General features: G+C 71.0%; 98 protein-coding genes and 1 pseudogene (1 of these 99 running past the window's edge). 50 read left to right on the top strand and 49 right to left on the bottom strand.

Features of this window, described 5'->3' with window-relative positions:
- The 7 genes from Vse01_RS08785 to Vse01_RS08755 form a co-directional block, all read left to right on the top strand.
- Positions 1-2,288 carry the 3' portion of a beta-xylosidase/alpha-l-arabinosidase gene (locus tag Vse01_RS08785; RefSeq protein WP_093406937.1) on the top strand. It extends 112 nt beyond the left edge of the window, so only the last 2,288 of its 2,400 coding nucleotides appear in the window; the start codon falls outside the window, past its left edge; the stop codon is at positions 2,286-2,288.
- Complete coding sequence (locus Vse01_RS08780) at positions 2,285-3,265, top strand: ABC transporter permease (protein ID WP_170863498.1); 981 nt, start codon at positions 2,285-2,287, stop codon at positions 3,263-3,265. Before Vse01_RS08785 ends, Vse01_RS08780 begins: the two co-directional genes overlap by 4 nt.
- Complete coding sequence (locus tag Vse01_RS08775) at positions 3,262-4,197, top strand: carbohydrate ABC transporter permease (protein ID WP_232511317.1); 936 nt, start codon at positions 3,262-3,264, stop codon at positions 4,195-4,197. The genes Vse01_RS08780 and Vse01_RS08775 overlap by 4 nt, the downstream gene beginning before the upstream one ends.
- 45 nt (positions 4,198-4,242) lie before the next feature.
- Positions 4,243-5,880, top strand: a complete 1,638-nt coding sequence (locus Vse01_RS08770; protein WP_093406940.1) for an ABC transporter substrate-binding protein — start codon at positions 4,243-4,245, stop codon at positions 5,878-5,880.
- 69 nt (positions 5,881-5,949) lie between these two features.
- On the top strand, positions 5,950-7,470 hold the full coding sequence (locus Vse01_RS08765; RefSeq protein ID WP_093406942.1) for a GH39 family glycosyl hydrolase: 1,521 nt from the start codon (positions 5,950-5,952) through the stop codon (positions 7,468-7,470).
- Positions 7,467-8,150: a DUF624 domain-containing protein gene (locus tag Vse01_RS08760; RefSeq protein WP_093406945.1), complete on the top strand. Its 684-nt coding sequence runs from the start codon at positions 7,467-7,469 to the stop codon at positions 8,148-8,150. Before Vse01_RS08765 ends, Vse01_RS08760 begins: the two co-directional genes overlap by 4 nt.
- Positions 8,147-10,195: a beta-galactosidase gene (locus Vse01_RS08755; RefSeq protein WP_093406949.1), complete on the top strand. Its 2,049-nt coding sequence runs from the start codon at positions 8,147-8,149 to the stop codon at positions 10,193-10,195. Before Vse01_RS08760 ends, Vse01_RS08755 begins: the two co-directional genes overlap by 4 nt.
- 46 nt (positions 10,196-10,241) lie before the next feature.
- Here the strand turns inward: Vse01_RS08755 and Vse01_RS08750 are convergent, their stop codons facing one another.
- Together Vse01_RS08750 and Vse01_RS08745 are read right to left on the bottom strand one after the other, a co-directional pair.
- Entirely contained in the window at positions 10,242-10,418 is a 177-nt protein-coding gene (locus tag Vse01_RS08750) for an AAC(3) family N-acetyltransferase (protein ID WP_170863499.1), read from the bottom strand.
- Entirely contained in the window at positions 10,415-10,864 is a 450-nt protein-coding gene (locus tag Vse01_RS08745; protein WP_093406951.1) for a MarR family winged helix-turn-helix transcriptional regulator, read from the bottom strand. Before Vse01_RS08745 ends, Vse01_RS08750 begins: the two co-directional genes overlap by 4 nt.
- A 77-nt stretch (positions 10,865-10,941) precedes the next feature.
- On the opposite strand from Vse01_RS08745, the gene Vse01_RS08740 reads away from it, so the two are divergent.
- Positions 10,942-11,703 carry an SDR family NAD(P)-dependent oxidoreductase gene (locus tag Vse01_RS08740; RefSeq protein WP_093406954.1) on the top strand — a complete coding sequence of 254 codons (762 nt, stop codon included), beginning with the start codon at positions 10,942-10,944 and terminating at the stop codon, positions 11,701-11,703.
- A 245-nt stretch (positions 11,704-11,948) separates the two neighbouring features.
- Here the strand turns inward: Vse01_RS08740 and Vse01_RS08735 are convergent, their stop codons facing one another.
- Complete coding sequence (locus Vse01_RS08735) at positions 11,949-12,431, bottom strand: GNAT family N-acetyltransferase (protein WP_093406956.1); 483 nt, start codon at positions 12,429-12,431, stop codon at positions 11,949-11,951.
- A 96-nt stretch (positions 12,432-12,527) separates the two neighbouring features.
- Here Vse01_RS08735 and Vse01_RS08730 point away from each other — a divergent pair, with 96 nt between their 5' ends.
- Together Vse01_RS08730 and Vse01_RS08725 are read left to right on the top strand one after the other, a co-directional pair.
- Positions 12,528-12,986 carry a GNAT family N-acetyltransferase gene (locus Vse01_RS08730; RefSeq protein ID WP_093406959.1) on the top strand — a complete coding sequence of 153 codons (459 nt, stop codon included), beginning with the start codon at positions 12,528-12,530 and terminating at the stop codon, positions 12,984-12,986.
- Entirely contained in the window at positions 12,974-13,156 is a 183-nt protein-coding gene (locus Vse01_RS08725) for a VOC family protein (protein ID WP_198413198.1), read from the top strand. The genes Vse01_RS08730 and Vse01_RS08725 overlap by 13 nt, the downstream gene beginning before the upstream one ends.
- Here Vse01_RS08725 and Vse01_RS08720 read toward each other — a convergent pair.
- Positions 13,149-13,745 carry a TIGR03086 family metal-binding protein gene (locus tag Vse01_RS08720; RefSeq protein WP_093407161.1) on the bottom strand — a complete coding sequence of 199 codons (597 nt, stop codon included), beginning with the start codon at positions 13,743-13,745 and terminating at the stop codon, positions 13,149-13,151. The genes Vse01_RS08725 and Vse01_RS08720 overlap by 8 nt on opposite strands.
- 74 nt (positions 13,746-13,819) lie before the next feature.
- Positions 13,820-14,704, bottom strand: coding sequence for a helix-turn-helix transcriptional regulator (locus Vse01_RS08715; protein ID WP_093407163.1), 885 nt, complete (start codon positions 14,702-14,704; stop codon positions 13,820-13,822).
- 141 nt (positions 14,705-14,845) lie between these two features.
- On the opposite strand from Vse01_RS08715, the gene Vse01_RS08710 reads away from it, so the two are divergent.
- Positions 14,846-15,496 (top strand): class I SAM-dependent methyltransferase, encoded by a 651-nt coding sequence (locus Vse01_RS08710; protein WP_093406962.1) that lies wholly within the window; start codon positions 14,846-14,848, stop codon positions 15,494-15,496.
- A 49-nt stretch (positions 15,497-15,545) separates the two neighbouring features.
- On the opposite strand, the gene Vse01_RS08705 is transcribed toward Vse01_RS08710, so the two are convergent.
- Positions 15,546-17,603: an alpha-glucuronidase gene (locus tag Vse01_RS08705; RefSeq protein ID WP_093406964.1), complete on the bottom strand. Its 2,058-nt coding sequence runs from the start codon at positions 17,601-17,603 to the stop codon at positions 15,546-15,548.
- Between the two features lie 119 nt (positions 17,604-17,722).
- Positions 17,723-18,592, bottom strand: coding sequence for an AraC family transcriptional regulator (locus Vse01_RS08700; RefSeq protein WP_093406966.1), 870 nt, complete (start codon positions 18,590-18,592; stop codon positions 17,723-17,725).
- Between the two features lie 164 nt (positions 18,593-18,756).
- On the opposite strand from Vse01_RS08700, the gene Vse01_RS08695 reads away from it, so the two are divergent.
- Positions 18,757-19,161 carry a DUF2267 domain-containing protein gene (locus tag Vse01_RS08695; RefSeq protein WP_093406968.1) on the top strand — a complete coding sequence of 135 codons (405 nt, stop codon included), beginning with the start codon at positions 18,757-18,759 and terminating at the stop codon, positions 19,159-19,161.
- A 15-nt stretch (positions 19,162-19,176) separates the two neighbouring features.
- On the opposite strand, the gene Vse01_RS08690 is transcribed toward Vse01_RS08695, so the two are convergent.
- From Vse01_RS08690 to Vse01_RS08680, 3 genes are read right to left on the bottom strand one after another with little or no spacing between them, the layout of a single operon-like run.
- On the bottom strand, positions 19,177-19,599 hold the full coding sequence (locus Vse01_RS08690; protein WP_093406971.1) for a roadblock/LC7 domain-containing protein: 423 nt from the start codon (positions 19,597-19,599) through the stop codon (positions 19,177-19,179).
- A gap of 49 nt (positions 19,600-19,648) precedes the next feature.
- Positions 19,649-22,168, bottom strand: a complete 2,520-nt coding sequence (locus tag Vse01_RS08685) for a helix-turn-helix domain-containing protein (protein WP_198413199.1) — start codon at positions 22,166-22,168, stop codon at positions 19,649-19,651.
- 5 nt (positions 22,169-22,173) lie between these two features.
- The gene (locus tag Vse01_RS08680; RefSeq protein WP_093406973.1) at positions 22,174-23,466 is read right to left on the bottom strand and encodes an Hsp70 family protein; all 1,293 of its coding nucleotides are present in this window, start codon (positions 23,464-23,466) and stop codon (positions 22,174-22,176) included.
- Between the two features lie 297 nt (positions 23,467-23,763).
- Between Vse01_RS08680 and Vse01_RS08675 the strand changes: the two genes are divergently transcribed.
- The 3 genes from Vse01_RS08675 (at position 23,764) to Vse01_RS08665 (ending at position 28,055) form a co-directional block, all read left to right on the top strand.
- Positions 23,764-24,657, top strand: coding sequence for an IniB N-terminal domain-containing protein (locus Vse01_RS08675; RefSeq protein WP_093406976.1), 894 nt, complete (start codon positions 23,764-23,766; stop codon positions 24,655-24,657).
- A gap of 96 nt (positions 24,658-24,753) precedes the next feature.
- A complete protein-coding gene (locus Vse01_RS08670; RefSeq protein WP_093406978.1) occupies positions 24,754-26,601 on the top strand; it encodes a dynamin family protein in 1,848 nt (615 codons plus the stop codon).
- The gene (locus tag Vse01_RS08665; RefSeq protein ID WP_093406981.1) at positions 26,598-28,055 is read left to right on the top strand and encodes a hypothetical protein; all 1,458 of its coding nucleotides are present in this window, start codon (positions 26,598-26,600) and stop codon (positions 28,053-28,055) included. The genes Vse01_RS08670 and Vse01_RS08665 overlap by 4 nt, the downstream gene beginning before the upstream one ends.
- A 69-nt stretch (positions 28,056-28,124) precedes the next feature.
- On the opposite strand, the gene Vse01_RS08660 is transcribed toward Vse01_RS08665, so the two are convergent.
- On the bottom strand, positions 28,125-29,369 hold the full coding sequence (locus Vse01_RS08660) for a YncE family protein (protein WP_239104273.1): 1,245 nt from the start codon (positions 29,367-29,369) through the stop codon (positions 28,125-28,127).
- Between the two features lie 83 nt (positions 29,370-29,452).
- On the opposite strand from Vse01_RS08660, the gene Vse01_RS08655 reads away from it, so the two are divergent.
- The 5 genes from Vse01_RS08655 (at position 29,453) to Vse01_RS08635 (ending at position 34,606) form a co-directional block, all read left to right on the top strand.
- Positions 29,453-30,028, top strand: a complete 576-nt coding sequence (locus Vse01_RS08655; protein ID WP_373870658.1) for an RNA polymerase sigma factor — start codon at positions 29,453-29,455, stop codon at positions 30,026-30,028.
- On the top strand, positions 30,021-30,752 hold the full coding sequence (locus Vse01_RS08650) for a hypothetical protein (protein ID WP_093406986.1): 732 nt from the start codon (positions 30,021-30,023) through the stop codon (positions 30,750-30,752). Before Vse01_RS08655 ends, Vse01_RS08650 begins: the two co-directional genes overlap by 8 nt.
- Before the next feature lie 644 nt (positions 30,753-31,396).
- Entirely contained in the window at positions 31,397-32,695 is a 1,299-nt protein-coding gene (locus Vse01_RS08645; protein WP_093406988.1) for an extracellular solute-binding protein, read from the top strand.
- Between the two features lie 10 nt (positions 32,696-32,705).
- A complete protein-coding gene (locus Vse01_RS08640) occupies positions 32,706-33,728 on the top strand; it encodes a carbohydrate ABC transporter permease (protein ID WP_093406991.1) in 1,023 nt (340 codons plus the stop codon).
- The gene (locus tag Vse01_RS08635; RefSeq protein WP_093406993.1) at positions 33,728-34,606 is read left to right on the top strand and encodes a carbohydrate ABC transporter permease; all 879 of its coding nucleotides are present in this window, start codon (positions 33,728-33,730) and stop codon (positions 34,604-34,606) included. Before Vse01_RS08640 ends, Vse01_RS08635 begins: the two co-directional genes overlap by 1 nt.
- Before the next feature lie 124 nt (positions 34,607-34,730).
- Here the strand turns inward: Vse01_RS08635 and Vse01_RS08630 are convergent, their stop codons facing one another.
- From Vse01_RS08630 to Vse01_RS08605, 6 genes are all read right to left on the bottom strand, one after another.
- Positions 34,731-35,258 (bottom strand): hypothetical protein, encoded by a 528-nt coding sequence (locus Vse01_RS08630; protein WP_093406996.1) that lies wholly within the window; start codon positions 35,256-35,258, stop codon positions 34,731-34,733.
- Positions 35,259-35,369: 111 nt separating this feature from the next.
- Positions 35,370-35,687 (bottom strand): DUF4387 domain-containing protein, encoded by a 318-nt coding sequence (locus Vse01_RS08625; RefSeq protein WP_093406998.1) that lies wholly within the window; start codon positions 35,685-35,687, stop codon positions 35,370-35,372.
- Complete coding sequence (locus Vse01_RS08620; RefSeq protein ID WP_093407001.1) at positions 35,684-37,045, bottom strand: acyclic terpene utilization AtuA family protein; 1,362 nt, start codon at positions 37,043-37,045, stop codon at positions 35,684-35,686. The genes Vse01_RS08625 and Vse01_RS08620 overlap by 4 nt, the downstream gene beginning before the upstream one ends.
- A 6-nt stretch (positions 37,046-37,051) precedes the next feature.
- Positions 37,052-38,662 (bottom strand): FAD-binding dehydrogenase, encoded by a 1,611-nt coding sequence (locus Vse01_RS08615; protein ID WP_093407003.1) that lies wholly within the window; start codon positions 38,660-38,662, stop codon positions 37,052-37,054.
- Positions 38,659-39,591 carry an NAD(P)-dependent oxidoreductase gene (locus tag Vse01_RS08610; RefSeq protein ID WP_093407006.1) on the bottom strand — a complete coding sequence of 311 codons (933 nt, stop codon included), beginning with the start codon at positions 39,589-39,591 and terminating at the stop codon, positions 38,659-38,661. The genes Vse01_RS08615 and Vse01_RS08610 overlap by 4 nt, the downstream gene beginning before the upstream one ends.
- Positions 39,592-39,601: 10 nt before the next feature.
- On the bottom strand, positions 39,602-40,876 hold the full coding sequence (locus Vse01_RS08605; RefSeq protein ID WP_198413200.1) for an MFS transporter: 1,275 nt from the start codon (positions 40,874-40,876) through the stop codon (positions 39,602-39,604).
- 101 nt (positions 40,877-40,977) lie between these two features.
- Between Vse01_RS08605 and Vse01_RS08600 the strand changes: the two genes are divergently transcribed.
- Together Vse01_RS08600 and Vse01_RS08595 are read left to right on the top strand one after the other, a co-directional pair.
- Positions 40,978-41,667, top strand: a complete 690-nt coding sequence (locus Vse01_RS08600; protein ID WP_093407173.1) for a GntR family transcriptional regulator — start codon at positions 40,978-40,980, stop codon at positions 41,665-41,667.
- A complete protein-coding gene (locus Vse01_RS08595) occupies positions 41,664-42,743 on the top strand; it encodes a tartrate dehydrogenase (protein WP_093407008.1) in 1,080 nt (359 codons plus the stop codon). The genes Vse01_RS08600 and Vse01_RS08595 overlap by 4 nt, the downstream gene beginning before the upstream one ends.
- Before the next feature lie 54 nt (positions 42,744-42,797).
- Here Vse01_RS08595 and Vse01_RS08590 read toward each other — a convergent pair whose 3' ends face one another.
- Entirely contained in the window at positions 42,798-43,265 is a 468-nt protein-coding gene (locus Vse01_RS08590; RefSeq protein WP_093407011.1) for an NUDIX hydrolase, read from the bottom strand.
- A gap of 55 nt (positions 43,266-43,320) precedes the next feature.
- Positions 43,321-43,986 (bottom strand): TOPRIM nucleotidyl transferase/hydrolase domain-containing protein, encoded by a 666-nt coding sequence (locus tag Vse01_RS08585; protein ID WP_232511319.1) that lies wholly within the window; start codon positions 43,984-43,986, stop codon positions 43,321-43,323.
- Between the two features lie 180 nt (positions 43,987-44,166).
- On the opposite strand from Vse01_RS08585, the gene rph reads away from it, so the two are divergent.
- The gene (gene rph / locus Vse01_RS08580; RefSeq protein WP_232511320.1) at positions 44,167-46,818 is read left to right on the top strand and encodes a rifamycin-inactivating phosphotransferase; all 2,652 of its coding nucleotides are present in this window, start codon (positions 44,167-44,169) and stop codon (positions 46,816-46,818) included.
- A 32-nt stretch (positions 46,819-46,850) separates the two neighbouring features.
- Positions 46,851-47,474 carry a DinB family protein gene (locus tag Vse01_RS08575; RefSeq protein WP_093407016.1) on the top strand — a complete coding sequence of 208 codons (624 nt, stop codon included), beginning with the start codon at positions 46,851-46,853 and terminating at the stop codon, positions 47,472-47,474.
- Here the strand turns inward: Vse01_RS08575 and Vse01_RS08570 are convergent.
- Complete coding sequence (locus Vse01_RS08570; RefSeq protein WP_093407019.1) at positions 47,376-47,981, bottom strand: DUF998 domain-containing protein; 606 nt, start codon at positions 47,979-47,981, stop codon at positions 47,376-47,378. The genes Vse01_RS08575 and Vse01_RS08570 overlap by 99 nt on opposite strands.
- Before the next feature lie 339 nt (positions 47,982-48,320).
- Between Vse01_RS08570 and Vse01_RS08565 the strand changes: the two genes are divergently transcribed.
- Complete coding sequence (locus Vse01_RS08565; RefSeq protein ID WP_093407021.1) at positions 48,321-50,414, top strand: glycoside hydrolase; 2,094 nt, start codon at positions 48,321-48,323, stop codon at positions 50,412-50,414.
- Positions 50,415-50,905: 491 nt separating this feature from the next.
- Here Vse01_RS08565 and Vse01_RS08560 read toward each other — a convergent pair whose 3' ends face one another.
- Complete coding sequence (locus Vse01_RS08560; RefSeq protein ID WP_093407024.1) at positions 50,906-51,802, bottom strand: alpha/beta fold hydrolase; 897 nt, start codon at positions 51,800-51,802, stop codon at positions 50,906-50,908.
- A 146-nt stretch (positions 51,803-51,948) separates the two neighbouring features.
- On the opposite strand from Vse01_RS08560, the gene Vse01_RS08555 reads away from it, so the two are divergent.
- Entirely contained in the window at positions 51,949-55,302 is a 3,354-nt protein-coding gene (locus Vse01_RS08555; protein ID WP_093407027.1) for an ATP-binding protein, read from the top strand.
- A gap of 6 nt (positions 55,303-55,308) precedes the next feature.
- Here Vse01_RS08555 and Vse01_RS08550 read toward each other — a convergent pair whose 3' ends face one another.
- The 7 genes from Vse01_RS08550 to Vse01_RS08520 all read right to left on the bottom strand — a co-directional run bounded on the left by Vse01_RS08550 (position 55,309) and on the right by Vse01_RS08520 (position 60,141).
- Positions 55,309-55,800 (bottom strand): molybdenum cofactor biosysynthesis protein, encoded by a 492-nt coding sequence (locus Vse01_RS08550; RefSeq protein ID WP_093407029.1) that lies wholly within the window; start codon positions 55,798-55,800, stop codon positions 55,309-55,311.
- Positions 55,801-55,832: 32 nt separating this feature from the next.
- On the bottom strand, positions 55,833-56,570 hold the full coding sequence (locus Vse01_RS08545; protein WP_093407032.1) for an ABC transporter permease: 738 nt from the start codon (positions 56,568-56,570) through the stop codon (positions 55,833-55,835).
- 9 nt (positions 56,571-56,579) lie between these two features.
- On the bottom strand, positions 56,580-57,479 hold the full coding sequence (locus tag Vse01_RS08540) for an ABC transporter ATP-binding protein (RefSeq protein WP_093407036.1): 900 nt from the start codon (positions 57,477-57,479) through the stop codon (positions 56,580-56,582).
- Positions 57,476-57,787, bottom strand: a complete 312-nt coding sequence (locus tag Vse01_RS08535; RefSeq protein WP_093407038.1) for a transcriptional regulator — start codon at positions 57,785-57,787, stop codon at positions 57,476-57,478. The genes Vse01_RS08540 and Vse01_RS08535 overlap by 4 nt, the downstream gene beginning before the upstream one ends.
- Positions 57,784-58,422, bottom strand: a complete 639-nt coding sequence (locus tag Vse01_RS08530) for a transporter (protein ID WP_093407041.1) — start codon at positions 58,420-58,422, stop codon at positions 57,784-57,786. The genes Vse01_RS08535 and Vse01_RS08530 overlap by 4 nt, the downstream gene beginning before the upstream one ends.
- A 102-nt stretch (positions 58,423-58,524) precedes the next feature.
- Positions 58,525-59,310, bottom strand: coding sequence for a cellulose binding domain-containing protein (locus tag Vse01_RS08525; protein WP_093407044.1), 786 nt, complete (start codon positions 59,308-59,310; stop codon positions 58,525-58,527).
- A gap of 312 nt (positions 59,311-59,622) precedes the next feature.
- Positions 59,623-60,141 (bottom strand): DinB family protein, encoded by a 519-nt coding sequence (locus Vse01_RS08520; protein ID WP_093407046.1) that lies wholly within the window; start codon positions 60,139-60,141, stop codon positions 59,623-59,625.
- A 204-nt stretch (positions 60,142-60,345) separates the two neighbouring features.
- On the opposite strand from Vse01_RS08520, the gene Vse01_RS08515 reads away from it, so the two are divergent.
- A complete protein-coding gene (locus Vse01_RS08515) occupies positions 60,346-61,689 on the top strand; it encodes a glycoside hydrolase family 18 protein (protein ID WP_093407049.1) in 1,344 nt (447 codons plus the stop codon).
- A gap of 51 nt (positions 61,690-61,740) precedes the next feature.
- On the opposite strand, the gene Vse01_RS08510 is transcribed toward Vse01_RS08515, so the two are convergent.
- A complete protein-coding gene (locus Vse01_RS08510; protein ID WP_093407051.1) occupies positions 61,741-62,385 on the bottom strand; it encodes a response regulator in 645 nt (214 codons plus the stop codon).
- Positions 62,382-63,485, bottom strand: coding sequence for a sensor histidine kinase (locus Vse01_RS08505; RefSeq protein WP_093407054.1), 1,104 nt, complete (start codon positions 63,483-63,485; stop codon positions 62,382-62,384). The genes Vse01_RS08510 and Vse01_RS08505 overlap by 4 nt, the downstream gene beginning before the upstream one ends.
- 111 nt (positions 63,486-63,596) lie before the next feature.
- Here Vse01_RS08505 and Vse01_RS08500 point away from each other — a divergent pair, with 111 nt between their 5' ends.
- Both Vse01_RS08500 and Vse01_RS08495 read left to right on the top strand, forming a co-directional pair.
- Positions 63,597-64,337: an ABC transporter ATP-binding protein gene (locus Vse01_RS08500; RefSeq protein ID WP_093407056.1), complete on the top strand. Its 741-nt coding sequence runs from the start codon at positions 63,597-63,599 to the stop codon at positions 64,335-64,337.
- Complete coding sequence (locus Vse01_RS08495; RefSeq protein WP_093407060.1) at positions 64,334-65,101, top strand: ABC transporter permease; 768 nt, start codon at positions 64,334-64,336, stop codon at positions 65,099-65,101. Before Vse01_RS08500 ends, Vse01_RS08495 begins: the two co-directional genes overlap by 4 nt.
- 44 nt (positions 65,102-65,145) lie before the next feature.
- Here the strand turns inward: Vse01_RS08495 and Vse01_RS08490 are convergent, their stop codons facing one another.
- Positions 65,146-66,222 carry a PIN domain-containing protein gene (locus Vse01_RS08490; RefSeq protein WP_093407178.1) on the bottom strand — a complete coding sequence of 359 codons (1,077 nt, stop codon included), beginning with the start codon at positions 66,220-66,222 and terminating at the stop codon, positions 65,146-65,148.
- 94 nt (positions 66,223-66,316) lie between these two features.
- Here Vse01_RS08490 and Vse01_RS08485 point away from each other — a divergent pair, with 94 nt between their 5' ends.
- Positions 66,317-66,883 (top strand): nucleosidase, encoded by a 567-nt coding sequence (locus tag Vse01_RS08485; protein ID WP_093407063.1) that lies wholly within the window; start codon positions 66,317-66,319, stop codon positions 66,881-66,883.
- A gap of 105 nt (positions 66,884-66,988) precedes the next feature.
- Positions 66,989-67,438 (top strand): hypothetical protein, encoded by a 450-nt coding sequence (locus Vse01_RS08480; protein WP_093407065.1) that lies wholly within the window; start codon positions 66,989-66,991, stop codon positions 67,436-67,438.
- Between the two features lie 91 nt (positions 67,439-67,529).
- On the opposite strand, the gene Vse01_RS08475 is transcribed toward Vse01_RS08480, so the two are convergent.
- The 6 genes and pseudogenes from Vse01_RS08475 to Vse01_RS08455 all read right to left on the bottom strand — a co-directional run bounded on the left by Vse01_RS08475 (position 67,530) and on the right by Vse01_RS08455 (position 74,199).
- Positions 67,530-69,185 (bottom strand): ABC transporter permease, encoded by a 1,656-nt coding sequence (locus Vse01_RS08475; RefSeq protein WP_093407068.1) that lies wholly within the window; start codon positions 69,183-69,185, stop codon positions 67,530-67,532.
- On the bottom strand, positions 69,185-70,099 hold the full coding sequence (locus Vse01_RS08470) for an ABC transporter ATP-binding protein (protein ID WP_093407070.1): 915 nt from the start codon (positions 70,097-70,099) through the stop codon (positions 69,185-69,187). The genes Vse01_RS08475 and Vse01_RS08470 overlap by 1 nt, the downstream gene beginning before the upstream one ends.
- 144 nt (positions 70,100-70,243) lie before the next feature.
- Complete coding sequence (locus Vse01_RS29695; protein ID WP_373870659.1) at positions 70,244-70,729, bottom strand: hypothetical protein; 486 nt, start codon at positions 70,727-70,729, stop codon at positions 70,244-70,246.
- A gap of 33 nt (positions 70,730-70,762) precedes the next feature.
- Positions 70,763-70,948: pseudogene (locus Vse01_RS29690) on the bottom strand (TetR family transcriptional regulator); the annotation flags it as partial.
- A 95-nt stretch (positions 70,949-71,043) separates the two neighbouring features.
- Positions 71,044-72,681 carry a ribosomal protection-like ABC-F family protein gene (gene abc-f / locus Vse01_RS08460; protein WP_093407076.1) on the bottom strand — a complete coding sequence of 546 codons (1,638 nt, stop codon included), beginning with the start codon at positions 72,679-72,681 and terminating at the stop codon, positions 71,044-71,046.
- Positions 72,682-72,927: 246 nt separating this feature from the next.
- Complete coding sequence (locus tag Vse01_RS08455; protein ID WP_093407077.1) at positions 72,928-74,199, bottom strand: APC family permease; 1,272 nt, start codon at positions 74,197-74,199, stop codon at positions 72,928-72,930.
- Between the two features lie 70 nt (positions 74,200-74,269).
- On the opposite strand from Vse01_RS08455, the gene Vse01_RS08450 reads away from it, so the two are divergent.
- Positions 74,270-75,283, top strand: a complete 1,014-nt coding sequence (locus Vse01_RS08450; RefSeq protein WP_093407080.1) for a GlxA family transcriptional regulator — start codon at positions 74,270-74,272, stop codon at positions 75,281-75,283.
- Positions 75,284-75,452: 169 nt separating this feature from the next.
- A complete protein-coding gene (locus Vse01_RS08445) occupies positions 75,453-78,821 on the top strand; it encodes an endo-1,4-beta-xylanase (RefSeq protein WP_093407082.1) in 3,369 nt (1,122 codons plus the stop codon).
- A 214-nt stretch (positions 78,822-79,035) separates the two neighbouring features.
- Here the strand turns inward: Vse01_RS08445 and Vse01_RS08440 are convergent, their stop codons facing one another.
- Positions 79,036-80,052: a glycoside hydrolase family protein gene (locus Vse01_RS08440; protein ID WP_170863500.1), complete on the bottom strand. Its 1,017-nt coding sequence runs from the start codon at positions 80,050-80,052 to the stop codon at positions 79,036-79,038.
- Between the two features lie 372 nt (positions 80,053-80,424).
- On the opposite strand from Vse01_RS08440, the gene Vse01_RS08435 reads away from it, so the two are divergent.
- From Vse01_RS08435 to Vse01_RS08415, 5 genes are all read left to right on the top strand, one after another.
- Entirely contained in the window at positions 80,425-81,435 is a 1,011-nt protein-coding gene (locus Vse01_RS08435; RefSeq protein ID WP_232511321.1) for a LacI family DNA-binding transcriptional regulator, read from the top strand.
- 75 nt (positions 81,436-81,510) lie between these two features.
- Positions 81,511-83,136 (top strand): FAD-dependent oxidoreductase, encoded by a 1,626-nt coding sequence (locus tag Vse01_RS08430; RefSeq protein ID WP_093407087.1) that lies wholly within the window; start codon positions 81,511-81,513, stop codon positions 83,134-83,136.
- Between the two features lie 16 nt (positions 83,137-83,152).
- A complete protein-coding gene (locus Vse01_RS08425) occupies positions 83,153-84,424 on the top strand; it encodes an ABC transporter substrate-binding protein (protein ID WP_093407090.1) in 1,272 nt (423 codons plus the stop codon).
- An 8-nt stretch (positions 84,425-84,432) separates the two neighbouring features.
- Positions 84,433-85,395, top strand: coding sequence for a carbohydrate ABC transporter permease (locus Vse01_RS08420; protein ID WP_093407092.1), 963 nt, complete (start codon positions 84,433-84,435; stop codon positions 85,393-85,395).
- On the top strand, positions 85,385-86,227 hold the full coding sequence (locus Vse01_RS08415) for a carbohydrate ABC transporter permease (protein ID WP_093407095.1): 843 nt from the start codon (positions 85,385-85,387) through the stop codon (positions 86,225-86,227). Before Vse01_RS08420 ends, Vse01_RS08415 begins: the two co-directional genes overlap by 11 nt.
- A 77-nt stretch (positions 86,228-86,304) precedes the next feature.
- Here the strand turns inward: Vse01_RS08415 and katG are convergent, their stop codons facing one another.
- The 3 genes from katG to Vse01_RS08400 are packed head-to-tail and all read right to left on the bottom strand — an operon-like array spanning position 86,305 to position 90,870.
- Positions 86,305-88,581, bottom strand: coding sequence for a catalase/peroxidase HPI (katG, locus tag Vse01_RS08410; protein ID WP_093407098.1), 2,277 nt, complete (start codon positions 88,579-88,581; stop codon positions 86,305-86,307).
- Complete coding sequence (locus Vse01_RS08405) at positions 88,578-89,033, bottom strand: Fur family transcriptional regulator (RefSeq protein WP_093407101.1); 456 nt, start codon at positions 89,031-89,033, stop codon at positions 88,578-88,580. The genes katG and Vse01_RS08405 overlap by 4 nt, the downstream gene beginning before the upstream one ends.
- Before the next feature lie 49 nt (positions 89,034-89,082).
- Positions 89,083-90,870 carry a serine/threonine-protein kinase gene (locus tag Vse01_RS08400; RefSeq protein ID WP_093407103.1) on the bottom strand — a complete coding sequence of 596 codons (1,788 nt, stop codon included), beginning with the start codon at positions 90,868-90,870 and terminating at the stop codon, positions 89,083-89,085.
- A 237-nt stretch (positions 90,871-91,107) separates the two neighbouring features.
- Here Vse01_RS08400 and Vse01_RS08395 point away from each other — a divergent pair, with 237 nt between their 5' ends.
- Complete coding sequence (locus Vse01_RS08395; RefSeq protein WP_139233177.1) at positions 91,108-91,629, top strand: hypothetical protein; 522 nt, start codon at positions 91,108-91,110, stop codon at positions 91,627-91,629.
- A 31-nt stretch (positions 91,630-91,660) separates the two neighbouring features.
- Here Vse01_RS08395 and Vse01_RS08390 read toward each other — a convergent pair whose 3' ends face one another.
- Positions 91,661-92,485 carry an SAM-dependent methyltransferase gene (locus tag Vse01_RS08390; protein WP_093407109.1) on the bottom strand — a complete coding sequence of 275 codons (825 nt, stop codon included), beginning with the start codon at positions 92,483-92,485 and terminating at the stop codon, positions 91,661-91,663.
- A gap of 244 nt (positions 92,486-92,729) precedes the next feature.
- Between Vse01_RS08390 and Vse01_RS08385 the strand changes: the two genes are divergently transcribed.
- Positions 92,730-93,200: a DUF4259 domain-containing protein gene (locus Vse01_RS08385; RefSeq protein ID WP_093407112.1), complete on the top strand. Its 471-nt coding sequence runs from the start codon at positions 92,730-92,732 to the stop codon at positions 93,198-93,200.
- Between the two features lie 34 nt (positions 93,201-93,234).
- Here Vse01_RS08385 and Vse01_RS08380 read toward each other — a convergent pair whose 3' ends face one another.
- A complete protein-coding gene (locus Vse01_RS08380) occupies positions 93,235-93,735 on the bottom strand; it encodes a hypothetical protein (RefSeq protein WP_232511322.1) in 501 nt (166 codons plus the stop codon).
- A gap of 25 nt (positions 93,736-93,760) precedes the next feature.
- Positions 93,761-94,027, bottom strand: a complete 267-nt coding sequence (locus Vse01_RS08375) for a helix-turn-helix domain-containing protein (protein ID WP_093407114.1) — start codon at positions 94,025-94,027, stop codon at positions 93,761-93,763.
- A 75-nt stretch (positions 94,028-94,102) separates the two neighbouring features.
- Between Vse01_RS08375 and map the strand changes: the two genes are divergently transcribed.
- A complete protein-coding gene (gene map, locus Vse01_RS08370) occupies positions 94,103-94,921 on the top strand; it encodes a type I methionyl aminopeptidase (RefSeq protein WP_093407117.1) in 819 nt (272 codons plus the stop codon).
- Between the two features lie 74 nt (positions 94,922-94,995).
- Here map and Vse01_RS08365 read toward each other — a convergent pair whose 3' ends face one another.
- Together Vse01_RS08365 and Vse01_RS08360 are read right to left on the bottom strand one after the other, a co-directional pair.
- Positions 94,996-95,706, bottom strand: coding sequence for a VOC family protein (locus Vse01_RS08365; RefSeq protein WP_093407119.1), 711 nt, complete (start codon positions 95,704-95,706; stop codon positions 94,996-94,998).
- 140 nt (positions 95,707-95,846) lie between these two features.
- Positions 95,847-96,620 (bottom strand): hypothetical protein, encoded by a 774-nt coding sequence (locus Vse01_RS08360; protein ID WP_093407120.1) that lies wholly within the window; start codon positions 96,618-96,620, stop codon positions 95,847-95,849.
- 335 nt (positions 96,621-96,955) lie between these two features.
- Here Vse01_RS08360 and Vse01_RS08355 point away from each other — a divergent pair, with 335 nt between their 5' ends.
- From Vse01_RS08355 to Vse01_RS08340, 4 genes are all read left to right on the top strand, one after another.
- Complete coding sequence (locus Vse01_RS08355) at positions 96,956-97,159, top strand: hypothetical protein (protein ID WP_232511323.1); 204 nt, start codon at positions 96,956-96,958, stop codon at positions 97,157-97,159.
- Positions 97,156-97,947, top strand: a complete 792-nt coding sequence (locus Vse01_RS08350; protein WP_093407122.1) for an MBL fold metallo-hydrolase — start codon at positions 97,156-97,158, stop codon at positions 97,945-97,947. Before Vse01_RS08355 ends, Vse01_RS08350 begins: the two co-directional genes overlap by 4 nt.
- Before the next feature lie 129 nt (positions 97,948-98,076).
- Positions 98,077-98,724, top strand: coding sequence for a class I SAM-dependent methyltransferase (locus Vse01_RS08345; RefSeq protein ID WP_093407124.1), 648 nt, complete (start codon positions 98,077-98,079; stop codon positions 98,722-98,724).
- A 274-nt stretch (positions 98,725-98,998) separates the two neighbouring features.
- On the top strand, positions 98,999-100,483 hold the full coding sequence (locus Vse01_RS08340) for a S1 family peptidase (RefSeq protein ID WP_170863501.1): 1,485 nt from the start codon (positions 98,999-99,001) through the stop codon (positions 100,481-100,483).
- 89 nt (positions 100,484-100,572) lie between these two features.
- On the opposite strand, the gene Vse01_RS08335 is transcribed toward Vse01_RS08340, so the two are convergent.
- Entirely contained in the window at positions 100,573-101,943 is a 1,371-nt protein-coding gene (locus Vse01_RS08335) for a glycosyltransferase (RefSeq protein ID WP_139233178.1), read from the bottom strand.
- Between the two features lie 48 nt (positions 101,944-101,991).
- Positions 101,992-103,299: a cytochrome P450 gene (locus Vse01_RS08330; RefSeq protein WP_093407189.1), complete on the bottom strand. Its 1,308-nt coding sequence runs from the start codon at positions 103,297-103,299 to the stop codon at positions 101,992-101,994.
- A 487-nt stretch (positions 103,300-103,786) separates the two neighbouring features.
- Between Vse01_RS08330 and Vse01_RS08325 the strand changes: the two genes are divergently transcribed.
- The 5 genes from Vse01_RS08325 to Vse01_RS08305 are packed head-to-tail and all read left to right on the top strand — an operon-like array spanning position 103,787 to position 115,179.
- The gene (locus Vse01_RS08325; protein ID WP_198413201.1) at positions 103,787-111,112 is read left to right on the top strand and encodes a non-ribosomal peptide synthetase; all 7,326 of its coding nucleotides are present in this window, start codon (positions 103,787-103,789) and stop codon (positions 111,110-111,112) included.
- Positions 111,112-112,323 (top strand): FAD-dependent monooxygenase, encoded by a 1,212-nt coding sequence (locus Vse01_RS08320; RefSeq protein WP_093407194.1) that lies wholly within the window; start codon positions 111,112-111,114, stop codon positions 112,321-112,323. Before Vse01_RS08325 ends, Vse01_RS08320 begins: the two co-directional genes overlap by 1 nt.
- Positions 112,320-113,750: a phthiocerol/phthiodiolone dimycocerosyl transferase family protein gene (locus Vse01_RS08315; RefSeq protein WP_093407130.1), complete on the top strand. Its 1,431-nt coding sequence runs from the start codon at positions 112,320-112,322 to the stop codon at positions 113,748-113,750. Before Vse01_RS08320 ends, Vse01_RS08315 begins: the two co-directional genes overlap by 4 nt.
- Positions 113,751-113,788: 38 nt before the next feature.
- The gene (locus tag Vse01_RS08310) at positions 113,789-114,637 is read left to right on the top strand and encodes an SDR family oxidoreductase (protein WP_232511324.1); all 849 of its coding nucleotides are present in this window, start codon (positions 113,789-113,791) and stop codon (positions 114,635-114,637) included.
- 59 nt (positions 114,638-114,696) lie between these two features.
- The gene (locus Vse01_RS08305; protein ID WP_170863502.1) at positions 114,697-115,179 is read left to right on the top strand and encodes a nuclear transport factor 2 family protein; all 483 of its coding nucleotides are present in this window, start codon (positions 114,697-114,699) and stop codon (positions 115,177-115,179) included.
- Positions 115,180-115,261: 82 nt separating this feature from the next.
- Here the strand turns inward: Vse01_RS08305 and Vse01_RS29945 are convergent.
- Positions 115,262-115,343: non-reducing end alpha-L-arabinofuranosidase family hydrolase (locus Vse01_RS29945; protein WP_507762946.1), on the bottom strand; the 82-nt coding region annotated here is incomplete at its 5' end.

Below are 115,343 nucleotides of genomic sequence, written 5' to 3'. Positions count from 1 at the left end.
CGCTGGAAGAGAAACTCGCTCAGCTGGTCGGCCTCTGGGTCGGTGCGGACGCTTCCGGTGAGGGCGTCGCTCCCCACCAGACCGACATGGTCGAGCACACCCCACCGTGGTCGGAGGCGATCCGGCACGGCCTGGGGCAGCTGACCCGGCCGTTCGGAACCGCGCCGGTCGACCCGGTCCTCGGCGCGCGTTCCCTGGCCGCGTCCCAGGCGCAGATCGTTGCGGCAAACCGGTTCGGCATTCCGGCGCAGGTGCACGAGGAGTGCCTCACCGGCTTCGCCGCCTGGCGGGCTACCGTCTACCCGACGCCGCTGAGCTGGGGCGCGGCCTTCGACCCGGAGCTGGTCGAGGAGATGGCCGGGCTGATCGGCCGGTCGATGCGCGCCGCCGGTGTCCATCAGGGACTCGCACCGGTGCTGGACGTCACCCGCGACTACCGCTGGGGGCGCACCGAGGAGACGATCGCCGAGGATCCCTACCTGGTCGGCACGATCGGCGCGGCGTACGTGCGCGGGTTGGAGCGGGCCGGCGTGGTGGCGACGTTGAAGCACTTCGCCGGCTACTCGGCGTCGCGCGGCGGCCGGAACCTGGCGCCGACCGCGATGGGGCGCCGGGAACTGGCCGACGTGATCCTCCCACCCTTCGAGATGGCCCTGCGGCTCGGCGGGGCACGGTCGGTGATGAACTCGTACGCCGAGATCGACGGTGTGCCGGCGGCGGCCGACGAGGATCTGCTCACCCGGACGCTGCGGGAACAGTGGGGCTTCGACGGCGTGCTGGTCGCGGACTACTTCGCCGTCCGGTTCCTGCAGACCCTGCACGGTGTCGCCGCGGACGCGGCGGCGGCGGCGCGGCTGGCGCTACGGGCCGGCATCGACGTCGAGCTGCCCACCGTGGACGCATACGGCGCGCCCCTGGCGGCGGCGGTACGCTCCGGCGAGGTCAGCGAGGGCCTCGTCGACCGGGCGCTGCGGCGGGTGCTGATTCAGAAGATCGAGCTGGGGCTGCTCGACGAGGGCTGGCAGGAGCTGCCGGCGGACGTCGAGGCGCTGCGCTTCGACGACGAGGCCAATCAGGCCGTCGCCCTGCGGCTGGCCCGCCAGTCCGTCGTGCTGCTGCGCAACCGGGACGGGCTGCTGCCCCTCGCCGATCACCAGCGGGTCGCCCTGGTCGGTCCGGTCGCGGACGACGCGATGGCGATGCTCGGCTGCTACACGTTCCCGCTGCACGTCGGGGTGCACCACCCCGAGCACGGCATCGGGGTCGAGATCCCCTCTCTGCGCGAGGCGCTCGCACGGCGGCATCCGCAGCTCACCCACGTACCGGGTACCGACATCACCGGCGACGACACATCGGGCATCGCGGCGGCGGTTCAGGCGGCCGCCGACGCCGACGTCTGCGTCCTGGCCGTCGGCGACCGGGCCGGCATGTTCGGCCGGGGCACGTCCGGCGAGGGCTGCGACGCGGTCGACCTTGAGCTGCCCGGAGTGCAGGCGGAACTGGTACGCGCGGTGCTGGCCACCGGGACGCCGGTCGTCCTGGTGGTCCTCTCCGGCCGTCCGTACGCCCTGGGCGACGCGGCGGACAGCGCGAGCGCCATCGTGCAGGCGTTCTTTCCCGGCCAGCTCGGCGGTCAGGCGTTGGCCGAGATCCTCACCGGCGCGGTCGACCCGTCCGGGAGGCTGCCGGTCAGCGTGCCCCGGCACGCCGGTGGGCTGCCCGGCACCTACCTCACCCCCATCTTGGGCCGACGGTCGAAGGTGTCGTCGGTGGACCCGACGCCGGCGTTCCCGTTCGGCCACGGTCTCAGCTACACCACCTTCGAGTGGGACGACGCCGAGGTGAGCGACGCGTCCGGCGATGTCACCGCGGCTCCGGCGACCTGGCCGGTCGACGGGGAGGTGACCGTCGGCGTCACCGTCCGCAACACCGGCGCCCGGGCCGGCACCGAGGTGGTCCAGCTCTACCTGCACGATCCGGTGGCGCAGACCACCCGACCGGTGGTGCGTCTGATCGGGTACGCGCGGGTCCCGGTGGCGCCCGGCGGAGCGGCTCGGGTCAGCTTCACGGTCCCTGCCGACGTCACCTCGTTCACCGGGCTGCACGGCCGGCGAGTGGTCGAGCCCGGCGAGGTGCAGCTGCGGCTCAGCCGTTCCAGCGCTGACGTGGTGGCGAGCCTGGCACTGCGGCTGGAGGGTGACGAGCGCGAGGTCGGTCACCACCGAGAACTGCTGTCCCGGGTACGCGTCGAACCGGTCACCGGGCCCGCGCCGGAGGACCGGCCATGAGCAGCGTGACCACCCTGAACTCGTCGGCGTCCAGTCCGGACACGACGACACCGAACCGGCCACCACGGGCCCCCCGGCAGACCTGGCGACGCGCGCTGCGGCGCGACTGGCAGCTGTACTCGCTGGCGATCCTGCCGCTGCTGTTCTTCCTGATCTTCCGGTACCTGCCGATGCTGGGCAACATCATCGCCTTCCGCCGGTTCCAGCCCGGCGGCAACATCTTCGGCGAGTACTGGGTCGGGCTGCGGTACTTCAAGATGTTCCTGAACGACCCGACGTTCTGGAACGTCTTCACCAACACGCTGGTGCTGGGTGCGCTGACCCTGCTGTTCTGTTTCCCGTTGCCGATCGTGCTGGCGCTGCTGCTCAACGAGGTCCGGGCCCGCAAGCTCAAGCGCTTCGTGCAGTCGGTGTCCTACCTGCCGCACTTCCTGTCCATCGTGATCGTGGCGGCCATCGTCATGCAGCTGCTGTCGATGGATGGCACGGTCAACCAGCTCGTCCGCGCCGGTGGCGGTGACGCCATCCCGTTCCTGCAACGGCCGGAGTGGTTCCGCACCATCTACGTCTCCTCGGAGGTCTGGCAGACCGTCGGCTGGGGCACGATCCTCTACCTGGCGGCGCTCACCACCATCGACGACGACCTCTACGAGGCGGCCCGGATCGACGGCGCCAACCGGTGGCGGCAGACCTGGCACGTCACGCTGCCGGGCATCCGGCCGACCATGGTGACGCTGCTGATCCTCAACATCGGCGCCTTCATGGCGGTCGGCTTCGAGAAGATCCTGCTGCTGTACAACCCGCTCACCTATCCGACCGCGGACGTGATCTCCACCTACCTGTTCCGGATGGGCTTCCAGTCCAGCAACTTCAGCTACGCCGCCGCGATCGGGCTGTTCGAGGCGGTGATCGGGTTGATCCTGGTCGTCTCGGCGAACCTGATCGCCCGCCGCACGGTGGGGACGAGCCTGTGGTGACCATCGACGCCGCCGAGCGGCCCACCGAGACCAAGCCCCGCCCTCGCCGTCGCCGGGGCATCCAGCAGACCCGGGGCTACCGGGTGTTCCAGGTGGTCAACGGGATCATCCTGACCCTCGTGGTGGTGGTGACGCTCTACCCGTTCGTCAACATCGTGGCTCGTTCGATGAGCGACGAGGCGTACATCATCGCCGGCCAGGTGAATCTCGTGCCGCGCGGATTCACCCTGGAGACGTACCAGCTGCTGATGTCCGACTCGTTGTTCTGGACGAACTATCGCAACACCGTGTTCTACACGGTCACCGCCACGGTCATCTCGATCGTGATGACCACCTGCTACGCGTACGTGCTGTCGAAGAAGCAGCTCAAGGGGCGCGGGATGCTGGTGGGCATCGCGGTCTTCACCATGTTCTTCACCGGCGGCCTCATTCCCAACTACGTGCTGGTCACCAGCCTGGGCCTGAAGAACAGCGTCTGGGCCATCGCGCTCCCCAACGCCATAAACGTGTTCAACCTGTTGGTGATGAAGGCGTTCTTCGAGAGCCTGCCGACGGAGCTGGAGGAGGCCGCCGCGGTCGACGGGCTCAACACGTACGGCATCCTGCTGCGGATCGTGCTGCCGCTGTCGAAGGCCATCGTCGCCACGATGGTGCTCTTCTACGCGGTGGCCTTCTGGAACTCCTGGTTCGCGGCCTTCCTCTACATGGACCGGCAGGAACTCTGGCCGGTCACCGTGTACCTGCGAAACCTGATCGCCGGTGCCACCGGCGCGGAGAACGTCGGGGCGATCACCGAGGCCAACGAGGTACAGGCCGAGGCGACGCTCAAGGCCGTGACCATCGTGCTCACCACTCTGCCGATCCTCCTGGTCTACCCCTTCGTCCAGCGGTACTTCGTCCGGGGCATCATGCTCGGCGCGGTTAAGGGCTGACCAGAAGAAACACCCCTCTCATCACCGAGTTGAAAGGATCCCGCCATGTTCCGCAGATCGTGGCGTCACGCGGCGGCGGCTGCTGCCGTGCTGCTAGCCCTCAGCAGCGTCACCGCCTGTGGCGACGACTCGTCCGACAGCGAGGACCTGTCGGAGAACCGGGTCGGCGCGATGGAGAACTACGCCGCCGGTACCCAGTTCAAGGCCACCGAGCCGCTCTCCTTCTCCGTCCTCTACAACAACCACCCGAACTATCCGCTCAACGAGGACTGGCTGTTCTGGACGGAGTTGAAGTCCCGGACGAACGTCAGCCTCGAAAAGGTAGCGGTGCCGCTTAGCGACTACAACCAGAAGCGCAGCCTGCTCATCGGTGCCGGCGACGCGCCGCTGCTGATCCCGAAGACCTATCCGCCGGACGTGCACGCGTACGTCTCCTCGGGGGCGATCCTGCCGGTCAGCGACTACCTCGATCTGATGCCGAACCTCAAGGACAAGATCGAGAAGTGGAATCTCAAGCCTGAGATCGACACCCTGCGCCAGCAGGACGGCAAGTTCTACCTGCTGCCGGGTCTGCACGAGAAGCCCTGGCACGACTACTCGCTGGCGGTCCGCACCGACATCCTCGAAGAGCTGAACCTCGAGGTCCCGAAGACCTGGGACGAGGTCTACACGATGCTCAAGGCGATGAAGGCGGCGTACCCGGACGTCTACCCGTTCTCCGACCGGTGGAGCCAGCCCAACCCGGCGGGCAACCTGCTCAACCTGCTGGCCGTGTCCTACGGCCTGGAAGGCGCCGGTTGGAACTTCCAGCACGTCAGCTGGAACGCCCAGGCGCAGCAGTTCGAGTACACCGGCGCCACCGAGCAGTACAAGCAGATGTTGCAGTACCTCAACAAGCTGGTGGCGGAGAAGCTGCTCGACCCGGAGAGCTTCACCCAGACCGATGACCTGGCTCGGCAGAAGCTCGCCAACAGCAAGTCCTTCGTGATCAGCGCCAACGCTCAGGCCGTGGTGAACGACTACCGGCCCGACCTGGCCGCCACCAACCCGAAGGCGAAGATCACCAAGATCCCGCTGCCGATCGGTCCGGCCGGCGAGATCAACCCGGCCAGCCGACTCGAGAACGGCATGATGATCTCCTCCAAGGCCCGCGACAGCGAGAACTTCGTGGCCATGATGCAGTTCGTCGACTGGCTGTGGTATTCGGACGCGGGCCAGGAGTTCGCCAAGTGGGGCGTCGAGGGCACCACCTTCGTCAAGGACGCCGCCGGCAAGCCCAAGCTCGCGCCGGAGGTCGACGTCGTCGGTCTGAACCCCGGTGCGCCCAAGCACCTGCAGAAGGACTTCGGCTTCTACAACGGCGTCTTCGCCTACGGCGGCAAGCCCGAGCTGGTGCAGGCGTTCTTCTCGCCCGAGGAGCAGGAGTTCCAGCAGGTGATGAACGCTCGGGCGCCGAAGTCGCCGCCGCCGCCGTACCCGCTCAACGACGAGGAACGCGAGCAGGTGTCGCTCTGGGAGACCCCGCTGAAGGACCACGTCTACCAGGCCACGCTCCAGTTCGTCCTCGGGCAGCGTGACTTCGCCGAATGGGACGCGTACGTGGCGGAGTTGAAGAGCAAGAACATGGACGCCTACCTGACGATGGTCAACGAGGCGCACAAGCGCTTCCAGGAGAAGAACTAGAGACGTGTCCGGTCCGGTCGTGTCGGCGCGACCGGACCGGACACCTTCCACCCGAGCACAGGGACGACGATGCGGATCACCGTTGCGGAGCAACCCGTCGGCCGGCTGAGCGACGCGTGGCGTCTCGCCGTCGGCACCGGCCGGTTCGACCTGGCACTGCGGCGCGACTACCAGGATTCACTGGCCCTGGTCCAACGCGAGATCGGCTTCCGGTACATCCGGGGGCACGGTCTGCTCAGCGACGGCGTCGGTGTGCACCGGCCGTACGACCACCAGGGTCAACGGCACGTCCGGCACGCCTTCGGCTACCTCGACCAGGTCGTCGACGCCTACCTTGAGCTGGGCATCCGGCCGTTCGTGGAGCTGGGTTTCATGCCGTCCGGGCTGGCCAGCGGCGACCAGACGGTCTTCTGGTGGCGCGGTAACGTCACCCCACCCCGGTCGCACACCGAGTGGGCAGACCTGGTCCGGGCCACCATCGGCCACCTCGTCGACCGGTACGGCCTGCACGAGGTGCGTGGCTGGCCGATCGAGGTGTGGAACGAGCCCGACCTGAAGGAGTTCTGGCAGAACGCGGACGCCGACGCCTACCACCGCCTCTACGAGGTGACCGCGCACGCGGTGAAGGACGTCGACGCTGACCTCCAGGTCGGTGGCCCGGCGCTCTCCCCCGGCGCCGACGACGGGTGGCTGCCCCGGTTCGCCGAGTTCGTCACCGACCGCTCGGTGCCCGTCGACTTCGTCAGCCGGCACGCCTACACCTCCGGCCCGGCCCAGCACGTGCCGTTCGGCGTACACCAGACCCTGGCACCTCCGCAGCGGCTGCTGGAGCAGTTCGCCAGTCCCCGCCGGTTGCTCGCCGGCAGCGCGCTGGCCGACCTGCCGGTGCACATCACGGAGTTCAACAGCTCGTACCGGCCGGACAACCCCATCCACGACACCGCTTTCCACGCCGCCTACCTCGCCCCGGTGCTGGCCGGCGGTGGCGACCTGGTCGACTCCTTCGCGTACTGGACCTTCAGCGACGTGTTCGAGGAGGTGGGCATCCCGACCGCGCTGTTCCACGGCGGTTTCGGCCTGCTCACCCACCGTCAGATCCGCAAACCCACGTTCCACCTGTACGCCTTCATGAACCGGCTGGGTCCGCAGATCCTGGCTCGCGGCGCGGACCACCTGGTCACCCGCGACGGCACCGGCCGTATCGCGGTGCTGGCCTGGGCGTCGGTCGACGTCACCGGCGGTGAACCGCTGGACGGCCACACCGTACGCCTGTCGCTGCCGGTGGCCGGCTCGGCCGCCCGCACCGCGTTTCTGCTGCGCTCCTCGGTCAGTGAGGAGTCCGGCAACGCCTGGCGGGCCTGGAGCGAGCTGGGCCGGCCCCTCTCCCCCACCGCCCGCCAACTGGACGTCCTGCGGCAGGCCGCCGAGCCGGGCCGGCGGCACAGCTCGCTGCCGGTGGTGGGCGGTCGCGTCGAACTGGATCTGCACCTGGCCCGGCACGAGGTGACCCTGGCCGAGGTGAGCCCGGTGACCGACGAGACTCCGCCCTGGTGGGACGAGAGGCGACTGCTGGGCGGTGAGCCGTCGTGAGCACCGCCGCCCGTCGGGAGTTCGGTGCCGGACCGCTGTCCCGAGGGGCGGCGCTGATCTACACCCTGCTGGTGGTGGAGTTGCTGCTGCTGGTCTGCGCGGCGCCCGGCCTGGTGGCACTGTTCGCGTTGGAGCGGCACGTGAGCAACCTGCCGCTGGTCGCGGTCTGTGCGGTACCGCTCGGCCCGGCCTTCTCCGCCGCGCTGTACGCCCTGCACCGGCAGCGTCTCGACCTGACCGAGCTGCACCCGTGGCGGTTGTTCTGGCGCGGGTACCGGGCCAACCTGACCGGCTCGCTGCTGGTCTGGGTGCCGACGCTGGTGTGGCTGACCGTCATCGCGGTCAATCTGGTCAACCTGCCGGCGGCGGGGGTGCCCGGCTGGTGGGCGGTGCCGCTGGCACTGGTCGGTGCCGGGGTGTCGGTCGTGGGCGTCAACGCGCTGGTGATCACGTCGCTGTTCACGTTCCGGCTGCGCGACGTGTTCCGGCTGGCCGGGTACTTCGTGCTGCGTACCCCGGTGGTCGCTGTCGGCACGGCGTTGCTGCTGGTGGCGGCGACGGCGCTCACCATGGTCGCCTCGGAGGCGGCGCTCGCCGCCCTCGGCTCGGTGCTGGCGCTGGCGCTGGTCCGGGGCGGCACGCCGATGACCGACATCATCACCGAGGAGTTCGTCGAGTGAGTCTGCCCGTCACGCCCAAGGTGCCGTTCGGTGGCGACTACAACCCCGAGCAGTGGCCCGAGCCTGTATGGGACGACGACGACCGGCGGTTCACCCTGGCCGGGATCGACACCGTCACCCTCGGCGTCTTCGACTGGGCACTGACCCAGCCCGCCCCCGACAGGTACGACTTCGGCCTGCTGGACCGGATCGTGGACCGGGCCGCCAGAGGTGGCCGGATGATCTGCCTGGCCACCGGCACCGGCGCGCATCCGGCGTGGCTGGCCCGCGCCCACCCGGAGGTGACCCGCGTCGACTTCGACGGACGCCGACACCGGTTCGGCCAGCGGCACAACTCCTGCCCCAGCTCGCCGGTGTTCCGTCGACTCTCGACGGAGTTGGCCCGCCGGGTGGCCCACCGGTACGCCGACAATCCGGCGGTGGTGGCCTGGCACGTCGGCAACGAGTACGGCGGTGCCTGCTACTGCGATCTCTGCACGGCCGGCTTCCGCCGGTGGCTACGGGAGCGCTACGGCACCCTGGACGCGCTGAACGCGGCCTGGTACACCACGTTCTGGTCGCACACCTTCACCGACTGGGACGAGATCGAGGCGCCGTCGGCACTGACCGAGCACTGGCGTGGGCCGGACCACACCGCCTTCCAGGGCATCACCCTGGACTACCGGCGCTTCATGTCGGAGGCGATGCTGGCCAACTTCCGCGACGAGAAGACCGCCATCCGCGAGTCCAGCGACCTGCCGGTGACCACCAACTTCATGGGCATGTACCGACCGATCGACTACCACCGCTGGGCCGCGGACCTGGACTTCGCCTCCTGGGACAACTACCCGCCGGAAGGTAGTTCGCCGGCCTGGATGGCGCTCAGCCACGACCTGATCCGCGGTCTCAAGGATGGACAGCCGTTCTGGCTGATGGAACAGACACCCAGCATGACAGCCTGCCGCGACGTCAACCCGCTCAAGCCGCCCGGAGTGATGCGGCTGTGGAGCTGGCAGGCGGTGGCGCACGGCGCGGACGCGGTGCTCTTCTTCCAGCTACGCGCGTCGCGCGGGGCGTGCGAGAAGTACCACGGCGCGGTCATCGGCCATGCCGGTCGCGCCGACACCCGGGTCTTCCGGGAGGTGGCCGAGCTGGGTGCCGAGTTTCGTCGGCTCGGCGACGCCACGCTCGGCGCGCGTACCCCGGCGCGGGTGGCGCTGCTGTTCGACTGGGACAGCTGGTGGGCGCTGGAGATGTCCGACGGACCGTCCCGACTGGTCCGCTACCAGCAGGTGGTGCTCGCCTACTACCAGGCGTTGTGGGACGCCGGGGTGGACGTCGACGTGCTCGCGGCCACCGCCGACCTGTCTAGCTACGACGTGGTCGTCGCCCCGGCGCTGCACCTGGTTGCCGGTGACCTGGCCGAGCGGTTGGCGCAGGTGGCGCAACGGGGCGGTTCGGTGCTGACCACGTTCCTCTCCGGCCGGGTGGACGTCGACGGCAACGCGTTCCTGGCGGACGTGCCGGGCCCGCTGGCGCCGCTGACGGGGGTACGGGTCGACGAGTGGGACGCCCGGGGCGCGGAGGTGGTCAACCCGGTCCGGCTGGGCACCGGGGCCGAAGAACTGGAGGTCGCCTCCCGGCTGGTGTTCGAGCTGATCATTCCCGAGGGCGCCGACGTGGTGGGCAGTTACCGCGCCGACTGGTACGCCGGCACCCCGGCGGTCACCCGCAACACCTACGGCGCCGGCCACGGTTGGTACGTCGGCACGGCGCTGGACCAGCGCGGCGTCTCCTGGGTGGTGCGGCAGGTGCTGGACCGGCACGGCCTGGCCGGCCCCTACCCGGACGTGCCGGGCCTGGAGACGGCGGCACGCGTGACCGGCGACGGCGCCCGGCTGCTGTTCCTGCTCAACCACGGCACCGATGCCGTCGAGGTGACCGCCACCGTGTCCGGCGTGGACCTGCTCACCGGCGCTCGGGTCGAGGTGGGTGACCCGCTGCGACTCGACCCCGCCGCCGTTCTCGTGCTCCGTGACTCCGGCAGGGCCGGAACCTCGTCCTGACCCGCGCTCCGGCCGGTCCGCGTGCGGCGGCAGGTCTCGTCTCCGCTCAGCGGGGTGTCCGGTTGGCACCGAGCCAGTCGACGGCGAAGCCGACGAGCGCGCGCTGGCGCATCAGCCGGCACTCGGCCGCGCCCGCCCGCCCGATCCGTGCGCCGCCGGTGCTCTCGAAAGCGTCGCCGACCTGGTCGAAGTCACTCTCGTCGGTGACGAGCGTTGCGCTCACTCGGTCTCCGCGGTGAGGGTGCGCAGGTTTCCGCGTACCTTTTCGAGCAGTTCGACGAAGGCGGCCCGTTGGTCGGTCGCCATGCCGGCGGTGGCGGTCTCGGCGAGCGTGCGCCAGGCCGCCTCGATCTTCGGGATGACGGCGCGGCCCTTGTGGGTCAACCGGATCCGGGTGGCACGCCGATCACCCGGTACGGGCTCCCTGACGAACCAACCGCCCTGATCCAGGCGACTGAGACTGCGGGTCACCGTGGGCTGTTCCACGCCGAGCCGGGCGGCGATCTCGGAGATCGTCATACCGTCGGGCTCCTGGCCGAGCAGCCACAGCAGCACGTCCTGCCCCGGGTGCAGGGCGAGCGCGTCGAGTACGTCGGCCTGCGCGCTCCGGTACAGCTTGGCCACCTTGACCAGCGCTTTGTTGGTGGCCAGGACATCCGTCAGTTCCACCCGGGAAGTGTACGAGTTGACGGGCCGGTGCCAAATGATCCATAGTCGACTAACCTATAGCCGACTATGGAGTTGTGATGGAAACCGGTTTGTCGAACAAGGTCGCCCTCGTCACCGGGGCCTCCGGGGCCATCGGCCGTGCCACCGCCCTGCGTCTGGCGGCCGAGGGCGCCTCCGTCGCCGTGTCCTGGTACACCAACCACAACAGCGCCCTCGACGTGGTCGAGGCGATCACGCGAGCCGGCGGCCGGGCCTGCGCCATCCACCTGGATCACCACTCTCTGACCACCATGCCCGGCGTCATCGAAGAGATCGCCGAACGACTCGGACCGGTCTCCGCCCTGATCGCCAACGCCGTGCAGTGGCCCTCCTTCGACACCGACGAGATCGGTGGGCTCACCACATCGCTGGCCGTCAACACCGTCGGTCCGCTGGCACTGATCGATGCGGCGCTGCCAGCCATGCGCGCCACCGGCTGGGGACGCGTCGTCGTCGTGTCGACCGACATCGTCGCGCAGCCCATGGCGGGGCCACTCGCCTACGCCACCGCAAAGGGCGCGCTGGAGACCGCCGCGCGGGTGCTCGCCGTCCGGGAAGCCCGCCACGGCATTCTGACGAACATCGTGCGCCCCGGCTTCACCCTCACCGACAAGGCACTGACCGCTCCGTTCCTGGGGCCGGAAGCGGTCGCCGCCGAATCGGCGAAGACCCCAACCGGCCGCATCTGCACCCCCGAGGACGTCGCCACCGCCGTCACCTACCTGGCCTCGGCGGCGAACGGTCATGTCAACGGCCAGACGGTGTCGCTGGCCGGTGGTCGGGAACTCGTCCGCGGGTGACGCCGGCACGAACCACCGATGTCTGTACGACGACGAGGCGGGTGGGAACGCCTCCGAACCCAGAACGGGCCCGAGACCGGACCCGACGTGGACGACGAGCGCGACGCCACCAACTTCTCGTACGTCTCCTTCGGCGACGTCGCGCGGGCACTGTCGCTGACCGTGGACACCCGGGCCGGAAACGACCCTCGCCTGCGTTGACACCCACGACGTCGGAGCGACCCGCTCGCGGCAGCTTTCGGAAGCTACGACGGCAGCCAGGCGAAGCGGATGTCCGGTGCCTTCTCCTCGTTACGCGACCCGTCGGTCGCCTCGACCGGGACGAAGCCGTGCCGACGGTAGAACCGCTGCGCGCCGGTGTTGGCCGCGAACGTCCACAGCTGAAGACCCTCCGGCCGACGGGACTTGGCAAGCTCGATCAGTTGAGCGCCCAACCCATGTCCGGTCCAGGCGGGATCTACATAGAGCTGGTCGATCCAGTGGCCGTCCAGAACCAGCACGGCCAGCGGCAGTCGGTGGCCATCCTCCGTCAGCCACACTTCCCGTTCAGCGATGACGACGTCCCTGACCCACTCCCGGATCTCCGCCGCCGAATGCACGGCCGCGGGAATCGCGCCGACCGCGGCACGGCGGGCAGCGATGAGCAGGTCGGCGACTGCCCGCGCATCTTCGGCGCCAGCACGACGAGATGCTGCCGAGCCCGGCGACGGGGCGTCAGACGGGCCCATCGGCTGTTCACCTCCCACACCGTCGGCGCCGTTCCAGCGGTGTCATGAGTAAACGCGGGTGCGGGCAGACCGGCAAGAGCAGTAGCGTCCCGGCCCATGACCTCGGACGCTTTCGTACCAGCCGGCTTCGCCCCGCCGACATCGCTGATCACCGACCGGTTCCGCCTCGAACCGCTGGGCCCGCAGCACAACGTGGCGGATCACGCCGCCTGGATGTCGAGCATCGAACACATCCGCGCCACGCCTGGATACCCGGACGGCAACTGGCCACCGCTCAGCGGTATGTCGCTGGAGAAGAACCTCTCCGATCTACGCCGTCACGCTGACGACTTCACCAGGGGCACCGGGTTCACCTTCACCGTCCTCGACCCGGTCGACAGCGACGTCATCGGCTGCGTCTACCTCTACCCGTCGGCCTCCGAGGAGTACGACGTCACCGTCCAGTCCTGGGTGCGGGCCGACCGGGCGGACCTCGACGAGCCGCTCGCCACCGCCGTCGCCAACTGGATCGCCACCGACTGGCCCTGGACGCGCCTGGACCGGTGCGGCCGCTGAGGACGTGGCTGCCCGTCCAGGTCCGCGGTAGCGCCTCAGTCGTCGACCGGTTGCGGCCGCACGGGGCCGAACTCGTCGGCGAACTTGTGCAGTACGAGAACAGCTACCGGCTCTGCTACCTGCGCGGCCCGGCGGGCATCATGGTCGCGCTCGCCGAACAGATCAGGTGAGCGGCCTCCAGTTCCGGCTGCGGCCGGTGAGCCCGAGAACTCGGTCGAGCAGCGGAGCGTCGGCGGGCTGGGTGATCGACGGCCCGAACAGGCCGGGGGTGCCGTCGCTGCTGGCCTGTCGGGACACCAGGCGATGGACCGTGTCGAGGGTCTGGTCATCGATGTCGTACGGCTGCCCGGTCGCGCTGGCGAGATCCCATCCGTGGACGACCAGTTCGTCCAGCGCGACGACGCCCATGATGTCGGCCGGCAGCCGCACCCCGCCGACCGCGGTCTCGCCCGTCCCGGCGGCCGGCTCGCGCCATGCGGCAACCAACTCGTCGAGCTGCACCGGCAGTCGGCCGCGCCACTGGGGGTCGAGCCTGTCGACGGAGGGGTCACCCGGACCGTTCGGCGCGGGATCCGGCCCCTTCTCGGCAGCCGTCCGGAACGCGAGCGTCAGCCCCATGAGATGGTCGAGCAGGTCGCCGACCGTCCAGCGGGCACACGGAGTGGCATTGGCAAGCTGGTCGTCGGTAACCCCGGGCAGCAGCACCTTCAGCGCGCGGGCTGCGGGCTCGAGATCCGGGCTGCCGTTACTGTCGATCATCTCTGCTCCTTCGTCCGCGAACACCTCCGCACGCTACGCTCCGGGACCGACAGACATTCCGTGACGACGGTCGGTCACTGGGTGCCGGGAGCGGCGGCGCGCCACTGGATCGGAGTCACCCCGTGTTCCGCGCGGAAACGTTTGATGAAGTAGCTGACGTCGGGGTAGCCGCTCCGGCGGCTGATCGTGGCCACGGTCAGGTTGGTGTCGGTGAGCAGCAGGCGGGCCTGTTGCATGCGGCGCTGCGCGATCCACTGCTGGACGGTCCGGCCGGTCTTACGGCGTACCACGGTGGTGAGATGTCCGGCGGTGAGCGCCAGTTCGGCGGCGACATCGGCGAGCGAGATGGGTTCCTGGTAGCGCCGCTCGATGACGTCGAAGACGGCCGCGAGCATCGGCTCGTCCGCCGAGCGCAGCTGGTCGGCGACGCCGGTCGGCAACCGGGCCGCGGCCACCAGCAGCAGGGTCAGGTGGGCGAGGGCGGCCTCCTGGTGCCCGTCACGCCGGGCGCGCAGCTCGGTGTCCAGTGCGGCGAAGCGCTCGACCCAGCCCGCCCGGTCGGACGGTGGGATGCGCAGCCGCTGTGCCCGGTCTGTGCCGTGGGCGAACGGGAGGAGCAAGGGGTGTGACCGCCACGACGAGTAGGCCCCCGACTTTCCGGGCCGCACCACGTCGGTCGGGAACCACACCGTCCATCCGTCGGTGACCGTCGTCTCGATCGGGTCGAGGAGGGAAACGACCTGCCCTGGCGCGATGACGAACAGGTCCCCGTCGGTCACCGTCCACCTGCGGCTGTCGATCACCAGCCGGCCGTCGGCGCGGTGCGCGTAGAAGAGCACCAGGAAGTCGTGGGTGTGGGCACCGCTGGCGGCCGGGCCGGGGACCGGCGTGCCTTGTGGGACACGGGCCACAGCGATAGGGGCGAGGCCGGGCACCCGACCGAACCCGATGACCGGCACGCCCTGCCCGGTCACCCCGACGGCACGGGGGGCCGGAACCAAAATTCGTCGCATCCGGTCCACAGTTGCGCCATTGTCCACGGTGTCGTGCTCCATGACGCTGAGAGTACGACCGAACTTCATCTGATATCGGAGCGTCACATGACCGGACAGTCCCACCACACCGACGCGCAGCAGTACCTGCCCGGCATGGGCAAGCACTGGCTGCTCCCGCTCTACGATCCGTTCTCCCGCCTCGCCGGGGTCGGGCGTATCCACGGGCAGCTGATGGACCGGGCGAACCTCCGGTCCGGTCAGCGGATCCTGGAGATCGGCTGTGGTACCGGCAACCTGCTGACCGCGCTCGGGCGTCGGGTACCGGACATCGACGCGCTGGGCATCGACCCGGACCCGGCCGCGCTACGCCGTGCCCGCCGCAAGGCCGCCCGGCACGGGCTGCCGATCCGGTACGAGCAGGCGTTCGCCGGCGCGCTGCCGCTGCCCGACGACAGCGTCGACCGGGTGCTGTCCGCGTTCATGCTGCACCACCTGGACGACGACGAACGCGCCCGGGCGCTGCGGGAGGTCAGGCGGGTGCTGCGGCGCGGCGGTGAACTGCACCTGCTCGACATCGACGGCACACCGTCGGGCCGACGTGGCGGAAAGGCGCACCGCATCGCCCGGGTGGCCGCCAGCCTCCCCGAGCGGGTGCTGGCCGCGCTGGGCGACGCCGGCCTGACCGGCGTCGCGAGCAACGGCGGGGGTAAGGCGTGGTTCGGCCGCTTCGCCTGCTACCGCGCCGAGGCACCCTGAGGCCAACGACACCGGCCGTCGCCGCAGCTCGGCGTCGCCGAGGTCCGGCTCAGTGCAGGGGCCGGCCGTGCGCGTCGGGAACGCCGGACTTGCGGTGGAAGTAGGCGTTGATCTGGTCACGCCACTCCCGCGCGCAGCGCAACTGCTCGTCGAGGCGCTCGGTCACTCGGGCGTGCACCGCCGCGTCCACCAGGCCGACCAGCGACTTCCACCGCAGGCAGGCCGCCTCCACCTCGGTCACCCCGTCGAAGTGGGTGTCGTAGATGTGCTGGATGACGGTGCGACCGCTGTGCAGCACGTGCTCGTACGGCACGTGGTGGAAGAAGAGCAGCACCTCGTCGGGGCAGGTCTCCGGAGATTCGTACACCCGGGACCAGGGCCGCGGGTACTGGCCGGTGAAGCCGGTGCCGGTGGCCCGGCTACGGTCCACGCCCACGCCGTCGCGATCGGCGAAATGGTACGTACCCCACCGGCTGTACTCGTAGCCGTCGACATCGGGGCCGTAGTGCAGACCCGGCCGCACCATGAATCCCACGCCCAGCGGGGCGGTGTAGCGCTCGTAGGTGCGCCACGAGTCGTCCATGATCTCGTGCAGGGTGCGGCGGAGCAGGTCCGGGTCGGCGCTGGTGTCCGGGTGGAAGGTCAGCTCGATCCACTCGTCGAGCAGCTCCGCCGGTCGCAGCCGCGGATCCCAGGCCAGCCGGCCGAACGCGTACAGGTTGGCCTGGGCCAGCGGATGCCCGGTCCAGAACGGGTCGTCGCCCACGTTGGAGACGGCGACCAGGCCGCCACCGCCGGCGGCCACACCGGCGACGGTGTCTCCGTCGTCGCCCCAGCCGAACCGCAGCACCTCGCTCCACCAGGGAGCCAGATAGCACACGTGCCGCTGCTGGCCGGTGTACTCCTGCGTCACCTGGAACTCCACCGCCATCCGGGTGCCGGGCATCGCCGTGATCACCGGGGAGACGGGTTCCCGGGTCTGGAAATCCATCGGGCCGTGCTTGACCTGCACGATGACGTTGTCCCGAAAGCGGCCGTCGAGCGGGGCGAAGTGGTCGAACGCCGCCCGGGCCCGGTCGGTGGTGCGGTCGCGCCAGTCCTGCCGGTGGTTGTAGACGAAGGCCCGCCAATGCACCACGCCGCCGTGCGGAGCCAACGCGTCGGCGAGCAGGTTCGCCCCGTCGGCGTGGTCACGGCCGTAGCTGAACGGGCCCGGTTGGCCCTCCGAGTCGGCCTTGACCACATAGCCGCCGAAGTCGGGGATGCGGGCGTACACCGCCCGGGTGGTCTCCGCCCACCAGGCCCGCACCGCGTCGTCGAGGGGATCCGCGGTGGGCAGGCCGGCGAGGACGACCGGCGCGGCGAAGGTGACCGACAGGTGCACCCGGATGCCGTACGGGCGAAACTCGTCGGCGAGTTCGGCGACGTCGTCGAGCCGCTCGGTGAGCAGCCGCGCCTCGGTGGCGTGGACGTTTACGTTGTTCACCGTCACCGCGTTGATCCCCACGGCGGCCAGCAGGCGCGCGTACGCCCGCACCCGCCCGCGGTCCCGCCGGGGCTGGCCGGCCTGCCAGAAGATCGAGCCGCCGGCGTAGCCGCGTTCCACCTGCCCCATCACCGGGTGCACGTCGACGTTGTCCCAGTGGTCGAGCATGCGACGGCGCATCGCGGGACGGTACGGCTGGGCCGCGTACGGTGCGCCGAATGCCGTTTCACCGAGGCGGGTCAGGTGGAACAGCCCGTAGAGCAGCCCGGCCGGCTGGTCGGCGAGCAGCACCGTGACCTCGCCGTGGCGGGCCAGGGCGTAGCCTTCCGCGCCGAGCGGCCCACCGGCTGCCGTTTCCAGGTCGGCCAGGGCGGCGTCGAGCTCGGCGGGTCCACCGTCGCCGACGGCCGGGACCAGGGCGAGCACCAGGCTCGGCGGCGGCCCCTCCGCCTTCCGCCGGACGCTGCCGCCGTGCTCGGCGCAGGCCCGCTCGACCTCGGCGACGACCGTGTCGATGAGCCCTGCGGCACCGACTACGAGACAGTGCCGGGAGCCGATGGCGCGGAACGCCTCGGGCGGCAACCAGGCGGGGTGGACGTCGGTCGGGGCGGGGGCGGTCATTGCGCAGATCGTAACGATCCCACCAAACACGTCAAGATACTTCCGGAAGTTCCGGTCACCGGTGGGCCCGCCGCACGAGCGTGCCCACCGGCTTCTACCAGGACGCTGACGCCGTACCGTCAGCCTGGTTCGACGGGCAGCCACAGCTCACAGGTGGCGGTGCTGAAATCGGCCGCACGATCGAGGATCGCGACGATCGACGGGCCTGGACGCAGCCGCCAAGGGTTCGACGGGAACCATTCGGACGCGGTCGCGGCCCAGGTCTGTTGCAGTTGCTGCGGGTACGGTCCGGCGGTGCGGAAGACCGCCCACGTCCCGGCCGGCGCCTCGATGCGGTCGAGGTCGTCAGGGACCGGGGTGTCGCGGCCGACGGCGACCCCGTGCAGGTAGGTCAGCTCGGTGCCCTCGACGGCGTCGGGATCGACGTCGTCGGTGACCTGGAGCAGACCACCGGGCTCGGTGCCGCCGAGTTCCTTGAGCCGCTGGTGCTCCTCGGCCGGCAGCGCGGCGACGTGCCGCTGGATGTGCGGGTTGACGCCGTGGTGGATGAGCGGAACCCGGGTGGCGTGTCCGATGAGCCGGAACGCGGGTCGGTCGACGATACGGGTGTCCACGGGGACGCTCCCTTCGACGGTCAGGCGGAACCTGAGCTGTGGTTGGCTACGCAGGGGGCCTCCGTCGCGGCGTACCTCACCAGGGCCGACGCCGTGGACGGCCCGGAACGCCCGACCGAACGCCTCCGTGGAGCCGTACCCGTACCGCACCGCGATGCGGAGCAGGTCGTCCTCGCCGCGGACGACATCGGCGGCGGCGACGCTCATGCGCCGCCGGCGCACGTACTCCGACAGCGGCATGCCGGCCAGCGACGAGAACATCCGGCGCAGGTGGTACTCGGTCGTGCCGAGTGCCCGGGCTGCCCCGGTGACGTCGAATTCCTCGGTGAGGTGCTCCTCGACGAGGTCGACGAGCCGGTTGAGTGCCGAGATCATGAGGCCTCCTTCCGCCGTCAAGACTGGCCGGCGCGCCCCGCGTCGCGCCCGATCATCCTGGCCCGATCCGATCATCCGGGAGCCGACGGCTGCACCGGACGCGTTCGTTTGGGACGCCGGTGGGCGGGTAGACGCCGGATCCGCGGCGAAAGGGGTACGGCGAGGTGGACGACGAGCAGTTCATCGACTCCGTGGCGAAGCGCACCGGGACCTCGGCCGAGCAGGCGACCGCCATCGCCCGAGCCACGCTGACCACGCTGGCGGAGCGGATCGACGGCGGCGAGGCGCGCGATCTCGCCGGCCACCTGCCGGAGGGGCTGCGGGCGTACGCGTTCGGCCCGCATGAGGACGCCGAACGCTTCGGCCTCGACGTGTTCGTGCAGCGGGTCGGTGGGCGGGCGGACGTCGACCCCGACCTGGCGACCGCCGGCATCCGCGCGGTCCTCGACACCATCCGCGAGGCCGTGGAAGCCGGTCAGTACGACGATGTCATCGCGTTCCTGCCCGCGGAGTTCTGGCAGGTGGCGAACCCGGCCCCGCGGTACGACGCACACCGCGACCGGGGCTGACCGCGGCGCCGGACGTCACCGGAGCGCGACGCGTTCCACCACCGGCTCCAGGTACACCGGAAGGTGGTCGCCGGCCTGGGCGACGAACATGGCCACCTCGTACGCCATGTCGCCGACCTCCGCGTCGCCGTCGATCCCGACGGCGAGGACGGCGCCGTTGCCGGTGGTGGCGTGGAACAGGAACGCCCGGGACATCTGCACCACCACCTGGTGCAGTTCGCCGTCTCCGCAGACCCGTGCGGCGGCCAGGCCCAGCGCCTGCAGACCACAGACCATGCTGGACAGTTGGCTGGCGAGTTCGTCGTCGATGCCCCGCGAGGCGCCCAGCAGGAGGCCGTCCGGGGAGAGCACCACCGCGAACTGGGCACCCGGCACACGGTCGACGATGTTGTCGAGCGCGCGGCCGAGGTTGTCGGCGGTGGCCACCGCAGTAGTCATGGCAGATCCTCTCGTTGGCGGAGCCGGCGGATGAGGGCCGGTCCGAGGCTCAGTTCGTGGCCCGTCGGGGCCACGGCTGTCCGTTCGTGGTGTACGACGGGTCAGCCAGGATGGTTCGAAGCAGGGCCAACAGGTCGGTGCGGTTGGCGCAGTTGAGCCGCGAGCGCATCCGGGCCACGTGGTGCTCCACAGTCTTGGCGGAGATGAACAACCGATCCCCGATCTCCCGATAGGTGAGACCGGCGACGACGAGTTCGGCCACTTCCCGCTCCCGGTCGCTGAGCCGGGGCGAGACGGTGCCGGCCGCCGGCTTGCGGTCCTCGGCGGCGGACCGGCCCTGAAGCGCCCGTGCGCAGTCCAGCAACGCCGTCATCGCCCGCCGGTCGGCGGTGCGGATGGCGGCCTGCCCGGCCAGCCGGGCACCGTCCCAGCAGAGGCCGGTGTCGTGCAGGCCCCGGGCGGCAGCCTCCACCCGGACCGGATCGACGGTGCCGCGCAGCACCTCCAGCCAGCACTCGGCCGCGGCGGCCACCACGGCGGCGTACCGGCTGTGGCCGGCGGCGGCGAGCAGGGCGCTGACGTGCTCGTCGGCGGCGACCGGGTCGTCGGTGAGGATCGCCGCATGCAGCCCGCTCCAGTGCAGCGGCGTACGCCACAGCGGCGGATCGGCCAGGCGGCCGAGCAACTCGTGGGCGGCCCGCAGGTAGGGCTGGAGGCGACCCAGGTCGCCCAGGCGGGCACCGGCGATGGCCAGCTCGCCCAGCGGCAGCAGCGTGAACAGGTCGACCGGATGGCGGACCACCGCCTCCAGCGCGGGCACCCAGCCACGCTGCAACGCGCCGAGGTCGCTCGCGCGCCGGGCGATGCCCATGGTCAACCCGGCGGCGAAGAGCAGGTCGCGGGACTCCAGCCCGACACCGGTGGTCGCCTCGGCGAGTTGCTCACCGGCGGCGGCGATCCGCCCCCGCGCCATCAGGATCCAGGCTCGCAACAGCCGGTGCCGGCCGGTCAGCAGCGGCCCGCCGATGCCGCTGGCCAGAGCCCGGTCGAGGACCCGCTCGGCGATGTCCAGCTCACCACAGTGCACGGCGGTCAGCGCCGCCAGCGCGGCGGGGCTGTCCGGCAGCAGCACCGCCCGCCCGTCGGGTTCGAGCAGGGCCGCCGCCTGCACGAGGGTGGACAGGGCTGCCGACGGGGTGCCGTGGACACTTTCGCGTACCCCGTCGGCCATCAGCCGGGCGGCACCGGCCTGCAACGTCGGCGGGCTGTCCGGGACCGGCTCGGGATGGTCGGTGGAACGGGCGGTGGCGAGCGCGCCGACCGTGGCGAAAGCGTGCGCGCTGACCCCACCGGACCAGCGGTACAGCTCCACGCTGCGGTCGGTCTGTCCGCGATGGGCCAATGCGGTGGCGGCGACGAGAGCAGCCTCCGCCCGCTGGTCCGGCGGCGCGGTGGTGAGCAGCCGGTCGGCCAGTCGCAGCGCGAGGTCGAGGTCACCGGCGAGGGCGGCGGCGACCGCTTGCCGGACGCCGGTGGGGCGGCCGGCGGCGCCCGCCGCGGCGAACAGGTGCGCCGCCAGCGCCGGCTCGCCACCGAGGGCCTCCTCCGCCGCCGCCTCCAGGGTGGCGGCCGGGCAGTCACCGGCGACACCGGCCGCCAGCAGCGAGCGCACCAGCGGCAACACCGGTGCGCCACGGCTGAGCGCGAGTTCGCTGAGCAGATGCCAGACGGCGGTACGGTCGGCGGCCGGGCTCAGCGCCGTCACCGCCCGCCGGACCAGCGGGGTGGGTCGGCCGTCGGCGCCGAGCAGCCCGGCGGCGCGGGCTTCGGCGACGAGGTCGTCGATCTCCGCCGGTCCGCGGTTCAACAGTGGGCGCAGCGCCTCTGCCGGCAGCGGAACGCCGGCGGCCAACGCGATCAGCAGCCGTCGCACGTCGGAGGAGAGGTGGTCCAGGTCGGGACCGAGGTGCAGGACCACCTGGCGAGGCGGTTCGGTCGGAACGCCGGTGGCCGTCTCCTGCTCGCGCAGCCCGTCGACAAGCCATCCCACGTGCCGAGGCACCCCGCCGGTCTGGCTGTGCACGAAGTCGACCAGGTCCGGGCGGCGGCCGAGGCGGGGCACGGCGGCGAGGTACGCGGCGGTGCGCGCCCGGGTGAACGGGGTGAGCAGCAGTTGGCGGCCCTCCCGACGCAGCGTGTCGGTCAGCTCGACCAGCGCTGCCGGCCGGGGCCACGGTCGGTAGCTGATCGCGATGCGGTGCCGGCGGTCGGACACCAGCCGCCGCAGCGTACCCAGCCGGGCCTCGTCGAGCAGGTGCGCATCGTCGATCAGCAGCACCGCGTCGGGGACGTACGCGTCGTCGGTGGCCGGCACCTCGGTGTGGACGGTGACGCCGGCCCGGGCGTACCGACCGGCCAGCTCCTGAAGGTAGGTGGTGCGGCCGTGGCCGCCCGGTCCGGTCACCCCGAGAGCGAGCGGCGCGGCCGGGTCCGCGGTGATCGCGTCGAGCAGGTCGGTGGGTTCGGCGTCGAGGACCAGCGGGCTGTCCGCCACGGCGCTCGTCATCATGGCGGTCATCCTTCGTGTCCCCGGTTGCGGGCCAGCTTTCGGCGAGATCGCTTCGGCAGGTCGAGGGGTGGGTAGCGGATCGGCGGGCGGGGCGGTGGCTCCTCGCGGGGGGTCAGGTCGTCGGCCGGGCCCACGGGTGGACCGGCGGTGCGCGCCACCGATCCGACGGACGCGGTCGCGAGGGCGGCGGGGGTGCCGACGGTCGCGGGTGGACCGGCCGGTGGCGGCGGGCCGGCCGGCAGCGGACGTGGGGACAGGATCCGGGTGCCGGCGGCGGCGGCGCCGGCCGCCGCCGTGTTCTGCGGATCGGGCGCGGTCTCGACCGGAAAGCCGGCCGTGGCGAGCAGCTCGGCGACCAGCGGTACCCGGCTGGCGCCGCCGGCCAGCAACACGCCGTCCAACTGCGCGGGTGCCAGGTCGGCGGCGCGGACGGCCTGCGACAGCAGCTCCACAGTGGCCTGAACCGCCGGCCGGATCAGCTCCTCGAACTCCAGCCTGGTCACCGGCACCCGGACGGGCCCGGTCGGCAGCGACAACGCCACGTCGGTCTGCGACCCGACGGTCAGCTCCCGTTTGGCCCGTTCACACTCGACGGGCAGCTGACGCAGGGCGGTACGGGCACCGGGGCCGGCGGTGGCCAGATCCCGCGCGAGCACGGACCGTACGTGCCCGGCCAGCGCCTCGTCGAAGTCGGCGCCGCCGAGCCGGGTGAGTGTCGCGGGGACGCCGACGGTCTCGTACCGGTCCCGGGCGTTGCGCCGGACCAGTGCGGTCTCGAAGGTGCCGCCACCCAGCGCGTACACGGCGGCGACCCCACCCGCGAAGCCCCGGGCGGCGTGTCCCTCCGCCACGGTGACCGTGCGGGGTAGCAGCGTCACCGCACCCAGGCCGTAGTCCCACAACGCGTTGTGCAGCAGGTCGCAGCGGTACCGTCCCCAGGACGCGGGATGACTGAGCACGATCATCTCGGCCGGCGCGCCCCGGGCACCGTGGACCTGATCGACCACGTGCGCGGCGAGCAACGCGACGAGGGTCTCCGGCCGGTACCGCTCACCGGCGAGCAGCAGCGGCACGTCGTCGCCGACCCGGCTCAGCACCCCCCGGGCGGTACGCTCCGATTCGTCACCCTCACCGAGGGTGAACGTGCCGTCGGTGGACAGCAGCAGCGTCGACGGCAGCGGCCCCGGTCCGGGGTGCAGGGCGACCGGCTCGGGATGACCCCAGTGCCCGTCGCGGTGCCGGGCGACCGCGGCGACGGTGCTGGTGTTGCCGATGTCGATCCCGAGCACGTAGGCCATCTGCTTTCTTCCTTGACCGCGTCGGCCGTGGGGGTGGGCCGGACAGGCCCACCGTTGCGGGCCGCCCCGGGGGACCCCGTGGGCTCCTACGTTCGTACCAGAGATCACTCCGGCATCAGGAGCCCCAACTTCGGCGGGCGCCGGTCCCCCACTCCCCCTAACGTACGAGAGCCCGGATGCCCCTAATCGGACGGGTCGGATTGCGGGATCGTCCCCGATGCCCGGACCCGGGCACCGCCCGTAGCGTCATCGGCGATCACCGGTCGTTGACGTTTCGCCGAGGAGAGAACCCCCAAAATGGACCAGACCCTGCACGACTTCGTGCTCAACCTGCTGACCGACGCGGACGCCCGGTCGGCGTTCGACCTCGACCCGGAGGGCGCGCTGCGGGCCGCCGGCCTCGGTGACATCACGGCCGCCGACGTCCAGGACGTGGTGCCGCTGGTGGTGGACTACGCCCCGGTGCAGGGGCTCGCCCCGGTCGCCCCGGTGACCGGGCAGCTCGGCCTCGACCCGCTTGTCGGTGACGCCACCGACGCGATCAGCCAGTTGCAGAGCGTGGCGCAGCAGATCAGCGTCGGCAGCTCCCACTCCGGGGTGGACCTCAAGGCCGGCGTGCTCGGCACGATCGCCGTCGACCCGTCGACGGTGACCGCAGGGGCGACCGTCTTCCCGGGAGTCGGCGTCGGCGTGACCCCCACCGGCGTGGGCGTGGATCTGTCCGGCGTGAACGATGTGGCCGACACCCTCGACGCGGACGTGGTGGCCCCACTCGACCGCACCACCGAGCCGGCGCTCGGTGACGTCACCGGCGCGGTGGGTGACCCGGTGTCCGCGGTGAACGGGACCAGTTCCGGACTGCTGGACACCACGTCCGGTCTGCTTCCCGGCACCACCAGTCAGGTCGGCGATCTGGTCGGTTCGCTCGGTGTCGGTGACACCCTGGGCGGGCTCGGCCTGACCGGCGACACCGGCGGCGTGGTGCCGTCGCTGGACCTCGACTCCACTGTGGGCGGTGTGACCGGGCAGGTCGATGGCCTGTTGGGCGGCGTCACCGGGACCGTCACCGGCGGTACGAAGGGGTTGTTGGACGGCGGGGTCAGTGGTTCGGTGAGCGGGGACACGGCAACCCACGGCGAGGCCTCCACCTCGACCGGCGGGGTGCTGGGCCTCACCGACGGTCTGCTCTGACACCCGTCAGCGGGCGGGGTCGACACCATCCGGTGCCGGCCCCGCCCACTTCTCGCACTTGATAATTGAGCCGAATTCAGCACACTTGGTGCGGTGATGGCGGGAATCTGGCTCGACGCGCTCGACGACATCGCCCGCACGTGCCAGGAACATGGTCGGGGCGATCTGCTTCAGGCGGTCCGCCTCAAGCGCGCCCACCTGCTCGATCCGACGTTGACCGTGCTGGTGGTCGGCGAGCCGAACCAGGGCAAGAGTCAACTGGTCAACGCGATCGTCAACGCACCTGTCTGCCCGGTCGGCGACGGAACCACCACAGTCCTGCCGACGGTGCTGCGGCACGCCGAGGTCGCCTCGGCGACGGTGGTGCAGACACCACTGACCAGACCGGGAACGCCGCCGGCCGCCGACCCGCCGGCCGTGCAACGGACGCCGGTGCCGACCGACCAGATCGCCGCCGGGGTCGGTGGCAGCACCGGCCGGCTGCCCGGCGGCGGCCCCGCGTACATCGAGATCGGCCTGCCCCGAGGGCTGCTCGGCGCCGGCATGGTGCTTGTCGACATGCCGGGCGGCGGTGACCTCGCCGCCGTGGGCGCCGGCGCCCCGGTCGCCGCCCTGGCCCGCGCGGACACCGTGCTGCTGGTCACCGACTCCACCCGGGACCTGGCGGTCAACGAGCTGAACATGTTGCTGCACCTCACCCGGTCGCACTCCAACGTGGCAGTGGTACAGACCAAAACGGACCTGGTGCCGGACTGGCGGGCGGTGGCCGACCGCAACCGGCGGCACCTGGCCGACGCCGGGGTGCCGGCCCCCTTGGTCCCGGTGTCCGCCGCGCTGCGCCTGCACGCCGCCGCCACCGGCGACCACGCGCTCAACGCGGAGTCCGGCTTCCCGGCGCTGATCGCCCTGCTCCGGCGACACCTGGCCGCCAAGCCCGACACCCTGGCCCGGGCCGCCGTGGTGCTGACCGCGCGCACCGTGGTGGAGCAGCTCGCCGCCCCGCTACGGGCCGAACTGACCGACCAGCGCTCGGCCGAGGAGTCCGCCCCGATGGCCCGGCTGCACGCGGCGCAACGGGAGGTCGACGAGCTGCGGCGGTGCGCCACCCGCTGGCAGAACACGTTGACCGACGAGATGGCCGATCTGATCTCCGACATCGAGCACGACCTGCGCGACCGTACCCGGCAGATCCTGCGGATGGTCGACGAGGCGTTCGAGACCGCCGACCCACTTGTGGCATGGGATGCCGTGGCGCAGTGGCTGGAGGAGAGCCTCGTCGAGGCGGCTGCGGCGAACCGGCGGTGGCTGGTGCAGCGGTGCGACTGGATCGCCCGGCGGGTCGCCGAGTCGTTCGCCCGGTACGGACACGGGTCGCTGCCACCGTGGCCGCTGACCGCCTCGGCGGAGTACGGCGCACCGGTGCCGGAGCTGGAACGTCCCAACGTCGACCGGTTCACCGTCGGCCAGAAGATGTTCACCGGCATGAAGGGCTCCTACGGTGGGCTGCTGATGTTCGGCCTGGCCCTGACCCTGGCCGGCATGCCGATGATCAACCCGATCTCGATCGGTGCCGGTGCCCTGTTCGGCGGCAAGAGCATCCGCGACGAGGGGAAACAGTTGCTGCGCCGTCGGCAGGCGACGGTCAAGGCGGCGGTACAGCGGCACGTCGACGACTTCTTCATCCAGGTCAGCAAGGACAGCCGGGACGCGGCCCGCCGGGCGCAGCGGGTACTGCGGGATCACTTCGCCGCCCTGACCGACGAGTTGCAGACCGCCATCATCGAGTCGCTGCGCAGCGCCAAGGAGGCGGCCGACACCGACGCGGCGGCACGCGAGCGACGCCAGCGGGAGATCCAGCAACGGATGATCCGGCTGGCCGAGCTGTATGAGCAGGCGCAGCAGGTGACCGCCGCCCGCCCGGCGCCGCTGGCGCCGCTGGCATGACCGGCGGGCGACTGGACGCGGGGGTCCGGGACCTGCTGCACCGGGCGCTGCACGGCTACCGCGACAACCCCCGGGCCAGCGAGCTGCTGCGGCACCAGTTGGCCCGCTACGACCAGCCGCTGCGGGTCGCCGTCGTCGGCGGGTGGCGCAGCGGCAAGTCGACCCTGCTCAACGCCCTGATGGGCGAGGAGGTGGCCCCGGTCGACGGGAGCGCCTTCACCTGGTACGAGGACGGGCCGCAGCCGGACGCCACCGGGTACTCCACCAGTCACCCCCCGCAGCGGCTGACGGTGCTGCGCTCCGGCACCGGGATGCGGGTCGACCTCACCGGTTGGCGCGCCGGGGAACTGCGCGACATCGTGGTGCGGTGGCCGGCACGCTCGCTGCGGCAGGTGACGTTGCTGGACACACCGGCGATCGGCGCAGCCGACGAGCAGGCAACGGATCCGGTGCTGGCGCGGGTGCTGCGGGAGGCCGACGCGCTGCTGTACCTGACCCGCGACGCCCGGGGAGCCGACCTGCGGATCCTGGGGGCGACCCGGGAGGGCGTGGTCGGGCAGGCCGCACCCGTCCACACGATCATGGTGCTGTCCCGGGTGGACGAATCCGGTGGTGGTCGGGTCGACGCGCTGCTCGGCGCCCGTCAGCTCGCCCGACGGGCGCTACGTGACCCGCACGTGGACTCGCTCTGCGTGACGGTGGTGCCGTGCAGCGGGCTGCTCGGCCTGGCCGGCCGGGTGCTCGGCGAGACCGAGTTCACCGCGCTGGCGGCCCTGGCCCGGGTGCCGCGCGCCGAGCTTGAGCCGTACCTCCTCTCCGCCGAGCGGTTCGCCCGCGGCGAGCCACCGGCCGGGTTGGACGCGGCCACCCGTAACGCACTGCTGGAGCGGCTCGGCGTGGTCGGAATCCGCCTGGCGACCACGCTCGTCCGCACCGGCTGCGACAACCGGGTGGCGCTGGCCGCCGAGCTGGTCCGTCGCAGCGGGCTCGGTGAGCTACGCGAGTCGCTCAACCGCCTCTTCGTCGACCGCCGGCACGTGCTCAAGGCGCGGTCGGCGCTGACGGCGGTGGAGGCGCTGCTGCGGGACGAACCGGGTCCGGTCACCGGCGACCTGCTCGCCGCGCTGGAGCAGCTGCTCGCCGGTGCGCACGAGTTCGCCGAATCCCGGCTGCTGGCCGCGCTGCGGGACGGCCGGCTCGGATTCGACGCCGAGCTGGCCGCCGAGGCGCGGCGGCTGGTCGGCGGGGACGGTGACGAACCGGCCGCCCGGCTGGGCATCGCGCCCGACGCGACACTGGCGTGGCTGTGGGAGACCGCCGCCGAGGCGCGCTGGCGGTGGCGCGAGCATGCCGAGGATCCCGGAATCGCGCTGCCACAGCGGCGGGGCGCGCAGGTGGTGGCCCGCAGCTGCGAGGGTCTGCTCGCCGACCTGGCCGCCGCCCACGCCCGCTAGCTGGAGTCCCTTGCCGCCTGCGGCGGGCCTCGGCGACGACCGGCCGCGTCGGGGATCGACGATGCCGGGTCAGGCGGGCCGCGCGGGAGCGTGCAGGCCCACCAGACCGGGCACGGCGGCGCGGCCGAGTTCCGCGCCGGTGACCGGATCCTGCCAGCACACCGCTGCCCGCTGGCCCAGGTAGAGGCGAGTGTCGTCCGGGCTGAGCAGGACGCCGGTGACCGGGTCGGCGGTGGCCCGCTCGGCGGTGACGGCGAGACCGGCCAGTTCCACGGCCCGTACGACGGTGCCGGCGCCGAGAAACAGCCGCTCGGCGGAGGCCGCCGCGAACGCCGGACCACTGCCAGCGCCGAGGGTGGCGACGCGGCGTACGGTCAGCTCCTCGGTGGAGATCTCCGCGACGGCGCCGGAGCCGACGTCGGCGACGTAGAGCCGGCCGCCGTCCGGCGCGATGGCCATGGTGTGGCCGTCGGCGGGCCCCTCCCCGAACGGGTGCGGCAGATCCACGCAGTACGCCCACCGCTGTTCCAGGTGCAGCGTGTGCACGAAGGCGTGCACGTCGCTGCCCGGCCGGCCGCTGATCCGGTCCCGGGTGTGCTGATGGTCGGGCTGGTGGGTGTAGAGCGTGTAGAGCACGGCGCGGTTCGGGGCCAGCACCGCCTGCCGTCCGTCACCACGCATCTCCTCCTCCGCGCCCTCCGGCACCGGTGTCTTGGCCCGGGTGAGCAGCGGCCCGGTGACCCCGGTGGCGAGGTCGACCAGGCGTACCCGGTAGCGGTCCGGCGCGGCCGGCGGCAGCCACTCCAGCACGAACAGCCCGGCCAGGTCGTGGGTGAACGCCTCCGGCACCACGTTGCCCGGCAGCCGCAGCCGTTGCCGCACCCCAGCGGCGTCGGCGATCAACACAGGCGTCTCGGCGCGTCCGGCGGGCCGGTCCCCGGTGGCGCTGAGGCGTTCGGTGGTCAGCGCCAGCCGGCTGCCGTCGGTGGAGGCGGTCTGCGGCACCCAGCGGCCCGGCAGCCGTACCCGCTCGGAAGCGTCGCCCCGGCCGGCGTCGACGCGCCACAGGTCGGTGTCGGCGCCGTTGGCGGCGGCCGTCCACACCAGCCGCCCGTCGGCGGTGGCCACTCCGGCGCCGATCCGCTGCCGGTCGGTGCCACGCAGCACGGTCAGGCCGCCGTCGAGGGTGACGAGCAGTGGGTCCGGTAGCGGGTCGGCGGCGGCCGGGGTCGGCTCGCAGCCGACCAGGGTGGCGGCGCCGGCCCCGGCCAGGGCGGTCAGCAGGGTACGCCGCGAGAACGTCGTGTTCGCCATCATGACCCGGTGACACCGGCGGGCCGTCCCGGGTTCCCACCCGGCGCGATGGAACCTCGTCGGCACGAGCGGTGTCAGTAGGGGTGATCCCACCGGAGGTAGCCCTGGACGACGAGCAGTTCGTCACCCGCGCGCAGGCAGGTGACCTGGCGGCGTACGAGTCCCTGGTCGCTCGGCACACCGCGGCCGCGTACCGGACCGCGGTGCTGCTCGGCGCGGGCTCCGATGCCGAGGACGTCATCCAGGAGGCGTTCGTGAAGGGGTACCGCAAACTCGACCGCTATCGCGGCGACTCGTCGTTCCGCTCCTGGCTGCTGGCCATCGTGGCGAACGAGACACGCAACCTGCACCGCAGCCGGGAGCGGCGCGACGGCCTGGCGCTGCGTGCGGCGCGGGTGGCGTCGGGCTCGGAGATCGTCGAGGACGACGCCGTCGGCGCGGTCCTCGCCGGGGAACGCCGAGCCGCCCTCGTGCGGGCCCTGCGATCGCTGCCGTCGCGGGACCGGGAGGTGATCGTCTGCCGGTTCCTGCTGGATCTGACCGAGGACGAGACGGTCACCATGCTGGGCTGGCCCCGGGGCACCGTGAAGTCGCGCACCTCGCGGGCACTTGGGAAACTGCGCGGCCTGCTCGCCGTCGAGGAGGTCAGCCGTGGATGATCTGGAGCGGGAGCTACGCGACCTGTCCGGCTGGCTGTCGACCCCCGAGCCACCGGACGTCACGGCCCGGGTCCGTGCCCGGCTGACCACCGCACCACGCTCCCGCCGCGTCGCGGTCCGACGGCGCTGGCGGTACGCGCTCGCGGCGGCGCTCGCCGCGCTGCTGGTGATGCTGCCGTCGGGACGGGCCGCGCTCGCCGACGCGATGGCGGGCCTGCTGCGCTTCGCCGGCGTCACCATCAGCACCTCGCCCGACCGGACGGCACCGACCGGCGTCCCGTCACCACCGCCGGGACAGCGCACCGCCGCCCTCGACGAGGCTCGCCGGTTGGTGCGTTTCCCGATCCGGACGCCGACCGTGCTGGGTCCGCCCGAGCAGGCGCTGCTGGCCGACCCGGACGGCACCGGCGCATACCGGGTGGCGAGCCTGCTCTACCGGGCCGGCGCCCTGCGCCTGGACACCTTCGACGGCCGCCTCGATCCGGTCTTCTTCAAGCAGGCCGGCGGGTCGGACGCCGAGTGGACGCAGGTGGGCGCGGCCGAGGCGATCTGGCTCGATGGCCCGCACCCGGTCTCCTACGTGGACCGCGACGGGATCACCCACCAGGCGAGCGCCCGCCTCGCCGCCGCGACGCTGATCTGGGCGGACTCCGGGGTGACGTATCGGTTGGAAGGCGATCTGACAATGGCCGAGGCGGTGATGATCGCCACCACCCTGGCGTGACACCGCAGGGTCGATTTGGCATCACGTGACGGTCGTACGCTGCTGGTGACAATTCCGCGCAATCATGCCTGTAAGCGTGATCAACCAGTGCCGCCAGGAGTTGCCTGGCGCCTCCACCCGCCCGTGGTTCGGTATCGCCTTCGTAACGGGCCCACAACGATTCCTCGCGGGTGAGCCCGACGACGGCGCCCGGAGTCCCTACCGGGATTTTTCCGGGACCAGGATGCGAGCTACCAGGTTGCCGAAGCGGTGCGGCGGGGCTCCCGGCCCAGCTTCCGGACGATTCGGACCCCGTAACCGACCAGTGTTTGTTAGCGCAAACACCCTGTCACACAGAGCCACGTTCGTAGCCGCCCTGCTACCGCCACCGATAAACCCGGCTGACCAGCGACGTCGTCACCCCCGACTTCAGGTCACGGAAGTTTCGGAAACGTGTCTTGTTTTTTTCGGACAAGTCTGCGACCGTTTTGGCCGTCGGTGGCCTGGGTCACTCCGAGGTTGATCGCGAGGTGACCGCGAGGCGAGCCCGGACCAGTGCCTGTCGACAGGAAACACCCCTTCGGCGCCGCCACGGCGCACGTGCTGGCCTTCGGCTCGTTCGCAGGGGTGTTTCAGGTTGGCGGACTTGGCAGAGAGGAAGATTGATGAGGGCGAGAAAACTACTGGCTGTGTCGGTAGCCCTGGCGACGGGCGTCCTGGCGACGGCGGCCTGCGGCGGCGACGACTCGGACGGTCGTAACAGCGACGGCTCGGTCACGATGAGCTTCTGGCACAACGCCAGCACCGGGCCGGGTAAGGCATTCTGGGAGAAGACGGTCGCGGACTTCGAGGCCGCCAACCAGAACGTGAAGATTGAGATTCAGTCGATCCAGAACGAGGACCTGGACGGCAAGCTCCAGACCGCCCTGAACTCCGGCGACGCCCCCGACGTGTTCATGCAGCGTGGCGGCGGCAAGATGGCCGCGATGGTCAAGGCCGGCCAGCTGATGGACCTCACCGACTCGATCACCGACGACACCAAGAAGGTGATCTCCGAGGGGTCGTTCACGGCGCAGACGATCGAGGGCAAGGTCTACGCGATGCCGGTGGCCGTCCTGCCCGGCGGCTTCTTCTACAGCAAGGACCTGTTCGCCAAGGCGGGCATCAACCAACCCCCGGCCTCCCTCACCGAGCTTCAGGAGGCCGTGACCAAGCTGAAGGCGGCGAACGTCCAGCCGATCGCCCTCGGTGCAAAGGACGCCTGGCCGGCCGCCTTCTACTACTACTTCTTCGCGCTGCGTGAGTGCAGCTCGGAGACCATCACCCAGGCCGGTCAGACGATGACCTTCGACGACCCCTGCTGGCTCAAGGCCGGTCAGGACGTGCAGAACTTCGCCGCGTCCGAGCCGTTCAACAACGGCTTCCTGACCACCTCCGCTCAGCAGGGCGCCGGCAGCTCGGCCGGTCTGCTCGCCAACAAGAAGGCGGCGATGGAGCTGATGGGCGCCTGGAACCCCGGCGTCATCGCCTCCCTGACCCCGGACCAGAAGCCGCTGCCCGACCTGGGCTGGTTCCCCTTCCCCAGCATCGAGGGCGGTGCCGGTCAGCCCGGCGCGATCCTCGGCGGTGTCGACGGCTACTCCTGCTCGGCCCAGGCTCCCAAGGCCGAGTGCACCGCCTTCCTGAACTACATCGCGAAGACCGACGTGCAGAAGGCCTACTACGAGGCGTTCAACGCGCCGCCGGTCAACAGCGAGGCCCAGGCCGCCGTCACCGAGCCGCACCTGCAGTCCATCCTCGCCGCCTACAACCAGGCGCCGTTCGTCTCGCAGTGGCTCGACACGGTCTACGGGCAGAACGTCGGCAACGCCCTGAACACCGCAGTGGTGAACATGCTGGCCGGCAAGGGGGACCCGCAGAGCATCGTCGACGCGGTCAAGGCCGCCGCCAAGAGGGCGCAGTAGTCCGAACGCCATGTCTGAAACGCAACACGAGAGCGTACGGCTCGCGCCGGACCCGTCACCGGGTCTGACGAAGGTCGGGGGTGACACGCCGGTCGTGTCGCCCCCGGCCCGGCGCCGCCGACGCAAGGGCATCGGCTGGCCGGCCCGGCTGGAAATCGCGCTGATGACGGGGCCGACACTTATCGTGTTCCTGTCGTTCGTCATCCTGCCCGTGGCCATGGCCGCCTACTACGGCTTCTTCAGCTGGCAGGGCTACGGGCCGGCTGAGGACTTCGTCGGATTCCGCAACTACCTGCTGATCTTCGAAGACAGCACCTTCATCGACGCCCTGCGCCACAACGGCATCATCGTGGTGCTGTCCCTGCTGCTCCAGGGGCCGGCGGCCATCCTGCTCGCCCTGCTGCTGAACCGGCAGATGTGGGGGCAGACGCTGATCCGGGTGCTGGTCTTCATCCCGTACGTCATCGCCGAGGTGGTCGTCGGCACCGGCTGGAGCCTGATGCTGCACGGGGAGGGCGTGGTCAACGCCGTCCTCGAGAAGATCGGGCTCGGCTGGCTGCAGAACGACTGGCTCTCCGATCCGAAGATCGCCATGTGGACGCTGATGGGCATCCTCACCTGGAAGTACATCGGCTTCGCCGTCATCCTCTTCCTCGCCGGGCTACAGGGCATCCCGGAGGAACTGACGGAGGCCGCGGCGATCGACGGCGCGTCGTACTGGCAGATCCAGCGACGCATCACACTGCCGCTGCTCGGGCCGACGATCCGCATCTGGGCCTTCCTGTCGATGATCGGCGCCCTGCAACTGTTCGACCTGGTCTACATCATCTGGGGCCAGTACGTGGCGGCGACGGCGGGGACCTCGACGATGGCCACCTACATGGTGGCCAACGGACGAAACGCGGGAGAGTACGGGTACGGCAACGCGGTCGCCGTGGTCCTGTTCTTCATCTCGCTCTTCGCAGCCCTGCTGTACCAGCGGTTCATCCTGCGCCGGGACACCGAGGGCGCGATCACCGGAGGGAGGCGCTGATGGCCGTGACCGCCGTAGCGGGGCGCCGGGCGCCGCGCAGGTCATCCCGGTCCAGGAAGCCGTTCAGCTGGACGGACCCGTCGGTGTACTTCATCGCGCTGCTGCTCATCGCGACGATGCTGGCCCCGGTGGTCTACATCATCCTGGGCGGCTTCCGTACCAACGCGGAGATCACCACCGACCCCGCCGGGCTGCCCACCACCTGGCAGACCCAGAACTACCTCGACGTGCTGACCGGGAGCACCTTCTGGCAGCAGGTCTTCAACTCCACAATCGTGGCCCTGGCCACCACGGCGGGGGTGGTGACGCTCGGTCTGATGACCAGTTTCATCATCGCGCGCTACCGCTTCTGGGGGCGGGGGGCGATGTACGCGCTGTTCGCCGCCGGTCTGATGTTCCCGCTGACGGTGGCGATCACCCCGCTGTACATCCTGGTCAAGAACCTCGGGTTGATGAACACGCTGCCGGGGGTGATCCTGCCGCAGATCGGGTTCGGCATTCCGTTGACCATCATCATCCTGGTCCCGTTCGTACGGGCGATCCCCGACGAGATCCAGGAGGCCGCGTCGATCGACGGTTGCAGCCGACTGGGCTTCTTCTGGCGGATGGTGCTCCCGCTGGCCATGCCGGGCGTCATCACCGTGGCCATCCTGACCTTCATCCAGAGTTGGAACGGATACCTGCTGCCGCTGTTCATCCTGAACCGGGAGGAGACCTTCACGCTGCCCCTCGGCGTGCAGGCGTTCGCCTCGGAGTACTCGGTCGACACGGCCAAGGTCCTGGCGTTCACCTCTCTTTCGATGATCCCGGCGCTGGTCTTCTTCAGTCTGTTCCAACGCCGGATCGTCGGCGGGCTGACCGGAGCCGTGAAGGGCTGATCCGTCAGCGGAAGCGACGGCAGTTCCTCGACGCGCCCGGCTCGCCCGGTCCAGACTCAGGTCTGACCGGGCGAGCCGGGCGCGTCGGCGCGTCGGGCGGTAGCGCCACCCCGGGCGGCGGGGGCTACAAGCGGCCTTGCAGGACCGTGCCCATCCGCAACGCGACCTCCTTGCGCCGGCCCGAGTCACCGATGTCGGCCTTGATGCCGCAGAACTCACCGCTGCCGCACGGGAACCACAGCTCGCCATGGATCTCGTCGTAGACGGCCCCGTCGGCGGATCCGCTCACCGGTTCCCCGATCTCGGCCACCGCCTCGTACTCGTCCTTGGACAGCACCGACGCGTGGATCGCTTCCCCACCGGAGGTCGCCGTCCACACGCAACCGCCGAGTTGGTAGTCGTGCTGCCCGCCGTCGTGCGCCCCGATCGCGTCCGCGACCTCGTCCGTGGTGAGGCGTTCACACTCCTCACCCTTCGGCTCGGTCAGCGACCCGGCGTCGTCGTCCGGCGCGGCACCGTCGACGCTCTCCGCGGCGCCCGGAGCCGCCCCCGGCGTCGAAGAACCTGAGCCGGCATCGCTCCCACACGCCACGAGCATGGCGAGCACCCCACCGACGACCGCAGCCTTGGCCAGCCTTCTGAGGATCTCCACAGGTCATCCCTCCGCCGCGGCACCGCTTGCCGCCGATGACCAACTTCAGCACGACCAGCCGAAACTTGAATCGGTAGATTCCCCCGGCTTTGCCGGGATCCGGCCGCGCTGTCAGGTGACGGGTGGGACGGCCAACATCGCCAGCGGCACATGGTGCTGCCCGGCGTGGATGTCGTGGTCGCGCAGGCTGCCCTGCACCACCGGCCGCGGGAACGAGATCTTCACGACGTTGAGCGACGGAATCCGGTAGAACTGGACGTCCTGCGCCGGGACGCCGTAGAGGCGGGCGATCACCGAGGCGTCCAGGAACGCTGGATCAGCGACCACCGCGTAGGCGTCGGCGTCGCGGGCGAACACCTCCATCGTCACCCAGAACGGACCGGCGTTCTTGGACCGGACCTCCAGCGCGAGATCGGCGACCACGGTCATCGGTTGTCCTCCAGGCAGACGCGGAACAGGCTGGTCGGCGACGACACCTCGACGACGTGGTTGAGCACGAACTCGTACACCGCTCCGCGTTCCGTCTCGGCCGGTGACGTGGCGAAGGCGAGGCTGGGCAGGTAGTCCATGTCCGGCGTGGGCAGGTGCAGCATCAGTGGGTTGGCGACCTTCGCGACCGCGGTCGCGGTCGCCTGGTCCGCCGCACGCACCAGGAGCATCACGCCCACCTCGCGGGGCGGGCCGGTGGCCGGGTCGAGGTCGCCGAGGATCGCGTCGTACCCGTAACGGCGGATGTCGAAGCTGTAGTCGCCCTCGCCCAGCCCGATGGTCCCGGCCACCCACTCGATGATCATCTTGCGGAGCAGGGCGGTCCAGGTGTCGATCTGGCCGAGGATGTGCGGATCGCGGATGGCGGTGAACGACATCGTCTCGTACCCGGTGATCCGGGCGCCCTCCAGCTTGATGGTGTGCTGCGCGGCGGGCTCGAACCGGGAACCCTCGACACGGACGCGCCGCTCGTCCAGGGCGCGGTAGACCGCGTCGCCGACCTCGATGGTGCCGGCCGGCTCACGCATGGTGAACGGGTTTACCGTCTCGTAGAGCATGTGCGCCGCTACCGAGGTGGGTGTGCAGGCATTGGTCGGATCGAGCGGCTCGATTGTGAAACCGGTCGCGTCCACGGTGGCCAGCACACCGCCGGCACGCGGGTTCGTGGTGCACTGTCCGCCACACTCGACGATCTTCGCGGCGTGCCACACGGGTCCGGCCGGCATGCCCTTGAGCAAGGGATAGGCGGCGGCCACGGCCGTGTCGGTGGCCCGTCCGGCGAGGACCACGTCGGCGCCGGCGGTCAGGGCCGCGGCGATCGGTTCGTGGCCCATCATCCCGACGATGTTGGTGCAGCTGTCCAGTGTCACCCGGTCGAGGTCGCCGGCTGGCGGCAGGGGACGGATCCGGTCCAGATCAAGGTCGGCGGCCTGCTGCGAGCTGTAGATCGTGGCCAGCCGCAGGTCCAGGCCCTCTGCGGCGAGGATCTCCCGGGTGATGCCGGCGACCCAGTCGACACCGGCATCGGTGCCGCTGGTGCCGCACGAGCCGACGATCAGCGGAATGCCGGCCGTGGCCGCCGCCCGCAGCAGCAGGCGCAGGTCGCGGGCGACCGCGGCGCGGGCGGTCTTGGCGGTGCCGGTGCCCAGGTAGTAGGGCCCGGAGTCGGTCGAGCCGCCGTCCACGGCGATCACGTCGGCGCCGAGGGCCAGTCCACGTTCGACGGTCTCGGGCGGGAAGCCGGCGCCGAGCATGCCGACCGGCACGAGGATGCGTACGGAGTCAGGGTTGGTGGCCATCGTTCCTCAATTCTTGGCGATCGCACGGCCGGCCTGCCGGCCGGAGAAGAGACAGCCGCCCAGGAAGGTGCCCTCCAGGGCGCGGTAGCCGTGCATGCCACCGCCACCGAAGCCGCTGGCCTCACCGGCGGCGTAGAGGCCGGGAACCGGCTGCCCGGTGGCGTCCAGGACCCGCCCGTCGAGGTCGGTGTGCAGGCCGCCGAGGGTCTTGCGGGTGAGCACGTGCAGGCGTACGGCGATCAGCGGTCCGGCCTTCGGGTCGAAGATCCGGTGCGGCGGGGCGGTCCGCATCAGCCGATCCCCCCGGTAGTTCCGGAAGTTCCGGATCGCGGCGAGTTGCAGGTCCTTGGTGAACGGGTTGTCCAGTTGCCGGTCACGTGCCTCGACCACCCGCCGCACCTCGGCCGGGTCCAGCAACGGCGTCTCCGTGAGCGCGTTCATCCCGTTCACCAGTTCGTCCAGGTCGGACGCGACCACGAAGTCCGCGCCGTGGTTCTTGAACGCCTCGACCGGCCCCGGCGCACCGGCCCGGATCCGGCCGAGCACCTGGCGGACGCTGCGCGCGGTCAGGTCCGGGTTCTGCTCCGAGCCGGAGAGCGCGAACTCCTTCTCGATGATCTTCTGAGTCAGCACGAACCAGCTGTGGTCGTACCCGGTGGACCGCAGGTGAGCCAGGGTGCCGAGGGTGTCGAGCCCGGGCGAGAGCTCCGCCGGCAGCCGACGGCCGAGGGCATCCAGCCAGATCGAGGAGGGTCCGGGGAGGATACGGATGCCGTGCCCGTCCCAGATCGGGCTCCAGTTCTGCACGCCCTCCACGTAGTGCCACATCCGGTCCGGGTTGATCACCGCGCCGCCGGCCGTCGCCGCGATGTCGATCATCCGGCCGTCCACATGGGCCGGCACCCCGGAGATCATGTGCGTGGGCGGCGTGGCGAGCCGCTCCGGCCAGTTGCGGCGGACCAGGTCGTGGTTGCCGCCGATGCCGCCGGAGGTCACGACCACCACCGGCGCGGACAGTTCGAAGTCCGCGACGACCGTCCGGCTGGTGGCGGTGCCGCGTTCCGCGCCGCTCGGTTCGAGGACCTTCCCGCGTACGCCGGACACGACGCCGTTGGTACGCACGATCTCGTCGACCCGGTGCCGGAACTTGACCGTCACCTTCCCGGCGCGCACCTTGGCGACGAACGGCGCCAGCAGCCCCGGCCCGGTACCCCAGGTGATGTGGAAGCGGGGCACCGAGTTGTTGGCACGCTCCGCCCAACCGACGATCGGGAACAGTTTGACGCCGAGCTGGCGCAGCCAGGCGCGTTTCTCACCGGCGGCGAAGTCGACGTACGCCTCGGCCCAGCGTCGGGGCCACTCGTCCTCGGGCCTGTCGAAACCGGCGTTACCCAGCCAGTCCTGCCAGGCCAGCTCACGCGAGTCGCGGATGCCCATCCGGCGCTGCTCGGGCGAGTCGACAAGGAACAGGCCACCGAACGACCAGAACGCCTGGCCGCCGAAACTCTGCTCGGGCTCCTGATCGAGCAGGAGGACATGGTGCCCGGCGTCCACGAGTTCGGCGGTGGCGACGAGCCCGGCCAGGCCGGCCCCGACAACGATCACATCAGCTGTCATCTTCTCTGCTCCGGGTCGATCAGGTGGGCGTTGACAGAGGTCCGCGGGTTACCGGCCAGGGCGGCGACCAGTTCGCGCGCCCCGCACCGGCCCGAGTCGCGGCGGGCCTCGGTGGTCTGGCCGGCCATGTGCGAATAGACGGTGATGCCGTCGACTCCGCGCAGCACGCTCTCGGCGGGCAGCGGTTCGACGTCCACCACGTCGAGGGCCGCCCCGGCGATCCGGCCGGACCGGACCGCCTCGGCCAACGCGACGACGTCGACGATCGGCCCGCGTGCCGTGTTGATCAGGTGGGCGGTCGGTTTCATCCGGGCCAGCGCCGCAGCATCGATCAGGTGCCGGGTGCGCGGGGTCAGCGCGGTGTGGATCGACACGTAGTCGGCGTCGCGGAGCAGGTGTTCCAGCGGGATCTCGTGGCCCAGCACCGTCATGCCGAACGCCTCGGCGAGTGGTCGCACCCGCTGGGCCACCGCGCCACGACCGATCAGGCCGAGGGTCTTGCCGCGCAGTTCGTGCCCGTCCTGGCGCGGCCAGTCGCCGGCCGCGACACCGACCGCCATCGGGACCAGATGCCGCGCCTGGGCAAGCAGCAACGCGATGGTGTACTCGGCGACCGCGTTGGCGTTGATCCCCGGCAGGTTGCTGACGCTGATGCCGAGACGGGTGGCGGCCGGTACGTCCACCGAGTCGTATCCGACACCGGTGCGCACAATCGCCCGCAGCCCGGGCGAGGCCGCCAGCACCTGCTCGGTCATCGGCTCGTTGGCGATCAGCGCGCCGTCGGCGCCGGTCAGCGCGGCGATCAGGTCCGCCGGCCGGCGCGACCCGCGCATCGGGTCGTGCCGGGTGGTGCAGCCCTGGCCGGTGAGGTAGGTGTCCACCTCGTCCCCGGGGCGCAGGTAGTCGGTGGTGATCAGAATGGTCGACATCGGCTCTCTCTCAACGTGACAGGGCGGGGGTCGTCTCGCGGACCCGTACCAGACGGGCCAGCCGGATCACCACCACACCGGCGAGGGTGGCCAGCACGGCGATGTCGAGCAGCATCCAGTTCCAACCGACGAGGTCGACCGCCGCGCCGACAAGCGCCGGACCGGCGAAGCCGCCCAGGTACCAGGTGACCGCGTAGAGCCCGGTGTAAGCGCCGAGCATCCGGCTGGACGGGGCCAGGTTCCACAACGCGACCGCCGCGTTGATCAGGAATCCGGCGGCGCCCATGGCGGCGACGCAGAACAGCACGACCGTGCCGGTGGGGGTCCGCACGACGGCGCCGGCCGCGAGCGCCGCGGCGAAGACGGCGATGCCGATCAGGATCACCCGCAGCCGGCCGAAGCGCTCGGCCGCCAGCGCGGCCGGATAGGCCGCGATCAGGTACGCGACGCCGCTGGGCAGGGTGAGCCCGCCCGCCTCACCGCGGGTCAGGCCGAGCACCTCCATGCCGTACGGGGTCATCAGTGACCGGGACGCGAACCAGGCGCCGCCGAAGAGGAAGACGGTGAGCAGCAGCAGTACCCGCCGCCGGTCCCGGCTGGTGACCAGTTCGGTGATGACCCGCCACAGTGGCGACTTCGTCTGGTCAGGTCCGGCGGTCGCGTCCTCGGCCACCGCGGCCCGATAGGCCGGGGATCGGCTGTCGCGTACCTTGACGATCATCACGGCGGTGACGACCAGCATGATCGCCGCTGGGATGACGAAGGCCGCCCGGGGGTGGTCGTCCACCACCAGGAGGCTGATCAGTGACGCCACGATGATGGTCAGCGAAGTGGCGATCTTGACGATGGCGTTGGTCCGGCCGCGTCGGTGCGGCGGGACGAAGTCAGGGGTCAGCGCCTCGGCGAGCGGTCGCATGGTGTTCGCGACCAGCGCGTAGCAGACCATCACCGCGACCAGCGTGACCAGCGAGGTGGTCCAGGGCAGGAGCAGGAAGAGCAACGCGCCGAGGGGCATGCCCAACGCCAGGTACGGGATGCGCCGACCCCATCGGGTCCGGGTGTTGTCCGACCGGTTGCCGATCCAGGGCTGGATGAAGATCCCCAGCAGGTTGTCCATGCCCATCAGCACGCCGACGAGCGCGGCGCTCGTGATGTGCTCGCGCAGCAGAACGGGCACCTGGTTGTCGTAGAAGTTCCAGGTCGACTCCTGCGCGAACAGCGCGAGAGCGATGAAGAACGTGATCTTCCGGTATGACACCTCGTCGCGAGTCTTCATGTCGGCCATGTCACCTCCACGTAACGTGTGCCGCGTCACGCTAGTTTGCTATAGCAAAGTCGTCAACCGTTGCATGCAACTTAGGCAATGGCATGAGTTAGGGTGTGGCCATGACAGTCACGGAGACGCTCGCCGATCAGGCGTACCGTCAGGTCCGCGCCGCCATCGCCGCCGGTGAGCTCACAGCGGGAGAGAAGGTGACCGAGCGCGGCCTGGCCGAACGCCTGGCGATCAGCCCCACCCCGGTCCGCGAGGCGCTGCGGCGGCTGGAGTCCGACGGGCTGATCGAGCGCATCGGGCCGCGTACCGTGCTGGTCGCCGAGATCCGTGACGCCGCCATCGACGACCTCGCCGAGGTCGAGGTCGGCCTGCGCGGCCTGGTCGCCCGGTTCGCCGCCCGGCATGCCACGGCGGACCAGCTCGACGCCCTCGACGAGATCCTCGACCGGGCTGACGACCTGCTGATCCTGCTCAAGGAACGCCGCACCCAGGGCATGCCGACCGAGCGGCACCTCAACGCCCTGCTCGACACCATGGTGGAGTTCAACGAGACGGTGAACGCCTGCGCCCACAACCCGGTCCTCGTCCGGATGCTCGACCAGAGCCGGGTGTTCACCCGCCCGCAGCGGCGGGAACTGCTGTTGCAGCGGGTGGCCGAGGACGACACCTTCGGCATGGAGCGTTACACCAGCCACCGCGCCCTGGTCCGGGCACTGCGGGCTGGCGACTCCGCCGCCGCCGAACGTATCGCCATCGCGGACGCCCAGGGCGGCCTCGACGCACTGCGGAGGGCCCGATGAACCACCGGATCGCCGTCATCCCCGGCGACGGGATCGGCAAGGAGGTCGTACCGGCCGGAATCGAAGCCCTGGAGGCGACCACCGGGCGCTTCGGCCTCCGGCTTGAGTTCACCGACTTCGGTTTCGCCAGCGCTGAGTACTGGCAGCGACACCAGCGGATGCTCCCGGCCGACTGGGAGGAGACGCTGCGCGCCTTCGACGCCATCTACTTCGGCGCGGTCGGCTGGCCCACCGTGGTGCCCGACCACATCTCGCTCTGGGGCAGCCTGCTCCAGTTCCGGCGCACCTTCGACCAGTTCGTGAACCTGCGCCCCTGCCGGCTCATGCCCGGCGTCCGCAGCCCCCTCGCCGACCGCGAGCCCGGCGACATCGACTTCCTGGTGGTACGCGAGAACACCGAAGGGGAATACTCAAGCGTCGGCGGGCGCATCTTCGAGGGCACCGACCGGGAAACCGTGCTCCAGGAGACGGTGATGACCCGGATCGGCGTCGACCGGGTGCTGCGCTTCGCCTTCGAGCAGGCACAGAACCGCCCGCGACAACACCTAACCTCAGCCACCAAGAGCAACGGCATCGCCATCTCGATGCCGTACTGGGACGAGCGGGTGGCCGCGATGAGCGAGCGGTTTCCCCGCGTACGGGTCGACAAGTTCCACATCGACGCCCTCGCCGCCCAGTTCGTACTGCACCCCGAATGGTTCGACGTGGTCGTCGCCAGCAACCTCTTCGGTGACATCCTCTCCGACCTCGGCCCGGCCTGCACCGGCACGCTCGGCATCGCGCCGAGCGCCAACGTCAACCCCGACCGCCACCACCCGAGCCTCTTCGAACCGGTGCACGGCTCCGCACCGGACATCGCCGGCCAGGGCATCGCCAACCCGATCGGCCAGATCTGGTGCGGCTCGATGATGCTGGACCACCTCGGCCATTCCGAGGCCGCCGCCCACCTCCTCGGTGCCGTCGAGGACGTCCTGGCGCTCGGGCCGAAAGAGGCGCCCCTCACCCCCGACCTGCACGGCACCGGCACCACCGCCGAACTGGGCCACGCAATCGCCGAACGCGTCCGGGAACGCTGAATCCCTTCGGCGTCCGTCGGGGATTGCCCGGTTGTGGGGCAGTACCGCTCGGAGTCAGTGCTGGACGAGCCCGCCGACCGGGACCGGCAGAACGTGCCCGGTTTTCGGACGCGTCCGCGCCAGGGCGAGGCCGACGTCCACGAGGGAGGATCGGCACAGGTGAACCACCTCCGCTATCGGAGTCCAGACCGATTCGGCGGTCGCGCCGTTCGGCTCCGGCCGGAGGACCCCGCCGGTGATGCGGACCTGGTAGAAGATGCCCACATTCTGGTGCTCGCGTCCGGACCGTGCCTCGGCGGCGGGAATCACCCGGGAGTCCACCCCCAGCAGGCGTTCGACCACACCATCACAGCCGGTCTCCTCGGCAACCTCCCGAAGCACCGCGTCGAACGGATCCTCCGCGTGCTCGACCCGGCCGCCCGGAAGGGACCAGTTCGTCTCGCCCGACGGCCACACGCAACGGACGAGCAACACCCGCTCATCGTCGATGCACACGGCGTAGGCGGCCAGCCGGAAACTCATCCCAGCAGTGGTCCCCGTGCGCGGACCCGGAACGGCGGAAGCCCCGCCACGCTGGTCATATGTTGGCGAGCAGCACGTCGAGTGGCTGGGGCACGGTGTCCCGGGCGACAGCGGCCTCGACGAGCAGGCGGGCGTAGCGCAGGTTGCGGCGCGAGCTGCTGCGCAGGAACCGCCACAGCTGCGCGTCGGGATCCCGGCCGCGCCAGGCGGGCTGGCTCTGGAACCCACGGAACTGGCGCAGGTCGCCCTGGGCCTCGAAGAGGGCTTCGACACCCGCGCTGCCGACGGCACGGATCAACTCATCCTCCAGGTCGGCGACGCAGACGAAGAAGCCGAGCTGCGCCAGCTCGGCGCGGGTGCGGGGCGTACCGACACCCGCCTCGGTCAGCCCACGCCGGAAGATCTCCTCCTCCCGCAGGTCACACAGGCCGGCGAGGCGCAGACCGGTCCCGGGTGGGCCCAGCCTGGTCAGGAAGCGACCGATCGCGTGGGCCCCGCCGATCGGGACGATGACGGTCCGCTCGGCGGCGAGATCGCGGCCACGAGCGGCCGCCAGCGTTTCCAGGGCGATCTGGTCGCTGATGCCCTCGACGAGCACCACGGCCACGGCCGACTCGACCTGTGCCAGAGCCCGGGCGGTGGCCTGCATCGATGCGGCGTTGCCACCCAACGGCCCGTCCAGGCCGGTCCGGGCCGGCTCGCGACGCGAGGTGACATCCATGGTGGGCCTCCCCCGTCCGGTCGGCGGTGGAGCCCCGCGACGGGCGACAAAGACAAAGGCAGAGAGTCGCCTCCCTGCCACTCCTAACGTATAGCGCACCGGGGGGCTTGTGGCAAGACCCGGGTTCTGCCGCAGAATCGTCGGCCGGACACGGGACCGACGAAGAAACGGGGGCACATCGTGCGGGAGCTGTCGACGTACGGGACGACCGGGCAGTACGTGTTGGGCCTGCACGACATCGATGGGACACAGCTCGGGGTCGTGGGCGGCAAGGGCGCTCACCTGGGCGTGCTGACGCGGATCGACGGCCTCCGGGTGCCGGCCGGCTGCTGCGTGACCACGGCCGCGTTCCGACGGGTCATGGCCGAGGTGCCCTCGATCGACGATCGGCTCGATCAGCTGGCGCGGCTGGACCCGGACGACCGGGACGCGATCCGGGCGCGCAGCGCCGAGATCCGGCACGCCATCGAAGCCGTTCCCGTGCCGGGTGAGCTGGCGGCGACGATCGCCGCCGCCGTCGACGAACTCGACGGTCAGGCCGGGTACGCCGTCCGGTCCAGCGCGACCGCCGAGGACCTGCCGACGGCCTCCTTCGCCGGTCAACACGACACGTACCTGAACGTGCTGGGCGCGACCGCGGTCGTCGAGCACGTCCGCCGGTGCTGGGCGTCGCTGTTCAGCGAGCGGGCGGTGACCTACCGCCAGCGCAACGGCGTCGACCACCGTACGGTCCGGATGGCCGTTGTCGTGCAGCGCATGGTCTTCCCGGACGCGGCCGGCATCCTGTTCACCGCCGACCCGGTCACCGGCAACCGGAAGGTCTCCTCCGTGGATGCCAGCTACGGCCTCGGCGAGGCTCTGGTCTCCGGCCTGGTCAACCCGGACGTGTTCACGGTGCGCGACGACGAGATCGTCGGCCGGGCGGTCGCCACCAAACGACGGGCCCTTCACGCCCTCCCCGACGGTGGTACGCGGGAACAGCCGGTCGACCCGCAGCGGCGGGAGCAGCCGACCCTGACGGACACCCAGGTCGTACGGCTCGCGCAGCTCGGGCGGCGGATCGAGGCACATTTCGGCTGCCCGCAGGACATCGAGTGGTGCCTGGTCGGCGACGCCTTCCAGATCGTGCAGAGCCGGCCCATCACGACGCTGTTCCCTGTCCCGGCAACCGGCGACCAGGACAACCACGTCTTCGTCTCGGTCGGCCATCAGCAGATGATGACCGATGCCATGAAGCCGCTGGGGCTGTCGATGTGGCAGTTGACGGCCATGGCACCCATGCAGGCGGCCGGCGGGCGGTTGTTCGTCGACGTCACGCAGCGGCTGGCCTCCCCCGCGACCCGTGCCGCCCTGCTGGAGCTCATGGGTAAGGGCGACCCGCTGGTCAGGGATGCGCTGGAGACCATCCTCGACCGCCCCGACTTCATTCCGAACCGGCCGGACCCATCCGCCCCGACGCGGCCCGAGGCGCAGACCGGTGGCGCACCGGCCGCCGGCCCAGCGGTCACTGCGATCGACACGGACCCGGCCATCGTCGCCGGACTGGTCGAGCGCAGCCAAGCCTCCGTCGCCGCCCTGCGGCGCGACATCCGGACGAAGGCGGGCACGGCGTTGTTCGACTTCCTGACAACCGCGTTCCAGGAGCACAAACGAGTCCTCAGTGACCCGCTGAGCATGCAGGCGATCATGGCCGGGATGGAGGCCACCTGGTGGCTCAACGACCACCTCCGGGAGTGGCTGGGCGAGAAGAACGCGGCCGACACGCTGACCCTCTCCGCCCCCGGCAACGTGACGTCGGAGATGGGGCTGGCGCTGCTCGACGTCGCCGATGTGATCCGCCCGCACCCCGCGGTGGTGGCGTTCCTGCATGACGTCGAGAGTGAGAGCTTCCTGGACGAGTTGCCCAGGCTGCCCGGCGGCACCGAGGCGCGCCACGCCATCGAGGCGTACCTCGACCGGTACGGGATGCGCTGCGTCGGCGAGATCGACATCACCAGGCCACGGTGGCGCGAACGTCCCGCCACGCTGCTGCCGGTACTGCTGGAACACGTCCGGCACGCCGAGCCGGGGGCCGCCGAGCGTCGTTTCGAGCAGGGCCGGCAGGCTGCGGAGCAGAAGACGCAGGAGGTGCTGTCCCGGCTGCGCGCCCTGCCGGACGGGGAGCGCAAGGCCACCGAGACCAAGCGGATGATCGACCGGGTCCGGACCTTCGCCGGCTATCGGGAGTACCCGAAGTACGACATCATCAGCCGCTACTTCGTCTACAAGCAGGCCCTGCTGGCAGAGGCCGAACGTCTCGTCGAGGCACGAGTGATCCGCGAGAAGGAGGACGTCTTCTTCCTCACCTTCGACGAGTTCCACGACGCCGTACGCACCAACCACGTCGACGACCGGCTCATCCGGCAGCGCCGGGAGGAGTTCCGGTCGTACCAGGCGCTCCGACCACCTCGGGTGCTCACCTCGGAGGGTGAGGCCGTCGCCGGAGCGTACCGACGCGACGACGTGCCGGCCGGCGCCCTGGTCGGCCTGCCGGTCTCCACCGGGACCGTGGAAGGGCGCGCCCGGGTCATCCTGGATCTGGCCCAGGCCGATCTCGAACCGGGCGACATCCTCGTCACCACCCACACCGATCCCAGTTGGACGCCCCTGTTCGTCGCCGTCGCCGGCCTGGTGACGGAGGTCGGCGGGCAGATGACCCACGGCGCGGTGATCGCCCGAGAGTACGGCCTGCCAGCCGTGGTCGGGGTGGCAGACGCCACCCGACTGATCCCCGACCGGCAGCGGATCCGGGTGCACGCCACCGACGGCTACGTGGAGATCTTGACCCGATAGACGCCCTCCCCTGGAGATGAAAGGCTCATCGAGTGGTCAAGTTCCCCGATGTCGCAGCTGACGAACGCAGCACCCTGGAGCAGTTCCTCGACTTCCATCGCCAATGCGTCCTCGACACCTTGGATGGGCTCAGCCGTCACGAGATGGCGGCCAGGCTCCTGCCGGCTACGGAGTTGACCATCGGCGGCATCGTCAAGCATCTCGCGCGCGTGGAAGACCTCTGGTTCCAGGAAAAGCTTCTCGGTGCCCCGGTGCCCGAGCCCTGGGCGTCGGCGCCGCTGGACGCCGACCCCGATTGGGACTTCCACTCCGCTGGCGAGGACTCCCCCGCCGACCTGGCAGCGTTGTACGCGACCGCGTGCCAACGGAGCCGACGTGCCGCCGCCGGCTACGCGAACCTCAGCGATCGGGCGGCAAAGCCGTCGTTCGGCGGCGGGCCGGTGAGCCTACGGTGGATCCTCGTGCACATGATTGAGGAGACCGCCCAGCACCGCGGACACCTGGACCTTCTCCGAGACGCCCTCGATCGGAGGGCCGGTTCACCGGTTGCCGTACAGCTACCAGCCCAGGCCGAGGGCCCGCGCGGTGAAGAGGGCGGCCAGCCAGCCCCACCCCGGGATGACGATGGCGCGCTGGATGAGGCCGAGGCGTGGTGACACCTCCTCCCACGCCCTGCCGAACCAGCCGAATCCGACGAACAGGGCGACGGCGAGACCGGCTGAGACGATCCGCCACGACGTCCCGGGCAGCGTGAACGCTCCGATCGCCACGGCGAGGGGCAGGGACAGGAAGACGACGGCGCCGGCGAGGTCGTGGAGTCGGTGCTGGGCGCTGTGCTCCTCGGGTATCCCGGCCGGAGCACCCGGCGGATATCCGAGCATCGGGTCCATCCGGAACAACCCGGATGCGACGAGGGCGAGCCCGAAGACGGTCAGCACCACACCGAGCAGAGTGCTCGGCCCGTCGAGGAGCACCCCGACCGCCCCCGCCGTGATCGCCGAGCCGGAGACGACGAAATTCGTCGTCTGGATCCAGCCTCGCCGGCCGAGCGCCAGCGCGCTGATCGGGTGGCGTGCCGAGGCGTAGTCCGGTCGACTCCAGCCGTCGGCGAGGAACACCAGCACGAACAGCACTGCACCGATGGCGCCTGCCCACAAGGCCACGTGACTTCTTCCTGCCGTCTGCCGGGCTCTCCGGCGGCTTCAGTACATCGCGTCAGCCCCCCGGCCGGACAGTGCCGCTCGTCATGAGGTCGCGCAGGGCGAAGCGCAGGTATCCGGACTACTCCCCTACACGAATCGCGGCGACAGCAACGGGGAGGTACGACGTCGCCGTCCGGTCGATGATCCGGGTGACCGATCCACCTTGCCCGTCGATACGACAACCCATAGCCTTGATTCGCAGACGTCTATGGATCACCACCCGCGGCGTCGCGAGGGTGTGGCTGCCCGCGTTCCCGCTGGCCGTACCGCCGGGTGGTTGCAGCGACGGGGGATTCCTTGATGCGACGACCGACGACGTGGACGATCCGGCTGGCCACCGCCCTGGTCGCCGTTGGCGGCCTGGTGGCGGCGACGGCTGGGGGCGGCATCGCGCACCGGCCCGCCACCCCACCCACCGCCGTGGTCGACTGGAACGCCGAGCGGCAGACGGTAGACGGCTTCGGCGGGTCCTTCGCCTTCCACAAGGCGGGCGGCGTGCAGCGGCTCGGCGAGCCGCTCACCTCGCAGATGCTTGACATGATCTTCGACGACCGGGCCGGGATCGGCCTGGACATCGTGCGCGTCATGGTGGGCGACGGCGGCGTGTGGGGCGACCAGCTCTACGACGGGCCGACGCAGACGATCGAGCCAGAGCCGGGCGCCTTCGTGTGGGACCGGCCCGACTGGGCGCAGCGCAAGGCCGACTTCGACGCGTACCAGGTCTGGTTGATGCGACAGGCGCAGGCGCGCGGCGTCGAGACGATCCTCGCCAGCGTGTGGAGCCCACCTGCGTGGATGAAGCAGAACAACAGCGTCACCTCCGCCAGCCCCACCGGCGCACCGAACAAGCTCCGACCCGACATGTACCAGGCGTTCGCGGACTACCTGGCGGAGTACGTGCTCGGTTACGAGCGCGAGTTCGGGATCAGGATCACGCACCTCTCTCCGACCAACGAACCCGACATCTCCACCGGTTACTCCAGCTGCCAGTGGACCACCGAGGAACTACGCGTCCTGGTCCGCGACCACCTCGGTCCCACCTTCGAACGACGGGGCGTCACCGCGAAGATCGTGCTCGGCGAGGGCGTCGGCTTCCACGAGGGGTACGCGCTGCCCGCGATCACCGACCCGGCGGCGAACCGGTACGTCGACGTCGTCGCGGCGCACGGCTACGCCGGGCTGATCGACGGCGCCACCCGGGCCGCGCCCACCGCGTTCACCACCTCGCACACGCTGGGCAAGACCATCTGGCAGACCGAGTACATGAACCAGGGCGCGCCGCGCGACCGGCTGTTCGTCAACAACACGATAAGCGACGGCCTGCGCTACGCGACCCTGATCGGCAACCTGTTCGACGAGACCCGGCTGGGCGCGTACTTCTGGTGGTGGCCGGTGGCGAACAACGGTGCGGACGGCTCGGACCTGATCCGCCTGGTCAACACCGGCACCCCGCAGAGCGGCAACCCGACCGAGACCGGCCAGTACCGCATCTTCAAGCGGTACTACACATTCGGCCAGTACAGCCGCTTCCTCGACCCCGGCGACGTGATGATCGACGCCACCAGCACGCCCGCGCCCGGGGTGACGGTCACCGCGTACAAGGACGAGTCGACGCACGACTTCACCATCGTCGTGGTCAACAACAACCCGAACGACGTCCCGCTCACCGTCGACCTCACCGGCGGCTTCCCGCTGCCACCGGAGACCAGGCAGGACTGCAAGCGAGGCGGCTGGGCCAGCTTCGTCAACCCGACCTTTCGCAGCCAAGGCGAGTGCGTCTCTCACGTCGCCGCCGGGAAGGGTCCACGTCCGTCGGTGGTGCCGTACCGCACGTCGGGCAACGAGAACATGAAGAAGCTGGCCGCCATCCGCACCCACGGCGGATCCTTCCGCACGCATCTGCGGGGTCACAGCGTGACCACGTTCGTGCCGAAGTGGTCCGAGCTGCCCGCACTGCCCGACCGCAAGGACGTCTTCTCCACCTATCTGGCCGAGGAGAACGACGGGCAGTCCCCCGGGCTGCGGGTGACCAGGACGCCCGAGCACGGCAAGGTCGTCACGGGCGTACGCGACGGCAGCCACCTCCGCTGGGCGAACGTCAACTTCGCGGACGGCTCGGCGGCGGGCTTCGCCGACCAGAAGGGCCAACTTCGCCTGCACGCCACCGTCGCCCCGATGGCCGGCGGCGTCATCGAGGCACGGATCGGCAGCCCGGACGGGCCGCTGGTCGGCTCGATGACCGTACCGCCGGGGTCCGGCGCCGACTGGGTCACCGCGACGACAGAGATCGACACCAGCCCGCAGGCCGCGAACGGCTTCCACGACCTCTACCTGGTCTTCACCGGCGGTGCCGGCACCCTCTTCACTGTGGACCGCGCCGAGTTCAGCGACTGACCATACGCCGGCTGGGCGTGCACACGGTCGCGCTCAGCGCCGCCACCCTCCCAATCACCCGCCTGCTCGCCAACGGCGGCATCCACCGCTGACGGAGACGCCCACGCCGCAGGCACCGGCCGGCCGGGCACCCTCCGCCACGGGCATTCCTCCCCGCAGGAATTCCGGCGGCAGCATCCGCCGGTCGTCACCCTCGGCGACATCACGTCCGACCGCCAACCTACCCACACCCCGCTTTGCTCTGCTTCAACCGACGCAACAGTCACGCTCTGTGTCGCCGCCCGGTCGAACGGCAGATCACCACCGATGCGCCACTGCTGCTCAACGGCTATTGCGTGGGTTGAAGCAGAGCAAAGCGTGGCTAGTGCAGCTCGGGAGGGCGGCCGGGAGTGACACGCTGAGTGAGTTTCACCCAGGGTCATCAACAAGCTGGATGCAGACCGATGTCCTGACGGACGGCCCGGCCGGTGCCCCCGGCCGGGCCCGCACCGTCACGCCAGCCGGGCGGGCTCTCGGGCCAGCAGCGCGCGTAGCGCCCGGACCACGTCGGCCGGGGCCTCCTCGGCCATGAAGTGGCCGCAGGTGACCGTCTCGTGCACCAGGTCCGGCGCCCAGCCACGCCACAACCCGGCGGCGTCGTACCCCAGAGCCGCACCCCAGTCCTGCTGAAGCACCGTCACCGGCATCCGCAGCCGGTTACCGGCCGCCCGATCGGCCCGGTCGTGAACGACGTCGACGCCCGCGGTGGCCCGGTAGTCGGCGACGATCGAGTCCACCGACGCGCGGGACGCCGCGAGGTAAGCCGCACGTACGTCGGCGGGAATGGCACCGGGGTCACGGGTCCAGACGTCCAGAAAGTGGCCGAAGAAGGCGTCGGCGCTCGCCGCGATCATCTGTTCGGGCAGGCCGGGTGGCTGCGCCATCAGGTACAAATGGAAGCCGACCGCCGCGTCCACGCCGTGCAGCACGTCCCACATGTCGAGGGTGGGCAGCACGTCGAGAATGGCGAGACGGGTGATGCGTTCCGGGTGGTCGAGTCCGGCACGGATGGCGACGAGGGCACCCCGGTCGTGACCGGCCAACGCGAAGCGCTCGTGCCCGAGCGCCCCGGCGAGCGCGACCACGTCGGCGGCCATGGTTCGTTTGGCGTACGCGGTGCCGTCCGGATCGGCGGGCTTGTCGCTGGCGCCGTAACCGCGCAGGTCCGGCACGATCACCGTGTGGTCGGCGGCCAGGTCGGCGGCGACGTGCCGCCACATCAGGTGGGTCTGCGGGAAGCCGTGCAACAGCACGATCGGGCTGCCGGAGCCGCCGACGGCGGCGTGCAGTTCCACCCCGTCGGCGACGGGAACGCGCTGCTGTTCGAAGCCGCTGATGCGCGGGGTCATTCCAGGTCCTCCGGATCACGTGGGTGTCGAACGGCGGTTGCCGGTCGTCGACACCGAGGTTCGCCGGGCCGGATCAGCAGCGGATGAGTGCCCGATGAGTACGGGCGGACCGCCGCCATGATCGGCACTCGCCCTAGAGTGGTCACATGACCAGGCAGGACACGGTTCCGGCGGTGTCCTTCGGGGTGCTCGGTGCGGTAACCGCGTGGGCCGGTGGCGTACCGGTCGGGCTGAAGGGTCCCCGGCACCGCGCCGTGCTCGCCCGGTTGCTGATCGCCCGGGGCCGGGTGGTCCCCGTCGACCAACTCCTCGCCGACCTCTGGCACCCGCCGGCGGAAGGGTCGATCGCGGCGATCCGCACCTTCGTGGCCGATCTGCGCCGGGCCCTGGAGCCGGAACGGCCGGCCCGCCGCCCGGCCCGGTTGCTGATCACCACACCCCCCGGGTACGCGCTGCGCGCCCCCGCCGACAGCGTCGACGCCTGGCGGTTCGAGGCGGCGGTCGTGGAGGCCGGACGGCTGCTCGACCAGGCCCGCCCCGAGGCGGCGCTGACCGGCCTGGACGGGGCGTTCGCCCTGTGGCGAGGGCCCGCCTACGCCGGGTACGACGGGGAGGGTTGGGCCCGTGGGGAGATCAACCGCCTCGACGACCTGCGGTTGCTCGGTAGCCAGCGGCGGGCCGAAGCGCTGATGGCGCTCGGGCGCGACGTCGAGGCCGCCACCGTCCTGCGGGGTGACGCCGAGGCCCATCCGCTGCGCGAGGACATCTGGCGGTTGTGGGCCGTCGCGCTGTACCGCTCCGGCCGGCAGGGCGAGGCCCTTGCCGCGCTGCGCCGGGTCCGCGACTCCCTCGTCGACGAACTCGGCATCGACCCTGGGCCCCGGCTGCGTCAGCTCGAAGCCGACATCCTCCGGCAGGCACCGCACCTCGCCCCGACCACGCCCACCGCGCCGACACCGGCGCCCGCCGCCCCCGCTGCGGCGCCGGCTTCCTCCCCCGAGGTGCCGGTCGGGGCCGACGGCACGCCCCCGGAACGTCCCGACGTGCCGCCGGGGCGGCGTCCCTTCATCGGCCGCGAACCGGAACTGGATCGCCTCGTACGAGTCGCCGCCGACACGGCCCGGGACGGCGCGCCGGCCGTCGCCCTGATCTCCGGCGACGCGGGCGCCGGCAAGACCGCCCTGCTCGACGCGCTCACCCGTCGTCTGGCGGCCGACGGCTGGGTGACCGCCTGGGGGAGCGTCCCCGAGTACGACGGTGCACCGACCGCCTGGCCCTGGACGCAGATCAACCAGACGCTGACGGCGAGGATCCGGCCGACACAGCCGGTCACGCCGTCACCGCCGGCCGACGCCGGACCGGTACCCGTCGACGGCAGCGAACGGAGCCTCGAGACGCTACGGTTCCGGTTGCGGCGCGAGGCGATCACACTTGTCGACACGGCAGCCCGGCAAGCCCCGGTGCTACTGGTCCTTGACGACCTGCACCGCGCCGACGAGGGCACCCTGGACCTGTTCACCGGCCTGTTCGCCGAGCCCGCACCGGCCAGCGGCCCCGTCATGATCATCGCTGCGTACCGCACGTCGCAGGTCGGTGCCGCGCTGACGGCGACGCTGGCCCGGCTCGCACCCCGCGAACCGGCCCGGGTCTACCTCACTGGCCTGTCCGAGGTGGCGACCGCCGAGCTCACCCGGGAGGTCGTGGGGTTCGACGTCGACGCCGCCACCCTCAGGTCGATTCACCATCGCAGCGGCGGCAACCCGTTCTTCGTCCGCGAGCTGGCCCGGTTGCTCGCCGCCGAGGGTCCGCAGGCGCTCGCCCGGGTACCCGCCGGGGTGCGGGACGTCATCCGGCACCGCCTCGCGCAGCTGCCGGAAGCCACCCGCACACTGCTACGGCAGGCGGCGGTCGTCGGCCGCGAGGTCGACCCGGAGGTGCTGTCGGCGTCGACCGGCGAACGCGAACCGGTCGTCCTCGACGCTCTCGACCAGGCCGAACAGGCCGGCTTCCTCAGCGCGCACGGTACGGCCGGGCAGTTGCGCTTCACCCACATCCTGGTCCGTGACACCCTCTACGACGACCTGCCGGCAGCCCGACGCGCCCGGTGGCACGCCGCCGTCGGTGAGGCCCTGGAACGGCTGCACCCGCACCAGGCCGCCGCCCTCGCCCACCATTTCACCGCCGCAGGCAACCGGGCCACCGCCGGCCGTGCGGCCCGCTACGCACGGTCGGCCGCCGAGCAGGCCGAGGCGCGGGCCGCCCCGCACGACGCGGTCCGGCTCTGGGAGCAGGCGGTCACCGCGTACGACCGGGCCACCGACGGCGACGTGCACGGCCGGTTGGCGGCGCAGATGGGTCTGGGACGGGCCCTCGCGGTCACCGGTCGGCTGGCGCAGGCCCGCCGGCACCGGGCCGCCGCGATCAGCACCGCGCAGCGACTCGACGACCCCGAGCTGCTGGCGGACGTGCTCACCGCCTTCGCCGTACCGGCGATCTGGACCCGCAACGACGACGAGCCGCTGTCCCGGCAGGTCGCGCTGGCCGTCGAGACGGCACTGGCGGCCCTGCCTCCGGACGATCGCACCCGCCGAGGTCACCTGCTGGCCACCCTGGCGCTGGAGTTGCGCGGCAGCACCGGTGATCGCGGCGACCGGGCCGCCCGCGAGGCGGAGGACATCGCCCGGCAGACCGGCGACGTGCCGTTGCTCGCGTTGGCGCTCAACGCCCGCTATCTGCACACCTTCCACCGGGCCGGCCTGGCGTCGGAGCGGGCCCGGCTCGGCGTGGAGCTGGCGGAGGTGGCCCGCTCGCGGAATCTGGTGACCTTCGAGGTGCTCGGTCACCTCATCGCCATGCAGGCGTACTGCGCGGTCGGCGACCTGGCCACGGCCGACGCCCGCGCCACGGCCGCCGAGCACCTCGCCCGTCGCTACGAGCTGCCCCTGGTCGGTCTCTTCACCCGGTGGTACGCCGCCCTGCGGCTGGCCATCGAGGGGCGACCCGCCGAGGCGGAGGACGCCTACCGGGAGGCGGATCACGCCCTGCCCGCGGACGAACTGCCCGGCATGGCGCAGGGGCTGGCCCCGCTGGCGCTGTTCTGCCTCCGGCTGACCACCGGCGGCGACCCGACACCGGGCGAGACGGTCCGCTGGCGGGGCGAGGACTGGGGCCCGCACGAACCCTGGGTCCGCCCGCTGCTGCTGCTCGCCGCCGGTCGTCGCACCGAGGCGGCCGAAGCCCTGGAGGCCGTGCCGGACTCGCCGCACGATCTGCTGCGCGAGGCCCGCGGCTGCCTCGTCGCCCGCGCCGCCGTCGCGCTCGGCGACCGGTCCCGCATCCGCGCCACGTACGCCGACCTGCTGCCCGCCGACGGCGAGCTGGCCGGTGCCGGCAGCGGTGTGCTCACCCTCGGCCCGGTCGCCCGTCACCTCGGCGACCTCGCCGCCGCGCTCGGCGACCATGACCGCGCGCAGGTCCACTACTCGTCCGCCCACGGGTAAGTGGGCTCACCTCCGCCGCGCCGGGTCGTCCTCGATCGTCACGTCGACCGGGCCGACCCGGAGGAAGCCATCGGTCAACGGGGTGCAGCGGAGGCCTCCCCTGCCGCGCAGGCCACGCCACGCGCCGGGGCCGATGGTCACGTCCATCCAGGCGCAGGGGTGCGCCGCCCGGTTCGCCCGCAGCCGCACCGGCCCCTGGCCGGAGTCGAGCACCAGCACCGAGCCGACCAGGTCGTCCACGGTGATGCCCCGGGTCAGGATGTTGCGCCGTACCTGAGCCAGGCCGGTCCCGGCCGGCAGCGACTCGGCCGCGATGACGGTGACGCTCGCCTGCCGATGTGCGGCCTTGCCGAAGTACCGGTCCCCCACGATGCCCAGCTCGGCCCGGACCTGGATCTCGTCCACCAGCTCACCGGCCGCCGCCGGCACCGGCCCGTCCGCCGGCCGGCCGACGAACCGGTGCACGGGCGAGGCCAGCAACTGGACGATCTCCGGCATGCCCCGACCCTATGCCGGGCGCGGTGACCGGGTCAGGAGAAGCGGCGTCCCTCGTCGCGCCGGTAGGCCCAGCCGGCGAGTGCCGCCAGCCCGACGATCCATACCCCCAGCATGACCATCGAGAGCGGTTCGGGCCGGAAGTCGCCCACTGCCGTCCACATCAGCTCGACCGCGCCCCGCGTCGGCAGGAAGGGTGCGATCGCCTCGATGAACGCGGGCGCCTGCCCGGGTGCGGTGAGCAGTCCACCGCCCACGGCCAGTGGGAAGAACACCAGTTGGGCGACCACGATCGCCGCCTTGCTCGGCAGGGCGTACCCGATGGCCAGCCCCATCAGCGTGAACGGCACCGACACCAGCGCGACGGCGACGGCGGCGAGCGCGAACCCCGCTGCGGTGGTCCGGGCCTCCGTGAGCAGCGCAGCGATGAGCACCACCGGCAGCAGCGACAGGTAGGTCAGGGTCAGACCGGCCAGCACCCGCCCAGCGAACCGGGGCGCCGGCCCGACCGGCAGGGTCCGCAGGTACGGATCCCACGGCTGGGCCCGGTCCTCGGCGACACCGACGCCGTACTGGAAGACGTTCGCGCTTAGCACCGCGAAGGTGACCATGGCGGCGGTGGCGTAGGTGGCGCCGACGGGGTTGTCACCGACGGCGGGCACCACGAAGAAGAGCATCGCGACGGCCGGAAAGAAGGCGCTGCCGAACACCGCGACCGGAGTCCGGACGAGTTCCAGCAGTTGATAGCGGGCGTGGGCCAGGGCGTACTGCACGGCGTCTCCTCAGGCGGTGGTCGGCACGCCGGCGTCCGCCGGACGGCTCTCGGCGGTGATGGTGAGGAACGCCTCCTCAAGCGAGGTGGGTCGGACCTCCAGGTCGCGGAAGGCCACACCGGCGGTGACCAGATCGCGGACCAGTTGGTCGGCGTCGGCGGTGAGCAGATGGATCCGCTCCCGGTCCCGTTCCACCCGGACCAAGTTCGGCAGGGTCGGCAGGTCGTCGGCGGTCAGGCTGACCCGGCGCAGACCGACCACCGCGCGGATCGCGGCGACGCTGTCGTCGGCGAGCACCCGACCCTGCCCGATGACCACCACCCGCTGCGCCAGCGCCTCGATCTCCTCCAGGTAGTGGCTGGTGAGCAGGACCGTACCGCCGTCGGCGTGGAAGGCGCGGATCGCGTCCCACAGCGCGTGCCGGGCCTCGACGTCGAGGCCGGTGGTCGGCTCGTCGAGCAGGACCAGCCGGGGCCGACCGACGAAGGCCAGCGCCACCGCCAGCCGCCGCCGCTGCCCCCCGGACAGACCACCGGTCTGTCGTCGGGCCAGGTCGGCCAGACCGAACCGGTCGAGCAGCTCGGCCCGTGGGACCGGGTCGGGAAAGTGCGCGCCGACGAAGTCGACCACCTCACCGACGCGGAGCGAGCCGGGCAGCCCGGTCTCCTGTGGAGTGACCCCGACCCAGCGACGGCACGCGGGGTCGCGGGGATCGCCACCGAACAGCAGCACCCGGCCGCCGGTGGGGCGACGCAGCCCGACGAGCAGGTTGAGCAGGGTGCTCTTGCCGGCGCCGTTCGGCCCGAGGAGGCCGACCAGTTCGCCAGCCGGCACGTTCAGGTCGACCCGGTCGAGGGCCAGGACGTCACCGTAGCGTCGGGTGGCCTGCTCGGCCCGGGCGAGAATCATGACGTCTCCTTGGCATCGGCGGATGCGAGCAGCGCCCGGATCGCCTCCGTGTACTCCTCGAAGGCCAGGCGGCCGCGACGGGTGAGCGCGATCAGGGTTACCGGGGTACGACCCCGATGGGTCTTGGTGACGGCGACGTAGCCGGCTTCCTCCAGCCGCCGCAGGTGCACCGAGAGGTTCCCTGCGGTCATCCCGAGGATCTCCTGGAGGCGAGGAAAGGTCACCTGATCGGAATCGGGCAGGGCGGACAGGGAGGCGACCACCCGCAACCGGGCCTGAGCGTGGATGACCGGGTCGAGTTCGGTCATCGTCGGCCTCGGCGACGCAGCCAACCGAGCAGTCCGGCGAGCAGCATCCCGCCGCCGCCGGCAACCGCGACGATCAGGGCGTGCCAGCCGGGGCCGGCGATGGTGCCCAGCAGGTTGACCACGGTTATCCAGACACCGAGCAGGAACAGCGGCCGGTCCAACCAGATCGCGCCGCCGGCCATGTGCAGGATGCCGGTCAGCCCCACCGCGAGGGCCGACCAGAGCAGGCCGACCAGATCCGGCGGGAGACTGTCGGACAGCCGACCGGCGAGCACGAAGAGGGTCAGGAAGCCCAGCCCCCAGGACCAGCCGTACCAGGCGCCGCGCCGGGCGGATTCCCCGGTCACCTGCCCGTACGCCCGTGCGCCGGCCACCGCGCTGACGGCGCCGGCGGCGGCCAGCAGGACGAACAACACTGTCAGCGGCAGCCACGAGGGCATCTCGACCAGGGGTGTGTCGCCCGGCGAGTAGTAGAGAAAGTGCAGCCCGAAGCCGATCAGCCAGGCCAGCCCCCAGGGCCAGTAGTAGGCACGCGGGTCCGGCTCGAACTGACGGGCGGCGGTGGCCCGCTGCTCGTCGATCAGTCGCAGGGCGGCGGCCGGGTCCTCGGGTGGCAGGTCATCGTCGGCGATCACGCAAACTACTTTAAGATGCAAAGTCAAGGGTGCCGACGGCGGCCCCTATGCCCCGTTGGCCTGCGGACCGGTCAGCGGTCCGCAGGCCAACGGGATCGCTCGTCAGCTTCCGCAGGTCATCGTGATCCCCGCCGGCACCGTGCTGGCCGAGGCGAGCAGCCCGAACGTGGTGGTGCCGCCCGGCGCGACGGTGCCGTTGTACGGCGCGTTGCGGACCGTGACGTCGGCGGCCGAGTTGTCGGGCACGCCACCCCAGACCGACTGGATCCGCTCGTCACCGGACCACCGCCACCGGACGAGCCAACCGTCGAGCGGTTCGCTGCCGGTGTTGCGTACGGTGACCGTGGCGACGAAGCCGCTGCCCCAACGGGCGTCGATAGTGGCCGTCGCGCCGCAGGGGGACAACGGCTCCGTCCTCGCCGGCCCACCGATGACGTACGGATCACGCCTGGCCTCGACGTCGCTGAACCGGAACCAGTACTCGGTGTCCGGGGTCAGCCCGTCGAGCGTCACCTGCCCGTTGCGCTCCAGCCCGGTGACCGCCTCGGCCACCGGGTTCTGCCACTTCGCCGCGTCGTCACGGCTGGTGAAGAGCAGGACGGTCATCGGCAGGTCGTAGCCGCAGGGTGGGCCGCTGAACATCAGCGAGTAGCTGATGGTGACGGAGGTGGCGGTGACCCCGGTGACCATCCCGCTGATCGGCAGTGCCGGCGGGCACGCCACCGTAGGGGTCGGGGTCGGGGTCAGGCTTGGGGTCGGACTCGGACTCGGGGTCCACAGGGGCACCGGAGTCGAGGCGGCCGGGGTGTCGGCGGCGCCGGCCGCCGTGACCCCGGCGACTGCGGCCAGGGTCACTGCGGTCAGCACCACGCCGAGCGTACGTAGCATCCGTTACCTCCAAGGGACGGTGACCGGCGGGTCGGCTGACCCAGCCGACGGCCGGTAGGTTGTCGGGCACCGGCCAACGGACCGCTGACGGCGTCGACAGCAGACGTCACGGTGGCGGTACGCGCACAAGAGGGCTGCCCGGACGCGTGGCATCCACGGCGCGCCCACGCCCGTCGAGCGACCACATCGGCTCCCCGGACGCGGTCGATGAGCCCGAGTCTCCCAGTCGACGCCCCTCGATACAACCACGCCGATTCGGCGGACCGGACACGAGCCTGGATGTCGCGTCAGGACCCGGGCCCGCCAGGCAGGTCAGCCCATGGACTTGGCACCGTCGATGGCCTCGCGGATGATGTCGGCGTGCCCGGCGTGCTGGGATGTCTCCGCGATGATGTGCAGCAGCACCCGGCGGGCCGACCAGCGGGCGCCCGGCTCGAACCAGGGCGCCTCCGGCAACGGCTGACCGGCGTCGAGGTCGGGCAGGGTGGCGACGAGTTCGTCTGTGCGACGCGCCACCTCGTCGTACGCCGCCAGAATGCCGGCCAGGGTCTCCCCCGGCAGCATCTGGAACGACTGCGCATGACGCTCGTAGACGCCCGGGTCGTCCGAGCTGCCCATCGCCGCCGGACCATTGACGATGAAGTCGACCCAGTCGCGCTCGCAGTGCGTGACGTGCTTGATCACCCCGCCCACACACAGCTCGCTCACGGTGCTGCGCTCGGCGGCCTGCTGGTCGGTCAGCTCCCGAGCGGTGTTGCGCAGGAAGAAGCGGTGCTGGCGCAGGGCCTGAAGCAGGTCGGCGCGCTCGGCTGGCAGCTCGGTCTCGATCATGGTCGGCCCTTCGTCGGCGGTCGACCGGATGCTATTGGCCACCCCCGACAGTCCCCTCCGCCAGCGCTCGGCACATCCGGTCGAACTCGGCTCCACCGGCGGCGGTAAGCCTTCGGTGGCCCTTGACCGCAGACCGTGATCGGCTTAGCTTCATCGATCAGAAAGGTCTCTTAACGATTTCGCCCACCCCGCCTGGGAGTGCCGATGCGATCACCCCGTTCCCGCCGCCTCACCGCCGTCGTCGCCCTGACCACTCTGCTCGTCACCGCCGCGCCACCGGCCGCCGCCAACGCCGGTGGCAAGCCGGGCCGCAGCGACGGCTACCACCGGGTCGGCTACTTCACCCAGTGGGGCATCTACGGCCGGGCGTTCCCGGTGAAAAAACTCGACACCTCCGGCGCGGCGAGCCGCCTCACCCACGTCAACTACGCCTTCGGCAACGTCAGTGAGGACGGCCGGTGCTATGTGGACGGCGGTCCCGGTGAGGGCGACGCCTGGGCCGACTACCAGCGTCCCGTCCCGGCGGAGGAGAGCGTCGACGGGGTCGCCGACACCTGGGGTGAACCACTCAACGGCAACTTCGGCCAGTTGGCCAAGCTGAAGGCCAAGCACCCCGACCTGAAGGTGATGATCTCCCTGGGTGGGTGGAGCTGGTCCACGTACTTCTCCAACGCCGCCCGCACCGACGCCTCCCGCCGAGCCTTCGTCTCCTCCTGCATCGACCTCTACCTCAAGGGAAACCTGCCGATCCTGGACGGCGGCAGCGGCGGAACCGGTGCCGCCGCGGGCGTGTTCGACGGGATCGACCTGGACTGGGAGTGGCCCAACTGGCCCGGTGAACCCGGCAACGTCATCCGCCCCGAGGACCGGGAGAACTTCACCAAACTGCTCGCCGAGTTCCGCCGGCAGCTCGACGCGTACGGCCGGCAGACACGGCGTCACCACCCACTGACCGCCTTCCTCCCGGCCAACCCGGCCACCATGGACGCCGGCTACGAGGGACGCAAGATCTTCAAGTACCTGGACTTCGCCACCGTGCAGGGCTACGACTTCCACGGCACCTGGGAGGCGGTGACCAACCAGCAGTCGGCGCTGCGCGTGCCGAAGGGCGCGCCGGACGACCCGGACTTCTCGGTCGAGGTGGCGATCGACGGCTGGATCGCCCGTGGGGCGCCCCGGCACAAGCTGGTCCTCGGCATCCCCTACTACGGCCAGGGGTGGACCGGCGTCACCGGCGGTGGCAACGGGTTGTTCCAACCGGCCACCGGGCCCGCGCCGGCCACCCACGCCGCCGGGTTCGAGGACTACAAACAGCTCAAGAACCTGACCCGGGACGGCTTCACCGTCCACCGCGACCTGCGCGCCGGACATGCCTGGCTGTTCGACGGCACGACCTTCTGGACGTACGACGATCCGGTGGTGGTGTTGCAGAAGACCCTCTACATCCGCCGGGCCGGCCTGGGTGGAGCGATGATCTGGTCGCTCGACGGCGACGACGACCACGCCACCCTGACCAGGACGATCAGCCTGGGACTCACCACCCGCTAGCCGTACCGTCGCCCGGCCGCCGTCCCGCACCGGCGGCCGGGCGGCGGGCGCTCATCCGAGAATTCCCTCGTGCAGCGCGCGGAGCACCGCGTTCGTACGGTCCCGCGCGCCGAGCTTGGTCAGGATCGTGGAGACGTGGTTCTTGACCGTCCCCTCGGCGAGAAACAACCCGTCGGCGATCTCCCGGTTGCTGTAGCCGTGCGCCACGAGCCGCAACACCTCCTGCTCGCGTTCGGTGAGGTTCTGCACCGGCGGCGCCTGCGGTCCGGCCGGGGACGGCCCGGAGCGGATCGCCCGCAGCATCCGGTCGGTGATCGACGGGGCGATGAGCGTGCCGCCGTCGGCGAGCGTCCGGATGGCCCGGGTGAGCTGGTCCAACGTGACGTCCTTCAGCAGATAGCCCCGGGCACCCGCGCGCAACGCCGCGAGCACGAGTTCGTCGTCGTCGAACGTGGTCAGCACCAGCACCGGGATGTCGACGCCGTCCGCGCGCAGCCGTTCCAGCACCCAGATGCCGTCGAAGCGGGGCATCCGCAGGTCGAGCAGGACCACGTCGGGGACGGTACGCGCGATGACCGGGAGCGCGGCCCGACCGTCGTCGGCCTCGCCGACCACGTCGATCCCGGCCACCTCCAGCAGCCCGCGGATGCCCTGCCGGATCAGGGTCTGGTCGTCGACCACCACCACCCGGGTCATCGCGCCGGCACCCGCGCTGTCACCCGGAACCCGTCACCGCCGTCGACCGACAGCTCACCGCCGAGCGCGGCGAACCGTTCGCCCAGGCCACGCAGCCCGTTGCCAAGCGTCGGTTCCGGTGCTCCCCGGCCGTCGTCGCGAGCGTCCAGCACGATCTCCCGTTCGTCGCCGGTCACCGAGATCCGCAGGGTACGCGCGTCGGCGTGCCGGATGGTGTTGGTGACGATCTCCTGAGTGGCCCGGACGAACGCCGCGCTGTCGTCCTCGTCGACGCGTACCGTCGGGGACACCTCGATGGTCACGTCGAGACCGGGCAGGTCCTGCGTCACCCGACGCAACGCCTGCTCAAGATCGGGACTTTCGGTACGCAGCCGCCCGACCGTGGCCCGCACGTCGCCGAGCAGCTCCCGGGCGACCTGATCGGCCCGCTCAAGGTGGGTACGCAAGGCCGGCCCCTCCAGGTGGCGGGCGGTCTCCAGCTCCAGCGTCAGCACCGTCAGCTGGTGGCCGATCAGATCGTGCAGTTCGCGGGAGATGCGCAGCCGCTCCGCCGTGGCAGCCGAGTCCGAGAGCAGGACGCTGGCGGCCTGCAACTCGACATGCGCCTCGGCCAACTCGCGGCGCATCCGCTGCTCCCGCAGCAGGGTGACCGAGCTGAGCAGCGTCGCCACCTGGATCAGCAGGTAGAAGATCAGAAGCATGACGCCATCGGCCGGCGCCCGCGTCATCGACGCCGCACCGAAGGTGATCACCAGTGTGTTCGCGACCACCACCGCCAGCCCCACCGGCAGCGGCACCACGTACACGCTCACGGCTGCGGTGAGGACCAGCAGCACCGGCAACAGCCCCAGGGTGGATGCGGTCAGCAGCAGGGCCCAGGCGGCGGCGACGGTCGCGGCGAACGCCGCGAACCGCACCAGCCGGGACACGCGGGTGGCCACCGAGACGAGCAGGGCGACCAGGTAGCAGCCGAACAGCACGATCCACCAGCCGCGCGCGATCGTGGTCCCGATGGCGCCGAACAGGCCGGGGCCGGCGACGGCGACCGCCACCACGAGCATCGCGAGGCCGGACCACTCGTCTGTCCCGACCCGTCGCATGATCCCCACTCTAGGTCGGGCCACGGCGAGCCCACCTGTGCCGGAAGTAATGCCGGCAGGTGATGACTTTCGGGACACGACACCGGCCGGACGCGTTCGTAGCGTCGAGGCATGCACAGCACCGAACCGGCAATCCTCGCCGAGCACCTCGCCAAGAGCTACCGCGATACGCGGGCGGTCGTCGATGTGAGTCTGCGGGTCGAGGTCGGTGAGGCGGTCGGTGTGGTCGGCGCCAACGGCGCGGGCAAGACGACGACCGTCGAGATGATCGCCGGGCTACGCGTACCCGAACAGGGGCGGGTACGCGTACTCGGCCTCGATCCGCGCCGGGACCGCGCACGGCTGCGACAGGTCCTCGGCGTGCAGTTGCAACAGGCCCAGCTGCACCACGCGCTCCGGGTCACCGAACTGGTAAACCTCTACCGCAGCTTCTACCCCGATCCCCGGCCCACCGAGGAGCTGCTGAACCTCGTCGAGCTGACCGAGCAGCGCCGGACCAGCTTCGACAAGCTCTCCGGCGGGCAGCAGCAGCGGCTCTCCATCGCCCTCGCCATCGCCGGGCGACCCCGCGTGGTGATCCTCGACGAACTGACCACCGGGCTGGACCCGACGGCACGACGCCGAATGTGGGGCACGGTCGAGCGACTCAGATCCGAAGGGGTGAGCGTGCTGCTGGTCAGTCACACCATGGAGGAGGTCGAGCGGCTCTGCGACCGGGTCGTGGTGCTCGACGCCGGCCGGGTCGTCGCGCTCGACACCCCGGCGGGCCTGATCGCACGCGCCGGCACCACCACCCTCGACGACGCGTTCGTCGCGCTCACCGGCCGGCAGTTGACGGAGGAGCCGGCATGACCACGCTCGTCGAGGCCCGTCGACCCGGGCTCCGTTCGCTGGTCACCCTGATCGGGTGCGAGGCGAAGATGGTCGTCCGGGACACGGCGGGGCTGGTGGTCCCGCTCTGCCTGCCGTTGCTGATCATGTTGACCAGTGCCACCTCCGCGAGCCGGACGGTCGTCGCCAACGGGCGCACCGCGTTGGACCTCTACGTCCTGCCACTCGTGTTCACCATGGTCGTCGCCATCATCGGCATCATCAACATGCCGAGCTTCCTCGCCTACTACCGTCGCTCCGGAATCCTCCGGCGGCTCGGCGTCACCCCCGCGTCGCCGGCCATGGTCCTCGCCGCCCAGGCCGTCGTCAGCGTCCTTCAGTCGCTCGTCGGCATCGCAGCCGCCCTCGTCGTGGCGTTCCTGGCCTTCGGCGCCAGCCCGCCCGCCAACCTCGGTGCCGCGGTCGGGGTGGTCGCGTTGGCGATGGCGGCGATGTACGGCACCGGCATGATCGTCGCGGCGGTCGCGCCCACCCCCAACTCCGCCGTCGCCATCGGCCTGGTCGCCTTCTTCGTCCTCGGCGCCCTCGGCGGCATGTTCGGCGGCCGGGACTCCCTGCCCGAGGTGCTCGCCGAGATCGGTGGTTGGCTGCCGTTCGGCGCGGCCGTCGAGGCCCTGTCGTCGGCCTGGGCCGGCGCCGCGGTACCGGCGGCGAACCTGATCGGCCTCGGTGCGACGGTCGTCGTCGCAGCCGTGGTCGCGGGTCTGCTGTTCCGGTGGGAGTGACCCGTCACTCCCACCGGAACACGCCCGCTGAACGGGCCGGTCGGTCAGGACGGCTCGGCGGTGAGCAGGTAGTCGTCCGCCTCGGTGCTCCACCGCAGACCCACCGCGCCTTCCGTGGCGGCGGCCTTGCAGAACTGCAGAAAGCCTCGGTAGCCCAGCTTCTTCTCGCTGAAGTCCGGCCGCACCCGCCGGAGCTGGTTCTTCAGGCCGGAAAGGGCCACCTCGCCGGTCTCCCCGCCGAGATCGCGGACCACGGAGCCGAGCAACGCGAACGCCGTCTCCCGGTCGCCGTGTTCCGGCAGGGAGACCTCCGGGTCACCCTTGGCCGGGCCTTCCGCCAACTCGATGACACGCAGTTCGGCGAGGTGGCGCAGCAGTTCACCGAAGGTACGGAACCCGTGGTCGGACTCGCTGAAGGTGGGATCCTTCCGCAACAGCGTCCGCTTCAACCGCGAGGCGGTCACCTCCCCGCCGGAACTGCCCTGCAGACCCGCGACGGTCTGCGCGACAAGTACGGCGAGCGCGTCGGCGTCGCGGGGCGGCTCCTCGGTGGGCGGCACCTCGATCTCCACCTGCTCGGCGGGCCGCGGCTCCGGCTCGGGCAGGCGGGCCGGACGGCCCCGTCGCCCCCGCGTCGGCAGGATGTCGACGCCCTCCAACCGGTCGTAGTAGAGGAACTCGTCGCAGGCGGGTGGCAGCAGGGCCGAGGTGGACTTCTCGACCCCCACACCGATCACCTGCTTGTTGAGTTCGCGGAGCTTGTGCACCAGCGGCGTGAAGTCGCTGTCACCGGTGCACAGGACGAAGGTGGAGATGTACCCGCGTTCGAAGGCCAGCTCGATCGCGTCGACGGCCATCTTGATGTCGGCGGCGTTCTTGCGGGTGGCGCCCATCCGCTGCGGAATCTCGATCAGCTCGACGTGCGAGCGGGTCAACATCCGCCGGTCCTCGTCGAAGTACGACCAGTCGGCGTACGCCCGCCGCACCACCACCCGGCCGCGCTCGGCCAACGCGTCGGCGATCGGTCGGAAGTCGAACATCGCCCCACCGTGGTGGTCGCGCACCCCCAGCGCCAGGTTCTCGTAGTCCAGAAACAGGGCGATCCGGTCCTCATGCTCCACCCGGGCAGCGTACGTCGTGCGACCGTGACCGGGCCGGCAGCCGGTGGCACCGCGCCGCGACGGGAGCGTCACGGACAACGGCTACCATCGCCCGATGGATCTTCGCGGCACGATCAGCCCGGACCGTCCGCTGCTCGTCCTGGCCATCGCCGAGGAGGCCGCGTACCTCGACGCGGAGCTTCCGGTGCTGCTGACCGGAATGGGAAAGGTCAACGCCGCCGCCGCCGTCGCGGCGACGCTGGCCCGCTTCCCGCTCCCGTCGGTGCTTGTCAACCTCGGCACCGCGGGCGCGCTGCATCCGGGTTGGACCGGCACCCACGAGGTCGGCAGCGTCCTCCAGCACGACCTGGACACCGAGTTCATCCGCCGGCTCACCGGTCAGACCGTCGGCGCGCCGCTGGCCCTGGGCGACGGCCCGACGCTGGCCACCGGCGACCGGTTCATCGCCGACGACGCGGCCCGCTCGGCCCTGGCCCGCCGTGCTCACCTGGTGGACATGGAGGGGTACGCGGTGGCGTCGACGGCGCTTGCCTTCGGCGTACCGGTCCGCATGGTGAAGCAGGTCAGCGACGAGGCCGGCGACGGGGCTGAGCGCAGCTGGCAGGAGTCGGTGGACGGCTGCGCCAGCGTCCTCGCCGCTTGGGTGCGGGACAACCTCTGACAGTCGTGGCCGGCCGCTCGCCGCGCACGTTCGGCGGTGAGCGGCACGTTTGACGCAGGGAGGCGCGGGTAGCCGCGCTACTGCGGCTACGGATTGGAACGGGGCATGGAGCTGTCGGCACGCACGACGATCATCATGCGGAGTGGCATCCGGGGGGTCATCGCCGCGATGGCGATGTCCGGGCTACGCCAGGCCACCACCTCCCTGAATCTCGTGCAGAGTTCGCCGCCGAAGTCGGTGATGGAGAAGCTGGTGCCCGGACTGCTCGACCGGTTGCCCGGCGATCAGCATCCGGCGGCCCTGGCGGTGGCGCACTGGAGCTACGGGCTCGGCGCCGGGCTGGCCTTCGGCGCGCTGCCCAAACGCCTACGTCACCGGATCTGGGTCGGACCGCTCTACGGCATGGTGCTGCTGCTCGGCTTCCACACCACAATCGCGCCGGTCCTCGGCATCGACCGACGGTTGACCGACTGGCACGAACAGTTGGCTCTGGTCGCCGACCATCTGCTGTACGGCATCGTGGTGGCGGGCTTTCCGATGCCGCACCGGGACTGACAGCCGCCTGTCCGCACCGGCGGCACCGCGCACCCGCCCGTGCCCGAGCCTGCCGACGCGCCGCACGCCACGTCGGCAGGCTCATACCAGGTCAGGCGCCGCCGGCCAGGTCCCGCCTGCGGAAGGCGGCCACGGCAGCCTGGGCGAGGGCGCCCGCGAGCACGGTCAGCACCACCACCGCGACCACGCTGATGTTTTCCAGCGGGTACTCCCCCACGTGCTCGAAGGGCGACAGCCGCAGCACACCCTCGGGCAGTTCCAGGATCGGGGCGAAGTAGCCGGCGATCAGCCCGTAGCCGAGCACCACCCAGATCACCGGCAGCACTCTCGGTGCGGCCGCGTAGAGCAGGGCAGCGGCCGCGAGGACCAGCCAGACCGCCGGGGTGTGCGCGAGGTGGCCGACCAACAGGTCACCGAGCAGACCGGCATCGCCGGTGCTCGCCGCCGCGCCGACACCCATGCCCACGCCGGCGACCAGCAGCAGCCACGGTACGCCGAGCGCCACGACGGCGACGTGGCTGCCGATCCAGGCGGTCCGGCTGACCGATGTCGCCAGCACCGGCTCGGCCCGTCCCTCAGTCTCCTCGGCGCGCAGCGACTGCACGGCGAGTACCGCGTAGACCCCGACGACGAGCGCCATGGTCAGGCCCATCATGCCGAGGTAGCCGGCGAGCAGGTCACCAGAGCCGCCGCCCATGACCTCCACCAGGTCCTCGGGTGCGTCCTCGAAGCCGTCCAGCAGGGGCTGGGTGAACGAGCCGTAGGCCACGCCGGCCGCCAGCAGCGCCACGCTCCAGCCGATCAGGCTGGCCCGGTGCAGCCGGAACGCGAACGCGAACGGGCCGGCCAGCCAGCTCGCGGCCCGTGGCGACCCCGGACGGGGCGGCACCAGGCCGGCACCGAAGTCGCGCCGCGCCGACAGGACGTAGCCGGTGACGGCGGTCGCCGCCGCGAAGGCCAGCGAGACGGCCAACGGCCACCAGCGGTCGTGGACGTACGCGGCGGTCTGCTGGGACCAGCCGATCGGCGACAGCCACGACAGCCAGGACGGCCCGCTGCCCTGCACCGCCGCCATGTCACCGAGGCCGCGCAACACGAACGCGGCACCGAGCGCCGCCCCGGCCATGCCAGCGGCGGCCCGGGGGTACTCCGACAACTGGACGGTGACCGCGGCGATGCCGGCGAAGGCCAGCGCCACCGCACCGACGGAGGCGCCGAACAGCATGGAGCCGCCCGGATCGAAGCCACGGCTGGCCAGCATCGCACCGATCAGCAGGGCGACAATCACCGCCATCACGGCGGTGAGGGTCAGTGCTGCGGTCAGTTGGGCGTGCCGACCGACCACATTGGCGCGGACGAGTTCGGCCCGGCCGGTCCGCTCCTCGGTCCGGGTGTGCCGGACCACGGTGAGCAGGCCCATCAGGCCGGCGCCGATCAGCACGTAGAGGCCGTACTGGCCGGCGAGGAAACGTTCGATGGTCAGGTCGTCGAAACCGAAGCCGGGTCCACCGAACAGGGCGCCGGCGGGGCTGCTGGTGAAAGCGGTGAGCCCCGCCAGATCCTCCGGAGTCTGCGCGATGGTGTCCAGCGCGGCTGCGAAGTACGTCATCAGCAACGGCAGACCGAGCGCCCAGGCAGGCAGCCGGATCCGGTCACGGCGCAGCATGAACCGCAGCAGGCTGCCGGTTCCGGTGACGGCGGTGCCCGTGCCGGCCGGTGCCGCGCGGTCGAGCGTCGTCGCGGTCATCACGCCACCTTCCCGACACCGTTACCGACGAGCTGGTCGCCGTAGTGCCGCAGCAGTAGCTGCTCCAGCGTCGGCGGCCGGACGGTCAGGCCCTGCACACCGAGGTCACCGAGTTCGCGTACCACGACGGCGAGTTGGTCGCCGTCGACCTCGAAGCGGACCTGTCCGTCGTCGGTGCGCAGACCATGCACGCCGGCCAGGTTGGCCAGGCCGTCGGCCGGCCGGTCGGTGACGGCCTCGACGGAGGTACGGGTGAGGTGGCGCAACTCGGTGAGCGAGCCGGTCTCGACGATCTTTCCCTGCCGGATGATCGAGATCTGGTCGGCGAGCACCTCGACCTGGGCGAGGATGTGGCTGGACAGCAGCACGGTGCGCCCGGCGTCCTTTACCTCGCGGATGCAGTCCTGGAACACCGCCTCCATCAACGGGTCCAGCCCGGCGGTCGGCTCGTCGAGCAGGAGCAGCTCGACGTCGCTGGCCAGTGCCGCGATCAGCGCCACCTTCTGCCGGTTGCCCTTGGAGTAGGTGCGGCCCTTCTTGCTCGGGTCAAGGTCGAAGCGTTGGCACAGCTCGTCCCGGCGGACCGGGTCGGTGCCGCCACGCAGCCGGGCGAACAGGTCGATCGCCTCGCCACCGGTGAGGTTGGGCCACAGCTCCACGTCGCCGGGCACGTAGGCGAGCCGTCGGTGCAGGGCGACCGCGTCGGCCCAGGGGTCGCCGCCGAGTAGCCGGGCCTGGCCGCCGTCGGCGCGCAGCAGCCCGAGCAGGATCCGGATGGTGGTGGACTTGCCGGCGCCGTTGGGGCCGAGGAAGCCGTGCACGGTGCCGGGGTCGACCCGCAGGTCGAGTCCGTCCAGTGCCTTGACCCGGCCGAAGGACTTGTCGAGGTGGTGGATGTCGATGGCAGCAGTCATGGTCGTTGACCTCATTCGAGGTAGCCCGGAGCGTCCCGGGGTGCGATGTGCTCGATCAACGGATCCGGGGGCACGCCACCCGGGATCCGGTGCGGTTCGCGCTGGTGCGCGGAGGAGTGGGCCACGCCGCGGCGTGGTGGCGGTTCAGCTCGCCGTACCGTCCTGGTCGGCAGCGTTCGATGCGGCCGACGGCGGATCCGGCACGTACATCAGGTATTCGTCGAGCATCGACCGGTCGACGAGCAGCCCCTCGGTGAACAGTTCCAGCGCCGGCAGGGTGAGCTCGTCCATGTAGCGCCGGAACAGGGCGGGAAACTTCTCGGGCTCCGCGTCGCCACCGTGCAGGGTGAACCAGAGCAGCATGCTGCCGGTCGCCTGGTAGGCCAGGTAACGGGTACGAGCGGCCCGGTCACGGCTGGGCCGCACGACCCCGGCCGCCTCCCCCGCCGACAGGTACGCCTCGGCGTCGCTGATCATGTGCTCGATCAGCTCGGCCGCCAGCTCCCCGCCGGCCTGCATGCTGCGCAGCAGATACAACACCATCGGCGCGAACTGCTCGACCTGGGCCATCTGCGCCAGCAGCATCGTCCCGGTGCCATCGGTCAGCGCCTTCTTCTTCTCCCGGCGCATGAACTCCAGCACCCGCTCGTCGCAGGCGCGGCGCAGCCCGTCCTTCGAGCCGAAGTGGTGCACGATCAGCCCGGCGGTCACCCCGGCGTCCGCGGCGATGGTGCGCAGCCCGGCCCGGAAGCCGTCGCGGCCGAACCGCGCGATGGCGGCGTCACGGATGCGGCTCGCGGTGGCCAACTCGCCGCCGCGCTCCTCCGAAGCTCCGCCCAAGGACGTCACGACACCAGATTAAACACTCGTTCAACCGGCCGGCAAGCCCTCCATCGCCGCAATCCTGCGAGCCGCCTGAGAATGACCTGCCCCCTCGGCGATGCTCAGTCGGGCTCGGGGGCGGGGATCTCGCGGAGGCCACTCCCGTCGAGGCGCAGCCACCGGTCTACGCCGATGTCGCGCAGGAAGCGTTCGTCGTGGCTGACCACCACGAACGCGCCCCGATAGGCGTGCAACGCGTTCTCCAGCTGACCGACGCTTACCAGGTCGAGGTTGTTCGTGGGCTCGTCGAGCAGCAGCAGGTGCGGCGCCGGCTGGGCGTACAGGACACTGGCCAGGGTGGCGCGCAGGCGCTCACCGCCGGAGAGGACGCCGACCGGCAGCTGGGCGCGGGCACCCCGGAACAGAAACCGGGCCAGCAGGTTCATCCGCTCCGCCTGCGGTCGGCCCGGGGCGTACGCGGTGAGGTTCTCCAGCACGGTGCGGTCCACGTCGAGCAGGTCCAGCCGCTGCGACAGGTACGCCACCCGGCCGTCGGCCCGACGCACCTGCCCACCCTCCGGATCCAGGTCACCGAGCAGCAGGCGCAGCAGGGTGGACTTGCCGACGCCGTTGGGGCCGGTCAACGCGATCCGCTCCGGGCCACGGATGGTCAGATCGACGCCCTCCCCGGCGAACAGCGCCCGGCCGCCGTACCGGACCTGCATCCGCTGCCCCTCGACCAGGGTCCGGCCGGCCGGGACGTCGGTCTCCGGCAGCTCCAACGCCAGCGTCTGATCGTCCCGCAGCGCCCGGCCGGCCTGGTCGAGCCGGGACTGCGCGTCGCTTACCCGGCTGGCATGCGCCTGCTGGGCCCGACCCGCGGACTCCTGGGCGCTGCGCTTGAGCCCACCGGCCACGATGCGGGCCAGGCCCGCGTTGCCGAGGTTGCGGGCCGCGTTGCCGGCTCGCCGCTCGGCGCGTTCACGGGCCTGCTGCATCTCCCGTTTCTCCCGCTTGACCTCCAGCTCGGCGCTGCGGACCTGGCGCTCCGCCAGCTCCCGAGCAGCCCGGGACGCCTCCTCGTAGGCGGTGAAGTTCCCGCCGTACAGGCGCAGCTGCCCGCCGTCGAGTTCGGCGATGCGGTCCGTCCGGTCCAGCAGCATCCGGTCGTGGCTGACCAGCAGCAGGCACCCGGGCCAGCTTTCCAGCACCGTGTACAGCCGGTCTCGGGCGTCGATGTCGAGGTTGTTCGTCGGTTCGTCCAGCAGCAGCACGTCGGGACGCCGCAGCAGTTGGGCGGCCAGGCCGAGGGAGACCGCCTGCCCGCCGCTGAGGGTGTCCAGGCGACGCTCCAACGCCACCTCGCCCAGCCCCAGGCGGTCGAGTTCGGCGCGACTGCGCTCCTCGACGTCCCAGTCGTCACCGACGGCGGCGAAGTTCTCCTCGCGGGCGTCGCCGGCCTCGATCGCTCGCAACGCGGTCAACGCCGGGGCGACGCCCAGCACCTCCGCCACGGTCAGGTCACCGGTGAACGGAAGGTTCTGCGGCAGGTAGCCGAGCGTTCCCTCGACCGTCACGCCGCCCCCGGTGGGTACGAGGTCACCGGCGATCAGGCGCAGCAGCGTCGACTTGCCGGCGCCGTTCGGCGCGACCAGGCCGGTGCGACCCGGCGACACGGTGAATGACAGATCCCGGAACACCTGGGTGTCGTCGGGCCAGGAAAAGGACAGGTTGGTGCAGACGACGCAGACGTCGGACATTAGAGAGGACCTCAGGTGGGAGGCCGGGGACACAACGCCCCGGTCAGGCAGACAGAGCCACGACTCGACAGGCCGCCGTCACCCGGCGGCAGGGCTGCTCACCCTGAGATGTCGTCGTCCCCCGAAAGCATGCCGAGCGCTCCTCGCTCCGTACCTGGCGCTTTGATCCGCAGGGCAAGCCTAACAAGGTCGGCGTCGACTCGGCAGACACCCGCCGAGCCCCGAACCGCGGCGGGTGTGTGCCGATCAGGACCGGACTCGGCCCCGTGCCCGGAGGTACAGCAGCGCCGCCCCGGTCACCGCCACCGGCCAGAGCAGGTACACGCCGGCCATGACCAGCAGGAACAGCACCACACCGATGGTCGCGGCGGCGGCGTACCAGGCGGCGCTGCGGCGGGGTAGCAGCCGCAGCGCCGCCGCGACACCGATCACGTAGACGGTGATGAAGGAGCCGGTCGTGAGCAGCACCAGCGAATGGGTGCCGAGGCCGGTGACCAGTACCGCGCCCAGCGCGAGGAAGGCCAGGGTGGCGGTGACGGCGAGGCTGCGGCGGGGCACCTCGCCGGCCACGCTGCCCCGGGCGAGCCAGTCCGGCAGCGCGCCGTCGCGGCCGAGCGCCGCACCGAGCTTCGCCGCTCCGGCGTAGTAGGCGTTCATCGCACCGAAGGTCAGCAGCAGCGCCGCCCCGGCGACCAGCCAGCGGGCGTCGCCGCCGAGCGCGACCGCGAACAGGTCGCCCAGTGGTGCCGTGGAGTCCGCCGCGGTCGAGCCGAGCACGGCGACGGTCGCGAAGGCCACCGCCAGATACAGCGCGCCGACCACGACGACCGCTGCGGCAGTGGCCCGGGGCAGATCCCGCTCGGGACGGCGGAACTCGCCCGTCAAGTGGGTGATCGCCTCCCAGCCGACGAAGCTCCACATCAGCAACGCCGCCGCCGGGCCCACGGCCGGCAGGCCGTGCGGGGCGAAGGGCGTGAGGTTCGCGGCGTCCGCGTGTGGCAGCGACAACAACACCGCCAGCAGCAGGAACGCGACAAGCGCTCCGGCGAGCGCGAGCTGCACCCGGCCGGCGAGCTGCACACCGGCGTGGTTGGTGGCGGTGACCGCGACCATCAGCAGCGCCGCCGTGACCGCGACGGTCGGCGTACCGCCGCCGACCGCCGCCTCGACGTAGGCGGCGCCGAACAGCGCCGCCGCGGATGCGCCCGGCGGCACCGCGAAGTAGAAACACCAGCCGACGACGGCCGCCGCCCGCGGTCCGAAGGCCATCCGGGCGTACGTCGAGACGCCACCGGCGTCCGGGTGACGGGAACCGAGCGCGGCGAACGTGGCCGCCAGCGGAGCGGAGACGATCACGAGCAGCAGCCAGGCGAGCAGCGAGGCGGGGCCGGCGGCCTCGGCCGCCAGCGCGGGCAGCGCGATCACGCCGGTACCCAGTACGGCACCGACGTAGAGAGCGGTGCCCTGGGCGGCGGTCAGCCGACCACCGGTCACCGGCGTGGCACGGGTCTGGGTCATGTGATCACCGTCGTTCAGGCCGGCCGACCGGGACAGCAGGATTGACGCCGAGCTGCGTTAGATTTCTGCCATGCGTCCGCACGTCGTCGCGGTGGCGGTGACCGACAACCCGCCGATCTTCGAGTTGGCGGTCCCGCAGGAGGTGTTCGGCACCGACCGACGGGACATCGTCGACCCGTGGTACGAGATGCGCCTGTGCGCGGCCGAGCCGGGCCCGCTGCGTACCACGGGTGGCTCGTGGCTCGACCCCGCGTACGGCCTGGACGATCTGGTCGAGGCCGACACCGTGCTGGTGCCCGGTTGCGCCCGACCGACCCAGGTGAGTCCCCCGGCAGCGCTGGTCGAGGCGCTGCGCGCCGCGTACGCGCGGGGCAGTCGCATCGTCGGCATCTGCACCGGCGCGTACCCGATCGCCGCAGCCGGCCTGCTCGACGGTCGCCGCGCCACCACGCACTGGATGAACGCGCAGGACTTCGCCGGCCGGTTCCCGCTTGTCGACCTCGACCCCCGGGTGCTGTACGTGGCGGAGGACAACATCTTCACCTCGGCCGGCACGGCCGCGGCCATCGACCTGTGCCTGCATCTGGTGCGGCTGGACCACGGTGCCGCGGTGGCCGCCGAGGTGGCCCGGCGGATGGTGGTGGCGCCGCAGCGGGGCGCCGACCACACCCAGTATCCGGCGCCGCCGGTGCGCGGAGTCTCCCCGGCCGACCTGAGCCCGGTGCTGGAGTGGGCTCGGCAACGCCTCGACCGGCCGCTGTCGGTGAACGATCTGGCCCGCGCGGCCAACCTGAGCCCGCGCACCCTGGCCCGCCGGTTCCGCGACTCGCTCGGCACCACGCCGTTGCAGTGGCTGTTGGAGCAGCGGGTCCGGCTGGCACAGGAGTTGCTGGAGACCACCGAGGATCCGGTCGAGCGGATCGCGCACCGTACCGGCTTCGGCAGCGGCGCCAACCTGCGCCAGCACTTCGGTCGGATCAGCGGGATGACCCCGCAGACCTACCGGCACGTCTTCCGGTACCGGGTCGGCGCGTCTGCCCGCCCCACGGTGCCGCACCGGCCGGCCGGCCAACCCCTGCGGTAGCCCTGGCCGCTGGCAATTCACCGGCCGCCACCCGTTGCGTCGTTACCGGAAACTTCCGGAAGTTATGGCCACCACGGCGGTCTCGACATAGCATGCACGCGCTTGAATCCGTCCCAAGGGCCACGTCAGACACACCCCGCCAGCACCGATAAAAAGTAGAGGGATTTCGATGCGCCTCTGGAACCTCTCCCATCGATCACGACGCCGATCCCGAACCGTCGCGCTGCTCTGCTCGGCAGCGCTCGTCGCGGCGGTCGCCGTGGCACCCGCGCCGGCGGCAGCCGCCGAGATCGTCCTCGCCAACGACTTCGAGTCCGGCTCGTACGGGCCGTGGGGACCGCGCGGCGACATCACCCTCGCCATCGCCGACGAGGGACACGAGAGCGACAGCAGCCTGTCGGTCACCGGCCGTACGGCGAACTGGCAGGGCCCGGCGACGAGCGCGACGGCGCTGTTCCGGCCCGGCACGCAGTACTCGGTCACCGCCTGGGTCAAGCTGCCGGCCGGCACCGAGGGCACCGCGGGAGTGCACTTCACCGTCGAGGCGACCCCGGCCGACGGCGGTGACAACACCTACACCTGGATCGGCGGCGACGTCCCCACCACCGCCGAGAGCTGGGTGCAGATCGGCGGCACCTACACGCTGCCCGACGGGCTCAGCGCGGCCACCCTCTACGTCGAGGCGGCGGAGAGCACCCCGTTCCTCCTGGACGACGTCCTGATCACCGGGCCGGGCGGCGAACCGGGCGGACCTGAGCCCGGCACCGTCGTCATCGACACCGACTTCGAGGACGGTCTGGACGGCTGGGGTCCGCGCGACAGCGGTGCCGGCGCCCCGACGGTCGAAGTCAGCGACGTCGCACACGGCGGCTCGGCCGCGGCGCTTGTCACCGACCGGGTCAACCAGGGTGCCGGCCTCGGGCGTGACGTCGCCGGCCTGTTCGAAGCGGGCGTCACCTACGAGTTCAGCGCCTGGCTGCGGTTCGCCGAGGGCCAGCCGACCGACCAGATCTGGCTCAGCCTGGCCAGCACCTCCGGCGGCAGCCAGTCGTTCAGCACCCTCGCCCAGTTCGAGTCCATCACGAACACGGGCTGGACCGAGGTGAGCGCCCGCTTCACCATGCCCGCCTCGGACGAGGCGTCGCTCTACTTCGAGACCCGCTGGGAGGGCGCGGACGTAGCCGGCAACACCAGCGACTTCCTGGTCGACGACATCGTCGTCCGGGTGCCGGAGCCGCCGGTCATCGAAGACCTGACCGGGATCCACGAGACCACCGATTTCCCGGTCGGCGTGGCCATCGACGCCCGGGAGACCGTCGGCGGCGCCGCCGATCTGCTGAACCGGCACTTCAACCAGGTCACGCACGAGAACCACATGAAGCCCGAGGCCTGGTACGACGACGAACGCACCTTCCGACCGCACGAGCAGGCGCTCGCGGTGATGGACTTCGCCCGCGACAACGACCTGCGCGTCTACGGTCACGTGCTGGTCTGGCACAGCCAGACCCCCGACTGGTTCTTCCAGGACGCGGACGGCCAGCCGCTGTCCACGTCGGCGGAACACCAGCAGTTGCTGCGCGACCGCCTGCGTACCCACATCTTCGACGTCGCCGAATCGCTGTCCGAGCGGTACGGCCCATTCGGCTCCCCCACCAACCCGCTGTACGCCTGGGACGTGGTCAACGAGGTCATCAGCGACAGTGGCGAGTACGCCGACGGCCTGCGCCGCAGCGAGTGGTACCGGATTCTCGGCGAGAGCTTCATCGACCTGTCGTTCGAGTACGCGCACGAGGCGTTCAACGACGTCCACGCCGTACCCGGCAGCGACCCGGTCACCCTGTTCATCAACGACTACAACACCGAGCAGAGCGGCAAGCAGGCCCGCTACCGGGCGCTGGTGCAGCGGCTTGTCGACCGCGACGTGCCGATCGACGGGGTGGGGCACCAGTTCCACGTCTCGCTGGCCACGCCGGTCAGCAGCCTGGAGGCCACCTTGGACGCCTTCGCCGGGCTGCCGCTGACCCAGGCCGTCACCGAACTCGACGTCACCACCGGCACCCCGGTGACCCAGGCGCGGCTGATCGAGCAGGGCTACTTCTACCGGGACGCCTTCCGCATCTTCCGGGAGCACACCGACGACCTGTTCGCCGTCACGGTGTGGGGCCTCACCGATGGCCGCTCGTGGCGGTCGGCCAACGCGCCGCTGCTGTTCGACGACAGCCTGCGGGCCAAGCCCGCCTACTACGGGGCGGTGGACGGCGACCTGCCGGCACGCCTGCGCACGGCCAACGTCTTCGCCGGTGACGTGGCCCTCACGGACGCCGCGCCGAAGGACCTGACCTGGCGCAAACTGCCCCTGCACCCGATCGAGGACACGGCCCGGTTCCAGTTGCGTTGGGCGCCGGACCACCTGACCGCGTACGTCACGGTCGACGACGCCACGGTCTCCGGCGACGACCGGGTCACCTTCGCCCTCGGTGACGAGACCTACCGGGTCTCCCGCGACGGCAGCGGCGACGTGCCGGCCGTGGCGGCCGAGCGGGACGACGGCTACCACCTGGTCGCCCACCTGCCGCTGGTCGATGCCGCCGAGGGCGAGACCCGCACCTTCGACGTGCGGGTGACCGACAACGGCACCACCTCCGGCTGGAACACTCCGGGCGCCGTGGGCACCCTGAGCCTGGTGGAGGAGCTGTCGTACCTGGAGGTACGGGAGACGGGCACCGCGCCGGTCATCGACGGCACGGTGGATGCCGGCTGGGCCCAGGCCACCTCGGTCACCACCGCCAAGCAGGTCTCCGGCACCGACGGCGCGACCGCGAACGTCCGCACCCTCTGGCGGGGCCAGACGCTGTACGTGCTGGCCGAGGTCACCGACCCGGTGGTGGACGTCTCCGGCTCCGACCCGTGGACCCAGGACTCGGTCGAGATCTACGTCGACGCCGGCAACGCCAAGAACGGTCCGTTCCGCTACGACGACACCCAGATCCGCATCAACGCCGACAACGTCGTGTCGTTCGGCACCGGTGACGAGGCGTTCCAGGCCGGGCGGCTGGAGAGCGCCGCCGTGCGTACCGAGACCGGCTACACCGTCGAGGCGGCGATCAGCCTGCTCGAATACGGTGGTCTCGGCACGTTCCACGGCCTGGACTTCCAGGTCAACGACGCCTCCGACGGCGCACGCACCTCGATCCGCAACTGGGCCGAGCAGAACGGCGAGGGCTACCAGACCACCGCCCGGTGGGGGGTGGGTCGGCTGGTCGCCGGTTCCAACGTGGAGATCACGATGGAGCGGATCGCCCGTTGGAACTCCAACAGCGGCGGCGGCTACTGCGCCACCATCACCGCCACCAACAACGGTGACAAGTCCGTCGAGTGGACCGCGGTGGTCGATCTGGAGGGTGACATCTACACCGCGTGGAACTTCAAGCGGGAGCGGCTGGCCGACGGCAGCTACCGGATCCAGGGGGTGAAGTGGAACCGGACCCTGGCCGCCGGCGCCAGCACCTTCAGCGTCGGGTACTGCGCCAACCTGTGACACCCGGCCCGGGCCACGTCAGCCGACCACGCTGACGGGCCGGGGCCGGTGAGGTGGCTCCGGTGGTGGCCACCGCCCACTCAGGGCGGTGGCCACCACCTGCATGTCCGCCTTCTGGCCGCCGCGGTCGTCGCCGATCTCGTCTCCGTCCGGCGGCCGTGACCAGCCGGCACCGGAGCTGAGTTGCCGGAGCGGGGCGGCGGCCCCGCACCGCTCAGATGGCGCGGGCGATGCAGATGCGGGCGTCGAGCCGGGGTCCGGCCTCGTAGATCATGTACGAGACGCCGCCGTCGGTGCCGAAGGCCGGCGCGGCGACCCGACCGTTGTCCGAGGCGATCGGGGCGTGGAAGACCCCGAGGTGCACCTCCCGGTCGAAGTTGTTGCCGACCTCGGTGAGCCGGATCCGTCCGTCGTTGCCGTGGTAGGCGACGTAGCTGGTGCCGTTGCGCCTGAGCAGGTGCGGGCTGGAGATGTCGGTCAACCCGTCACCGGCCGGCGAGATCAACGGGTTCGGGGCGAACTGCCACTGGTCCCAGCCGTTGGGTGACCAACCCCAGAAGATCTTGCGGGTGCCGGGGCCGACGGTGTGCGCGCCCATGAAGAGCATGACGTACTTGTTGTTCTTTCCGGCGACGGAGTGTTCGAAGACCCGGGCGTACGAGGTCTCGGTGGTGTTCGGCACCAGCCGGGTGCTCAGGATCGGCGTCTCGTTGGTGAAGGTGATGCCGTCGCGGGAGCGGGCCACCCGGGTGGTGAAGTTCTCCCCGTGGAAGTAGAGGAAGAACTCCCTGGTGGAGGCGTTCCACACCACGTGCGGTGAGGAGACGTGACTGACCGTGGTGGTGGGCAGTACCCGGTCGACGATCGGGTTCCCGGGGTGTTCGGTGTAGGGGCCTTCGAGCCGGTCGGCGTAGGCCAGGCAGATGCCGCCGGGCGCGTCGTGCGGGGCGTAGTAGAGGTAGTACCGCCCCCGGGCACCGGAGATCTTGTCGTAGACCCCGCGTACGCAGGGAAAGATCATCTCGCCGGTGGGGTTGTAGGCCAGCGGGCCGGCGAACGCGTCGCGGACGTACCGGTAGCTGGGGAAGCCGGCCGGGCCGGCGAGGGCCGGAGCGGCGGCGAGGGTGCCGCCGAGCGCGGTACCGGCGGCCGTCGCGGTGCCGATCAGGGCGGCGCCGCGCAGCAGGCCACGGCGGGTCACCGGGGCGGGTCGGGGGGTCCGGTCTGGCATGCGGGTCTCCGATCGTGAGGGGACGCTCGTCGATGGCGGAGCTGGGGATGGTGCGGGACCGCCCTGCCGGCGGGAACGCGGCGGAACGGTGGGTGGCAGGCGTGGACCGCGGCCACCGCAACGCTTGCCGGTGACCGTGCGTGAGATCGGGCTCCATGAGGGAGCGAACCTTGTGATCGATGAGTCTGCGGTCGCCGACGAGCCCGGGTCAAGGCGCTAATACGAATTATCACGCCGATTATCCGGAGAAGTTTTCCGACGACGGGGGTTGACGACAGGTGGTGGCGGGTCGCAGGATTTCACACCAACGTAGCTAATGCGTATTAGCGCAGAAATGATTGGACACGGAAAGTGACCGGATCGCGCAGGCGGGTGACCCAGCAGGACATCGCCCGGATGACCGGCGTCAGCCAGGCGACGGTCTCGCTGGTGCTCAACGGCCGCGACGACGGCAGCGTCCGGATCGCCCCGGAGACCCGGGAACGGGTGCTGGGCGCCATCCGGGCCACCGGGTACGTCGCCGACCCGGTGGCCCGGCGGCTCGCCGCCCGGCACAACCGGATCATCGGCGTCTTCACCTACGAGCCGGTCTTCCCGGCCGGCACCGGCGACTTCTACCACCCGTTCCTGGTCGGTATCGAGGAATCGGCCGAGCGTCTCGGCTGCGACCTGCTGCTGCTCACCAGCGCCCCGGTCACCGACGGCCGGCGGCGAATCTTCCACGACGACAACCGGCTGCGGCTGGCCGACGGCTGCGTCCTGCTCGGTCGGTCACTGGACCGCGACGAGCTGGGCCGGCTGGTCGCCGAGGGGCAGCCGTTCGTCTCCGTCGGCCGACGCGACGACGCGGGCGGACCGGTGCCGTACGTCGGCGCGGACTACGCCGCCGCCACCGCCGACGTGGTCCGGCGCGCCCTCGACGCCGGCCACACCAGGCTGGCATACCTCGGCCAGGGCGCCGGCCCGGAATCACACACCGACCGGTTCGCCGGCTACCGGACCGCCCTCGACGCGGCCGGGCTGCCGACCCGGCACGAACCCACCGACCGCTCCCCCGCCGACCTGCTCGACACGCTGCTCGACACCGGAGTCACCGCCGTGGTGGTCGAGGAGTACGCCGACGGAGTCTCGCTGGCCAACGCCGCCGTCGAGCGCGGCCGGACCGTGCCCGCCGACCTGTCCATCCTCGCGCTTGGCGACCCGACCCGGCCGACCACAAGCGACCTGGAGTTCACCGGCTTCCGGATCCCCCGCCGCGAGATGGGATGGCAGGCCGTCGAGGTGCTCACCGGGCTGCTCGCCGGGGTGCCCGGCACGGTGACCCAGCGGCTGCTGCCGTGCCAGCCGGTCGACGGCGTCACCCTCCTGCCGCCCCGGCACTGACCAGCTCACCCCCGGTCGCCACCCCGTTGCCCGGCGACCCTGGACCGTTCCATGAGAGGACCGACCGTGCCCGAGATGCAGGCCGAAGTACTAATCGTCGGCGGTGGGCTCGGCGGCGTGGCCGCCGCCCTGGCCGCGCTGCGCGCCGGCCGCAGCGTGCTGCTGACCGAGGAGTACGACTGGCTCGGCGGGCAACTCACCAGCCAGGCCGTACCGCCGGACGAGCACTCCTGGGTGGAGCGCTTCGGCGTCACCGCCAGCTACCGGGCGCTGCGGGACGGCATCCGGGAGCACTACCGGCGCTGGTATCCGCTGACCGACCGGGCTCGGCGCACCACCGCGCTCAACCCGGGCGCCGGGCACGTCAGCCGACTCTGCCACGAACCCCGGGTCGCGGTGGCGGTGCTGGAGGGCATGCTGGGGCCGTACCGGGGATCCGGGCGGCTGCGGGTGCTCCAGCCGTACCGGCCGGTGGCCGCCGACACCGACGGCGACCGGGTCGTCGGTGTCACCGTGGCGCACCGGCACACCGGTGAGCGGGTGCACCTGAGCGCGCCGTACGTGCTGGACGCCACCGAGACCGGCGAGCTGCTGCCGTTGACCGGCACCGAGTACGTCACCGGCTTCGAGTCCCGGGCCGACACCGGTGAACCGAGCGCGCCGGAGCAGGCCCAGCCGGCGAACATGCAGGCGGTGTCGGTGTGCTTCGCGGTCGACCACGTCGACGGCGACCACACGATCGACAAGCCGGCGGCGTACGACTTCTGGCGGGCGTACCGGCCGCCGTTCTGGGGCGACCGGATGCTGTCGTTCCGCTCCCCCAACCCGCGCACCCTGGCGATCTCCGAACGCAGCTTCACCCCCAACCCGGACGACGACCCCTGGCTGGTCCAGGCCGACCAGCGGGTCAATCCCGGCGACGGGAACCTGTGGACGTTCCGCCGCATCGCCGCCCGACGCAACTTCACCCCCGGTGCGTACGACAGCGACATCTGCCTGGTCAACTGGCCGATGATCGACTACTTCGAGCGGCCGGTGATCGACGTACCTGACGGCGACGCCGGCATCGCCGCGGCCCGGGAGCTGTCCCTGTCGGTGCTGTACTGGTTGCAGACCGAGGCGCCACGCACCGACGGTGGAACCGGCTTTCCCGGACTGCGACTACGCGGCGACGTCACCGGCACCGGCACCCCCGCCACCGGCGGAGACGTCACCCACAGCGGCCTGGCCCAGGCGCCCTACATCCGGGAGTCGCGCCGCATCCGCGCCGAGTACACGGTCGTCGAGCAGGACCTCTCCCTGGAGATCCGGGGCGACAAGGGCGCGGTCAGCTACGCCGACTCGGTAGGGGTCGGCATGTACCGCATCGACCTGCACCCCTCCACCGGCGGCGACAACTACATCGACGTGGCCTCCTGCCCCTTCGAGATACCACTCGGTGCCCTGATCCCCAGGCGGGTGGAGAACCTGCTGCCCGCCGGCAAGAACATCGGCACCACGCACATCACAAACGGCTCCTACCGCCTGCACCCCGTGGAGTGGAACGTCGGCGAGGTCGCCGGTCTGCTCGCGGACTTCTGCCTGGCCCGGCGGGTCACCCCCCGCGCGGTGCGCTACACCCCCGGCCTGCTGGCCGACTTCCAGAACCGCCTCGCCGATTCCGGTGTCGAGCTGCGCTGGCCCGACATCGCCGGCTACTGAGGAAGGACATAACCCCATGAGGAACCGGTTGACGGCCGTCGTCGCGCTCACCGCGCTGCTCGGCCTGACCGCCTGCGGCGGCGACTCCGCCGAGTCCGACGGCCCGGTCACGCTGCGGATGACCACCTGGTCGGCGAACGAGGCCCACCTGAAGCTGTTCAACGAGATCGCCGCCGAGTACACCGCGACGAATCCGGACGTCGCCGGGATCACCTTCGACCCGATCCCGTTCGAGAGCTACACCACCACCCTGACCACCCAGATCGCCGGCGGCAACCCGCCCGACCTGGCCTGGGTGCTGGAGAACTCCGCGCCCGACTTCGTCACCTCCGGCGCGCTGGTGCCGCTTGACGACACCCTCAAGGGCACCGAGGGGTACGGCTTCGACGAGCTCGCCCCGGCCGCGACGAAGCTGTGGCAGGCCGACGGCAAGCTGTACGCGTACCCCTTCTCCACCTCACCGTTCGGGGTGTTCGTCAACACCGACCTGGTGAAGTCCTCCGGCGCGCAGAGCCCGGCCGAGCTGATCGCCGCCGGCCAGTGGACCTGGCAGAACGCGCTGACCACCGCGAAGGCGGTGCAGGCGGAGACCGGCAAGGCGGGTCTGGTGGTCCGCGACTTCGACTACAAGGGTTGGGACTTCCTGTCCACCGTCTGGACCGGTTGGGGCGCGCAGGCGTGGAGCGAGGACGGCCGCACCTGCGGCTTCAACTCGGCCGAGATGGTCGAGGCGATGACCGTCCTGCACCGGGGGATCTTCGTCGACAAGGCGCTACCGGGCCCCGGTACCACAGCCGACTTCTTCGCCGGTGACGCCGGCATGACCATCACCCAGATCTCCCGCGCGTCGCTGCTGGAGGGGCAGAAGTTCGGTTGGGACCTGGTGCCGCTCCCCGCCGGACCGAAGGGTGAGTACGCGGTGATCGGCCAGGGCGGGATGGGTGTGCTCAAGCAGGGCCGCAACGCCGAGGCCGCCGCCGACTTCCTGGCCTACCTGACCAACCCGGCCAACTCGGCGAAGCTCGCGCAGTTCTTCCCGCCGCCGCGTACCTCGCTGCTCACCGCCGAGACCCTCGCCAAGACCAACCCGCTGCTCAGCCCGGAGCAGTTGCAGGAGGTGGTCATCGACGGGATCGCCGACGGAGTGGTCAAGCCCAGCCACACCGGCCAGGCCGAGCTGAACCAGGCGGTCCGGGCCGCACTGGACCCGCTGTGGCGGCCGGACGCCGACGTGCGGGGCGTACTCGACGGCGTCTGCACCGCGATCAATCCGCTGCTGGCGAAGTAGGTTCTCCGATGTCGGTCCTGACCAGGGACACCGTGGGGCGGGCCGGTGACCGGTCCGCCCCCGGCGGGGCCGCGCCGCACCGGCGCGGCTGGTGGACGACCCGCCGCCGCGACCAGCTCGCCGGGCTGCTCTTCGTCGCACCGCAACTCGCCGGGTCGGTGCTGTTCGTGCTGATTCCGCTCGGGCTGGTCTTCTGGTACAGCCTGCACGAGTGGAACGTGCTCGCCGGCACCTTCGAGTTCGTCGGCCCGGGCAACTACCAGGCCATGGCCGACGACCCGAACCTGCCGTCGGTGCTGCGGGTCACCGCGCTGTTCTCGATCGGCCTGGTGGCGTTCAACCTCAGCCTGGCCCTGCTGCTCGCGGTGCTGCTCAACCAGCGGCTACGCGGCACCGTCGTGTTCCGGACGTTGTTCTTCTCCCCGGTGGTCGTCTCGCTGGTCGCCTGGACGATCGTGTGGGGCTTCCTGCTCCAGGACAACGGCGGTGTCAACGGGGCGTTGGGCGTGGCCGGCGTGGACGGGCCGAACTGGCTGCGCGGCGACTGGACGGCACTGCTGTCGGTGATCGTGGTGCAGGTGGTCAAGAACGTCGGCCTGAACATGGTGCTGTTCCTGGCCGCCCTGCAGGGGGTGCCGGCGGAACTGTACGAGGCGGCCCGGGTCGAGGGCGCCAACGCCTGGACCCGGTTCCGTCGGATCACCGTGCCGCTGATCAGCCCGACCATCCTGCTCACCTCGATCATCACGGTGGTCGGGTCGTTGCAGGTGTTCGCCCAGATCGCCGTGCTCACCCAGGGCGGGCCGGGCACCTCGACCACGGTGCTCGTCTACTACCTGTACCAGCGGGCGTTCCAGTTCCACCAGTTCGGCTACGGGGCCACGCTGTCGGTGCTGCTCTTCCTGATCGTGCTGGTGCTGACCGTCGTGCAGTGGCGGATGCGCAGGAAGTGGGTCTTCCATGAACAGTAGGCTCTCCGTACGGGCCAAGGTCGCGCTCTACGGCGCGCTCTGCCTGCTGGCCCTGCCGTTCGTCTTCCCCACCTGGTGGATGGTCACCTCGTCGGTGAAACCGGTAGGCGACATCTTCGCCTTCCCACCGTCGCTGATCCCGACCGAGGCCAGCCTCTCCGCGTACCGTCGGGTCTTCGAGCTGCAACCGTTCGCGCAGCAGTACTTCAACAGCGGGTACATCGCGGCCGTGGTCACCATCGGCACCCTGGCGGTGTCGTCGCTGGCCGGGTACGCCTTCGCCCGGATCCGCTTCCGGGGTCAGCAGGTGCTGTTCGTGGTGGTGCTGGTCGGGCTGCTCATCCCGAGCGAGGTGACGATCGTGCCGCTGTTCCGGATGTTCAACTCGTGGGGCATGGTGGACACCCACTGGCCGCTGATCCTGGTGCCGATCCTCGGCGCGCCGAGCGTACTGGCCACCTTCATCATGCGGCAGTTCTTCATCACCCTTCCCGCCGAGTTGGAGGAGGCGGCGCGGGTGGACGGGCTGGGCCGCTTCGCCACCTTCTGGCGCATCGCGTTGCCGCTGGCCCGTCCGGCGCTCGGCGCGGTGGCGATCTTCACCTTCCTGCACAGCTGGAATCTCTACCTGGAGCCGATCGTCTTCCTCTCCACACCGGAGAAGTTCACCCTGCCGCAGGCGCTCACCCAGTTCGTCGACGCCTACGGCGGGCCGATGTGGGACGTACAGCTGTCGGCGGCGTCGATGACCGCCATCCCCATTTTGGTGATCTTCGTGATCGCGCAACGGCAGTTCATCGAAGGTCTGGCCCACACCGGTCTGAAGGGCTGAGGCGCCCGCAGACCTCAGGTGCGGCGAGCCCCGGTCGACCGTTGCTGGTCGCCCGGGGCTCGTCGGTGGGTGTCGGATCAGGCGAGGTCGAAGCGGTCCAGTTCCATCACCTTGGTCCAGGCCGCCACGAAGTCGGCCACGAACTTGACCCGGGCGTCGTCGCTGGCGTAGACCTCGGCGAGCGCGCGGAGCTGGGAGTTGGAGCCGAAGATGAGGTCGACCGCGGTGGCGGTCCACTTCACCTGCTCGGTGGCCACGTCCCGGATCTCGTACACGTGCTCGTCGGACTCCGACGCCTTCCAGCGGGTGCCCGGGGAGAGCAGGTTGCTGAAGAAGTCGTTGGTGAGCACGCCCGGCCGGTCGGTGAGCACGCCGTGCCGGCTGCCGCCGACGTTGGCGCCGAGAGAGCGCAGACCACCCACGAGCACGGTCATCTCGGGCGCGGTCAGGTTGAGCATGTACGCCCGGTCGATGAGCAACACCTCCGGCTGGGTCTTCTCGCCCGGACGCAGGTAGTTGCGGAACCCGTCGGCACGCGGCTCCAGGACCCGGAACGACTCGATGTCGGTCTGCTCCTGGCTGGCGTCGGTGCGGCCCGGGTGGAACGGGACGGTGATCTCGACACCGGCGTCCCGGGCCGCCTTCTCCACCGCGGCCGAACCGGCCAGCACGATCAGGTCAGCGAGGGAGATCCTGGCCCCACCCGCCGAGTTGAACTCCCGCTGGATGCCCTCCAGGGTGCTCAGCACCGTCGCGAGCTGCTCCGGCTGGTTGACCTCCCAGCTGCGCTGCGGTTCGAGGCGAATCCGGGCACCGTTGGCACCGCCGCGCTTGTCGGTGTACCGGAAGCTCGCGGCCGAGGCCCAGGCGGTGCTCACCAACTGGGCAGTGGTGAGACCGGACTCCAGCACCTTCGCCTTCAGCGCCGCGATGTCAGCTTCACCGACCAGCTCGTGGTCGACGGCCGGCACCGGGTCCTGCCACAGCTGGGGCTCCGGCACCCACGGCCCGAGGAACCGGCTGACCGGACCCATGTCGCGGTGCAGCAGCTTGAACCACGCCTTGGCGAAGGCCAGGGCGAACTCGTCCGGGTTCTCCAGGAACCGGCGGGAGATCTTCTCGTACGCCGGGTCCACGCGCAGCGACAGGTCGGTCGTGAGCATCGTGGGCTTGTGCTTCTTCGACGGGTCGTGGGCGTCCGGGATGATCGCCTCGGCGTCCTTGGCGACCCACTGCTTGGCACCGCCGGGGCTGGTGGTGAGTTCCCACTCGTAGCCGAAGAGGATCTCGAAGAACCGGTTGCTCCACTGCGTCGGCCGGTCGGTCCAGGTGACCTCGAGGCCGCTGGTGATGGTGTCGGCGCCCTTGCCGCTGCCGTACGTGCTCAGCCAGCCCAGGCCCTGCGCCTCCAGCGGCGCGCCCTCAGGCTCTGCGCCCACGTGGTCGTCGGCGACACCGGCGCCGTGGGTCTTGCCGAAGGTGTGGCCACCGGCGATCAGCGCGACGGTCTCCTCGTCGTTCATCGCCATCCGGGCGAAGGTCTCCCGGATGAAGTGCGCCGCCGCGAGCGGGTCCGCGTTGCCGCGCGGGCCCTCGGGGTTGACGTAGATCAGGCCCATCTCGGTCGCGCCGACACCCTGCGACATCTCCTTCTCGGAGACGTAGCGCTCGTCACCCAGCCAGGTGTCCTCCGGGCCCCAGAAGATCTCCTCGGGCTCCCAGACGTCCTCCCGGCCGAAGCCGAACCCGAAGGTCTTGAAGCCCATCGACTCCAGGGCCACGTTACCGGCGAGCACGAGCAGGTCGGCCCAGGAGATCTGCTGGCCGTACTTCTGCTTCACCGGCCACAGCAGGCGGCGCGCCTTGTCCAGGTTGGCGTTGTCCGGCCAGCTGTTGAGCGGGGCGAAGCGCTGCCCGCCGTCACCGGCGCCGCCGCGGCCGTCCTCGATGCGGTAGGTGCCCGCGGCGTGCCAGCTCATCCGGATCATCAAGCCGCCGTAGTGACCGAAGTCGGCCGGCCACCAGTCCTGCGAGGTGGTGAGGACCTCGGTGATGTCCCGCTTGAGCGCCTCGACGTCGAGCTTGGCGAACTCCTCGGCGTAGCTGAAGTCCTCCCCCAGCGGGTTGCCCTTCGACGAGTGGGCGTGCAGCACCGAGAGGTCGAGCTGGTTGGGCCACCAGTCCCGGTTCGTACGCGGACGACCGCCGGTCTTCGGGGTCGGCGAGTCGATCGCCGGGTTCTCGCTCTCGCTGCCGTGGGCGGTCACGGAGTCGTGCGCGACCGGGCAGCCGGCCGCCGCCTTGGCGTCCACGCCCTGGGCGCTGGACGGGGCGTCGTGCTCTGCGTTGCTCAATGTGCTTCCTTCCGACCTGGCGGTTCACTTGTGGTGCGGGCGGTCGCGCAGTCGGGGCAGGTGCCCCAGTAGACGACCTCCGCCTCGTCGACCACGAACCCGTGGTCGTCGGAGGCGGTCAGACAAGGGGCGTAGCCGACGGCGCAGTCCACGTCGGCGATCACGCCGCAGGAGCGGCAGACGACATGATGGTGGTTGTCCCCGACCCGGGACTCGTAGCGGGCGATCGCTCCGGTGGGCTGGATGCGCCGCACCAGACCGGCGTCGGTGAGTGCCCGCAGCACATCGTAGATCGCCTGGTGGGACACGGTGGGATGATCGGCACGGACCAGCCGGATCACGGTGTCGGTGTCGACGTGCGGGTGGTCGCGTAGCGCCGCGAGCACCGCCAACCGGGGCCGGGTCACGCGCAACGAGACCGCCCGCAGCTGCGCCTCGAAGTCGGCCGTCATGCCGACGAACCTACTCGGTTCTTCTGGAATCAATCAAGTTTTCGCGGAATCAGGCATTCGTGTCGCCGGTGTCCCCGCCCTCGTCCGCAGCCGCCGACGTGGCCGAGGTCACCGAGGCGGTGGGAGACGTCTGATCGGCAGGGGGAGCTGTGGTTTCGGCAGGTTCCGTGCTCGGTGCCGGGGTCGGATCCGACGGCGGGGACGGGGTGGGGGGCCGCGAGGTCGCCGCGGGACTCGACGTCGCCGGCGGGCTGGGCGTGGGGCTGGTCGTCGCCGACGGGCTCGGGGAGGTCGACGGATCGGACGTGGTCGGCGTCGAGCTGGTCGGCGTGCCCGGTGGCGTCGCCGATGGTGCGCCTGACGGCTGGGCGTCGGGCTGACCCGATCCGCCTCCGCCGCCGTCCGGAGACGGGCGGTCCTCCTCCGGCGTACCCGACCGCCCCCGTCTGGACCCCTCCGTCGACGCCGCCGGCTCGGCCGACGCGGAGGCCAGGACCGACGTCCGTACGTGCGTGCCGGCATGCTCGCAGGCGACACCCGCCAGGCTGAACCGCTCCGGCGTCTCGTGCCCGCCGGACTCGACCCGGCCGTGCAGGGTCGCCGTCACGCCGGTGCCCGGTTCCGACGGCTCGGCCAGCCGCAGGGTCACCCGCTGCTCATCGTGTGTCCAGGCGGCGCCCCGCACGTCGAGGAGATGTTGGCTGGCGGGCAGGGTGAAGGTCAGCGCCCGCTGCCCGGTCGCGGGTCGCCCGGTTCCGGTAACGCTGATCTGAGCCAGGAAACGGCCATCGGCGGCCTGCTGCGCCCGGTACTGCACCGTGCAGCCGGCCTCGGCGGCCGGTGGGTCCGCCGAGCCTTCCTCGGCGGTGAGCAGTCCCGGCAGGATCCCGGCCAGCGCGGCCGCCGCGGCGGCAGGAGCGGCGAACAGCAGTCCGCGCCGCCGCCCGACGACCGCCGACCGCCGGGCAGGTGCGCCGGCCGGCCTGGTGGGGCCGGCGACCGTCCGGGTGGGTACGGCGACCGAGGTGGGCGCGGCGCCGGGTGCCGGCCGCACGGTCATGGTCACCCCGGCCAGCGTCTCGGCGACTTCGGCCGCGCCCGGACGCCGGTCCGGATCGGTGGCCAGACACCTACCGATCAGGTGCGCGTGGAAGTCGGACAGTCCCTCGACGGCCGGAACGGCCACCGATTCGTGCGGAGCGCGTTGCGGAGCCTGACCGGTGAGGCACTCGGCGAGCACGACGCCGAGGGCGAACACGTCGCCCGCCGGCACCGCCTCCGCTCCGGCGGTCAGCTCCGGCGGCAGATAGCTCGGGGTCCCCCACAACTGCCCGTCCGGCTCCGCCGGGTCGTCACCCGCGCCGGCCGCGATACCGAAGTCGACCACCTTCACGCCGCTCTCGGTGAGCATGATGTTGCCGGGCTTGACGTCCCGGTGCACGATGCCCTGCTCGTGCGCGGCGGCGAGAGCCGCCGCAACCTGCTGACCGATCCGCAGCGCCTCGTCCGGGGGCAGCGGGCCGGCGGCACGGAGCCGAGCGGACAGCGTCGATCCGGCGACGAACTCCATCACCAGGAACGGGGTGGGTGTGCGGGTCAGGTGCCGCTGCTCACCGTAGTCGTAGACCCGGGCCACACCCGGGTGGTCCAGCCGGGCGGCGGCCAACGCCTCGCGGCGGATGCGGTCGCGGGCCGCCGGGTCGCCCAGCAGCGGCGCCGACAACAGCTTCACCGCGACGGTACGCTGCAACCGCAGATCGTAGCCGCGCCAGACGGTGGCCATCCCACCCCGACCGACCGGCTCGTCGAGCCGGTAACGCCGCTGCAGACATCGCACGAGCCCAACCTCCCGCTCCGGTCGCGCACCCCTGGCAGGGTGTCCCGTCGGCGGATCGTGTCCGGTCACCGCCCTGGTCGACTATCGCGCTACCCCCGGCCGGAGGCTGGAAAACCCCTGGTCAATCAGTTGGTACGTCTCGATTCGTGATGTCACGTGACCGTCACACGTTCGCGCGGCACCCGTCATCCCGCAGGGCATCTCTGGGAACAGGCATCGTTTCGAGGAGGCGACGACATGCGCGACCGACCTTTTGCCAACTGGACCACGCGGCGGGTGCGCGCTGCCGGCGATCCAGCAGTCCATCCGGCCGTGCGGGGCGGCCAAGGAGGAGCCGTTCCGCGCGGCGTCCGGCACGCGGCGCTCGTCACCGCACTGGCGGCCGTACTCGCCGGCACCGGCTGCGCCCCCGAGCCGGTGGCGGAACCGCCACCTCCCGCCACCGGCACCAGCCCGCCGAACACCCTCGCGAAGGTCGACGTCGGTGACGCGCTGACCGTGACCGCGACCGTGGACCGGGTCATCGACGAGCGCGCGCTCGTCGTACGGGATGTCGACCTGGCCGACCGCACCCTGCTCGTCCTGACCCGGCAGGCGGTGGAGGCGGCCCCGCCGCAGTTGCTCAGCGTGGAGGGGACCGTGGTCCGCTTCTCGTACCGCAGCCTCGCGGCCCGCCACCACCTGACCGACCGGGCGGCGTACCGCCCGTTCGAAGGGCAGAAGGCACTGGTGGCCAGTCAGGTCACCGTGTGGCGGTGACGGGCTCCGCGCAGCCGGCCACGCCGCGGTACTACAGCTTGCGGGCGACCACCCCGACGAAGGTGTGGTAGGTGTCGCTCTGCTCCGGTGCGGTCTCATCCGGGTCCGGTCGCCACGCGGCCACCGGCACCAGGCCCGGTTCCGCCACCTCCAGCCCCTCGACAAAGGAGAGGATCTCCTCGTCGGTACGCCAACGACCGGTGCCGAGGGACTCGTTGAAGATGCGCTCGACCTCGCGCGCCTTCCGGGAGGCATCGGGGTGCCGGTCACCGGGATCACGGAAGTGGGAGATCGCGACGTAGCTGCCCGACGGCAGGGCGTCGATCAGCCTCGCCGCCACCGCCTTCGGGTTCTCGTCGTCCGTGAGGTGGTGCAGGATCGCGAAGAGCAACAGCCCGACGGGGCGGTCGAAGTCCAGGAACCGGCGGACCTCCGGGTGCTCCAGGATGGCCTCCGGCGACCGGATGTCGGCCTGGACCACCGTCGCGGTTCCGGCGTCGGCCAGCAGCGCCCTACCGTGCGCCAGCACGATCGGATCGTTGTCGACGTAGACCACCCGCGCCTGCGGGTCGTGGCGCAGGGCCACTTGGTGCACATTGCCCTGAGTGGGCAGACCGGAACCGAGATCGAGGAACTGCCCGATGCCCTGCTCGGTGAGAAAGCGCACCGCCCGACGCAGGAAGGCCCGATTCGCCTGGCCCGCCTGCGGGCCGTCCGGCGTGATCCTGAGCGCGTGCTCGGCGACGGCGCGGTCCACAGCGAAGTTGTCCTTGCCACCGAGCATGAAGTCGTACACCCGGGCGATGCTCGGCACGCTCATGTCGACCCCGGACGGTGCCACCTCTTCATTCGCCACAGTTCGTCTCCTCGTCCACACCGGATCACGGTCGGCCGAACTGCACCTGCTCGACATCCTGCGGCCGACGCCGTCGACCATCCTAAGTGGTCCCCTCGACGGCGCGCTCACTCCGGTCCGTCTCGGCTTCCTCGTTCGGGTGCCAGACATCCGGTGGTCGATGCGCCACCGTCGTCCCGGTCAGCGTCGAAGCCTGTCGGTGGCCGGTGCCAGAATGCCGCACAACCGATCTTGGGAGGGTTACGTGGGTAGCTGGGACAGCGGACCGTTCGACAACGACACCGCCGCCGACTGGTGTGGCGACCTAGACAAGGCCGACGCCACTGAGCGTCCGGCACTGGTCCGCAAGGCCCTGCACGGGGCCGCCGTCGAGCAGGACTACCTCGACTCCGACATCGCCTGCGAGGCGATCGCCGCAGCCGCGATCGTGGCCGCGCACCTGCCCGGCGGGCAACCCGTCACTTCACCGTACGCGCCGGAGGTTCTCCGCAGCGGCGGCCGACTCGACCTGCCCGGCGACCTGCCCGCACTGGCCGCGAGCGCGCTCGAGCGGATCATGTCCGCAGATTCCGAATGGCACGACCTGTGGCAGGAGGCGTACGCCGACGACGACAACCCGGCCTTCGACACCGTCCGCGAGCTGCGCCGGACACTGACGGCCCGATCCGGCACGGATGGGTCCGCAGGTCGACCGGATCACGACTCGGTGAGGTAGGGCGTGGCCTCTCGGGGCTTCATGCGACCCGTGCTCACCTGGGCAGGGATGCCGCCCAGGTGAGCACGCGGTCGACGTCCGATCGCGTCCAGCCGAGTGTGGGATCGATCGATACGAGCAAGGTCGGTACCGGACGGGCAGCGGCCCACCGCCGGCCGACGGCGGTGTGGTCGTCATCGATCCACGCGGCCGGTCGATCGGCGGCCACGGCGGCCACGGCCGGCACCTTGAGTTCAGGATCGAACGGCACCGGTGGGACGACGACCACCGGCAGCGGCCCGACTCCGAGCAGCGGCAGGTAGAGCTCGTTGGCGTCCTCGCCCCAACCCGTTGCCCACCACAGCTCTCCGGCGACGGCCAGCTCCCGGATCCAGTCGGCATGCGCCACGCAGTAGCGCTGCGGGTCTTCCCCGTCGAAGAGGACACGTTCCTGGTAGCCGTCCGGGCAGGTCGGTGCCGCGAAGGGATTCAGTACGCCGTCGAGGTCCAGGAAGATGACGGGTAGGTCGGGCCGTCCCGCGCGGTGCGGATTCAACGGACGCACATGGTCGGCAGGGACCCTAGGACGCCTGGCGGACGGGCATGTCGGCCCGCCAGACCTCGGCCAGATCGCTGAGAGAAACGTCCAGGGCGTGGCTGAGGCGGACCACGGTGCCGAACGCCGGCGCGGGGAGGCGGCCCGCCTCGATCTTGCGCAGCGTCTCGGGCGAGATGCCGGCTGCCAGGGCCACGTCGACGAGGCTGCGGCCGGCTCGAGCGGCCCGCAGGGCGGCTCCGAGGCGCTGGCCCGCGGCGATCTGTTCGGCGGTGAGCGGTTGGCGAACCATGCCAGCAGGATATCCCCTCCGAGCCGCCCCATCGTGACGTGGTATAAAAATACCGCAAGGATGAGGGAGGCTTTCATGATCGAGCTCAAGTCGGCCGAGGAAATCGAGCTGATGGCGGTGACCGGCGAGTTCGTCGGCGAATTGCTCGCCGAGCTGAGCGGTGTCGCCGCCGTCGGCGTCAACCTGATGGACCTTGAGCACTACGCTCGCCGTCGGATCAACGAACGCGGTGCGGAGTCCTGCTACTGGGATTACGCCCCCTCGTTCGGCCGTGGTCCGTTCCGCAACGTGCTGTGCCTGTCGGTCAACGACGCGGTGCTGCACGGTCTTCCCCACGACTACGTCCTACGGGACGGCGATCTGCTCAGCATCGACATGGCGGTCGGCATCGACGGCTGGGTCGCCGACTCCGCGCTCTCCGTCGTCGTCGGCACCCCCGACCCGGCCGACCTGAGGCTGATCGAGGCCACCGAGGTCGCACTGGAAGCCGCCATCAAGGCCGCCCAGCCCGGCGGCCGGCTGGGCGACGTCTCCGCCGCGATCGGTGAGGTCGCCAACGCCTACGGCTACCGGGTCAACGCCGAGTTCGGCGGCCACGGCATCGGCCGCACCATGCACGAGGCCCCGCACGTGGCCAACAGCGGCCGCCCCCGGCGCGGCCTGAAACTCGAACCCGGCCTGACCATCGCCATCGAGCCCTGGCTCTGCCACTCCACCGACAAGATCAGGTACGACAAGGACGGCTGGACCATCCGGTCGGCCGACGGTTCCCGCACCGCCCACTCCGAGCACACGGTCGCCGTCACGGCTTCCGGCCCCCGGGTCCTGACCCGCCGCCCCGCCCACGGCACCGCCTCCCCGGACCACCCCGAGAAGTCCGCCACCCACTCCTGAGCCGGGCGATCTCCGCGCGGTCGACGGACCGCCGGTTGTCAGCACCGGCAGCGGTCAATGCCGGGCCATGTGGGCTATCGGGGGGTCAGGACACCGAACTCGTTGCCGTCGGGGTCGGCCAGCATGACCGTGCCGTCCTCGCCGACCCCGATCCACGTGGCGCCGAGGGACACCAGCCGGTCGGCCTCCGACCGCTGGTCGCCGTCGGCGGGTGGCGCAAGTTCGAAGCGCTGCCGGCTCCTTCCCTGCTTCGGTGCCACAGGCGGACCGCCCCAGGCGACCTTCGTCCCACCGCGCGGTGACTGCACGGCGGTCTCCTGATCCTGATCCCACACGAGCGGCCAGTGCAGCGCCGCCTGCCAGAAGAGGCCGACCTCCCGGGTGCCGTCGCAGGCGATTTCACCGAGAAACCCGCATCCGGCGAGGAACTTGTTGCCCGGCTCGATCACGCACAACGCGTTACCTTCGGGGTCGGCCAGGACGACGTGTCCTTCCTCCGGGCGTTGTCCCAGGTCCAGGTGGCCCGCACCGAGAGCGAGCGCCCTGGCCACCGTCTGCTGCTGGTCGTCCGGGCTGGCGCTGGTGAGGTGCAGGTGCAGGCGGTTCTCCCCCACCCGCTTCGCGCGGCTTGCCGCGAACCGGAGGCCGAGCTGCGTGTCCGTGCCGGGGAGAAACGCGCCGCCGGCGTCACGAACGACATCCCGGCCGAGCAGGCCGGCCCAGAACTGCGCCAACCGCAGCGGCGCGCTGGCATCGAAACACACCGCGACCAGCTGACACGTCATTGCATCCCCCGGATCGTCGGCTGACCATCATCGGCAGCGCCATTCACCGGGTGGAGCGTAGGGAGATTCGTCGCCGGGCACAGCCGAATATCCCGACGACGCCCGCGTGGTCTCCCCGAACGGCGTGTCGGCCGTGGAGGTCAGCAGCCGAGGCGCCTGGTGGACAGGGCGATGTCATCGATCCAGAGATCGAACTCGCCCGGCGTGGTGCCGCCCTGGTAGAGCTGCCAGCCGATCTTGACGGTGTTCACCGTCGGCAGGACGAACGGCACGTCGTTGCCACCGTGTTCGGTGGTGGAGGCGGTCAGCTCCGGGTTCGCCACCCCGTCGATCCACACCGCGACCCGGTTGTCCGCCGGGTCAAGCTGCCACTCGAAGCACTGCCAGGTGTCCTCGACGACCGGGGCGGACTCGCGCCAGTTGGTCCAGTCGCCGGTCGGCCCGCCGTCGGCGCCCACCCCCCAGAAGATGCCGGGAACCGTGGGTGCGTACTGCCCGCCGATCGGACGGACGATCTCCGAGCTGCCGGTGCCGGTCGCCTCGACCAGGGTGAAGTGCGCCCAGTCCGGGCCGGTGGGGAAGGCATCGACGCGCAGCCGCATCCGACCGTAGAAGCGGTTTCCCGGCGCAGCGAAATCATCGACGCGAAGGAAGGCTCGTCCGTTGTCGACGGTGTGGATGTGCAACACCTGGTTGCCACGACGGGCACGTTCCACGGTGAGTGTGCCGTTGCGCGTGTCGATGCCCCAGTCCAGGGTGCTGGCGCCACCGCGCGGAAGTCGCTCGAAGTCCTCGCAGAAGAGCATCTGCCGGGTGCAGGAGCCTCGGTGGGCGGCGTCCGCGGCGTCGGACGGGACACTGCCGACCGTGACGCCGACCGTCAGGGCCGTCAACGCGGCAAGAAGGCTACGCATATTCTCCTCCAGGAGCTGATTTCCACCACGGCAAATTGGGGTGGCGAGGCTTGGGAGCGTTCCCATATATAGCAGATGTTGGATCTACTTGCCTGCGTTGTCCTACCCCTCGGCGGGGCGCATACTGAGCTCAACCTCGTCGTCTCGTTCGCCGTTCTGCCGCAACCGCGAACGCACGACGGGGTTTCTCCATCCGCACGGTGTTCGATACGGCGCAGCTGTGGACGTTGCAGAGGAGTACCAGCCATGAGACCGATCGTCCTGGTGCACGGCTTCCGGGTGACGCCCCGCAGCTGGGAGCGGTGGATCAGCCACTATGAGAGCAGGGCCACCAGGTGATGGCCCCCGCATACCCAGGATTCGAGGTCGAGGTCGGGGCGCTCAACGCCGACCCGACCCCGAACGCGGAGCATTACACCTCCGACACCGTCACCGAACGCCGCGAGCACCCGGGGTACGCCCACCTGCCGCCGGCCCAGCAGGGGTGGGAGCGGATCGCGGACGAGGTGCTCGACTGGACCGTGCGGCAGGCGGCATGACCGACGTACGGATCACGCACATCGGCGGTCCGACCGTGCTGATCGAGGTCGACGGTTGGCAGCTGCTCACCGACCCGACGTTCGACGCGCCCGGGCGGACCTACCAGTTCGGCTGGGGCACCGCCTCACGCAAGCTAGCCGGCCCCGCACTGGCCGCCGAGTCGCTCGGCGACCTCGACGCGGTGTTGCTGACCCACGACCACCATGCCGACAACCTCGACGACGCCGGCCGGGGCCTGCTGCGGGCGGCGAGCCGGGTCGTCACCACGGTGGCCGGCGGCCGGCGACTCGGTGCCGGCGCCACCGGCCTGGCACCGTGGCAGCACACCACACTCACTGCACCCGGCCGCCCGACCATCGAGGTCATCGCGACCCCGTGCCGGCACGGCCCACCACTGAGCCGGCCGGTCGTCGGCGAGGTGACCGGGTTCGTGCTGCGCTGGCCCGGCCAGCGGCACGGTCCGCTCTGGATCACCGGCGACACCGTGCTCTACGACGGAGTCCGTCGGGTCGCCGACCGGTTCGCCATCGGCACCGTCGTACTGCACCTCGGAGCGGTGCGGTTCGGCCTCACCGGTCCGCTGCGCTACACGATGACCGCCGCCGAGGGCGCCGAACTGTGCGGTCTGCTCAAGGCCCACACCGTGCTACCGGTGCACTACGAGGGCTGGGGTCACTTCCGCGAGGGCCGACCGGCGATCGAGGCCGCCTTCGCCGCGGCTCCGTCCCCGGTCCGGGAGAGCCTGCGCTGGCTCACCCCCGGCACGGCCACTACCCTCACGGTCTGAGCGAGCGGGTGACCCGAGCGACGACAAGAGCCCGAACAACTGTCTCAGCGGCATATTCATGTCACAGCGACATGTCGCTCAGCACCGACAATCCATCCGGCCGCCCGGCTACGAGGAAAGACCACCATCATGAACGGCCCCGCCCAGAGGAAGATCGCCGAGACGCCGACGGCGAGGCAGCGACGGGTGTGGGACAGGTCCGCACCCCGCTACGACAAGCAGATCGCGTTCTTCGAGCGGGTCCAGTTCGCCGGTGGCCGCGAATGGCTGGGTGCCCGCGCGCGTGGTCGGGTACTGGAGGTCGCCATCGGCACCGGCCGTAACCTGCCGCACTACCCCGTCGACACGACGGTGACGGGCGTCGAGCTGAGCCGGGCGATGCTGGACATAGCGCGGCGACGGGCCGCAGATCTCGGCCGCACCGTCGACCTGCGCGAGGGCGACGCGGAGGAGCTGCCCTTCGCTGCCGCCTCGTTCGACACCGTGGTCTGCGCCCTCTCACTCTGTAGCATTCCGCGGCCGGCGCGGGCGATCGACGAGATGAAGCGGGTCCTCGTACCCGGCGGCCGGCTGCTCCTGCTGGACCACATCGGTAGCACGTGGCCACCGATCTACGCCGCGCAGTGGCTCCTCGAACGGCTGACGATTCGCTCGGCCGGCGAGCACCTCACCCGCCGTCAGCTGCCACTCGTGCGGACGGCAGGGTTCACCATCGTCGAGGCCGAGCGGTCGAAGGCCGGCACCGTCGAACGCGTACACGCGGTCAAGCCCGCGTGAGCAGCCGGCGTACGCCAGGAACCGAGCATCGTTCGCCTTAATATGAGTTAACTGGTATAGAGCTTTCTCTATGGATTCCGGTTAGGTTGGCGGTGGCCCACCTGATCCGGCTGGCGTACCTCCGAGGCGCCCGGCAGCGGCACCGGCCAGGTCAACGGGCTGCGACACCCGCAGCATCGTCGCCCAAACCCCGAGGGCGGAGCGCGGCGGGACAACCCCGCCCCGATCGCGGCGCACCCCCGATCCGCGCCGCCGTTTCCACAGGAGGCAATAGATGAGACGAGTTCTCACCCTCGCGGCAGCAGCGATCCTGCTGCCCGTCGGTGCCATCGCCGTCGCGGTAACCCCCGCCGCAGCGGCCCCACTGCCCACCCCGGACACCGCCAGCGCCGCCGTGGCGGCCGCATCGTCGGAGATGCTCGCCGCGATGCAGCGTGACCTCGATCTGACCCCCACCGAGGCGCGCACCCGGATCGCCCGGGACGACAAGGGAACCAGGACGGACGCCAGTCTGCGCCGGTCCCTGGGCTCGTCGTACGCCGGTGGCTGGATGACCGCCGACGGCCTGGTCGTCGCCGTCACCGGCAAGGCCGCAGCCAACCGGGTCAAGGCCGCTGGCGCGCAGGCGACGATCGTCGAGCGCAGCGGCGCCGAGTTGGACCGGATCAAGGCAACCCTGGACCGCCACGCCGCCAAGGCGCCGGCCGGCGCGGTACCCGGCTGGTACGTCGACGTCACGACCAACACCGTCGTGGTCCTCGCCAACGGGAACACCGCAGCGGCCGCGAAGTTCGTCCGCACGAGCCGCGTCGACGCCACCGCGGTCCGGGTGGTCAGCACCACCGAGGCTCCTCGGCTGCTCTACGACGTCCGGGGCGGCGACGCCTACTACATGGGCGGACGCTGCTCGGTCGGGTTCTCGGTGACCGGAGGCTTCGTCACCGCCGGACACTGTGGCCGCACCGGCACCGCCACCCAGGGCTACAACCAGGTGGCCCAGGGCACCTTCCGCGGCTCGTCGTTCCCGGGCAACGACTACGGCTGGGTCCAGACCAACTCGAACTGGACGCCGCAGCCGTGGGTCAACAACTACTCCGGCGGCAACGTGACGGTCGCCGGCTCCACCGAGGCCGCCGTCGGTGCGGCGGTCTGCCGCTCCGGCTCGACCACCGGCTGGCGGTGCGGCACCATCCAGGCCAAGAACCAGACCGTCAACTACGCCGAGGGCTCGGTCAGCGGACTGACCCGCACGAACGCCTGCGCCGAGCCGGGCGACTCGGGCGGGTCGTGGCTGTCCGGCCAGCAGGCCCAGGGCGTGACCTCGGGTGGCTCCGGCAACTGCTCCTCCGGCGGGACCACCTACTTCCAGCCGGTCAACGAAATCCTCTCGGCGTACGGCCTGACGCTGCGCACCAGTGGCGGTGGTAACGAGCCGCCGCCGCCCACCGGGTGCAGCGGCTACGAGGCGACCTACACCGGCAGCATCTCCTCCGGCCAGAGTCGCTACCAGCCGAACGGCAGCTACTACTACTCGTCCTCCTCGGGCACCCACCGCGGCTGCCTGGACGGGCCGACCGGGGTGGACTTCGACCTCTACCTGCAGAAGTGGAGCGGATCGGCCTGGGTCGACGTGGCCGGCTCCTACAGCGCCGGGCCGGATGAGTCGCTGACCTACAACGGCACGGCGGGTTACTACCGCTTCGAGGTGCACGCGTACAGCGGCTCCGGCAGCTACTCGCTGGGCATCACCAACCCCTGACCCTTCGACGGCCCGGTGGCGGGGTGCGGATCGGACCGCACCCCGCCACCGGCGTTCGGCCGTCCCGGGTCGGGGCTGATGTCACCGGGTCACGCCACTCCCGCTGGCCGCTCGTCACGGCCGGAGAGGTCGCGCAACAGGTCCGCCGCGCGCCCTGCCCCGCCCGCCTTACGGCTCTGCTCACTCCAGTAGCAGCTGCGCTGCCGGAAGCCGTCCTCCGACAGCAGCCGACGCAGCTTGCCGGTGATCTCGTCCGGGTCCACCCGGGGCGGTTCGTCGAGGGCCAGCCCGACACCCGCGTCGACCGCCCGGGCGGCGACGTCGTAGCAGTCCAGCCAGAACGGGGTGATCAGCATCGGCTGTCCGAAATGGATCCCCTCGTGGAAGCCGTTCGCACCGCCGTGGCAGACGAAGGCGCGTACCCGCGGGTGAGCGAGCACCGCAAGTTGGGACGGTACCCACTCCTCGACCCTGATGTTCGCCGGCAGCGGTCTGGTCAGCGCGCAACGTTGCTGGGGCGGCAGTTTCCACAGCACCTGGTGTTCCGGGCCGATCCGGCCGAGTGCTTCGGCGAACGCGTCGAGCTGGGCAGCGGAGAGACTGGCCAGGGTGCCCAGGCAGACGTACACCACGCTGGTCTGCTGGTCCAGCCAGTCGGTCAGTTCGTCGCAGGGTCGCTCGGGCGTCGTGGTTTCCTCAGGCACCATCGCGCCCAACAGGTGCAGATGGTCCGGTGCGGGGAAGGGGTACTCCAGCCCGAACACGGTGTAGCCGAAGACGGCGACCGCTGCGGCGGCGTACTCAGCGGGGTCACCGGAGGCGTTGGCCAGGCCGCGGGCCCGGCGCCGCCAGGTCGGCCCGGCCAGCGCGCGCAGCAGCGCCATGTGCAGCCGTGCGCGGAACAGCACATTGGTCAACCGCTGTGCCCCGGTCAGCCGGCGCGGAAGCCCCGAGGTCGGCGTCGGGTAGTCCCACGGCAGACGGCTCAGGTAGGCGGCGCTGATCGGATACGGCACGCTCAGCACGTAGGGCACGCCCGCAGCGGTCGCCGCGTCGAGTGCGCCGAGGTTCATCACGTCGATGACCATCAGCCGGGGGTCGACCCGCTCGATGTGGTCCAGGCTGCGCCGGTATACCTGTGCGGTGCCGTCGGCCGTACGTACCGCCCGGGCGAGAGCGGCCAGGCCGGCGGTGGTACGTCGTCCACCGGCCATCGCCGCGTACAGTTCGCCCTCGATCCGCACCGGCACGTCGGCGCCGGGCAGGTATCGCAGCGGGCTGCCGAGCGCAGCCGCCTCGACCCGGTGCCGGGCGTCTACGTCGACGCTGAACCACAGATCCGGTTCACCCCGTCGGGACATCTCGGCGGCGATGGTCAGCAACGGGTTGAGCTGTCCGGGGTGGGACGGGCTGGCGAACATGATCGGCCTGCGGGGCACGGCCCCGGCTGCTGCTGGCACCTCGGCTCCTGACACGTCGGTACTGGTACGTCGGCTTCGGGCTCGGCGTCATGGCCTGAGGCGTACCGGCAGGTGGTCGTAGCCACGGAGCACCCGGGTCGGCCGGCGTTGCGGTACTCCGTCCAGCGCCAGATCGGGGTACCGCTCGAACAGGCTGCGCAGTCCGATCTCGCCCTCGAGTCGGGCCAGGTTGGCGCCGAGACAGTAGTGTGCCCCGCTGGAGAAGGCGAGATGGTCGCGCGCGTTGCCCCGGGTCACGTCGAAGCGGTCCGGATCGGCGAAGACAGCCGGGTCCCGGTTGGCCCCGCCCAGCATCGGCACCACGACCTCGCCCCGGCGTAGCCGTACCCCGGCCACCTCGGTGTCGGTCCGGCAGTACCGGGCAGTCGTCTGCACCGGGGAGTCATAACGCAGGATCTCCTCCACCGCGTTCGGCCACCGGTGCGGCTCGGCACGCAGCAGGGCGAGTTGCTCGGGGTGGGCCAGCAGCAGCGCCGTGCCGGTGCCGAGGAGATTTACGGTCGTCTCGAAGCCCGCAGCCATCAGCAGGCCGGCGAGCACGACCAGTTCCTCTTCGGTCAGCCGTTCACCGTCGCTGTCCAGGAGTACCAGTTGGCTCAGCAGGTCGTCGCCGGGGTCGGCGCGCAGGCGAGCGAAGTGTCCCCGCAGCCAGGCGTTGAGCTGCCGGATCCCCGCCTCGACACGGCGGAACTGACCGAGGGAGAGCCCCAGGTCCAACGCCGGCGACATGGCGGAACCCCAGTCCAGGAAGCGTTGGCGCAGTTGCGGTGGCACGCCGAGGATCTCGGCGATCATGGTGACCGGCAGCAGACTGGCGTAGCGCGCAACCAGATCCACCGGCCCGCGGTGCGGGGCGGCCCGGCCCAGTTCGTCGAGCAGGTCGGCACAGTGCCGCTCGACCTGGGACCGCAGACCCTCGATCGCCCGGGCGGTGAAGACCTTGACGACGAGTCGACGGTAGCGGGTGTGCGCGGGAGGGTCGGTGACGAGCATCGACGGCGGATCGATAGGCCCGATCGGCATCCCCCGCCGGCTCAGCCGGCGCAGCGTCGCCAGCGGGCGGGGCGCCGGAACCGTGTCCGGATGCACGCCGAACGCGTCGCGGCGGAGTACCTCGGTGACCACGTCGTGCCGCGTGGCACTCCACATGAGGCGGCCACGGACAAGGGCACCGGTCTGGCGGACCTGGCGATAGAACGGGTACGGGTTCTCGCGGATCACCGGGTCGAGAAAGAGCCGGGCCTGCGTGTCGCCCCGACGTGCGGCGGCGGCGATGCCGAGCCGCAGCAGACCGTGCCGCACCGTCCACCGCAGGAGGGTTCCGGGCCCGGACATCACGCTCCCGCCACCCGAGATGAAATGCCCGGCTCAGATCGCCGATCCGGTGCGTCCACCCGCCTCATTCCCTCACCTGAAAGCCGGCACAAGGCCCCACGCACGCAAAGATCATCACGCCCAGGATCGCGTCCGGAAGCTCAATTCGGGTCATACGCTAGAGACGAACGAGAGGCGACTCCCAAAGGCTGACAGACATCAGAATGATGCCGTGACCCCGGCACCACCTCTCGGCTACGCTGCCCCGAAGTGATCAACGGGAGCGGCGGTGGCGTGAGAACGCCACGCCGGAGAATTTCGCCACAGAAACGTCAGGAACAGCCGCCGAGAACAGGCGGCTGACCTCACCTTGTCTCCACCGCCGCGCGCCTCGTCCGTAGCGGCCAATCTCGACCGCAGCGACACCCTCCGCACTTCCGGAACCGGGCACGATCGCGAATGCCATCGGCGCCCCGGTCCGGTGCGGTAGCGAGCGAAAAGGTGACCAGTGATCAATCCGGGCCGTACGTCGTTAACCACATACCAATCAGACATCTGGGTAGCGAGCCGTTTGTCTCCGAAGAACCCGCAGTTCAATGTGTGCGGATGGGAACAGTTCGTCGGCCCCCTCGACCACGGGCTCCTACTCAGCTGCGTACGGCAGGCGATAGAGTCCAATGACGCGCTGCGATTACGCTTCGACGAAAAAGACGGACTGCCCTTCCAATGGGTGGAGCCTGAGCAGGCAGTGGTCGAGGTCCACGATTTCACCAGCGCCCCCGACCCGCACGAGGCGTGCCATTCCTGGATGGCACAGTCGTTCGCCGAGCCCTTCGAGCTGCACCGCAACCGGCTCTACCGGCTGGCCCTGCTGAAGGAGAGCGAGTCCGTCGCGTACGCCTACCTCAACGCCCACCACCTGGTCACCGACGGTTGGGGCGCCCGGCTGCTGCTGCGGCAGGTCTGCGCCGGGTACGCGGCGGCCCTCGCGGGAACGGCTCCGGTCGCGGGCGGACGCCCGTCCTACCTGGACCTGGTGCGGGACATGGCCGACTACGCCGGATCCGTTGAGCGCAAGCGGGACGTCGAACACTTCCGCGCCTGCCTTGACGGCATCACCCCAGCCCTGTTCGCCCCTCGTACCACCGGCCGTTACCGGACCGCCCGGCACAGCTTTCCCCTACGTCCGGAGCTCGTCGACCGGATCCGGGCCACCGGTCAGTCGCCGTTCACCGTCTTCGCGGCGGCCCTCGCGGTCTGCCTCGGTCGTATCCATCGGGCCGAACAGGTCGTGCTCGGCGTGCCGATGCTCAACCGGAGCACGTACGCGCAGCGGCACACCGTCGGCCACTTCGCCAACGAACTGCCGGTGCCGGTCGCGGTTCCCGGTACCCGCACGATGCTCGCACTGGCGGCCGAGCTGCAACAGACCCTGCGCTCGATGCGTACCCATCAACGCCTGTCGCGGGGCGAACTGCTGCGCGAAGTCACCCCACCCCATGGGCCCCGTCAGCTCTACGACGTGACCCTCTCCTGGCTACGCTGGCCACGTCCGGAGTTGATTCCCGGCATCGCCCACCGGACACTCGGTGCCAGCCGGGTAGGTGAACAGAACGCTCTGGCCGTGCTCGTCAACGAGCACGACGACGGCACGTTGACCGTCGACCTCGACTACTCCCGTGACGTGTTCGACGAGGACTTCACCGCCGAGGCGTTGGGCCGACACCTCGTCACCCTCCTCAGCCACGCGCTCGACCGGCCCGACGTGCCCCTGAACCGGATCCCGATGCTCAGCGACGCCGAACTCGACCAGGTCACCGGGGCGCACGGCGACTGCGACGTGGACCATCCGACCGAGGCGACACTCCACGCTCTGTTCGAGGAACAGGCAGCCCGGACACCCGACCGGATCGCCGTGGTGGTGGACGGTACTGGCGAGACGCTCAGCTACGCCGACCTCGACGCGCGAGCCAACCAGGTGGCGCAGGCGTTGCGTGCCGACGGCGTCGGCCGCGACGACCGGGTGGCAATCCTGGCCGAGCGGGGAGCGTCGCTGCTCGCCGCGATCCTCGGCACTTTGAAGGCGGGCGGGGCGTACGTCCCCGTCGACCCGGATCATCCGCCGGCCCGGATCCGGTACCTGCTCGCCGACAGCGGCGCGAAGGTCCTGCTGACCTGCGGTGCGCAGCCGGCCTCCCAAGGCGGCGGCACGGATGCCGTCCCGGGCCTCACCGTGCGCCGCCTCGACGCGCTGACGACCTACCCGAGCGACCCGGTCGCACCGTCCGCCCGGCCCACCGACCTCGCGTACGTCATCTACACCTCGGGATCGACAGGCGACCCCAAGGGAGTGATGGTCGAACACCGTTCGGTGGTGAACCGGCTGGCGTGGATGCAGCGCTGTTACCCGCTCGACGGCGACGACGTGCTCGTACAGAAGACCCCGATCTCGTTCGACGTGTCGGTGTGGGAGCTGTTCTGGTGGGCGCTCGCGGGTGCTCGACTCGTCCTGCCGTGCCCCGGGGCGCACCGGGATCCCCGCACGCTGGTGACCACCGTGGCACGGCACGGAGTGACCGTCATCCACTTCGTGCCGTCGATGTTCGGGCCGTTCCTCGACCTGCTGGCCGAGGCACCGGAACTGCGCCGGCAGGCCGACCCGCTCCGGCTGGTCTTCGCGAGCGGTGAGGAGCTGCCCGCCCGACGGGTCGACCAGTTCCACAGGTTGTTCCACCGACCGCCCGGCACCGACCCCTCCGCCGGGCCCCGGCTGATCAACCTGTACGGGCCGACCGAGGCGACGGTCGACGTCACGCATCACGAGTGCCACCCCGATCCGGACCGGCCGACGCGACGCGTGCCGATCGGCCGACCGATCGACAACGTCCGGCTCTACGTGCTCGGCCGGGACGACCAGCCGCAGCCGGTGGGCGTACCCGGTGAACTGTGCGTCGCCGGGGTCGCCGTCGCCCGGGGCTACCTGGGACGCGCCGGGGTCGGCGGGACCGGGACCAGCGGGCAGGCGTCGGCCGCCACGCGGTTCGTCACCGACCCGGTGCGCGGTGCGGGCCGGATGTACCGCACGGGTGACCTCGCCCGGTGGCTCGCCGACGGCAACCTCGAATATCTCGGCCGGCTCGACGGGCAGGTGAAGATCCGGGGCAACCGGGTCGAAACCGGCGAGGTCCAGCAGGTGCTCGCCGGCTACCCGGGGATCCGCGAGGCCGCGGTCGTCGCCCGTACCTCCGCCGGTCGGAACCTCCACCTGGTCGGTTACTACGTGGCGGAGGCGGACCTCGACCCGGTGCGGCTGCGCGGCCACCTGCTGCGCCACCTGCCGGACTTCATGGTGCCCGCCTTCTTCGGCCGGCTGGACCGGATGCCTCTCACCGCGAACGGCAAGCTCGACGTCGCGGCGTTGCCCGCACCGGCGGCACGGCCGCATCAGGAGCCGGCGCAGGCGCCCCGCGACGACGTGGAGCGCACCCTGGCCATGATCTGGTCACGGGTGCTGGACCTGCCGTCGGTCGGCATCCATCAGGATTACCACGCCATCGGCGGCGACTCGATCCTGGCGTTGCGCATCCGCGCCGAGGCGGAGCGGCAGGGCCTGCGTTTCACCCTCGCCGACCTGGCCGAACATCCGACCATCGCGGCGCTGGCGCAGCACGCCCGACGCACTGCGCCGGCCGACATGTCGCCCAGCCCGCCCGCTGCGGAGGCCCCGTTCGCGCTCGTGTCCCCGCTCGACCGGGCCCGGCTCGGCGACGCAGCGGACGCCTTCCCCGCCACCGCGCTCCAACTCGGGCTCCTCTACCACAGCAGCGAGCACGAGACGGCCACCGCCTACCACGACGTCTTCCGCTACGAGGTCCGGATGCCGTGGCACGAGGACGCCTTCCGCGCGGCGTACGACCGGCTGGTCACCCGGCACCCGGGCCTGCGCTCCGCCTTCGACGTGGGTGGCTGCACCGAACCGCTGCAGATCGTGCACACCCGGATCGCCGGCGGCCTCGACATCGCTGATCTGCGTACCCTCGATCCGGGCGCCGCCCGGGCCGAGGTGCTGGCACACATGCGACAGCGACGCCGCCACCGGTACGCGTTCGACCAGCCGCCGCTGTTCCTGTTCCGGGCACATGTCCTCCCTTCCGGCGTGGTCGACCTGGTGTTCAGCTTCCATCACGTGCTCCTGGACGGCTGGAGCGTCGCCACCGTCGTCGGTGACCTGTTCCGCGACTACCTGCACCTGATCGGCGCCGGAATCGAGGCGGTCGCCGAGACGACGCTGCCCGGCCCGGCCGCATTCGTCGTCGAGGAACGCCGCGCGCTCGCCTCCACGTCGGCCCGGCGATTCTGGGCCGACCGGCTCGACGGCGCCGAGCTGACCCAGCTCGACGGCTTCCGGCAGTACGAGCCGCCGGGCGACGATGAGTCGCCGACGCAGCTGGTCCCGCTGCCGATGGGTCTGGAGCAGCGGGTACGCGCCTTCGCCCACGATCACGGGCTCCCGCTGAAGTCGGTGTTCCTCGCCGCCTACTGCCTGACGCTGCGGCTGTACTCCGGTACCACGGACGTGACCGTCGGGCTGGTCACCCACGGCCGACCCGAGCGGGACGGAGCGGAGCGGCTGGCCGGGCTCTTCCTCAACACGGTGCCGTTGCGCCTCCGGTCGGAGCACCCCTGCTGGCTGGAAGCTGTCCGCGAGGTGCACCAGCGGGAGCAGGAGTGCCAGCCGTACCGGCGTTATCCGCTGCACGCCATCCAGCACGACCGGGGCGGCGGGCCGGTCTTCGAGCTGGCTTTCAACTACGTGCACATGCACGTCCTGGCGCCGCTGCTCGGACTTCCCTCGATCACACTGCTCGGTTTCGACGCCTGGGAGGAGACCAACTTCGCGTTGCTGCTCAACGTCTTCGTCCACCCGGCGGAGCAGCGCATCTCACTGCGGATCGACGCCGACCGCCGGACGTTCACCCGGGCGCAGACCGACCTGATCGCCGAGACGTACCTGCGGATCCTCGCCCGGATCACCGACGAACCGGACGCCGCCCCGGACTTCGGATTCCTGGCCCCGGCCACGCCGGTGGTCACGGCCGGTCCGGTCAGGCCGGCGAGCGGGCCGCACGGCGATATCGTCCGCCGCCTAGTCGATCATGCGCGGCACACGCCGGATGCCGTGGCGGTGGCGGCCGGAACCCGTCGGTGGACGTACGCGCGGTTGCGGCAGGAGGTCGACCGAATCGCGTACGCGCTGATCCACGCCGGGGTGCGTCCGGGCGACCTGGTCGGGATCGCGGTGGGCCGCTCCCCCGAGATGATCGCGTCGATCTACGGCGTCGCCCGTGCCGGCGCGGCCTGTCTGCCGCTGGACGTGACCTACCCGCCGGAGCGGATCGCGGCGATGCTCAGCCAGGCGCGACCGGTCCGAATCATCGCGGACCGGTCGCACGCCGAACTGGTGGGCCGACCCGGGATCGTGCTGGTCGTGGAGGACCTCCTCGCACCGCCTCGGGTCGTCACACCGGCCCCACTGCCCCGGCACCGGCCGGACGACCTGCTCTACGTGCTCTTCACCTCCGGTTCCACCGGCGTACCGAAGGCGGCGGCAATGTCCCACGCCGCCTTCGGCAACCTGCACACGTGGCAGACGGGAGCGGCCAGTGCGGCAGCCGGCGGCGTCACCCTCCAGTTCGCACCGCTCAGCTTCGACGTGTCGTTCCAGGAGATCTTCACCACGATCAGTGCCGGCGGGACGCTCCAACTCATCGACGAACGGCAGCGGCGAGACACCTCGGAGCTGCTGCGACTGCTCGACCGGGAGTCCGTCGAACGGGTCGCCCTGCCGTACGTGATGCTCCAGCAACTCGCCGGGGCCGCGGTGACGCTGGGGATCCACCCCCGCGCGCTGCGGGTGGTGATCTCGTCGGGAGAACAGCTCCGGGTGACCGCCGAGATCCGCCGGTTCATCGCGGCCCTGCCGGCCGGCGCGGTCCTGGAGAACCAGTACGGACCGACCGAGACCCACGTCGTCACCGGGTACCCGATGACCGGCGACCCAGACCGGTTCCCCGATCTCCCCCCGATCGGGCCGGCGATTCCCGGGGTCGAACTGCACCTCTTGGACGAGCGGATGCGTCCGGTACCAACCGGAGTCGCCGGGGAGCTGTACCTGGGCGGCGTCCAGGTGGCGCGGGGCTACCACCGGCAGCCCGGACTGACCGCTCAACGGTTCGTGCCCAACCCGTCCGGTACGCCCGGTGCGCGGCTCTACCGCACCGGCGACCTGGCCCGGGTGCTGCCCAACGGCGACCTGGTCTGGCTCGCGCGTACCGACACCCAGACCAAGATCCGGGGTTTCCGGGTGGAGCCGCTCGAAGCCGAGATAGCGCTGATGAAGCTGGCCACGCACCACCCGGGCATCCGCGAGGCCGCGGTGGTGGCTCGACGCCCGGAAAACGCCGATGCCTTCCTGGCCGCCTTCGTCGTCGGTGAGCCGGCCCGGGTCGACCTCACCGACCTGCGGCGCCGGCTGCGGGAAATGCTGCCCGAGCAGTTGGTGCCCACCCACTTCCACTGGCTACCGGAGATGCCGCTGACTCCGAGCGGCAAACGCGATGAACGCCGACTCCGCGAGCTTCCGCTGCGCATGGAGGCGGCTCGGCCAACGGTGCCCCGCAACCGGTACGAACGCGTCCTCGCGGAGATCGTCGCGGAGTTGCTCCACCTGCCGCAGGTCGACGTGCAGGACAACCTGTTCGAGCTGGGTGCCACCTCGCTCACCGCGATGCGCCTGGTCACGCTCATCGAGAAGCGGTACGGCGTGGTCGTGCCAGTCGCCGCCTTCGTCACCGCCCCGACCGTGTCCAGCCTCGCCGCGCTGCTTCGGGCGGGCGGAGCGGACCCGGCGTCGGTCGACCCGCTGGTGCCGATACGTGCCGCCGGTGAGCGAACGCCGCTTTTCCTCGTTCACCCGATCGGCGGCAACGTCCTGTGCTACCTGCCGCTTGCCCGGCACCTGCCCCGGGAGCAGCCTGTCCACGCGCTTCAGGCTGCCGGCATCACCGCCGGGACGAAGCCGCTGCGGTCCGTGCCGGCACTGGCGGCCAGCTACCTCGCCGCGATCCGCCGGGTCCAGCCGCACGGGCCGTACACGATCGGCGGTTGGTCGTTCGGCGGCGTCGTGGCCTTCGAGATGGCCCGCCAGCTCAACCGGGCTGCCCGCCGGCTCGACCCCACCGGAGCCCGCCCGGTAGAGCAGCTGATCCTCATCGATCCCATCGCCAGACGCTCCGACGAGCCGGTGCCAGTGACCGACGACGTGCTGCTCGACTGGTTCTTCTGGGAACTGATGCCGCTCGACCAGGACCGGCCGCTACTGGAGCCGATTCCGTCGAATCTGACTTCGCCCCAGGAAAGGCTGGACTTCGTCGCCCGCCGGGCCGGCGCCGCCGGGGTGTTACGCCCGGGCGACTCGCCGGCGGCGGTGCGTCGGCTGTTCGAGGTGTTCAAGGCCAACTGGGAGGCCATCATCGCCTACCGTCCCGAAGTCGTCGACCAGGACATCACCCTGCTGCGGGCCTCCGATCCGCTTCCGCCTCTGCTCAAACCCATGCACGACATCGCCGGGTCGCTGCACCTCGACCCGCGCAACGGGTGGGGTGAACTGACCACGGGCCAGATCGACGTGCTCGATGTGCCTGGCGACCATCTGGCACTGATGGACCCGCCGCACGTGGTGGACGTGGCCCACCGGATCGCCGAGCTGCTGGCCGCTTCCACCACACCGGTGACCGGCCAGAGCGCATCCAGCCCGGTTGGCGGCGGCCGGTGATGGCGGCAGCGGACGGAACGCGACGCCCGGCGCGACGACGCCCCAAGGCACTCATCATCGGCGCGGGCATCGGCGGGTTGGCGGCAGCCGCCACCCTGCGTCACGTCGGTGTCGACGTGGAGATCTACGAAAGAGCCGGTGACATGCGGCCCGGCGGATCGGCGCTGTCGCTGAGCGCCAACGCACGCGTCGCACTGCGCACCCTCGGCCTCGATCTCGACGTCGAGCGGCGGGGCCGCGCCTACCCGGCGCTGCGGCTCTGCACCGCCACCGGCGATCCGATCAGGACCGTGTCGTTCGAGCGGCTCGGTGACCGACTCGGAGCACAGAACCTCGCCATCCATCGGGCCGAGCTGCACCAGGCGCTGCTCGCCGCCGCCGGCGACCCACCGGTGCGGCTCGGTGCCACGGCCCGGCGGTTCCGGGTGACCGGCGACCACGTCCGGGTCGACTTCCACGAAGGGCAGACCGCCGAGGGGGACCTGCTCATCGGTGCCGACGGATTCCATTCGGCCGTCCGCCGGCAGATAGCCGGACCCGAGCGGCCCCGCGAACCGGGGTACGTCTGCTGGCTGGCGACCCTCCCGTTGCGACACCCGAAGATCCATGACGGCTACGCCGCCCACTACTGGGGACGGGGCCAGCGGTTCGGCCTGGTTCAACTCGACGGCGACCGGGTCTACTGGTGGGGCACGCTGAACATGGCACCGGCCGTGGCCCGTGACTGGCGCGGTGGCAAGGCCGAGATCGAGCGGGCGTACTCCGGCTGGGCCGAGGAGATCCGGGTCGCTATCGCCCAGACGCCCGAGTCGGCGATCATCAGCGTGCCGGCCCGGGACCGGCCGTTCCTTGACCGGTGGGGCTATGGACCGGTGACGCTGCTCGGTGACGCGGCCCACCCGATGTTGCCGAGCCTCGGCCAGGGCGCGGCGCTGGCCGTGGAGGACGCCGTCGTCCTCGCCCACTGCCTACGTCAGGCAGTCGATCTGCCCCAAGCCCTGCGACGCTACGAGACCGCGCGGCGCGATCGGACCCGCTGGATGGTCCGGGAAGCGTACTCGCTCAGTCGGGTCGAGCAGTTGGCCCACCCGATCGCCGACCTGGTCCGCCGGCTCTACCTGCGCTGGCTGCCCGATCGCCTCCTCGACCGGCGCAACGAGATCGCACTCACCTTCGCCGGCTCCCCGGACCCGACGGTGACCCCGAAATGATCGTTCCGACGACCGAGGTACGGCGGACGTTGAGCCCGCTCGAACGCTGGTACTGGATCGCCGATCAGGTGTCACCGCTCAACGTCGTGGCCCGCGTCCGGGTACGCGGGCCGCTACCGGCCCCTGTGCTCCGCGCCGCGCTGCACCACCTGCGCCGACGGCACCCGCTGCTGCGAGTGGCGATCGCCGCCGCGCCGGACGGGCGATCCCCCCGGTTCGTGCCTGTCGATCGGCCGATACCGCTGCATCAGGTGTCCGACGTCGAGGACGTTTCGTCGGATGCGACACCGGGCTGGGTGCGGCGAGTCAACGAGTACGAACTCGTCGACCGGATCGACTGGCGCATCGGCCCGCTGTGTCGAGCCGTGGTGCTCACCCGGGCCTCCAGCACCGGCATGCCCGACGACGAGGTGCACGATCTGCTGCTGACCATGCCGCACTGCGTGGCCGACGGCACGACCGTGCTCTCGCTGCTGCGGCAGTGGATCGAACTCGCCGAGCCGGCGTACTCCGTCACCCAGGACGTCGACCGTGCCGAGTCGACCGTGCCGGACCCGGTGGGCACGCCGGGTGAGCCGGCGCTGCCCGCCTGCGAGGCGATGTTTCCCCGCCGGTACCGGGGCGTGCTCGGGGCGCTGCGGCTGCGGCGGCTGCTGCTCCGGGACCTGTACCGGGTACACCGTCACCGTCCGGCCCGGGTCGTGCCGAGCCACTTCGTGCCGTTCACCGCGCGGCGTACCCGGCTGCTCGCCCGGAGCCTCACTCCGGAGCAGGTCGAGGCGCTGGTGGTGGCCTGTCGGCGGGAGGAGACCACGGTGCACGGCGCACTCGCGGCCGCGATGGTGCTGGCCGTCACCGCCGAGACCGGCCCACCGGCGCCGGGACACGTGACGATCGGCTCCCCGGTCACCTTCCGCGACGCGCTGGAGCCCGCCGTGCCCGAACGGGCCGTGGGGGCGTACGTCGCCACCGTGCCCACCCTCGTCAGATACCGTCCAGGGCTCTCCCTCTGGCATCTCGCCCGCTCGATCAGCGACGATCTCGCGGCCCGTCGCCGGGCGGGCAGCCACTTTTCCATGATCGACCTGGTCGGGCTCACCGGTCCGAAGTCGGTCACCGCCAGCGGGCGGTTCATCGAGATGATGGAACGCAGCGGTCCGGTGAACCTGTGCCTGTCCAACATCGGCCGGTACGACTTCCCCGCCCGAATGGGGCCGTGGCAGCTCTCCGGTGCCCAGTTCGTCGCCGGCCTTTCCGTGTGCGGCTACCTCGTCTCCACGGTGAACACCAGCCACGGGCGCTTGTTCTGGAACTTCACCTACGTGCCCGACGCACTGCCCGAGCAGCGGGCGATCGGCCTGGTGGAGGCGAGTGTCGACGCTGCGCTCGCCGCGATCGGCTGCCGGCCGGGGCGGAGCCGCCCGTGATCAGGAGAGCAGCAGGGATCACGCCTTCAGGTCGCACCGTGGTGATCACCGGGGCGTCGTCCGGTCTTGGCAGGGAGGCGGCCCTACACCTCGAGCGGATCGGTTTCCAGGTCTGCGCCGGGGTGCGCGCCACGGCTGACGGCGAGCGGCTGCTCGCGGAGTCGTCGGCCGGCCGGCTGCATCCGCTGCGCTTCGACGTGACCGAGCCGGGTCAGATCCGGCAGGCGGTGGACGAGGTGACCCGGCGGCTCGGCGACGTCGGGCTCTGGGGCCTGGTGAACAACGCCGGCGTCGCCCAACCCGGTCCGTTGGAGTGCCTGTCCGGTGCGCAGCTCCGGCGGCAGTTGGAGACGAACGTGATCGGTCAGGTGGAGACGATCCAGGGGTTCCTGCCGCTGCTGCGGGCCGGCCGGGGGCGGATCGTGAACGTCACCTCGGGACTCGGCCGGGTGGCGCTGCCGTACCTGGGCGCCTACGCGGCGGCGCAGTTCGCCAAGGAGGCGATCAGCGACAGTCTGCGGCGCGAGTTGCGGCCGTTCGGTGTCACGGTCTCGGTGGTGCAGCCGGGCGCGATCCGTACGCCGATCTGGGAGAAGCTCGACCAGGCCGGGGAGGAGCTCATCGACGGCGTGCCGGAGCCGACCGCGGCGTTGTACCGGGCGGCGTTCCGGGCCTTCCTGCGCCGCAACGCACGCCAGGTGCATCGCAGCAGGACCACCCCCGGGCAGTACGCCCGGACGGTGGCCCGTGCCCTCACCGCGGCTCGGCCGAGGACCCGGTACCCGGTCGGCACCGACGTACGAATCGCGAGCCTGGCCGCCCGGCTGTTGCCGGACAACCTGATCGACCGGAACCTCGCCGCGCTCGTCCGGCCGCGCGATGGCTGACTCACCGTCTCTCGCCCTCAGCCCGAACCGTGACGACCGACATCGAGAGGTGGCCAGACGTGGATACCGAGCAGAGCCGGGCACGAGCGCAGGCGTTGTTCGCCCGCAACCTCGAATACATCACCGAAGGACGGATCCGGGAATGGGTCGAACTGTTCGACCCGGACGGGGTGCTGGAGTTTCCGTACCCACCGCCGGGCGTCCGACCCCGGTTCGTCGGGCACCACCAGCTGTACGAGCACATGAAGGACTTCCCGAAGCAGTTCGACGTGCGCTTCTCCGGCCTGGTCTTCCACGAGACGACCGATCCCGAGTTGGTCATCGCCGAGTTCGTGGGTCACGGCAGGGGCGTGATCACCAAACGACCGTTCCACCAGGTCTACATCTCCGTGGTCCGCTTTCGGGACGGCAGGATCGTTCACTTCCGGGACTTCTGGAACCCGCTGGTGACCATCCGCACCGCTGCCACGGTCGGCCACGTGTGGCGCGGTCTCGTCGACCTGGTGCGAAAGCGGCGGCCGGATACGTCCAGCCGCCGCTGACGTGGCCTCCCCACGGTCCCTATCCGGCAGGGCGAAGCGTGGTCCGGACACCCGGAGGTGTCCGGACCACGATCGAGCCCGCTCAGCGTTGCAGAGTGAGCAGGCCGGGACGGTACGGCAGCAGGCCGTAGTCACCGCCGGAGTTGGGTGACCGTCCCTGGTAG

Source organism: Micromonospora sediminimaris (genome assembly GCF_016863575.1).
Lineage (GTDB): Bacteria > Actinomycetota > Actinomycetes > Mycobacteriales > Micromonosporaceae > Micromonospora > Micromonospora sediminimaris.
This window is presented reverse-complemented; position numbering and strand designations above follow the sequence as displayed.

Coding starts and splice junctions, on each gene's coding strand:
- Vse01_RS08415 (WP_093407095.1), top strand. CDS start 85,385: ATGAACAGTAGGCTCTCCGTACGGGCCAAGGTCGCGCTCTACGGCGCG.
- Vse01_RS08505 (WP_093407054.1), bottom strand. CDS start 63,485: ATGCGACGGGTCGGGACAGACGAGTGGTCCGGCCTCGCGATGCTCGTG.
- Vse01_RS08660 (WP_239104273.1), bottom strand. CDS start 29,369: ATGGCGAACACGACGTTCTCGCGGCGTACCCTGCTGACCGCCCTGGCC.
- Vse01_RS08480 (WP_093407065.1), top strand. CDS start 66,989: ATGGAGCTGTCGGCACGCACGACGATCATCATGCGGAGTGGCATCCGG.
- Vse01_RS08680 (WP_093406973.1), bottom strand. CDS start 23,466: ATGGCCTACGTGCTCGGGATCGACATCGGCAACACCAGCACCGTCGCC.
- Vse01_RS08375 (WP_093407114.1), bottom strand. CDS start 94,027: ATGGTTCGCCAACCGCTCACCGCCGAACAGATCGCCGCGGGCCAGCGC.
- Vse01_RS08770 (WP_093406940.1), top strand. CDS start 4,243: ATGTTCCGCAGATCGTGGCGTCACGCGGCGGCGGCTGCTGCCGTGCTG.
- map (WP_093407117.1), top strand. CDS start 94,103: ATGATCGAGCTCAAGTCGGCCGAGGAAATCGAGCTGATGGCGGTGACC.
- Vse01_RS08445 (WP_093407082.1), top strand. CDS start 75,453: ATGCGCCTCTGGAACCTCTCCCATCGATCACGACGCCGATCCCGAACC.
- Vse01_RS08470 (WP_093407070.1), bottom strand. CDS start 70,099: ATGACTGCTGCCATCGACATCCACCACCTCGACAAGTCCTTCGGCCGG.
- Vse01_RS08495 (WP_093407060.1), top strand. CDS start 64,334: ATGACCACGCTCGTCGAGGCCCGTCGACCCGGGCTCCGTTCGCTGGTC.
- Vse01_RS08320 (WP_093407194.1), top strand. CDS start 111,112: ATGGCGGCAGCGGACGGAACGCGACGCCCGGCGCGACGACGCCCCAAG.
- Vse01_RS08365 (WP_093407119.1), bottom strand. CDS start 95,706: ATGACGTGTCAGCTGGTCGCGGTGTGTTTCGATGCCAGCGCGCCGCTG.
- Vse01_RS08515 (WP_093407049.1), top strand. CDS start 60,346: ATGCGATCACCCCGTTCCCGCCGCCTCACCGCCGTCGTCGCCCTGACC.
- Vse01_RS08705 (WP_093406964.1), bottom strand. CDS start 17,603: ATGACCGCCCCCGCCCCGACCGACGTCCACCCCGCCTGGTTGCCGCCC.
- Vse01_RS29695 (WP_373870659.1), bottom strand. CDS start 70,729: ATGCGCCGGGAGAAGAAGAAGGCGCTGACCGATGGCACCGGGACGATG.
- Vse01_RS08525 (WP_093407044.1), bottom strand. CDS start 59,310: ATGCTACGTACGCTCGGCGTGGTGCTGACCGCAGTGACCCTGGCCGCA.
- Vse01_RS08765 (WP_093406942.1), top strand. CDS start 5,950: ATGCGGATCACCGTTGCGGAGCAACCCGTCGGCCGGCTGAGCGACGCG.
- Vse01_RS08645 (WP_093406988.1), top strand. CDS start 31,397: ATGAGGGCGAGAAAACTACTGGCTGTGTCGGTAGCCCTGGCGACGGGC.
- Vse01_RS08735 (WP_093406956.1), bottom strand. CDS start 12,431: ATGGGCCCGTCTGACGCCCCGTCGCCGGGCTCGGCAGCATCTCGTCGT.
- Vse01_RS08670 (WP_093406978.1), top strand. CDS start 24,754: ATGGCGGGAATCTGGCTCGACGCGCTCGACGACATCGCCCGCACGTGC.
- Vse01_RS08710 (WP_093406962.1), top strand. CDS start 14,846: ATGACCGGACAGTCCCACCACACCGACGCGCAGCAGTACCTGCCCGGC.
- Vse01_RS08610 (WP_093407006.1), bottom strand. CDS start 39,591: ATGTCGACCATTCTGATCACCACCGACTACCTGCGCCCCGGGGACGAG.
- Vse01_RS08600 (WP_093407173.1), top strand. CDS start 40,978: ATGACAGTCACGGAGACGCTCGCCGATCAGGCGTACCGTCAGGTCCGC.
- Vse01_RS08635 (WP_093406993.1), top strand. CDS start 33,728: ATGGCCGTGACCGCCGTAGCGGGGCGCCGGGCGCCGCGCAGGTCATCC.
- Vse01_RS08690 (WP_093406971.1), bottom strand. CDS start 19,599: ATGACTACTGCGGTGGCCACCGCCGACAACCTCGGCCGCGCGCTCGAC.
- Vse01_RS08340 (WP_170863501.1), top strand. CDS start 98,999: ATGAGACGAGTTCTCACCCTCGCGGCAGCAGCGATCCTGCTGCCCGTC.
- Vse01_RS08605 (WP_198413200.1), bottom strand. CDS start 40,876: ATGGCCGACATGAAGACTCGCGACGAGGTGTCATACCGGAAGATCACG.
- Vse01_RS08450 (WP_093407080.1), top strand. CDS start 74,270: ATGCGTCCGCACGTCGTCGCGGTGGCGGTGACCGACAACCCGCCGATC.
- Vse01_RS08740 (WP_093406954.1), top strand. CDS start 10,942: ATGGAAACCGGTTTGTCGAACAAGGTCGCCCTCGTCACCGGGGCCTCC.
- Vse01_RS08550 (WP_093407029.1), bottom strand. CDS start 55,800: ATGCCGGAGATCGTCCAGTTGCTGGCCTCGCCCGTGCACCGGTTCGTC.
- Vse01_RS08540 (WP_093407036.1), bottom strand. CDS start 57,479: ATGATTCTCGCCCGGGCCGAGCAGGCCACCCGACGCTACGGTGACGTC.
- Vse01_RS08560 (WP_093407024.1), bottom strand. CDS start 51,802: ATGACCCCGCGCATCAGCGGCTTCGAACAGCAGCGCGTTCCCGTCGCC.
- Vse01_RS08350 (WP_093407122.1), top strand. CDS start 97,156: ATGACCGACGTACGGATCACGCACATCGGCGGTCCGACCGTGCTGATC.
- Vse01_RS08405 (WP_093407101.1), bottom strand. CDS start 89,033: ATGACGGCCGACTTCGAGGCGCAGCTGCGGGCGGTCTCGTTGCGCGTG.
- Vse01_RS08730 (WP_093406959.1), top strand. CDS start 12,528: ATGACCTCGGACGCTTTCGTACCAGCCGGCTTCGCCCCGCCGACATCG.
- Vse01_RS08425 (WP_093407090.1), top strand. CDS start 83,153: ATGAGGAACCGGTTGACGGCCGTCGTCGCGCTCACCGCGCTGCTCGGC.
- Vse01_RS08485 (WP_093407063.1), top strand. CDS start 66,317: ATGGATCTTCGCGGCACGATCAGCCCGGACCGTCCGCTGCTCGTCCTG.
- Vse01_RS08685 (WP_198413199.1), bottom strand. CDS start 22,168: ATGATGACGAGCGCCGTGGCGGACAGCCCGCTGGTCCTCGACGCCGAA.
- Vse01_RS08315 (WP_093407130.1), top strand. CDS start 112,320: ATGATCGTTCCGACGACCGAGGTACGGCGGACGTTGAGCCCGCTCGAA.
- Vse01_RS08500 (WP_093407056.1), top strand. CDS start 63,597: ATGCACAGCACCGAACCGGCAATCCTCGCCGAGCACCTCGCCAAGAGC.
- Vse01_RS08360 (WP_093407120.1), bottom strand. CDS start 96,620: ATGCGTAGCCTTCTTGCCGCGTTGACGGCCCTGACGGTCGGCGTCACG.
- Vse01_RS08665 (WP_093406981.1), top strand. CDS start 26,598: ATGACCGGCGGGCGACTGGACGCGGGGGTCCGGGACCTGCTGCACCGG.
- Vse01_RS08615 (WP_093407003.1), bottom strand. CDS start 38,662: ATGACAGCTGATGTGATCGTTGTCGGGGCCGGCCTGGCCGGGCTCGTC.
- Vse01_RS08520 (WP_093407046.1), bottom strand. CDS start 60,141: ATGATCGAGACCGAGCTGCCAGCCGAGCGCGCCGACCTGCTTCAGGCC.
- Vse01_RS08595 (WP_093407008.1), top strand. CDS start 41,664: ATGAACCACCGGATCGCCGTCATCCCCGGCGACGGGATCGGCAAGGAG.
- Vse01_RS08675 (WP_093406976.1), top strand. CDS start 23,764: ATGGACCAGACCCTGCACGACTTCGTGCTCAACCTGCTGACCGACGCG.
- Vse01_RS08620 (WP_093407001.1), bottom strand. CDS start 37,045: ATGGCCACCAACCCTGACTCCGTACGCATCCTCGTGCCGGTCGGCATG.
- Vse01_RS08420 (WP_093407092.1), top strand. CDS start 84,433: ATGTCGGTCCTGACCAGGGACACCGTGGGGCGGGCCGGTGACCGGTCC.
- Vse01_RS08625 (WP_093406998.1), bottom strand. CDS start 35,687: ATGACCGTGGTCGCCGATCTCGCGCTGGAGGTCCGGTCCAAGAACGCC.
- Vse01_RS08510 (WP_093407051.1), bottom strand. CDS start 62,385: ATGACCCGGGTGGTGGTGGTCGACGACCAGACCCTGATCCGGCAGGGC.
- Vse01_RS08475 (WP_093407068.1), bottom strand. CDS start 69,185: ATGACCGCGACGACGCTCGACCGCGCGGCACCGGCCGGCACGGGCACC.
- Vse01_RS08700 (WP_093406966.1), bottom strand. CDS start 18,592: ATGATCTCGGCACTCAACCGGCTCGTCGACCTCGTCGAGGAGCACCTC.
- Vse01_RS08720 (WP_093407161.1), bottom strand. CDS start 13,745: ATGATCGACAGTAACGGCAGCCCGGATCTCGAGCCCGCAGCCCGCGCG.
- Vse01_RS08640 (WP_093406991.1), top strand. CDS start 32,706: ATGTCTGAAACGCAACACGAGAGCGTACGGCTCGCGCCGGACCCGTCA.
- Vse01_RS08590 (WP_093407011.1), bottom strand. CDS start 43,265: ATGAGTTTCCGGCTGGCCGCCTACGCCGTGTGCATCGACGATGAGCGG.
- Vse01_RS08440 (WP_170863500.1), bottom strand. CDS start 80,052: ATGCCAGACCGGACCCCCCGACCCGCCCCGGTGACCCGCCGTGGCCTG.
- Vse01_RS08555 (WP_093407027.1), top strand. CDS start 51,949: ATGACCAGGCAGGACACGGTTCCGGCGGTGTCCTTCGGGGTGCTCGGT.
- Vse01_RS08780 (WP_170863498.1), top strand. CDS start 2,285: ATGAGCAGCGTGACCACCCTGAACTCGTCGGCGTCCAGTCCGGACACG.
- Vse01_RS08535 (WP_093407038.1), bottom strand. CDS start 57,787: ATGACCGAACTCGACCCGGTCATCCACGCTCAGGCCCGGTTGCGGGTG.
- Vse01_RS08330 (WP_093407189.1), bottom strand. CDS start 103,299: ATGTCCGGGCCCGGAACCCTCCTGCGGTGGACGGTGCGGCACGGTCTG.
- Vse01_RS08395 (WP_139233177.1), top strand. CDS start 91,108: ATGCGCGACCGACCTTTTGCCAACTGGACCACGCGGCGGGTGCGCGCT.
- Vse01_RS08345 (WP_093407124.1), top strand. CDS start 98,077: ATGAACGGCCCCGCCCAGAGGAAGATCGCCGAGACGCCGACGGCGAGG.
- Vse01_RS08585 (WP_232511319.1), bottom strand. CDS start 43,986: ATGGATGTCACCTCGCGTCGCGAGCCGGCCCGGACCGGCCTGGACGGG.
- Vse01_RS08455 (WP_093407077.1), bottom strand. CDS start 74,199: ATGACCCAGACCCGTGCCACGCCGGTGACCGGTGGTCGGCTGACCGCC.
- Vse01_RS08430 (WP_093407087.1), top strand. CDS start 81,511: ATGCAGGCCGAAGTACTAATCGTCGGCGGTGGGCTCGGCGGCGTGGCC.
- Vse01_RS08565 (WP_093407021.1), top strand. CDS start 48,321: ATGCGACGACCGACGACGTGGACGATCCGGCTGGCCACCGCCCTGGTC.
- abc-f (WP_093407076.1), bottom strand. CDS start 72,681: ATGTCCGACGTCTGCGTCGTCTGCACCAACCTGTCCTTTTCCTGGCCC.